Origin of the sequence: Pedobacter sp. SAFR-022 (assembly GCF_051965375.1) — a bacterium.
Taxonomy (GTDB): Bacteria; Bacteroidota; Bacteroidia; order Sphingobacteriales; family Sphingobacteriaceae; genus Pedobacter.
On sequence record NZ_JBQCME010000007.1, the window covers coordinates 94,830 to 176,152 of the forward strand.

Sequence of the window (81,323 nt, forward strand, 5' to 3'; positions counted from 1 at the left end):
AAAGGAAGCATAGCAGCAATGTTAGTCGCTTCATTTTGGCCCGCTCGTCTACCGGTTAGGACGCCAGATTTTCATTCTGGAAATAGGGGTTCGATTCCCCTGCGGGCTACAACAGATAAGAAGGCTGTAAACGAAAAGTTTGCAGCCTTTTTGTTTTTCCGTCCAATTGCTAAACGCATGGATTAGCCCTAAGCGTTGAGCATTCAGAAAATGAATAGAAATGTTAGCTTTACTACATGGAAAATGAAAAAAGTAAATCCCTATATGCATTTTAGGGAAGAGAATTTATTGGAATGGAGGGATAGTAGTGTGGCGTACATGATTTGTTTAGAAGAAGCACAGTATGGAAGCTTTAGGTAGACATAACTTCCGTTTCTATGAACTCGATATCTTACGTTTTTTGGCTGCCCTGGCAGTACTTCTTTATCACTACACCTTTGCCGGAACCAGGACGTATGGAACACCTGAGTTTAGCATGGACAAAGTACTACGGTATGGGTATTTGGGTGTAGATGCATTCTTCATGATTAGCGGCTATGTTGTACTGCTTTCTTCAATGCATAAATCGCCCAGGTACTTTCTAGTTTCCAGGATCGTGAGATTATACCCAGCTTTTTGGGTCTGCTGTTTACTCACCTTTTTTATTTTATATTTTGGAAAAATATCGCTGCCGGGTATTCCAGGTGTAAATTTCAAACTGCTCGCCTATAATTTGACGATGCTACAGGGTTTTTTTGGCAAACCTGACTTAAATGGAGTCTTTTGGACGCTGACCTATGAAATAGGATTTTATTTCATAATTCTTTTGATAGCTGCATTTAAGCTATGGAAAAACCTTTTGCTCATTATATTATTATGGCTTAGCTACACTTTTATTGCGGGTCCAAATACTGCAAACAATGCATTCTATTTTCTATTGATTCCTAAGTTTAGTTGTTCATTCATTGCTGGTATGCTGTTCTATTTACTACGAATCAAATATGCACCAGCATTGAAAATCTATCTCTTGCTTGTCTTTTGCTTTATTTTAAATATCAAGCACGATATGGTGTTTGTACAAAACATGAATGATTTTTATCATGATCCAACCGCTTACCGCAACGCCATCATGATTTTAATTGTCAGCGGATTTTACCTATTCTTCCTGCTATCGGCAAATGGAAAGCTTTCTTCCCCTAAACTTAAATTTACAGCACACCTGGGTGTACTCACTTATCCACTTTACTTATTACATGGATTTGGAGTGGGCGCTATGATGGTATGGGGTAATCGGCTGAACAAGTATGTGTTGTTAATCGGAATTTCAGCAATAATGATTTTTTTGTCTTATATGGTTTACAGGTATATAGAAAAAAAGTTTCAACCCGTACTCAAATCATTTTTGATTAAACTTATTGAGATGAACCATAAATCTGCAAACCCTGCTGTTGTTGCTGAAGTCATCAAAAGTTAGACATTCGACACGCTACGGAAGCCGCTTGCAACATAGTACGATTGGTGTGATAGATGAAGGCCTCCGCCTTTAACTCCCCTGAATGTATTACGGAATATCAGGTTCGTCTCACTTTGATACTGAATGCGGCTTGCGGATTTGCCTGAAACAGCAGGTCAAGTTCTTGGGGCGTAAAGCCATTTTCCTTTAGCAAAGGTATAAAGTCGTTTAGAATGCAAGTATATGGGTTGAAGTTACCGCCTCCAGGTTCACCTACGTTATACCAGCCAGAATCCTGGGATACCAATACCCGCTGAAGCAAACCCTGTGCTTTCATCGTTTTTAAATATCCTAAATTATCTGAGAGTGTTTGCGGATTTACACCATCAAAAGATACCCAACAGCCGAGTTTTGCAGCTTTGATATGGAAAGCCTGGTCTGGCTCTGATTGCGCGTGAAACCAAATCCTTGCCGCTGGCGAAACACCCTGTTTTTTCAGAATATCCAGTTGTTCAAATGCAGCAGCTCCGTCTCCGGTATGAATTCCAATTATCAGTCCTGTCTCCAGGTGGGTAATCGCCGCGGCCTCGATCAATTTCCTTTGTACAGGCGTCAACGGCCCCTTATCAGTACTTGTTTTAATAAGTCCGGGCCGAATGTTTGTCCCCTCAATACCGTTTTTCCACTCGTTTACCCATCTGTTCGCCAACTGTTGGGCGGATTCGGTAAAGGCGTGCATAGGCACAAGTTTTTCCTTTACGGCGCCATAATATCCTGTTGTCGTTATCAAATTCATACCTATAGAATCCGCCAGTCGCTTCAAGACGGTAACGTCTCGACCGACATATGCAGGCGTACAATCAACGAAGGTTTGAACACCCTGTTCCTTTATCTCTTTTAGAAATGGAGATGCTACTTTAATTACGTCGTCAACATTGTATCGGCTTTTGCTAGCGTCTGATGCGCCGATAAAGTCTACCATCACGTGCTCGTGTGCTAGTGTAAAACCCATCTTTTCGGAGGGTATCAGGCCATTGACGGTCATGATCTTACCGCTAGCTTTTAATGACAAAAAGCCCGGAAGTAATATTGTTCCGGCACTTATTAGAACCCCACTAAATATGAATTTTCTTCTTGATGTTTTCATGTGCTTTTATTTAGTTGCTGGTAAAATTAGCTGAGGCTTCGATCTCTTTTTACAAGCGTATGCGATAATTTTTGTTTATTGCTACTTTCCGAAAAGCAGATAGGTGATCACTGACATAACCGTTAGAAATATCCCGATTGCAGTTTCATAAGGAATCAGTTTTAGTCTGTTGTTTATGGCCACATTCGTTACGCCACCTGTGGCATGGAAAAAAGAGCCATGTGGTAAATGATCCAGTACAGTGGCTCCTGCATTAATCATCGCGGCTCCCCAAATGCCGTTTATTCCTGCGTTTATGATGATGTCTGCGAAAGAAGAGGAGGCAATTGTGGCACCTGCTGTTGTGGAAGCCGTAGCTGCACCCATCAGAATGCCCGAAAGCGGTGCAATGCTCAGTGCTCCAAAATTAGAACTCGTCAAGGCGTCTAAGAACACATCTTTTAAGGAGGAAGCTTTTATGATCCCTGCAATGGTACCCGTTCCGATGAGCAGTATGGCTATGCCCGACATGCGCTCCAATCCGTAACGCATCCCTTCGTTCAGCACATCCAATCTTCTTACAGCAAAGACACCTGCAATTCCACCGAGCGGTAAAGCAATCAGTGGGTCGATCGCAAAGCCAAAAACCGGACGCATTGCAAGCAATAGAATGGTGACTGCAGGAGCCGTAATGCTTGCGATAAAGGATGGGAGCTGATCTTGTTCTTTGTCTAAATCTGCTTCCTGTACAAGCGCGCCTGTGCGGGGCATTAACCTCGCGATGACATAAATCGTAAATAGGAGGCCGGCAACTGCCGGCAGGATGTTGACGTACATCACGGAAATCAATTCCGCTTTAAAGTTTTCAGCAGCGATAATGGTGTTGGGATTTGGAGAAATAATGTTCCCACATTTACCGCCGCCAATCATCACCAGCAGCAATATTGCTTTGGGGATGGATAGCTTTTTTCCAATGTTTAAAGCGATAGGTGCAACGGTAATTACGGCTACATCGATAAATACGCCGATGGCGGTGAGCAGGAAAGTTGCCAAAGCAATGGCTAAGTAGACATGTTTATGACCTAAATTCTGGATGATGGCATTTGAGATCGAGGTGGCCGCACCGGTTTTGATTAATACCCCAGAGAGCACTCCAGCCGTTAGAATCCGCAGGATGGCGGGCGATACGTCTCTAACCCCATCGATCATTTGGCCTACGGTTTCCGGCAGGCTAAATCCACCCATTAATCCACCTACAACTGCCCCCAGGATTAAGCTGTAAGCGGGTGAGACTTTTCGGATGATTAAAACAATGGATAATATCAATCCAAGCAAAGCGCCTATTGCAGTCATGCCCCGGTTGTTTTGAAGTTTTTAAGTAGTCGGAATAGTTGATCGAGTGTCCGCGTGATGTTCGCAATGGTGAATTCTTTTTCCATTGCCCGCTGCATGGAAACCGGATAGGGTGTGATCGGGAGTACAGCAAGAAATCCCAGATCGTTTAGCAGCTGGACGTCCTCCGTACATCCACCAATGGCAATTACCGGAATGTTTCGTTGTTGGGCGGCTTTCAATATCGTAACCGGTGCTTTTCCCATACTGGTTTGTTGGTCCAGTTTACCTTCTCCAGTGATCACCAGATCGGCATCTTCGATGGTGTTTTGAAAGTTAAGGGCATCCAGGATCATCTGCGCACCGGGTTTTAACTCTGCATTTGCGAAAGCCAGGAATCCACCTCCAAGGCCGCCAGCAGCACCCGAACCTGCAATCTGGTTTACATCTATGCCTTTGGTCAGTTTAACGACTTCCACAAAGTTCTTCATTCCTTCTTCAAGCGTGTGAATGGCCTGGTCATCTGCGCCTTTCTGGCGGGCGTAAACATGCGCAGCACCCCTGGGACCAGTACAAGGGTTGTCCACATCGCAGGCTATGGTAAAAGTTGCAGCCAAAAACTCCGGGATTGCTTTGGAGTGGTCAATGGCCTGAATAGCTCCTAAGATCTGTCCACCAAGTGGCAGCGCCTGCCCTTCCTTGTCCAGGAACTTAAAACCTAATGCCTGCAGCATTCCGGTCCCACCGTCATTTGTGGCGCTTCCTCCAATGCCAATTAGAAAGTTCTGGCAGCCACGGGCAAGTGCATCTTTTATGAGTTCTCCCAATCCATAGGTAGAGCTGCGTAGGGGATTTCGATCGCTTTGCGGAACCAAGGTCAGTCCACAGGCACTTGCCATTTCGATTACTGCGGTCTTTTCATCAGCAAGCAGACCGTATACAGCATTCACCGGTTCCCCCAAGGGACCTTTAACCATGCAGCTGATTTTTGTTCCAGCCAATGCGGTAATGAGAGCATCAACTGTACCTTCACCACCATCGGCCATTGGTATTTTCAGGATCCTGCAGTCCGGAAAGTTTTTCAGAATAGCGAGTTCAGCAGCGCCGGCTACTTCCAGGGAACTTACAGAACCTTTAAAGGAATCTGCGGCAACTACAATTTTCTTCATGGGTCACCGGATAAGTTAAATTTTCAAAGCCGCACGGAATCCCCGGGCAGCATAGTAAGACTCCGCACCATTATGGTAAATAAAGACTGTGTCATACCGGTAGTCCCCAAATAGGGCGCCACCCAGTGCTCTGATCTTATCCGGGGTTTGGATCCAGCTGGAGGTCTTCGTATCGACCTTTTCCAAGGATTGAAGGAATCGATATTGATCCTCATTTAACATCGCAACTCCAAGTTCCGCCCCCATGCCGAGAGCGCTATTTTTGGGCTTATTTTCTTTCCTCGACGCCAATGCCGCTTCATCATAACATATACTTCTGCGAAGTTTTGGACTTTCCGCCGAGCAGTCGAAGAAAATGTACTCGCCTGTTTTTTCATCATAAGCAACGACGTCTGGTTCCCCGCCGGTTAGTTCCATCTGCTCTAGCGACCAGAGTTTTTCCGGATTGTTCTCTAATCTGGCTTGTACATGATCCCAAGTCAAGTTAGGGTGACGATGCATGTTGCTGGTAAATCGCTTTTCCAGAATGTGAAATAAAGCGTCAATTTGATCTGATGATAGTTGTTTAGTATGGTTGTTAGTCATAGGTGAATAAAGGTTTAAAGCTTTTTTGGATAGTTTTTAGTAAAACGGATGGTTTTATTCCTAAAAATAGCTAAAACATTGATACGCAATGAAACAAGTTGTTCTGATGTTCCAAAACCACCTTAGACAAAACAAATTGTTCCTGGGCAGGATTAATGATAACATCATAACCCTATAATTAGATGGAACACAACATTAAAGAAGAGACCCTCACATTGACTGTTATTGGTTCAGGCGATGCTTTTGGGAGTGGTGGTAGATTAAACACCTGTTTTCATGTTCAAACTTCAGGTACTCAACTGTTGATTGACTGTGGTGCGACCACTTTAAGTGGTTTAAAGCAACGAGGGATTCGAGTTGAAGACATTGAGGTCATTGCAATCACGCACTTCCATGGTGATCATTATGGTGGATTACCATTTTTCCTTTTGGATTACGCAAGGCAGAACCCTGCAAATCCACTTACCATCATTAGTCCACCAGGTTGTAAAGAACGAGTACAAAGTCTTTTGGATTTATTGTACCCAGGCAGTCTTCAGCTAGACAACCTTGCCGTTGACTTCATAGAATATCAACCCAATGAAGTGGTTAAGACCAACAACCTGGTTGTGCAAACCTTTCCTGTAGTTCATGTTGCAGCTGCGATACCTAATGCGCTTAGGATAAAAATTGGAAACAAGATCATCAGTTATTCAGGAGATACGGAATGGACGCCAGATCTGGTAGAACTTGCCAGATCGGCTGACTTGTTTATCTGCCAGTGCAACTTTTATAAGAAAATGTCTAAAGGGCATTTAGACTATCAAACACTTCTACAACACTTGCCAACGCTTTCCTGCAAACGGATTTGGCTTACACATTTTGATGCGGAAATGTTGGATAACCTGGATAAAATTGATCTGGAATATGCGGAAGATGGAAAGCAAATATTGATTTAAAAAAGCATGGTCTGCGCACTATTCATGGGCTTTCCCTGAAAAATGAGTTCGGCGATCCTGTCGAACTTGCCATACATAAATCCTGGTGTTCTTCGCAGCAGCAGCATACGGTCTGCCTTGAAAGATGCTTGATAGTTCTTGTTCTTCCATGCTGGCCACACCTTCTCGAAATCATACCTTGAGATGCTTTTCGCTATGGTAAGATGTGCTTTCGTAGAAGGACTATAGGTTGGATTTTTTCCGCTCCTTAGCCAATTGCTTAATACATTTTTAAGGTTGCGGAGTAACCTGGAGAGATCTGGATCTTCTTCAACCCTAGCATATATGGTATAATTTTGCCCTGCAAAGAAATTGAAGTTAGATAGTCTGATGTTGATGCTTGGTGTTTGGGTAGTGATCTGCTCAAAGTTCTTAATAAGAATTCTTTCACTTTCTGCATTGCCACGGTAGGAGAATAGAGTTAGATGAGGTTTGGTGCCTGCTTCTAGTTTCCAGCCATAATCTCTCTTACAACTTTGTTTCATTTCCTGGATGTCTGCACGAACTTTTTCTTCCGGGCTGATGATTGCAAGATATTCGTAAATTGTACCGTCCAACATCTGATAGGATTTGCTGTTTACTACTTAGATATGAGTAATTTAGCAAATTTGTAGCGTAAGTTATGCTGCCGCCGTTTATACAATATCTAAGCCCAACTGTATGATAAAATACATTTACTTGCTGATAGCCGTGACCTTGCTTTCGGCCTGTTCAAAAGAAGAACTGATTGGTCCTTCAAAACTTAAAAACGGAGAAGAAGTAGAAATATTGGTCAGCGACCGCTATGGGACAACTGATGATCCAGTCCGGTTACTTTCTTCTAATCAACCAGCAGAAATGTCGCTATTGGGCTTTATGGAGCGTGAACCAGGGTACAGTTACCGGGTAAAAGCGAGGGTCGTTAAGCCAGCTGAGCCTCCTCAGGATGGTTCTGCTTATTGGCTGGAGTTTATCAATGTCTTGGAAAAGGAAAAGAGCAACAGCAATGCGCCGTTTACACTTGCAATGATTCAATCTTTTGTGCCTGGCGGGCCGATCATCCGGCTTAGAAAAGAAACTGATAAGTACTATTTCGATGATAAGTTGATGCTAACCTTTGCGAACGAGGAGGTGAGGCAGCAGCTGGAGGAAGTCTGGACCTTCAACAAATCTATATATGAAAGCTGGCAGGAGACTAAGACGGTACCGCCGATGAAATGGAAAGCGATAAATGCGACGGTAACTCATGATCCACAGCTTTTTGGGAAAGCCTATCTGATTTCAAGAATCGAGTTTACAGAATAGAATGTTATGAGAAAAGTCATATTGGGACTAGCCATTTCCCTGGACGGTTACATAGAAGGGTTGAATGGCGAATTTGATTGGTGTTTTACCGATCAGGAATATGGACTGGCGGATTTTTATAACCGCATTGATGCATTGTTTATCGGACGTAAGAGTTACGAAATCAAACAACAATTTGAAGAGGGTAGCGGAGAAAGCACTCCTGGGATGCCTGCAATGACGGAATATGTATTTTCGAGAACGCTGAGCGCCGTTAAGACGGGTGCAGTTTTAATCAACGATGATGGTATTGCTAAAGCAAGGGAGATCAAGGCGAAACCAGGAAAAGATATATGGCTATATGGGGGAGCTGTGCTCACGGAGCAAATGCTGGAGGCAGGACTTATTGATGAGTTATGGTTATCCGTTCATCCGATACTCCTGGGCAGTGGGAAACAGTTGTTTAAAAAACAGGAACAGCGGGTTAATTTGAAGCTTTTAGAGTCTAAAATTTACGATACGGGACTGGTTTCACTACGATACCGTATTTTAAACTGAGAATTTCTGTTATAAGGAAGCGGCCAGTAAAGAAAAGCTTACTGGCCGCTGGTATAAACATTGAATAGTTGCAAAGCGCTTACAATCCGCTATCATCAAGTGCAAAGGTGTTTTTTCTTTCCTTCCATTTACCTTTTGTAAAATCAGGGAATTCCTGTGGGGCGTTACCTTCTTTCAACGACTTCTCTGATAGTGGTGTAATTACACTCATTGTTAAGGAGTCATAAATATCAATAGGGGTTTGCTTACCTTGTTTAACTGCCTGTATAAAGGCGTTCAATACATACCAGTCCATACCACCGTGACCAGCACCTTCCGCCTGCGCCGCATATTTCTTCCATAGCGGGTGATCATATTTTTCAAACCAGGTTTGGGCTTTGTCCCACTGATCATGTTTCGCAGATTTACCTTCAATATAAATGGAATTATTTACATCCATCCAGATCCCCTCTGTACCCTGAACCCGGAAACCTAAGGAATAGGGTCTAGGCAAGTGGGTATCATGCGTTAAGGTAACCGTTTCCCCATTTGCGCAGTTCAGCATGGTTTTGGTCACATCCCCATTTTTAAACTTGATTTTCGCGTTTTTATGTCCTGGAGAAACTTTCTCAATGTAAGAGTTTAAGCCTCTGGATTTTGAAGAAAAGGAAACCAGGTTGGTGAACCGGTTGCCCCGGTTAATGTCGATGTAGTTCATTACCGGACCGGCACCATGGGTAGGGTAGATGTCGCCATCGCGGTCGATGTTCCATTGCGTGCGCCATTGCGCTTCACCAACGGTGTTGGGACCGAACTCCGCGCCTTTACCGCTAAAATTCTTGCCATCATTGAACAATACCCCTCTAAGATCATGCTCATAGCCGCCTTCCAGATGGATCAACTCACCGAAAATGTTCTGACGCACCATGTTCAACACAGCCATTACATCTCTGCGGTAACACACATTTTCAAGCGTCATGTACGGAATTTTGGTTTCTTCATAAACCTTCAGGATATCCCAGTGATCCTGTTCTGTGATGCCCGCAATGACTTCACAGCCCACATATTTCCCAGCACGCATGGTATCAATGGCCTGATCTTTATGGAATTCCCAAGGTGTAGAAATGATCACCGCATCGATATCCTTGCGGGCAATAAGCTTTTTGTAGGCATCCAGTCCGCCGGTGTATTCTACCGGGAGCTTTTTCTTGGCTTTCACGAATTGCTCACGACAGTATTTCAGGGAGCTTTCCTGTATGTCGCAAATGGCAACAATTTCCACGTCATTACGCAGAAGACCTTCAGCGATGTGGTTACGTCCGCGCAAGCCAACGCCGATATATCCAAGTCTTACTTTATCAGTATCTTTTGCGAATAACATGCCCGAGGGCAGGATAGTAAAGCCAGTTACGCCAAGGGCAGTGTTTTTAACGAATTCTCTGCGATCCATAATTATGTTCTTATTTGTTCTTTATTTGGTTTGTTTAGCCGCTCGAATTGATTCGGCATTTGTCGTTTATTGCTTTATTAAGTGGTTGCTTCGCTCTTAAAGATAGCGTCTTTAAAAAAAGCTGGTAAATGAAACTCAGGTTTGTCAGCTATAATGTTACTCCAGCATAGAAAGTGTGGCGCTGGGAGTGCATCGCCGCATTTGTAAAAGTTAAGCCGTACTGGTGTTTGCTCAAGCTGGAGACCAGGATGGAACTTGAAAAGCTCTTTCGGGAGATATAAGGTCAATTCCCAACTTAGCCCGGCTGATGAGTCATTTTTAATGCTCAGCAGATAGCGTATTGCCTCGAGGCGTTTGGCGCAAATGAAGGTCCTTTCGTTTTTGCCGGGGCCAAATTGCACTCTTGCCGTTCCTGCACAGTTGAATTCCAGGTTATAGTATTCCGCTTCGTTATTGAAAGAAATGAAAAACTCCACACAGCTATCTTCATATACCGGATCATTGAACTCCTGGTAGGTGGCTCTAATCTGCTGTTCGGTAACATAGTACTTCAGCAGAATGGCTTCCGCATTATGTGCGATGCTAAAAGCTGCCGCTGGAAGTAAGGTGCCGTCTTCCCATGGGGCATAGCTGATACGGTTGGAACTTAGCGAATCCAGCCTTTTCGATAAGATTTCTATTGTGGTATGGGCATCCACCTGGGGCAGAAATGGTATAAGAAATGGGTTAGCCATGCTCTTGGGAGGTCTTTAAGTTGCCTATTTCCTTCTGTATGATCTGCTGAATCTCTGCTGCTTTTTCATGGAGATTCCTGAACAACTGGAACTGTGCACGTGTACGTTGGAGGTTATGGTTCGGGAACTTAATTTTATAATACGTGTCGCCGTTCAGGTGATCAGTTAGAAATCTAACACCTTGCATATAGGGGAACAACAAGACGCCTTTTACCAACGACTCGATTTCCTTGTCCGTAAGAAAGTTTGCTGCATGCTCCAGATAGCCGCGGGTATATGCCCGAAATAAAGGGATGTTCAGTTGAATCTTTCCGAGATCCGCTTCATCTTCCGCCGCTGTGTTGATGATCGTTCTGATGGCATCACCAAAATCATAGGCCACATAACCCTGCATTACCGTTTCCAGGTCAATGACACATTGTGCCTCATCATTTTGATCCAGCAGCACATTGTTAAACTTGGTGTCATTATGCGTAACCCGCTTTGGCAGTGTAGCAAGCGTTTCCGGTTGTTGAAAGTACAGCATGGCGTTTGCATGTGCTTCAACCAGTTCTAATTCTTCAGAAATGGTTTCCAGGCGACCTGCCAGATTGCTGGCTATGGCTTCTTTAAGTTGCGCCAATCGAAACTCAATATTGTGAAAGTTGGGGAGTACCTCAAACAGTTCGTTCGAAGGAAAGTCTGCGAGCATGGATTGGAACCTGCCGAAAGCTTTTCCTCCTTCATAGGCCTGCTTTTCTGTCGATACCATGTCGTACGACCGCGTATCTTTTAAAAAGTAAAACATACGCCAATAGTTGCCACCGCTGTCGAGATAATAGTGCTGATTGTTGCGGGTCGGAATTAAGGTCATTACCGCTTTCAAGGGATCACCATTTTCGCTGGAAACCTTATTTTTTAAGTGTTCCGTAACGCGCAGCATGTTTCCGGTAAGTGCTTCCACATTCGTGAATATGGAATTGTTAATGCGTTGTAACAGGTAATCTGGCCCACCAGCTGTTTTATTTTTTACCAGAAAGGAGTCGTTGATATGACCCGATCCGTAAGGTTGGACATTGCCAGCCTCGGCGGAACATTGAAAATTGCTAATAACTTCTGGGATGTAGTTGGATATTTGCACTATAATAAAATTAAGATTAGGAATGTGAGTTAAAGCTTAAAGAATATGCTACGTTTATAGAGCCAGTAACATAGGCCCCATTCTAAGAGTAGCGTTAGCAGTGCCGATACGACTGCAGCGGTCACTTCCGGAACCCCGAAGAGAAGTTGCAGCATCTGGCCGCTAAAAATGTCTACGGCGCCATTTACCCACTGCATACCTACAGTCTCAAAAAAGAGATAGATAAAAATAGCATTCATCCCCATGACGGTTGCGATCCAGGCGTAACGATTATTTTTTTTAATGTCCACAATCCAGTAAACGGCGGTCAGCAAGAGTAATACCCATCCTCCGGAGGCCAGTGCAAAGGAACCCGTACTGATGCGCTTAATGATGGGCGTGATGTTCAGCAGATCCAGACCATGGCCCAGGATCAAAGCGAGGATACCAGCGACTACCAGGGCTTTCAGCTTATAGGCGCTACTGCGATCAGAGATTAGCAGCCTACCGGCAAGCACACCCCAAATGGTATGTGCAGCTGTAGGGATGATGTTTATGGCAACCCAACCATCGCTGTTGATCTTACCCATGAGTATGGTATCCATGTAGGACCCGAAGTTCTGGCCTTCAACAAAAGGTTGCGAAAAGCCTGGCATCAAGACCGTGCGGTATAAAAATTCCGTGAGCAGGAGCAGTCCGATGGAAAATCCGATCTGGAAGGTATAGGAGCGGTTGATGATCAGATAGGCGATGAGCGTGGTAAAGGCCAGCTGCGTAAGTACGTTCCAGAGTTCCCAAACAGGCTTACCTGCGTATATGCAATGGAGACCAACGCCGCAGATAAACAGTCTCAGGCAACGTACAAGAATATGCTTGAAGTTTGCAGACCAGCTGCTACCTTTCGCAAGCTTGCGGCTGTAGGAGATGTACATCGCCGAACCTGCCATAAACATAAATGCGGGTTGCACCAGGTCCCAAAAATGCAGGCCATGCCATGGATGATGAAAAAACTGGTTTACCAACCCTCCGGCTACTCCGGAGGGACCGAGATGTTTGATCGACTCGTAAACCCTGCAACTTTCAGCGCAAAGCAGGATCATGATGATGCCTCGTAGCACATCAAGTGAAATCAGCCGGTAATTACGGTGTGGATCAGCGGTAATGGAATTTGTCATAGAAGGTCTTGCGTAAAATGCGTTATTCACTCATGTCCAGAAAGAAACTCGGCGCACCTTCATCCGGTGCATTACCCAATACCACAGACCAGTCATTCTTAATTGCCTGGACACCGATTCGCATACCTTCGCCGGTAAGCCCTTTCAACTTGCCTCTGGCAATGCGCATTTCAAACTTCACCATACCGCCTTCTTCTTTCACGGTGCCTACGTTGAAAGCTTCGGCAATAGATTGTTGGTCAAATGCAAAAGCATTCTGGTTGGTGCCGGCATGATAGAAGATATCCAGCCCTGCGGTTAGCAGTTGTCCTTCAAGCAGTATATCATACGCGCCTCCAGGGAATGTTCCGGTCAGCAAACCTGTACCAGCATTATTGTCTGAATCGATATAGAAATCGAAGATGTTTGCGTCCGCTCTACTGCCGGTCATCTCTGCGTACATATAGATGTAGTTACCGTCATAATCAAATTTGACGGCGTTGAATATTCCCTTGGAGCTGCCCAGGGTGACCACGTCTTTCGTTACGGTTGCCCAGTCATCCAGGCTGTTGTCATTGATCTTCACCGGTGAAGACTTGGCAATACGGATCACGGTAGAGGATTCTGCAGCTTGTCCGTTTACCATGGCAGTTAATGTAGGGACATATTTGCCTTTGCCAGGATAAGTGTGGCTGGGGTTGGCATCCGTGGAGGATTGTCCGTCCCCAAAGTCCCAGCTGTAACCCGTAACGCCTTCGGTGATCACTTTGAAAGTTGCGGTGCTACCTTCGATAAGCACTTCATAAGCCAGGTCAGTTTGTGGCTGGTAGTCATCTTCTTTACAGCTGTTTAGTAATGTCCCCGCAAGTGTTACACAAAGCAGGCACAGGTATGATCTTAAATTCTTCATCTCAAATGATATGGATAAACCTCGTTAAACTATTGGTTTTGAATGGCCTTTGGATTACTTAGGATCTCGTCTACCGGCAGGTAATAGATAATCCTTGGATTGGTATAGGGAACACTCAGGTTCTGATAACCGGACGGTGTTTTCGAAAGATCAATATCAGTTTCTTTCAAACCCAGGATGTGGTAGCCCCAGTACGCTTTGTTCAGGCTTCGCTTGTTGCGGAACACATCGTAGGTGCGGTGACCTTCAAAAGCCATCTCAATACGTTTTTCTGCCAGTACCAGGTCTAAAGCATTGCTTCCTTGGGGTAAGGTCTTGTTGTACAGAAATGCTTCCAGTCCGCGGTTTTTGCGGATCATATCCAGGTCGTCCAAGGCGGCTGCAGTAGCACCAGTCTTTGCCTCAGCTTCTGCACGGATCAGGTACATCTCAGCGAGTCTGAACATGATCGGTGAGCTTAAGTTCGGTTGTCCGTTCTGGAAGGAGAACTTGGTGATGTAGTACATCTCAATGCCGTTTTTCTTTAACACGGCACCGGATCCATCCGTGGCAGGAACAATGTAGGACCATCTTACATCTTCAGGGCGTGAGGCCATTGCAGCGCGCAGGGAGGATGAAGCAAACTCTTCACCCCAGCCGGAGTTACCATCAGAGTAGATCATGGACGCAATAGAACCAAATTTGCCGTAGTCATCTGCTGCGGTGAAAGCAATGCAGAAAATGGTCTCCGGGCTGGTGGTGGCATTGGCAAAGAGTGATGGGTAGGTTGCTTTGGTCATCAGGCTATACTTCCCTGAATTGATCACCTTGTTTGCATATTCAATGGCCTTTGCGTTGTCTTCTTTGTAAAGGTTTACGCGTGCAAGTAAGCTCCAGGCGGCTTCAGCCGATGCATATTGAACGCCTCTTGGTTGTGTCATCAGGCCTGCCGCTTGTTCAGCATCTGCGAGTACCGAGGCGTAAACTTCGGCCACCGTGGAACGTGCTTTCTGACCTTCATCGGTCAGGTTGGTACGTAAGATTATGCCTGGGGATTCCGGCGCCACACTGTAAGGCTGGCCAAATAATCTTACCAGATTGAAGTGGCAGAAGGCGCGCAAAAAGTAACACTCCCCCAGAAGCTGCTTAGTCCTTTCATCCGGGTCAGGTAATTTCTCTATTGCGTCGATTACGGTATTCACGCCGGTAATGATCTTGTAAGATACATACCAGAAATACCTGGTGTTGGCTTGGGAAGGGGAGTGCCCGAGGGTGAAGCTGTTGAACAAAGGGTCTTCTGTGATTTGTCCGCAGGTGATGTCGTCACTCGCAAAGTCAGACAAGTGATAGAACTGACGGAGGTACATGTTGTTATTGTCAACCGACCCGTTAAACTCGATATGGTCTTTGAACAATGCATATGCACCATTTAGTGCGTTTGTTAATCCGTCATTAGTGGTTACCAATGTTCCGGTGCTGATCGCGTCGCTTGGATTAACCTCTAGTTTTTTACAACTGCTCGTTGCGGCCATAAAAAGCATAAACAGGGCGAATAATTTCTTTTTCATCTCTTGAAGTTTTAAATACCTGTTTGGTTAAAAGTTGAAGTTGATATTGAATAAATATTGTCTGTTGTTCGGGTACTTGAAGTCGGATACCCCTGGTGTACCAAAGCTACCTGCCTGTATGGTGGTTTGGGGATCCTGACCCAGAAAGTTTGAAAAGGTTGCCACGTTATCTGCACTGAACCCAACGGTAATGCCTTCCATATTGATACGGCTGGACCATGCTTTTGGTAACCTGTACGAAAGTGCGATGTTCCGGATGCTGAAATAACTACCGTTCTTCAGGTACCGGGTGGAGGTTTCCGTGGAGTTTGCAGAGTTCTGTGGACTAGGCTCTGTTGCTTGGGTATCACCAGGGCCGGTCCAGATCTTCGAATCGTCGGGCATCTGGATCTGGTTGTAATATGGCTCATGACCATCATTCATCATAAAACGCAGGTTATTGCTGAACACCTTGTTGCCGTAGTTGAAATAGGTGCTTACACGCAGGTTGAAGTTCTTGTAGCGGAAGTTGTTGTTGAAACCACCCTGAAACTTCGGCAATGCGGAACCACTTTCCTGGATCGTTGCCTGTGCATAGTCAGAGGTGCTTTCACGTCCCGTTTCATTGCCATCTGCATCGTAGTTCACCTTTTCCCAAAGTGGGCCGCCGGTCTGTGGGTCAACACCAAGCCACTTGGGCATGTAAAACTCATATAGGTTTCCGCCATTGCGGTAGATCTGCGAGATGCTCCAGGAGCCGGTTTTAATGATGTTTGCAGGTAAGCCTTCCAGTTTGTTGCTGTTGAAGTTGATACTGAAATCCGTGTTCCACTCAAAGTTCTTGTTCTGAATATTGGCGGAGTTGATACCAAGCTCTATACCTTTGTTGACCACGTTGCCTGCATTTTCCCATTTGGTTTCAAAGCCGACAGAAAGGGGTTGGGATACCTGCAATAACAGATCCTTGGTGTCATTGCGGTATACATCCAGGGTCAGGTTCACGCGTTTAAACAAGCCGATGTCTAGACCAGCGTTGATCTGGTGTTTGCTTTCCCAGGTAAGATTAGGGCTGGCTAATTGGTAAGGCACGGCACCCACGATTGAATTGTACTGTGTGGTTAAGGAGTAGAGACCCAGGTACCTGGAAGCGCCGATGTCCTGTGTTCCGGTGATACCATAACTCGCTCTTAATTTCAGGTAGTTCAGAATGTTGCTACCAGCAAGGAAATCTTCATTGCTGATTAACCATGCTCCGGAGATTGCCGGGAAGCTGCCATATTGTTTGGTTGGTGCGAAGGCTGAAGAGCCGTCATAGCGGAATGATGCGGTAAGGAAGTACTTTTCTTTATAGTTATAGTCAACCTGTGACAGCAGGGATTGCAGATAACCCTGATTATTATAGCCATTCACCAGCTGATTGTTCGAAACCACGTTCAATACTCTTAGTCCTTCAGGAAGGCCTCTGCCGGAAGCACCGGAATATTCTGTCTGACTACCTTCGAAAGCACCACCGGCAAATCCGTTTAAGCTATGGTCCCCCATTTTGAAGGCGAAGCGGAACAGCTGGTTAGATACGATGCCATAGTTCAGCGTGTTCAGCTCATCTAAATAGCCAGAACCGCGGTAGGTGCCCGCGGCAAGCGGCGAGACAAAGTTGGTGCCTTTGTTGAAAGCTGCTGCAACCCGGTTGCTACTGGAAAATGTTAACCAGTCGGTAATACGGTAGTTTACACCCAGATCATAGTTTACATCGAAGCCTTTATAAGCATGATCGGAGTTTTCAATAGTGTGTAGTGGGTTTACTTTATCCCTTGACCACCATTTGAAGGTAGAGTTCCCATCTACGTAGACCGGGTTTCCAGCTTCATCGTAGGGGTTATCCCAAGGCATGTTCAGGAAAGAATAGTAGACATCCATGTAGTCGTAGCTCTTACCCATGTTTGCACTCAGGTTGATGTTGTTCGTGACATCCAGCTTTTTCGAGAAGTGATACGTAGAGTTGCCACGTAAGTTGATACGTTGATATTTGGTGTTTAAGAAGGTACCCTTTTCATTGTAATACGATGCACCAACATAGTAATCGTTCTTTTCTGTTCTGCCACTGGCGGAAAGGTAGAAGTTATATATCGGGGCGGATGTAAAGGACTCATCCGGCCAGTTATAATCCTGGTCGCGCAGTGTTATTGGCCGCTCGGCGTAGAATTTACCGAGATCTATCTTGTAAGAGTTGTCAGGCGCACCAAGGATATAGTCCCTGTAAAACTCCTTTTGATGATCATAAAGTTCATTGCTGCCCATTACCTGGAGCTTTCCGAAATCTGCGGTACGGAATCCGGTAGAAACCTTGGCTTCAAACCTGGTTTCACCCTGCTTCGCGCTTTTGGTAGTTACGACGATGACACCGGCATTTGCCTGTGATCCATAAAGCGCAGTAGATGCAGCGTCTTTAAGTACGGTAATGCTTTCCACATCGTTGGGATCGTAGTTACCCCCGATGATACCGTCGACAACGAAGAGCGGGCTCTGGTTCGCATTTACGGAGGATACCCCGCGTAAGCGGATATCAGGTGCTGCACCCGGTGCACCGGAGCTGTTCACCACCTGCAAACCGGCAACTTTACCCTGTAACATCGAACCTACGTTGTTGGTGGTGACGTCCTTCAACTGTTCCGAGGAAACTACTGAAACCGCACTGGTAAGTGCACTCTGCTTTTTACTGCTATAACCCACAACCACGACATCGCTGAGCTGCTGAACATCTTCATCCAGCCTGATTTCTATGCTGCGCTGTCCGGCGCTTACTTCAACTTCTTTCCTCAGAAATCCGACGAAAGTTAAGATCAGTGTAGATGGTCCGGCAGGGGCTGCAATGCTGAACTCACCGGCACCATTGGTGCTGACCGTGTTCGTGCCACCTTTCAGCGACACGCTAACGCCAGGGAGCGGCTGTCCGTCCCTTGCAGCGAGCACTCGGCCGGTAAGGCGTTGCTCCTGTGAAAAGCTGGCAAAATGCATTGTCAGTAAGCAACAACAAAGGAGTAAAATTTTCTTAATCATGGTGCGTAATTTAATTGGTGGTTTGGAAATGAGGTGCTATTGTAAATATGAAGTAAAAAAATTGTTAAGGAAAGTTCATCGATTTTAAGCATGACTAAAATCATTGCACGCAAACGGTTGCGTAGCTTACGCAAACGATTGTGCAATTTCAACGCAAACGGTTGCGCTAAATCAGGATTCGTCAATGCTTTTCGGTTTATTGACCTGCAGTACGGGTGTATTCGATCATCTCTGAATCGATAATGTGCTGCAACAGTGGGGCTTCAGTACCTGCAGGATTTCCGGCATGTTTAATCAGCTGGAAAAGAAAGTCTGTGGCCATGGACGACTGCTGATAGGCGAACTGCTCAATGGAAGCCAAAGGCACGCTGTCCATATACTCCCAGATTGGAAGGTTTGCAAAGCTGATAAAACTCATGTCTTTGTTAATGACCAGGCCGCGGGATTTCACGGTAGCAATACAATCCAGCAGTACATAGTCATTGAAAACAATTACTGCAGTAGGTGGCTCAGCAATGTCCAGCAGCTGGCTCATCGCCCTGCAATTGTCGGCTTTGGATAGGCTGGTAGAAACGATGATTTCATGATCCAGCTGCAGGTCATGGGCTTTGAGGCACTTGTAATAGATCTCAAGCCGCTGTAAGGTGGCCGCGAGTTTTGCCGGGCCATTGATCAGCCCGATGCGGGTATGCCCTAGGCTCACCAGCTTTGTAATGGCTTGCAGCATTCCGGAAACGAGATTGCAGGCGACATAATTGATGTCCTTTTTACTTGGAATGCGGTCGAAGAAGACCACAGGAATGTTGTACTTTTTGAGGCTCTCGAAGTGCTCATAGGAAGAAGTTTCCTTAGTAAGCGACACCAGAATGCCATCTACCCGGTGATCCTTCATGTTTTCTACAATCCTTTTCTCCCGTTCAAAGCTCTCCAGCGACTGGCCGATGATCACGTTATAATTATTAGCTTCTACAGCATCTTCAATTCCGGTTAGGGCAGAGGAGAAGAAGGGCTCAGAAAGGTTGGGGATGATAACGCCTATAGAATAGGTTTTTCGTTCTTTGAAGTGAATTGCGGAGCGGTTTACTTCATAACCCAGCTCTTTGGCCACATTTTGCACGCGCATCGTCGTCACCAGTCCAATACTTGGATGATCACGGAGTGCGCGGGACACCGTTGATACAGAAACATTAAGTCGTTTGGCAATTTCCTTAATGGTGGGTAATCTATATTCAGACATTGTGGTTTTTACTGCATTTCCTCCCTAAATGTATGATTTTTATCCATTATGTGTTAATTTACTTGCCTAAAGATCATCGCAGAAGATCGCTGATTTGATCCGGAATCTAAGTATAAGTTCTAATTGCATATGTCCATGAAAGAAAATAGCCGGCGAATGTTCCTGAAAACCTCATCCCTTAGTCTTGGTGTCTTAAGCACCTGCAGTTTTAGCGCCTTAGCTGTTCCAGCTGCCGAAGATGAACCGAACTTGCAGCTGGAAGAAATAACGATCAACTTGTGGGCTGAGGGCTCTAAAAACAACGGAACCGATCCAGGCAAACGTCCCAATCTAGTGATCTACAAGCCTAAAGGAAGTGCCGCAGGTAAGCGGGCCGCAATGGTCGTTTGTCCTGGTGGCGGCTATGGCATGCTGGCATCAGATCATGAGGGTATCCAGTTTGCCAGGCTATTTGCTTCCAAAGGGATGGTCGCTGCGGTGCTGACCTACCGGGTTGCACCCAATAAGTTCCCGGCGCCTTATGCAGACGCGGTGCGTGCCATGCGCATTGTTCGATCCAGAGCGGCTGAGTTCGGTATTGATCCTTCACGCATCGGCCTGATGGGTTTCAGCGCCGGCGGGCACCTGGCCTCAACCGTGGCAACCCAACCTGAGCTATACAAGGACCCCGAAGATGATCTTGCTGCAACAGTATCTGCCCGGCCGGATCGCGTGGTACTGGGCTATCCGGTAATTACCTTTGGCGAGTTCACGCATGCAGGTTCCGTAAAGAACCTGCTAGGAGACCATCCTACACAGGAACAAAGGCAACAGTTTTCGGGGGAGCTACATGTTGGTCCACAAACTCCGCCTGCCTTCATCTTCCATACCGCCGATGATGGCGCCGTGCCGGTGCAGAATGCCTTTCTTTTTGCAGAGGCCTGCGTAAAGCACAAAGTTCCGGTCGCTTTACATGTATATCCACGGGGTAAACACGGCGTAGGTGCCGCGCTGGATAACCCTGAGCTGAGTGGCTGGACCGAGGTGCTGCTGCGCTGGTTGGCCGACTGGCAGCGTGTTTAGGTTTACAAATAAATTGTTTTACTTTGCTGAATGCTATCCAAAAAAACGCAATATGCCATTAAAGCGCTCGTGATCCTGGGTAAAAACTATGGAAAAGAGCCCATGCAAATATTACGTATCGCTCAGGAAGATAAAATTCCGAAGAAGTTTCTCGAGCAGATCCTGCTCGAACTGCGAAATGCCGGACTGCTGGTAAGTAAGAAAGGTGCTGGGGGTGGTTATAGCTTGAATAAAGATCCGAACGAGATTTTCCTAACCCAGATACTGCGGATTACTGGTGGCCCAATCGCCCTGCTGCCTTGCGTAAGCTTGAACTTTTATCAGCGTTGCGAGGAATGTATCGACGAGAAAACCTGCGGCATCCGAGACGTCTTCACCGACGTTCGAAATGCTTCATTGAAGATCTTATCCGAGACCAGCATTGCTGATGTCATTGCCCGCGAAAACAACCTGCTTAAAGGGCTGTTATAAACGTAATATCATTTTTAAACATTATTTCCAAAGAAGATCCCGGTGACATTTCACCGGGATTTTTGTTGCTATCAACTGGTATTCAGTCAGCTGTGTTGATTTAAATAGCGTGTTTTTTCATTTATTTAAAGAAAGACTACTAAATCTATATGCATTATATTATATTTGAAATAACCAACGCTATTTTATCAATCAACCAACCATTACTAAATACCAATGCAGAGTTTCAGAACCGAATTGGAAAATCCAATTGTAGAGCAGGATATCATTGACCTGGAGCTAAAGATCCGGGCATTTCGGGAAGGGAAGATCCATGACGAAAAATTCAGGAGTTTACGGCTTGCGCGCGGCGTTTACGGCCAGCGACAGCCGGGTGTGCAAATGGTGCGCATAAAGCTTCCTTTTGGGAAGGTCAGCTTCAGGCAGTTATTAAAGATTGCGGATATTTCCGATAAGTACGCCAGCAGTAATTTGCACCTGACCACTCGTCAGGATATACAGATACACTATGTGAGCCTGGACAGAACGCCTGAACTCTGGGCGGAGTTGGAGCAGGATGATATTACGTTGAGGGAAGCCTGCGGAAATACCGTTCGGAATGTTACCGCCTCACCGACGGCCGGCATTGATCCCAATGAGCCATTCGATGTTTCGCCATACGCCCATGCCACTTTCGCGTATTTTCTTCGTAACCCGATTTGCCAGGATATGGGTAGGAAGTTTAAGATTGCTTTCTCTGCAACGGACGATGATACCGCATTTACCTATATCCATGACCTTGGATTTATTCCCAAGCTTAAAGGCGAGGAAAGAGGATTTAAAGTCATGCTTGGTGGCGGCCTTGGAGCCATTCCATCCATAGCACATCCCGTAAACGAGTTTTTACCTGAAGACCAGCTGATACCTTTCATTGAATCTACCTTAAGGGTATTTGATCGCCATGGTGAACGTAACAACCGGAACAAGGCACGGATGAAGTTCCTGGTACAGAAGATCGGCCTGGAGGAGCTGCTCCGCCTAATCGCTGAAGAGCGTACGGCGAATAAAGTGAAAAGCCTGGAGGTTAACCGGCATGCACTGCGCCAGCCGCTGCTTCCTGAAGAGGTAAGCTTCCCGGAAGTAGAGATCATCAATAAACACCATTACGATACCTGGTTGCAGACAAACGTTTTTCCGCAAAAGCAAGAAGGCTTTTTTGGCGTGTACATCAAGGTATTGACCGGCGATATCCCTACCGTAAAAGCAAGACAACTGGTCGAGGCCATTCGCCCGTATGTAGCGGATGAAATCAAAATCACCATCAACCAGGGCCTGCTTTTACAATATGTACGGGAAGCGGCACTACCGGCTTTGTTTGTAGCACTGGATCAGCTTGGCTATGCCATTCCAGGCTTCAACAGTGTCGCCGATGTAACCACCTGCCCTGGAACAGATACCTGCAACCTTGGTATCTCCAACAGTACGGAGATGGCAAGGGAACTGGAAAACCTGATCTATGACGAGTATGAAGATCTGATCCTCAATCAGGATATCAAGATCAAGATCAGTGGCTGTATGAACAGCTGCGGACAACATGGGCTGGCACATATTGGCTTCCATGGCAGCTCCCTGAAAGCCGGTGCAAAGGTTATCCCAGCAGCACAGGTGCTCGTGGGTGGTGGAACTTTCGGAGATGGCGCAGGTCGTGCAGCGGACAAGGTTATCAAGGTGCCCTCCAAGCGCGTGAAGGATGTGCTAAGAAGGATACTAAACGACTACAGCTTAAATCAGCTGCCAGGAGAAACCTTTAATGCTTACTACGATCGCTTCGGCAAAGATCATTACTATCAGCTGTTGAAGCCGCTGGCAGATTTAACCAATCTGACCGATGATGAATTTGTAGACTGGGGCCATCAGGAGACTTTCCAAACGGCCATCGGGGTAGGAGAATGTGCCGGAGTGGTGATCGACTTAGTAGCAACCTTACTTTATGAAGCTGATGAAAAGCATGGTTGGGCTAAACGGGCATTCGAAGGGAAAGCCTATGCTGATGCCATCTATCATGCTTACAGCGTGTTTATCAGCGGTGCCAAAGCGCTGCTGCTTGACAAAGGGGTGAAAAGCAGTACACAAACCGGCATCATCAAAGAATTCGACATCCACTACGTAACTGAACATGAAATTGAGCTGGACGGCGCATTCAATGATATCGTCCTTCAAATAAATAAAAATGAACCATCTGCGGAATTTGCTGAAGCCTATCTGAATCAGGCAACGGCATTCCTGGAAAAAGTTAAAGTTAAAAGAGAGGCATTGGTAAAACTATGATACAGACCAAAACACAAACAACCGTAAAAGAGCCCAAAATAACCCTTGTTGGTGCTGGTCCCGGCGATCCGGATTTGATCACCCTTAAAGCCATCAAAGCCTTAAAATCGGCCGATGTGGTGCTTTATGATGCCTTGGTAAATCAGGCGCTCTTAGATCATGCACCAGAACATGCCACAAAGGTGTACGTAGGAAAACGCTCCGGAGATCATTCTTACTCCCAGGGCGCTGTAAACAAACTTATGGTGGATTATGCATTGAACTATGGCCACGTGGTGCGCCTGAAAGGTGGTGATTCCTTCGTGTTTGGAAGAGGTTACGAAGAGGTCGAATTCGCGGATTCGTACAGCATCAAAGCAGAAGTTATTCCTGGAATTTCCAGTTCCATCTCCGTACCTGCGCTGCAGGGCATCCCGGTTACCCACCGCGGCCTAAGTGAAAGCTTCTGGGTAGTCACCGGTACAACAGCTGATGGCAGTATCTCTAAGGATCTCTACGATGCGGCAAAAAGTAAAGCAACGGTTGTCGTATTGATGGGCATCAAGAGGCTTGCAGAAATCGCCGCTGTTTTTGCGGACGAGGGTAAACACCGACTTCCGGTTGCGGTGATCCAGAATGGCTCCATGGAAAACGAAAAAATGGTTGTCGGCACAGTTTCCACCATCGTGGAGGCTGCAGCTGATAAGAAGATAGACTCACCGGCACTAATCGTGTTCGGAGATGTAGTAGGCCTGCATGCTGACTTCCAACCGATAAGAGCTTTCTATGAACTTGCTGAACGAGAATAAACCAGAGGTACTAACAACGGCCGGTGATAATCAGCTTTTTCCGGTTTTTCTCAAGCTGAACACGCTTCGGGTACTGCTTGTTGGTGCAGGTAATGTTGGCCTGGAGAAGCTTTCTTCATTGATCAGCAACAGCCCGGCATGCAAGATCAGCATTGTAGCAGAGGAGGTGTCGGCAGGGGTAAGGGCAGTTGCATTGGATTACGATAATATCGGTATTCAGGAGCGACCTTTTTCGGTCTCCGACCTGGACGATGCAGACCTGGTTATCGTAGCCACCAACAATCATCCTTTGAACGAGATCATCCGTCAGGAAGCGAGGACACGAAAACTGCTCGTGAACTTCGCAGATAAACCTGCCTTATGCGACTTCTACCTTGGTTCCATCGTAAAAAAGGGTGATCTGAAGGTCGCCATTTCAACCAATGGGAAGTCGCCTACCATGGCAAAACGCATCAAAGAAGACCTGGAGAAAGCCTTGCCAGATAATGTGGATACTGCCATACAACAGCTGCATCAGGTACGGAACAAGCTGAACGGTACTTTCGCGGAGAAGGTAAGAAAGCTGAATGAGATCACAGAGGTGATGATTACGGGCAACCAACCGGCCAAGCGATTTAATACCAATTACAAGCTGCTGGCCTGGTGTACCATTTTCATCAGTGCAACCATCATAGGGGTGCTGCTCTGGCACTATGAGCCGGGCTTTCAGCAAACGGTACAAGGCATACATCCATATTTCTATTATTTCCTTGTTGCTGGATTTATCTTTTCGATGATCGATGGTGCGATCGGGATGTCGTATGGCGTTACTTCAACCACCTTTTCGCTGTCCATGGGTATACCACCAGCCTCGGCCAGTACGGCTGTGCACCTCTCGGAGATCATGAGTAATGCCATTGCTGGATGGATGCATTTCAAACTCGGTAACGTAAATAAAAAGCTTTTCAAGCTGTTGGTGATCTCCGGTAGTATAGGTGCGGTGACAGGCGCCTATCTTTTGAGCAGTTTTGAACATTACAATATGTATATCAAGCCGGTTGTGTCTACCTATACCCTGGTGCTCGGGCTGGTGATCCTGTCCAAAGCCTTCCAAGTGAAAAGACGTAAGCTGGGCGACAAGATCAAGAAAATCATCCCCCTGGGTTTGGGTGGCGGATTTATGGATGCTGTAGGTGGCGGCGGCTGGGGCTCCATCGTGCTGTCTTCACTGATCGCTGGCGGTCGAAACTCCAGAACCTCCCTGGGAACGGTAAAACTTTCCAGGTTTTTCATTGCCTTTCTGAGTTCGATCACTTTCATCACCATGGTAAATGGCTTGCACTGGGAGGCGATCGGAGGGTTAATCATTGGTAGTGCCATTGCATCACCGATTGCTGTCCGCGTGTCCAATAAGATTTCTGCCAAAACGATCATGGTTTGTGTGGGCATTATCGTCACGCTGGTAAGCCTGAGAAGCCTTTACGTTTTCCTGGACAAGCTGACGTAAAGCAATTTTAAAGCATTTTAAAATGGATTTTTCAACAAGACTAAAAGACAAAATACTAAACGCAACGCCTGTAGAGACCTTGCAGGCTATTGCTGCGGCCTACCCTGGTAAGGTCGTGTTTTCAACCAGCTTTGGCTGGGAAGATCAGGTGATCACCGATATGATCTTCCGGAATAACATTCCAATAGAGGTTTTTACGCTGGAGACGGGCCGGCTGTTTACAGAAACCTACTATGTGTGGAACCGTACCCTGGAGATGTATCAAAAGCCTATTCTGGCCTACTATCCTAATCAGGAACTGCTGGAGGATATGGTGAGCAAAAAAGGGCCAAACAGCTTTTATGAATCTGTAGAGAACCGTAAGCAATGCTGCGGCATTCGTAAACTGGAGCCATTAAAACGCGCTTTGTCGGGGAATGAGGTTTGGATCACAGGCATCCGGGCAGAACAGTCACTAAACCGGCATGACATGAGCGCCATAGAATGGGATGAGCAGAACCAGCTCATCAAATATCACCCCATCTTCAGCTGGTCGCTGGAGGAGGTAAAAACTTATATCAAAGAAAATAACATTCCGTATAACCCTTTGCACGACCGCGGCTTTCCCAGTATTGGTTGTGCACCATGCACGCGTGCGGTACAGCCCGGCGAAGATTTCCGCGCCGGAAGGTGGTGGTGGGAGGATTCCTCCAAAAGAGAATGCGGATTACATACGCACAATGAAGTCGTAGAGAAATAGAGAATAACAATGGATTACTTAGATCATTTAGAAGCTGAAGCGATATACATCTTACGCGAAGTGGCGGGGCAGTTTGAGAAACCTGCCTTACTGTTTTCTGGCGGAAAGGATTCAATTACACTGGTACACCTGGCCCAAAAGGCTTTCAGACCGGGCAAATTCCCCTTTCCACTGGTACATATTGATACCGGACATAATTTTCCTGAAACCATCAGCTACCGTGATGAGATGGTTGAACGGATTAATGAAAAGCTGATCGTTGGCTATGTTCAGGACTCCATCAACCAAGGTAAGGTCGTAGAGCAACGAGGTAAAAATGCCAGCCGCAATGCCTTGCAAACCGTAACGCTGTTGGATGTGATTGAGAAATATCAGTTTGATGCCTGCATCGGCGGCGCGCGGCGCGATGAGGAGAAAGCACGTGCTAAAGAGCGCATCTTTTCCGTGCGTGATGAATTTGGGCAGTGGGATCCGAAGTTACAGCGCCCTGAGTTGTGGAGCTTGTATAACGGCAAGATCCATAAGGGGGAAAACGTACGTGTGTTCCCAATCAGCAACTGGACGGAGCTCGACGTCTGGAATTATATCAAACGTGAGCAAATACCGCTACCAAGCATTTACTTCTCGCATAAGCGGCAGGTGATCACCCGTAACGGTCAGCTGATGGCTGCTGCAGAATACTTGAATATGGACGAAGAGGATATTATTACTACCAGATCAGTGCGTTTCCGTACGGTTGGGGATATGACCTGCACGGCTGCGGTAGAATCAGAAGCTTACCTGATCGATGATATCATTGAAGAGATCAGCAGCTCGAAAATTAGTGAAAGAGGAGCCCGGATGGACGATAAAGTGTCTGAGGCAGCCATGGAAGACAGAAAAAAAGGAGGATACTTTTAATGGATATTTTAAGATTTATTACTGCAGGAAGTGTAGATGACGGTAAAAGCACCTTAATCGGTCGTTTGTTGTACGACAGTGGCTCCATTCTAGCCGATCAGCTGGAAGCACTTCATTCCTCCAACAGGAAAAATGATGATGGCACCATTGACCTTGCCATCCTTACCGATGGACTGAAAGCGGAGCGCGAACAAGGTATCACGATCGATGTTGCTTACAAGTATTTTCAAACAGATAAAAGGAAGTTCATCATTGCCGATGCACCCGGACATATTCAGTACACCCGGAACATGGTTACCGGAGCATCTAACTCGGAATTGGCAATCATCCTGATCGATGCACGGAACGGGGTTTCAGAGCAGACCATTCGCCACTCTTTCCTGGTTTCACTGCTTGCGCTACCCCATGTGGTGGTCTGCATCAACAAGATGGATATGGTTGATTATAGTGAGGCAGTGTTCAATGACATCAAAAAAGCATATCTGGAGATCGCTGGGAAGCTGAATCTGGAAGAAGTCACCTTTATTCCGGTGAGTGCTTTGAAAGGCGATAACATCGTCAATGAATCGAACGCAATGTCCTGGTACCAGGGTAAAAGTTTGCTGCACCATCTGGAAACGGTTCCGGTTACTGCAAAAGCACCGTTTGAATATGGACGTATGCCCGTGCAGTGGGTCATCCGGCCACAAACGGAAGCGTTGCACGACTACAGAGGATATGCTGGCAGGCTGGTAAGTGGCACTTTCAGAGTCAATGATCAGGTTGTGGTTCAGCCATCCGGTTTTAGTACCAGCATCAGCCGCATTGAGTTTGCAGAACAGCAGTTGGATTCCGCAGAAAAAGGAATGTCGGTGACGTTGCATCTAAAAGATAACATCGATGTAAGCAGGGGCGATATGCTCGTAGCGGCAGGCCGGGAACCTGTAGTCTCCAAGAAGATTGAAGCAGATTTTTGTTGGATGGATTCACGCCCGCTGGATACTTCAGTGATATACCTCGTGCAGCATCATAGTAAGCATACCAAGTGTAAGGTTCAGGAAATCCGTTACAAAGTCAACATCAGCAATCTGGAGAAATATCCTGCAGAAGATTTTAAGCTGAATGATATTGGAAGAGTGGTCATTAAAACCGCGGATCCAATCGCATTTGGCCGTTACGAGGAGAGTCCTTCCAACGGCGGTGCGATTTTGATTGATCCACGGACAAATTTGACGGTAGGCGCTTTGCTATTCCGGCAAGCGGTAGATTAAACATGCTTTGTCACAACATTTCTATAGCTTTCCTGTGAGAAATGCAGCCGATAAAATTATTTTTACGGCATCACAATCAATGTAGAAGACAAAGCATGAAAAAACTATTCGTTGCACTGGCAGTAATCCTGAGTTCAACCGCTGTCCAGGCACAAAAACAACCGTACCAATATGTTAAGCCAATTATTGGTACCGCAAAGATGGGGCACACTTATCCTGGAGCCACCGTCCCTTTTGGTGCTGTTCAGTTGAGTCCGGACACAGATACCTTGTCGTACGAAATGAACGGCAAGTATAATCCAGACATGTACCGCTACTGCGCAGGTTATCAGTATGCTGATAAAACCATTGTAGGCTTTTCTCATACGCATTTTAGCGGCACCGGTCATTCGGATCTGGGTGACTTCCTGATCATGCCGACCACTGGAAAACTACAGCTAAACCCAGGCACCGCCGATCATCCGGAGAATGGCTACCGCTCTGCTTTCTCGCATGATAATGAGGTCGCAGAAGCGAACTATTACAAGGTAAAGCTGGATGATCATAACATCGTAGCTGAAATGACCACCAGTCCGCGCGTTGGCTTTCACCAATATACCTTCCCCAAATCAGACCAGTCGCACATCATTCTCGATCTGATGGCCGGTATTTACAACTACGACGATAAGAATGTCTGGACCTACGTGCATGTGGTAAATGATACCCTTGTTACGGGATATCGCCAGACTTCAGGCTGGGCTAGAACCAGAACGGTTTACTTCGCCATGACCTTCTCCAAGCCATTTACGGAATATGGACAGAAGAATTATGACGACAAGCAGGTTTATAGAGGCTTCTGGGGCAAATGGAACCAGACCAAAAACTTCCCGGAAATGGCAGGAAAGCGTATGCGGACTTACTTTGACTTCAAAACCACAGAAGGTGAGCAGGTAAAGATCAAGTTCGCGATCTCTCCGGTAAGCCAGGAAAATGCCTTGCTGAATATGCAGACCGAAATTCCAGGTTGGGATTTCGAAAAGGTGAAGAAGGATGGGCAGCAGAGTTGGAATAAAGAGTTGAACAAAATTGCAGTAAACACCTTGAATGATGATGATAAGGTGAACTTCTATACCGCCATGTATCATACGTTCATCAATCCTACGGTGTACAACGATGTAAACAAAGATTATCGCGGATTAGATCAGAACAACCATAAAGCGGCTGATTTCGACAACTATACCACCTTCTCTTTATGGGACACCTTCAGGGCCTTACATCCATTCTTTAACATCGTACAGCAAAAGCGAAGCGCTGATATGGTGTCATCTATGATGGCCCATTATGATCAGAGCGCATGGAAAATGCTGCCGATCTGGTCGCATTATGCAAATGAGAACTGGTGTATGAGCGGCTACCACAGCGTTTCCGTAGTTGCAGATGCAATCGTGAAAGGCATATACAAAGGTGATCCAAATGCCGCTTTAGCTGCCTGTGTGGCGACTGCTAAAAAGCGCGATTATGAAGGCATAGGCGCATACATGGATCTTGGTTATGTTCCGGCAGATGTCAACGGAACCTCGGTTTCAAACACCCTGGAGTATGCTTACGACGATTGGTGCATTGCTCAGCTTGCAAAGAAATTAAACAACACCGAAGTCTACAACGAATTCATGAAGCGCGCTGAAAACTGGAGGAACGTTTATGATAAGCAGTCAGACTTCATGCGTCCGCGGTTGAAAGATGGTTCCTTCAAGAAAGAATTTGATGTGTTAAGCACCCATGGTCAGGGTTTTATTGAAGGCAACGCCTGGAACTACAGTCTTTATGTGCCACACAATCCGGAGGAGCTGATCAAGCTTCGTGGTGGAAAAGCACGTTTTTCTAAACACCTGGATTCATTGTTTACCATGCACCTGCCGGATGAATTTTTCGCGCATACAGAAGACATCACCAGAGAAGGGATTATTGGCAACTATGTACACGGCAACGAACCTGCACACCATGCAGCTTACCTATACAACTACACCTCAACCCCCTGGAAAACACAGGACCGGGTAAGAATGATCCTGAAGAAAATGTACGGACCAACTGCTGATGGTTTAGGTGGTAATGACGACTGCGGACAAATGAGTGCCTGGTTCATCTTCAGCTCACTTGGATTTTACCCAATGGCGCCTGGTTCAACAACTTATGAACTCGGTAGCCCGGCCGTGGTGAATGCAAGCATCAATCTGGAAAACGGAAAGACCTTCACGGTAAAAACCAGGAACCAAAGCAACAAGAATGTGTATGTTTCCAAAGTGCTCCTGAATGGCAAAGTGCTTGACCGCAGAACATTGAACCATGATGAGATCATGAATGGCGGACAGATTGAGTTCTTCATGTCTGCGAAGCCGACCACGAAATAGACCATTGTGATCAATTTAAAAAGGCACCTGAAAAAGTTTCTGCTTGCAATACCGCTGTGGTGTTGCGGGCAGACACTGCTTGCTCAGGATATAGAATATGCAAGATCGGTCGTGAAAACCCTGGCATCCCCAGCCTATAAAGGCCGGGGATACTTTGGAGATGGTGCAAGAAAAGCATCTGAATTCATTGCAGGGGAGTTTAAGAAAGCTGGGGTGATTCCTTTGAATCAAGGCTCCTATTTTCAGAACTTCAACCTCTCCGTAAACACCTTTCCAGGTAAGGTAGAGGTCTCGCTGGCCGGCAATAAACTGGTCACCGCAAAAGATTATTTAGTTGATGCAAGCAGTCCGGCCTGTTCAGGCAGTTTCCGCGTTTACCCAATACTTCGCGCGGACCTTGAAAATGCCTCCAGGCTCCTGGAAGTATTAAACGAAGTGGGAGATCAATTTCTGTTGGTGGATAACCGGAGCGTTTCAGAGGAAACTGCGGAACAAACATCCGCCATTTCGCAGCACCTGGAAGCGCTGAAGAGCGATCCTTCTTTGAAGTTAAAAGGTCTGATCATTTACAGCAGAAACAAACTCACCTGGACCACGCTTACCGAGCAAGGACCAAGGATGGTGCTGCAGGTAAATAAAGCTGATCTCAACCCGGCTAAATTAACGCGTATTGACATCGATGTGGAGGCCATGCTTATTCCGGAATACCAGACGCGCAACGTGGCAGGCATGATCAAGGGTAGTTCTGGATTAGACTCTACCGTTGTAATTACCGCACACTTCGACCATTTAGGCATGCTTGGAAAGGATGTTTATTTTCCTGGTGCAAACGACAATGCGAGCGGGGTATCCATGATGCTCAGCTTCGTTAAACAGTTTTCTAAAAAGCAGCCTAAGTACAATACGGTGTTTCTTGGTTTTTCTGGGGAAGAAATTGGTATTCTCGGGTCCAAAGCTTTTGTTGAAGATCCGCTAATTGATCTTAAGAAGATTAAATTTCTGGTAAACTTTGATCTTGCAGGCACCGGTGAGGAAGGAATTAAAGTGGTTAATGCAACTATTCACAAAGACAAGTTTCAGCAACTTGTGGCGCTAAATACAGCGAATAAGCTGTTGAAAAAAGTAGAACGGCGGGGCGAGGCATGTAATAGTGATCACTGCTGGTTTCACGAACAAGGCGTGCCTTCATTTTTCATCTATACGCAGGGTGGTATATCCGCCTACCACGATATCTATGATCGTGCCGAGACACTTCCACTAACTGCATTTGTGCCGTTCTTCAATCTAATGAATAGATTTTTTGAGCAGCTATAACGCCAAAACAGACTGCACAAAGCCAAGTAAAACAACTTCAGCAAAGTAGGGTTATTGGAATGATGAAGCATTTCAAGATCCTACTTTGTTCGTTTTTCACCCTTGCCAGCGTTGCCGGCTTTGCCCAACAAGTAAAAACAGGCAAGTACACTTTATTTAATCCGGTTCCCAAAGCGCAGATGCGGGAAATGGCAACGGACCGCCCAGGAATTGCGGAAACACCTAAAACCGTAGATGCGGGTCACGTACAGTATGAAACTGCTCTATTCAGTTATGGCATTGAACGTGCAGAAGGTGTAAAAACAAAAACATTTACCTTCAATGCGCTTGACTTTCATGTAGGTCTTACCAGTTCGACAGCACTGCAATTAATGCTAAATACTTATACGATTGAAAATGCGCAGGAGCAGCGTACAGCCAAAAAATCGAGAGATGCAGGGATTGGCGATCTAACATTCCGATTAAAACAGAACTTTCGCGGCAATGACGCTGAAAATTTCTCCATTGCCTTGTTGCCATACTTTACATTACCGACCGCAAAAAATGCCAATAACAACAAGGTAGAAGCAGGGATTCTGTTGCCTATGGAACTTAAGCTACCTGCAGATTGGACGCTCGGTTTACAGCTTGAAATCGATCGCCTGAAAGACAAAGACAAGAATGCCCTTCATACGGAGGTATTGCAGGCAATTAGTCTTAGTCACCCTGTAATTAAAGATCTTGATGGTATTGCTGAAACTTACCAGACCTATGAATTTAAGAAGCACCAGTGGACAAATTTCGTGAATGCAGCGTTGCAGTATGCGGTAAATTCAAACTGCAAGTTTGATGCAGGTTTAAGCTATGGTTTGCAACATGATGCACAACGATCCTTCTTTTTAGGGCTTGCTTATCGTCTATAATACTATATTGCTGCTATGAAGTACTGGGCTATTACTTTTTCGAAGCTACCTGCAGATGCGATGGCATTATATCCTTTCATGATCTTTAAAAAGCAGGTACTCCAAAGTAGTCAGGTGATTGTCAATCATGAAAAGGTGCATTTCAGACAGCAGCAGGAATTGCTGATCATCTTCTTTTATCCACTTTATTTCCTGCACTATCTGATCAATCTGGTTAAATATCGAAATCATTACAGCGCTTATCGTCAGATTTGTTTCGAGAAGGAAGCTTATTCCAATGAAGGTGACTTTGAATATTTGAAGCACAGAAAGCCCTATGCATGGTTGAAGTATTTGAGAGAATAAGCTACTTTCACAGGTCAGAAAAAATCATTTCCATAGCTATATAATTTCTCAACTTATCTCATTAATAATGCAATCTATTAATGAGATAAATTGAGCTGGCTGTACTTCAAGCCGGAGTACAACTACACCGCATCATATGTTATTTTCTTAGTTTTTGGATCTCTTGATTGCTTCCTCAGTAAGGGGGCTGAAGAAATTCACAAGGTTTCCATCCGGGTCACGAAACAACAGGGATTTATTTCCCCAAGGCATCAACGTCGGCTCTTGGATAAGGTAAGTTTTTAGAAAGTCACCGAGCCTTCTGTACACATCATCTACATCTTGCACCCTAAATTCTATGATTGCTGTTCGGTTTTGGGCCGCTTTTGCGACTTCCTCGGCTCCGAAAAACTGTAAGGTTTTAGTACTTCCGATTGCCAGAGTCACGGAGTTGGTTTGCAATTCGGCAAAATCATCCGTGTATTGCAAAGCGCTCATTGCAGTTACTTGCTCATAAAAATTTACCAGCCCTTTGACATCTTCTGTAATAATTCTAATCGAAACGAGATTCATAATCCTAATTTTTGTTTGTTAATATAATGACCATTGCGAGTACAAAGATTAGATTGGGTTATGACAACAGTATGTCAGGAGTACTGAACCTTTTTTCTTTCATCTGAATATTTTGGAAGGATCAGTTTGTATGGCTAAAACTTAAATTAGATGTCTTAACCATAACAGCCGATCGCGGCTTCGCATCCTACCTTGCTGATGGGAACACGCTTTTGAATGAGTGATGCATACAATTCGCTTGATATGAACCTGTTTTTCGTTCATATATGAACATCAGCACTGTTCAATTTCGAACAGCTGTATGAAGAAGTATCCCTCAAAGGTCATTCAACACCGCTATTTGCAATGGCACATGCTTTGGTCCCCCACAAGAAAGCCAATCGTCATGTTACAGCATCATTTTTTATTATTCTACAGGAACTTTAAAAAACATCGAAGCTCATTTTTCATCAACTTGATTGGACTATCTGCCGGACTGTCTTGTTCAATCCTGATTTACTTGTGGGTAGTTGATGAAACCCGCATGGATAGATTTCATGAAAAAGCTGCGCAGCTTTACCAGGTGATGGAAAACAGCGAGACTGCAGCTGCCATCAATACCACTGATGGAACATCAGCGCCACTGGCGGAAGCTCTGAAGAAAGAATTTCCTGAAGTAGAAGATGCTGTAATGGCGTCCCCAACCTACTGGCTCGGGGATTCAAAAATTTCCATCAAGGGCAACAATAACATCAAAGCCAGGGGCAAGTTTGCCGGGCCCGATTTCTTCAAAATATTTTCCTATCCTGTAGTCAGTGGTAATGTTAATCTTATGCTTACAGGATTAAACAAGATTGTCATTTCCGAAAGCCTGGCAATTAAACTTTTTAAATCCACCAATGTACTTGGCAAAGCGCTTACCTGGAGGAACGGAGATGTGGAAAAAGAAAACCATGCACTAATCTCTGGCGTATTCAAAGATACACCTTCAGCCTCTTCTGATCAGTTTGATTTTCTGGTAACACAAGAGCTCTTCTTGCAAACTGCTCCGAATTATCTTAAATGGGGCAATGTAGGACCCAATACCTTTATCGTCCTGAAAAAAGGAACCGATGTAAATGCATTCAACCATAAGATTAAAGATTTTATGCTAACAAAAGGACAACAGCATAGAACGTTATTCATCAGGCCCTTCGCCGACGGCTATCTATACAATAGTTATGAAAACGGCAAGTTAACCGGTGGAAGAATTGAGTACGTGAGGCTCTTCAGTCTGATTGCGGTCTTTATCCTGGTGATCGCCTGCATCAATTTCATGAACCTTTCCACTGCAAAAGCTTCCAGAAGGATGAAAGAAGTTGGTATCAAGAAAGTAATGGGGGCTCGTAGGGAATCATTAATGATGCAATTCATGGCTGAATCTATGATGCTCACGTTCTTGTCCTTATTTACTGCCCTAGTTGCGGTTGAAATGTTACTTCCCTGGTTCAACAACATCATTGATAAGGAGCTGGCTTTAACCACCAGCTGGACAATGATATGGTCTTTAGTTGGCATTACCATCTGTACAGGGTTAATCTCTGGTAGTTATCCTGCGATTTATCTTTCAAGCTTTAACCCAGCTGATGCTTTGAAGGGGAAATTGAGTCAGACAGCAGCAACACTTTTTACCCGGAAGGGATTGGTTGTTTTTCAATTCACGCTTTCTGTGGTCCTGATTGTCGCAGTCTTCGTAATTTATAAACAAATAGAATACGTCCAATCGAAAAACCTGGGCTTTAACAAAGAAAATGTCTTGTATTTTGAAGCCGATGGGCGGGTAAAGACAAGTGTGAACCAAACCTTATCCATGATCAAAAAAATTCCTGGGGTGGTTAATGCCTCTAGCATGGACAGAAATTTCCTTGGGGACCTAAGCTTCACCTTTGGTGACTTTTCCTGGGAAGGCAGGGATCCTGAAGAAGTGGTTAAATTTCAACGAGCACAGGTAAATGCAGACTTAATAGAAACGCTGGGCATTGAAATGGCGGAGGGGAGAAGTTTTTCCACAAAATTCGGTTCCGATACTTCTAAAATGATCATAAACGAAGCGGGCATCAGGGCTATGCGTTTAAGAAATCCAATAGGGAAGATCTTTACGTTGTGGGGGAAAGAATACCAGATCATTGGAGTTGTTAAAGACTTCCATTTTGAGTCACTTCATGTTGCTGTTCAGCCAATGTTCTTCAGGTTCAAACCGGAGCAGACCAATAGAATTATGGTAAAGATCAGAGCAGGTAAAGAACAATCTGCCATTTCCGCGCTTCAGCATTTTTACGAGCAATACAATCCAGGATATGCCTTGGACTACAAATTTTTAGATCAGGATTACCAGGCCCAGTATGTTTCAGAAAATAGGGTAGGCTTACTCTCCAGGTATTTTGCGGTGCTGGCGATTCTGATCTCTTGTTTAGGGCTATTTGGCCTTGCCGCATTTACTGCTGAGCGGAAACTCAAGGAAATCGGCATCAGGAAGGTCTTGGGGGCAAGTGAATTAAATATCATTTACACCCTGTCTAAAGATTTTACGATTCCCGTGGTGGTGGCGATTGTTATTGCGCTTCCGATCAGCTATGTGCTGACCACCTATTGGCTGAATTCTTTTGCCTATCGAATTGATCTGCAATTGTGGTATTTCGTTTCGGCAGGGGTCCTGGCATTAATCATCTCCTGGATCACGGTAAGCATGCAAGCCATAAAGGCGGCACATGTCGACCCCATAAAATGCTTAAAACAGGAATAACCTTAATGGTTTCCTCCACGATATTCTTCATCTGTCACTTTGTGCAGCCAGGTTACAATACCCTTTTCTGTTTTCGGAAGAATATACATTTGCATCATGCCCGAATCAAAACCTGCACCATGCCAGTGTTCTACATTGGGTGGACATTGCACGACATCACCTTTTTTAAGTGTTTGTTTAGGTTGTCCTTTAATCTGGTGGTAGCCGACCCCATCTGTAATGATCAGGATCTGTCCAGCAGGATGTCTATGCCAGTTACTTCTTGCGCCCGCTTCGAAATAAACATTTCCGATAACGGTGTTATAAACACTGTCATTAGCTACAATGCCGATGTTCCATGCCTTTCCCGTAAAGTTCTCAGCTGGTCCTAACTCACCTTTTGGAAATATGAAATTAAGCTCATTTTTGGGCTGTTTGCTGTTGGTCTGCCCTATACAACTAGTGCTAAACGCTGCCAACAGGGTGATGGTCGTTATTAGTAATGATTTCATCTGAGTTGGTTTAGCTGCTATATGGTTTTGATAATTCTTGCGGGTACTCCTGCCACAATGCTATTTGCGGGAACATCTTTGGATACTACAGCTCCTGCAGCTACCACGGCGTTTTCACCCACGGTTACCCCCGGCAATATTGTAGCTGCGGCCCCAATCCATGCATTTCGTTTAATTAAAATTGGCTTGGTAGTCAATGCACTTCTGTCGCTTGGATCTAAGGGATGATTTTCGGTGATGAGATTTACCTTAGGACCAATCAGAACATGATCCTCGATCGTAATGCCCCCCATATCAAGAAAAGAACACGCATGATTGATAAATACGTTTTTTCCTAAGGTGATGAATACCCCGAAGTTTGTATACAATGGACCAAAAATCGTAGTGCTTTCATCTATGTTTGAACCAATGATATCCGAAAGGATCTCCCGGACAGCATTGGCGTTCGTAGCTGTATTCATCAATTGTGAGAGCCGAATGGTTCTATTTACAATTTCATAAATTTTGGCATATTCTGGATCGTTCAGCCGGATAGGTTCACCTGACCTTAATCGATCTAGAATCCCTTTCTGATTTGATGTTGTGGACATAGGCTGTAATTTGCCACAATATAATATATTTAACAGGAAGACACTGCTGTAAGTGGCTTTAGCTTATACATGATTTTAGCATACCAGTTTGGTTTAGATTGGATTGGGAAATAACCCAATAGACCTACTACATCACATGATTTACATTTATTCTTGCAAAGCCTGATCTTTTTTGAATTGCTCGAAAGAACGTTTGATATAGGCCAGCAGATCGTAATCCGACCATGCAGCCAGTTGTTCCGCCTTCGGGCGGAAGACGACTTTAAACTGCTCAAGTTCGATATCGCTCATATCTGGTAAAACAGACTTGATAATGTTGTCATTAAACCTTCGCGAAACCTCCGTGTATTCAATCTCTCGTTTCGCAAATTTCTGAAGGCTTCTTGCTCTTTTAGCATCTTTGCTAAACAACTCGTAAAAAAAAGTTACCGGACTACCACCAAAGGGTGAAAGCAACTGTGTTTGTACCACTTTCAAATACTACCCCTCGTACGCTGTTCACATGTTGAGCCTGGCAATTATCGGCTGTTATTGGCTGAACCATCATGAAAACTATTAAAAAACTTGTCCACAGCTTCATACGACTATATGTTATGAAATATAAATGATCTTTATACGCCTATACATTCGAATCTACATTTCCCTTTTTACTGGGGAGAAAGTTTAACAATTTTTAACCCTGCAAATACACGGATAGGGCTTGATCGGATATCATGTACATTGTTGGTGCTCCACATGATGAAAACGGAAAATTTATCGAGATGAGTTCAACGCTCCCCAGATCAATTCGCTAGTGTTTCAGCTCTGGAACTAACAAAGTTTACATGCTTGCCTTTATTACTTTCATAAACAAAGTCCTTGAAGCTTTTGGAAGTAAATGCTGTAAATTCACCAATAATAAACAGCTGTACCCGGTAGTTTGAAAACTTTTGGAGGATCTCACCCGCCATGCCAGTTTTTAGATTAAAGAACTCAGGCACTAGATGTTCTTCATACAAGATTACCATGTCAAAGCCTTGATAATATAAATCGCCAAGCAGGTTTATTCCATCTTCAATGTTATTGATTATGGTGTCTTCTGAAATAACCTCTGCAATTTTGGAGTTGTTGATGATATGGCTTTCAACTTTCATAGTTCTCTCTTGAAAATAATTGATTCTTTTTGCGCCAATCGAGATAGCTCAACTCGAACTTGACTTCACCATTTGGATAACCTCCGACGGCAGTCCAGCCTTGAAGCTGGTAGAACTTCGACGCCCTGGTATTCGGAGCGGTGCCCAAAACCACGTTCCCTTTGGTCTTTGTGAAGTACCAGGTGATCATCAGTCTGTGCAACTCTTTGCCAATTCCCATCTCTGCAAATGCTGGATCTACAAACAAGGCCCATACGCTATTTACCTGTAGATCAATGATCGAAAACCCAACAACCTGGCCCTGCACTTCACAAAGCCAGCCTTTTCCCCTTTCGGAGATATAAAGCGCGACATCTTCGTCAGTGACTAATTCTGGTTTGCTAAGTCTATTCTCCTTAACCAAATTTCTTACAATTTGCATCTGCTTGATGTCGGACAGCGTTGCATATCTAAACTTTTTGACCATAACCTAAATATTAGAAAAATATGCGGATTAGCAGAATCTGGTGCCGGACTTTCTGCTTCAAAAAAGAGGCTTGTGGTCGTAGTATAAAAAAAGGGGCGAAACTGTTAGTTTTCGCCCCTTTTTTGTGCTTAGAAAGGTTATTCTCCCACTAATGGATTGGTGTTTCTCTCGTTAACTGGTATAGGGAATGTATAGCGAGGATCGGATACAGCAATAGTTTGTCCGGCAGCACCGATAGCTGGTAATGCTCTGTTCAACCTTGCGAGATCGTTATATCTATGGCCCTCGCCAAGTAGTTCAATTCTGCGTTCCTTTAAGATCGTCTCGGTCAATGCAGTGCCTGCAAGAGCTCCAAATTCGTAGGTAGCATCAGAACGTTTGCGAACAGCATCAAGGAGTGCTCTTGCACGAGCAGGATTACCGCCAGGTGCAGCTTCAGCTTCAGCAACATTAAGTAACACTTCAGCATACCTGATCATAGGCACGAAATCGGTCCAGGGTGAAGGCGTATTATACTTCTTCAGCACTGGTTGGGCAGTTAAACCAGAACCTGTAAATAACGCTGTGAATGCTACTTTACGAGCATCAGTCTCAGGCCAAAGCGGATCTGCATAAATTCCTGGAGTATTCTTATTCAATGGATAAATCAAGTTCGCACCTGAGAAGCTGTTGTAATAATAAGCCAATTGGTTTTGAGTTCCAGGAGCATTTGTTGCGGCCATTGGGAAGGAAAAGATTGATTCCGATACCGTGTACGGCGGTACATATAAGGAAGCAACATTAGTCGCTAAAGCATGGCCGGCACCAACGGTAGTTGAAAATGGTGCTGCCTGAGGAACAATTTTATTGCCTTCTTCTATCACTTTTGCATGGTTCGCCATTGCCAAATACACACGTGTTTTCAGCGCAATCGCAGTGTTTTTATGCGCTCTTGTTGTTTTCGCTAGGGCAGTAGTGTAGGTAGCAGGTAATTGGGCCTCCGCTTCGTCAAGATCTTTAAGGATCTGAGCATAGACTTCTGCCACTGTACTTGAAGCCAAAGCATTATTTGCAAGCGTGGTCTCGGGTATCAATCTAAGTGGAAGTCCCCTTGATGCTCCTCCGTCCAATACGTAAGGTTTAGCGAATATCTGAACAAGTTGGAAGTACACCAGGGCTCTGATAAATTTAGCTTCTCCTAGTGCAGGATCGATAACGGTGGGTGCTAATCCGGCAAGATTTACTGTTAAGCCATCAATCGCTAAGTTGGCACGGTTGATTGTAGAATATCCAACAGACCAAAAACTAGAGATGTAGGAGTTCGTAGCATCGTTAGTTGCCTGAAACACGTCGGCACCTGTTACATTGTTCGGATCTCTTAGTATGTACTCTTCTGCGCGAATGTCATTGTAAATCTGATAACGTCCACCGAAAAGTGATCCACTTTTTGCCGATGAATATAATCCAGTGATTACTTTATCAACACGCTGAGGCGTAGTATAAGCCTCTTCCTGTGGTAGCTCCAGCTCTGGCGCTTCAACCAGAAATTCTTTCTTACAAGAAGAAGCTAGTGCTGTAAGCATGATTGCAACGGCAGCAACTCTTACTGCCGGGAATCTATATTTTATTTTATGAAAAATTTTCATGTTGTATTTAAATTATAAGCTTAAACTAATTCCGAATGTGAATACCCTCCCTTGAGGAATACTATTTCTTTCAATTCCGCTCGCTAAATTCGAATTTCCATTAGAAGAAATCTCAGGGTCAACACCGGAATATCCTGTGATAACGAAGGCGTTGTTCACTTGACCGTACACTCTCAAGCCGGAGATACCTGATGTACCAAAAATCGTTTTGGGTAATCTATATCCTAAAGTAGCTGTTTGTAGTCTTAGGAAATCTCCTTTTTCAATATTCTCTGAAATCAGGAAGGCAGATCCATTGGAAACGTTGTCGGTGTATACTGGAAAAGGAAGCGTACCTGATGTATTTGTCGGTGACCATGCATTAGTTACAACCTCCTGGAGATTGTTCCAGAATCTTTGATCCAGGAGACCTGCACGAGATCCGTTGTAAATGTAATTACCACCAGAGAAAGTGAAGTTTAAGGAAAGATCAAAGTTTTTGTAAGACATGTTATTGTTAAATCCACCATACCAGGTCGGTAAGGTGTTACCTAAAATTTGTTGCTGACTTGCAGGCGATGGTGCTGGTGATCCATCGTTAACATACGTATAACCGTTTCCAGCACTTTGGTGTAGGTATTGAATTTCCCGGCCCTCTCTATCAACAAATATACGTTGACCATTAACTGGGTTTATTCCGTTTGTTTTCACACCATAAATCTGTGCTGCAGAGTAGCCTGGTTTGGTAATGCTGGTTTGCTCTAAACCTGAGGTGCTGGTTAAAATTTGCTCAACCTGAGGGTCTAATGCCGTAACCATGTTTTTGATTGAAGTGAAATTCAACGTAGCTGTCCATTTGAACTCCGTATCACGGAAGACACCTGCATTCAAAGCGAACTCAAAACCTCTGTTGTACATGCTACCAACGTTGGAACGGATAGTTCCACCAGGGATGCCTTTTGAAGGTGCTTGAGGAACGGCAAGAATCAGCCCGTCAATATTTTTATTGAAATAATCTACTTCCAGGGAGAACCGGTTTGCTAAGAAACCAATGTTGATCCCTACGTCTGTTTGCTTGCTGGTTTCCCATCCAAGATCTACGTTTCCAGCTCTGTTGAAAACAAAGCCTGTACCATTTTCACCGTATAACGTTGGATCATAGGTTGTAAAATAGTTATATGCGCCAACAGCAGCATTACCAACCACACCATAGCTACCTCTGATGCGCAAATTGCTGATTATGGAGCTTAGAGAGGAGTTCTCAAAAAAGCCTTCCTTGGTAACTTCCCATCCCAATGAACCGCCGCCAAAATTACCCCATCTTTTTGCCTCAGCAAAACCTGAGTTACCATCTCTTCTGAAGTTTCCGCTGATGAAGTATTTATTGTCGTAATTATAGTTAGCGATCGCCAAATAAGATGCTAGGGCAGTTGCGTCTATTCCGTTACCTGCGGCAGTATTGTTGATGAACTGACCTTGGAACTGTGTGTAAAAAGGATCAGATAAGGTTGTACGGTTTGCGCCCCAGTCATCCACTCTTGTACTTTGTGCTTCGTTACCCGCAATCAGGGATACGTTATGAACGCCACCAAAGACCTTATTGTAATTCAGGGTATTGATAAAGTTGCGGTTGTTTCTGCGGTTGTTATTGTTATAGGCACTTCCTGTAGTGCTGAATCCGTCACCCGACAGCGGATTCCAGAATCTGTAGTTCTCTGTGTTCCCGCGATCCCATGAAAACGAAGATTTTAAAAATAAACCTTCTGCTAGTTTTAGTTCTGCTCCTAAATTGGCTATCAATCTGGTTGTTTCTGAAGTGTTTCTATCTCTATCGATTAAGACCGCCGGATTGGACCAGGTAGAGGAAATCAGGTTTGATCCATTTCCAATCGTACCACCAGTTGGATTTAAGTTATAAGAACCATCATCATTAAGCGGTCTTAGGTTTGGTGATAAAGCGAATGCTAACCTGCCTAATCCTGAACTTGCAAATGCACCCCCATCAGTAGAACCACTGTTTGGGCTTTGATTAAAGGAGTTCGTATATGCCATGTTCATGGTTAGCTTTAAAAAACTAGTTGCCTGATGAGAAACATTGGCACGGCCAGTATACCTTTTGAAATTATTTCCTTTCAAAAATCCTTGCTGATCTGAAAGTCCTCCAGAAATAAAATAGGAAGTTTTGTCAGTTGCACTACTTAAACTTACATTGTGATTTTGGGTGAACGCCTGGCGATAAACCACATCGTTCCAGTCCGTATCTACAGCAGTACCATCAGCTCGAAAATCCTGAAAAAAACTATTCCCATCGGCATCGGTTGCCACTTGGGCGGTTGGATTAACCGACTTCAGATTTTTAATTGCTTGATTCTTGTAGGCAATGTATTCAGCTGCATTCATCACTTCGGGAAGCCTTACTGCATTGCTTACACCTGCCCAGCCATCATAATTAAGACGAGTTTCCCCTCTTTTGCCTTTTTTAGTGTTGATGATTAATACACCAGCTGCACCTCTGGAACCATAAATAGCAGTTGAGGCGGCATCTTTTAAGATGTCAATGCTCTCGATATCTTCTGGGTTGATGTCTCCAAGCGGGTTGTTAGCCGCTGAATTTTGGGAAGAATTCGATGTAGAAACCGGGATACCATCCACTACAACTAAAGGAAAGGAGGAAAGAGACAATGAACTTAATCCCCTGACACGAATTACCGGCGGGTTATTCAGCAATCCGTTCGGTTGAACAATACTTACACCGGTAGCCTGGCCAACTAAACCCTGTCCAAAACTTTGTACCGGTTTGTTAGCTATTTGCTCTGATGTAACGGTCGCTGAAGCGCCTGTAAAGCTTTTACGTTGAATGTTACCATAGCCGGTTACAACAACTTCAGTCAGGTCATTGGCATCCGAAACCAGTGCTACGTTCAAAGTGTTAGAACTTCCAACTGCTTTTGTTTGTAAAGCGTAGCCAATGTAAGAAAACTCTAATGTTGTGGTTGAGCTAGGGACAGAAATGGAATATTTACCGTCTGCTGATGTCAGGGTTCCAGTTTTCGACCCTCTGATTTTCACTGTTGCCCCAGGGAGCGGTGTACCGTCCGGGCTGGATGTAACTGTACCAGTGATTGTCCGGTTTTGCGCGACTGCCGTATGGGCAATACATAGCAAAATGAACAAGCTTTGTAGTAGTTTTTTCATAATTTAAGTTAAAGGTTAGTTAAAAGTTTTGTCATTTTAAATCAATATATAAACATTCAAGCGAAATACTTCTAAGAATTTATTTTTATTGATTATATGTTTGAAAAAAACTTAAAAACCATAGAATGAGCGCATATCACCTGAATTCAGGTATAACTTTCGACGCCTAAAATCAGACTTGAGTTTCGTCACAGATTAAGGCCGGTACTACACGGTCCCTTGGGTGAAAATTTAGTAATTCTTCATGATAGAAGCTATCTAATAACGAAAATACCCCTCATTATAGCCGGGTTGCTACATAGGAGGAAAATGGTGAATAAACTTAGCTTTTTTCCTTTGTGCAGGACTTAAAAGTTGTGGTAAAAACCAATGTTTAGAAATAGTTTATGCTTCAAGGTCGTAAACACTTCTTCCATTCGATAGTCTGCTCCAGTCTCAATTCTGTTATCCTCGCCGATGGTATAACCGACTACCGCTAGTCCACGGATCTCCATGTTTGTCTTTGACGACTGCAGAATACCAAAGTATTCATTGTTGAGCTTCAGGTAAAATTCGTTAGGATCTACCTGCAATCCGCTTAGTGGTTTTTCCCAGCTGGCCCGATAGCGCAGGCGAAATTGTACTGATTCGTCTTTTTCAAAAGTCTGGTCGGTTCTAAAGCGGTGACTCAGTCGTGAGCTGTAAAGTTTTTGGGTATAGGCATATTGTTGAATGAAACGGTGGATAAAATGCCCTCCTTCACGGCGGATCAGATAACCAAGTCCCAGGTCATTGGAAGAGTTGAGTGCTGTGTTCGCGACAACCTCCAGGTCCAGTCGCTCAAAAACCCGGTCGTTTTTACCATCGGGAAAAGGGTGTTGCTTCAAAAGCTGCCGACCCTCCAGCTTAGAATTAATTTTCCAGTCATTCGGCAGTTTGATGCTGGTGTTAATAACCGGTAGAATTCCAAATTGGTTCTGCGCGGAAGCCATTGAACTTAATAACGTTAATAGCGCAAGGATCAGGTAATATTTCATAGGAGCATCAGAAAAGTAAGTGCCGCGTATCTTTTTGAATGATCTTTGATGTGCTGATAAGCGTTCCTTCGTCATCAACGAGCACTTCGTAGTCAGAAGTGCTTCTATCTTTATTGCCCCTGATAACCAGTTCATACCTGGTCGTGTACTTTTCCACAGGTTTCTTTTTAGCAAGAAGTTGCTGCAGGGTTGCATCCGGCCCGGTCCACTGGCGTTGCATTTTGTAGATTTTAATACGGGAAAAATCTGCTTCAAGTGTATTCATGATGGCTTGCTGGAGCTTTTCGGGTAAGGATCTGAACTTGATTAGTGTTTCAATGTCCTGAAGGTTTCCCTGCTCATCAAATTCTATACTGTAAATGGTACCATCCTGTTTAACTTTCGCTTCAATACTTTTACCTTTTTGGCTTTCTTCGGCATACCATCTGATCCGCTGTCCTTCAAATGCTTGGTTAACAAATTTCAAGGCATCTTCAGCTACTTGTGCTGGTTTTATCGCGTATTCCCGCTCAATCTTCTGCTGCGCGAAGGCTGGTTGAGGCAGCACAAAAAGTATAAGCGCGATCAGTCCGAGGTTGAATTGTAGTTTATTCATATAATATACTCGCATGCTCATTCCAAAACTATTAAGTAACAAATCGTTGCGACCGGAGGTAAGCTTTACGGTAATCAATAGCGCCGGGCGCCCGCTTTCTTATTTCATCAACGTTGAAAGGTACCTAATGTTTTTGAATCTTGCTGCAAAAAGGGGTATTCAGCCTTGCAGTCGTACCTATAGAACGAAGGTTATTAACCTCATCTGAAACATTGCTTACTTCCAGGTTTTTCAAAATTACCGCTGCTAATTTTGCATTTATTACGCTAATGCCTAAATCTGCGTGATTAGTAACGTAATCAATAGCGCTACTCTGAACTTTTATAAAGAAGCGGGCATCAAGGCCATTGGAAGTCGTTTAAGGATGCTCACAGATAAGATCACGGATGATGCCGCTGCCATATACAAGCTTTATGAAGTTGACATGCAGCCAAAGTGGTTTCCAGTATTCTATGCCTTGTCGAAAAAGGCCAGGACATCATTGATAAAATCCAATACCAATACCATGATGTAGAGGAAGCAATTCAATCGATTTCGGCACAGGCCAGACACGATCTTTGGGCAGCAATAGAGGAGTGGGAGTATTTGTTGGACCAAAAATCTTTATTGCGCCGTGTAGGAGAGCAAAAGAAACAACGCGAAAGTGCCGGTGTAAAAATCGTAGACTATCAACCAGTTTACGCAGCTGCTTTTAAAGCACTGAATGCAAAATGGATATCGACTTACTTTAAAATGGAAGCGGTTGATTACAAATCTCTGGATGATCCGGAAGGCTATATACTCGATAAGGGTGGCTATATTCTTGTGGCTTTGCTTGACGATGAACCAGTGGGTGTTTGTGCGTTGATAAAGATGAACGACGGAGCACACGACTTCGAGCTGGCTAAAATTGCGGTTTCACCTGCGGCGCAAGGAAAGCGTATCGGCTGGTTGCTGGGCACTGCGGCTTTGGATAGAGCCGCTGAACTTGGCGCAAAGAAAGTTTATCTGGAAAGTAATACGATACTGAAGCCAGCCATCAACCTATATCACAAGCTCGGATTCGAGAAAATTGCAGGTAATCCAACGCCATACGAACGGTGCAACATTCAAATGGCCGTAGACATCACCAATCGCATTTTCCTGGGGCGCTAAGTACTCAACCGGCCTGTTTGATGCGATTGGAGAGTATGGCTGCAGAGTTTTCTATGTAGCGCTAGAAAACCCGGGCAAATAGATAGCAAACTGCTGCGGCTGCAACAAACAAGCCCAATGGTAACTTGGCCTATTGGAAAGTGTATCAGGTAAATGGAATATGAAATCACACAAGAAATTATCAAGAAGCTGGTTAATTTATTACCGAGATCATAGCAGCCTCGGTCCCAGTCACTAAACTTTGTATCATGTCAATTACACTTTTTAAGTTTCAGATTTTATTTGTAATATCGGTTACACACAAATAGAATCCGTATGAAAAAATTATTCCTGATCGGAATGACCTGCTGGGGTCTTTCCGCAAGCGCACAGCTGCGCCAAACCGGCGACTTCATTTATCTGAAATCTGATTCAATTGTCCATGCTGAATGGGTTCAGTTACGTCCCAGTTTTACCGGCGATTTACAGCTTAGGGCAGATTCCCGCCGGTTCCCCTTATCCCGGGTAAAATTCTTTAATAATGAGGACGGCTTTTTCGCTGTTATCCATGACGAATTTTTGACCCGCGAGCCTGATTTTGCTGAGCGAATCATTGAAGGCAAAATTAATGTATATGAGAAGGTATCCTACACACCTTATCATCCGGACTTTGGCTATCATCGGCGGTTTGGGAGAAGTCATGGGGTAGATGTAAGCAGATACTATAACAAAAGCTACCAGGATGTACAGCGCTTACGGTATGCTTCCCTATCAAAAGATCTCGCCGACAACCCGGAAAGCATGCAGTTTCTAACAATGTACAGAAAAAATGTAACTACCAGCAAGGTATTGTATGGTACGGCGGTGGCCTCACTGATTACAAGTTTGATACTTTTCGTAGCGGATCAAAAAAAGTTATATAATTCCTCCTCAAATCCCTGGAATTCAAATCTCAGACCTTCATCCAATGGTAACATAACGGGCGGTCTCGTGTTGATGGGCGCGGGAATAGGTTTAGCGGGCGCAGGTTATCTGGTCGGTCAGTCTGCCAACGGGCATTTGGAAAATGCTGTCGACGCCTATAACCGTTAATTGTACCCTAAATATAATGCCTATTATAGTGTGCGTAAGGTTGAAGGGCATCATCTTCTCTAATAGCTCTTAAGAAGGGTGCATATAGATCTGTAAAGTATTTGAAGTCATTCAGTAAAAAGCGTTTTCCTGGCCAGGATTATCTTTCAGCTTTAAAATAGCATCGATATCATCTTCAAACATTTCACGATGATAATTATTGTCAAACCACGTCCCTTCGGCTCTCGTGTAAATTCAATTAACCTGTTTTTCCCACAAGTCATTTAACTTGAACTTGTCCAGCTCAAGCTTGTCAATCTGTCCTAGTTTACCTCTTAATATTTCATATGGCTTAAGCTTAACACCTCGGTCATTAATAACCTCAAAAACCATAGGGGACGTCCGTTTGCCCAACATTAAGATTTATAAGTACGTGCTTTAAATTGAAATAAAATATAAATGTTTCAAACTTGTGCGCATTACTTAGTTCCCTATTCAGCCGAGTAGATATAATTTCATAATTCTTTACCATGTTATGAGATGTTATACCCGAAGATGTATCTATCTCCTTTAAGCTACTTCCATCATACAGCGCATTAAGTATTGATATACGATTTTCGTGATACATCCAAGATTCAGCCTCATAACCAGAGTGACCGACAATTTTATTGCAACTCAATCGTCCAACTCCAATCTCTATCACTTTCGCCTCCTTTTTTGAGACGATTGATTAGGTAGCTATGGCGATTGATATTCCGAATTCGTAAATTATGTACCTTAGCGAACTTAACAGGCTTACATAAATTGATTAGGAGTGACTAAAAAGATTTGCTTCAACTGCCAGAAATCATTCAGCATAACTGATAGACAATCAAATCATTTTGAGTTTAAATGTCCAAAGTGTCATGGGCAGGCATTCCTTTTTACTCATCGATTTAGACCACCGAAAGCAAGTGATGACAAGAAATGGCAGGTTGTCAAGTTTTTGTTTGAAAATGGATTTAGGTTTCAACATATTTCTAACTATGTGCCTGATCATCATGGAATACTCAGATTTTCAAACTTTGCTAGATATCCAGAAAATATGATTGATGCCCTTGAGTTTGTAGAAACTTACAAGGACCAGGCGCTGAAATAAAGACAGCTTTACTATTATGCTATTACAACTTCAAGCTCAGCGTATAATCACCTTTGAAATTTTACCTGGAGTAACTCCAAGCGCAAGGGGTAAAACTTCGTTTTGTGAGACATTTTTTCATTCTTGAAATGACGCACTTCGGTAGATCGTAAATATCACCTCTTGACTGAATCCTCCATTTAATTATCTTTGCGTCGCTTCTTTCGGGATACCTTCAAATAGACCCACACAGATCTAACCATATGAGAAAAATGCTATTGGTATTGGCGGCATTTGCCATACTAACCTCCTGCAAGAAAAATGATACTGACAATATTGAAGAACCACAGAAACTATCCCCAGACATTGAAGTATTAGTAAAGGGTGCGACACAGGAGACTCAACCTCTGTATGAACGTCCTCAAGACTATAATTTTTTAGGGTATGGATATGATGTTACAGATCAATACAACGATGAAGCCTCAGTTAGAAGAAGTGTAGTCGATGTTCCGGCGTATGCTGCGAGTGGTAACTATAGGGTAGTTACTCGTCGGGGCACGGAAGGTTCTTGGACTACTATTCAAGCGAAAGATGCGGTAGAATTATCTGAAAAACTTTCTAATTCCATTGAAACAACCAAAGGCCTTAAGCTTTTTGGAAACACGATTCAAGAGACGTTTCCTGGCACTGTTACTGCCGATAAGAAATATGTTTACGGGCATTACTCTAATTACATCGTATGGAAAAGATATGTGTTCGGTTATGACGAATTTATAAACGACTATCTTACAGTACGTTTTAAAAATGATGTTGCCACATTAAGCCCCCAAGATCTTGTTAATGAATACGGCACACACGTTTTGACCGGAATTGAAATGGGTTCAAGATTTAATGTTATTTATCAGGCAGAGGCACCTGCGGAAGATAGAGATAAAGTCGTTATGGAAGGTTTACGCTATGCGTTAAAGCGGACTTTTGGTTTATCAACCGGTTACTTAGATGAGGTAAATTTGAAAAACCTTAATGCGAATTCCTCCGCCCAAATTTACTACAGCTCAATCGGAGGTGATATCAACAAGTTGAAGACTGAAACTATTGCTAACAGGGTGATGTTAAATCTCACAGATTGGTGGTCAACTAATACAGAAAACAACGCAAAGTTTATAGGTATTTACGACGATCGTTTGATTTCAATTGATCGTTTCATTAATGATCCTATAAAGAAGGCCGCCGTAAAAGCTTATCTCGAACAACATTTTGCTGCTAAAGCTGTAAAATTGACTAATTAAAATTATCGCGTATTTTCAATGGTTGGTCAACTTACCCCCCTAAATGTCTCGTCTGCTATTCTCTTTTTCGTTTTTAACCATTGAAAGTTTCGCCCAACTTAAAGATTAGTTAGACCTTGCTCTCTTTTACAACTTTAACGTATCGGTAACAGATGGCGATGGGTATCTGTAGCCTTTTAGATATTTCCAAAATTGAATATTTGCCAGTATCATGAAGATCCAAGGCAGTCATTGCCAACTGAAGCTTTTCAGTGGATAAGCCTGAAGGACGGCCTCCCTTTTTACCTCTAGCCCTCGCTGCAACAAGGCCCGCTTTAGTACGTTCCCGGATAATTTCAAATTCTGCTAATGAAGCAAAAATATTGAATGTAAATCTACCTGTAGCCGTTGTAGTATCAATGTGATCATGTAGGCTGACGAAATTAACTGCTTTTTCATCGAACACAGCTACTAGATCTACCAGCTCACGAAGAGAACGTCCAAGACGATCCAATTTCCAAACGACTACCTGATCACCCTTACGAAGAGTCGCCAAAAGATTTTTTAAATCGGGTGTGTCTGTATTTTTGCCGGAAATCTTTTCCTGGTATATTATCGTGCACCCATAATCTGTCAGCGCATTGAATTGAAGATCCAAATTTTGGTCTGCAGTACTTACTCTTGCCTAGCCTATTTTCATGTTACTTTTATTATCAAAAACTCATTATCAAAAATATAAAAATCATTTTGATTGATGGAATGGGTTTATGAGAATCGGCAAAAAGAGAAAAGATATTTTAGGCTTAAATGAGATAGGTTTGATTTGTTTAAAGGCATCGGTTTATGCTCAAGATAAATTATCAAAAAACGAGGTCGTTTTTCTAGAATATTAGGCTAACGGCAAAATACCGTTGGATCGTTGCTTATCATCAAATTACGAAAACCTCTAAAACGATTGTGGTAAATTTCACATGCTCTTTTCAGCAGTATGACAGTTAATAACTGCTATACATACCGTTGGTAGCCAAACTTCCGAAGTGGATGGTGAATTTACCGGCAATGAAATATGTTATCCAGTTGGCTCGAAGATTCCGCTAAAAGGTGTAAAAATTAATAGGCCTTTCGCGACCAACAAGAATGATCTGGTACAAATTGAGGATGTGCTGACTAACGAAGCACTGAAAATTAAACAACGCTATGCTTACTAACTTGCTTGCCTTTATCAAAGCCAGTATTAGTCAACTAAGTCAGCCTTGCTGATCTCGTAAACAAAGTTCAGCTTTGGCAGCTCAGCAAAGTAGCTAACTTCCTGCTCAGCGATTTTAACCGCGCCTAACCTGCCAATCGATATTTGTGAGCGCAGGTTAGCCGCCCCTATATGGAAGTAAACTTTGGAGACATACTGAAATGCATACTTCAACATCAATTTTTTCACGGCATGGTTTATACCCTTGCCCCAGCATTTTACAGCATAGAAGGTATACCCGATAAAGATACTGCTGTCCTGTTCGTTGAATTCGTAAAACCTGGTGCTGCCCAAAATCTCTCCACTAACTTTGTCCAGGATTTTAAATGCACCTTTACTTTGCATTGCACCTTCGAAAAAGTTACTGAATACTTCTTTTTTCCAGCGGTCTTTATTAGGGTGCTGCTCCCAGATTTCCGGATCTGATGCAACAGCATACAAAGCTTCAAAGTCTGCACTTTCCAGTGGATACAGCGCAACTTGCCCGCTTTCGAGTATCGGTTGTATGTTCATATTTTCCACGCTTAGCTCCTGTAATATGCTAAATTGATTTTAAGCAAACATAATGTAGTTTTATCAAGTTTAGGCTGCATGCATAATATTCTCTTTTTTGGTGACAGTCTTACCGCGGGCTATGGGCTTGCTAATGTCTCCGTAGAATCACTGCCTGCGTTATTGCAGGAGAAGATCAATGCTGCGGGCTTGGAATATAAGGTGATCAATGCAGGTGTTAGCGGCGAAACTTCTGCAGGGGGACATTCTCGTATCGACCTGTTGCTTGACCGGCCAATTGATGTGTTTGTGCTGGAGCTTGGGGCAAACGACATTCTTCGGGGCATCTCCCCACAAAGTACCGCGGCCAACCTGCAGGGCATCGTAGATAAGGTTAAAAAGCGCTACCCGGAAGCAAGTATGCTGCTGCTCGGCATGGAGCTGCCTGCCTGGATTCCGGGTACGCTTGTGGCGGATTTCAGAAGGATCTTCCGCCAGGTGGCACACGACAATAACATGGCCCTTGTGCCTTTCATGCTGGACGGGGTAGCCGGCATCCGGCACCTGAACCTGCATGATGGCATTCATCCAACAGCTGCAGGCTATCGCATTATAGCAGATAAGATCTGGCCAGTGCTAAAGCGCCTCCTTAGTTGATCCTGCCCAGGTATAAACTGTTCGATACCCGGCTTCTGTCTTTGGAGATGAAAGCAATGAACACCTCCAGCCTTTCCAGTAAGTAGGAGGGTTGCATGGCTAGGAAATCTTCTGCCCGGCTTCGTTTCGCACCTGCGGTTTCAAAGATTGAGGTGTTCTGATCAGGCAGATAAGCCATCATCATCACCTGATCCTCTGCGGCTTCAAAATCACCCGCATTCCAGTTCCAGTTAAATCTCAGTCCATCCACTTCGGCAGATACCTGCGCTGCTTCCGGTGGGGCTGCATCTCCCACACTGAGCGACAAGGTGTCGTATCGCAACTGCTGCAAGCCACCGTCTAATCCGATTAGGTTTAGCCTGTTGATTGAGGTCGCCAGATTGTGATAGTTCAGGTCTGTGCCACGCGCAGCACTACTGAATCCCGCTTTTAGAAACGGCTTGATAGAACTGAATAAGGCCATAAGCGTTTTCATTCTTCCAGTGTTCTGTTTTTCTCCTGCGGTCGGTCCGGATTCCCGCTGGCCGATCAGCCGAACCACATTTTTGCTGCCAAGTTGATAAAATACGAAATGCTTTAACTTTCCTCTTGCAGCACCCAGTACTCCATTGTTTGTTGTTCCCATTCTTTTAAGTCTTTATTTGGTGAATTATAAATCTATAAGAAAGATTTGGAGAATAGGGTGGCAGGGTGGCAGCCACCCTGTGCCACCGCCCGGCTCATGCAAGGTGTTGACAAGGCCTTGACCAGACTATAGCCTTGTCAAGGCCTTGTCAACGCCCTGTCAACCCCTTGTTAAAGCCTCGTTAAGGCAATGCTGATCCACTGTTTTTTACCACATTACTTATAAGATTATCTTATTAATCTGTAACTAACCTGTTTCTTTATTTAAATAAATTCTAAATAAGGCTTGGAAATTGGAAAGACCTTTCTATTTTTGCCAAGCTTTAGAATTGATCTAAATAAAGAAATGAAGAAACTTTACACGTTATTACTTTTAAACTTCCTGTTTTTGAATACCCTGCTTGCACAAAACACTTCTGTAAAAGGAAAGGTGCAAAATGAAGCGGGCGTAGCTTTACAATCTGTAAACATCACTGTTGAAAAATCCAATGTAAGTAGCCGTACAGACGAATCCGGTAACTTCGAATTGCGGATTCCTGCTGGTAAATATACCTTCAAAGTAAAACTGATGGGTTACGAGACCCAGAGCACTAGCGTTGAAGTTCCTGCAGCTGGGACCCAGATCAACTTCACGTTGAAAGACGCAAAAAACGATCTGTCGGAGGTTGAAGTTTTCGGAACCAGCAACAAGCAGCAGGAAAAACTCGATGCCATCACCAGGTTGCCCTTAAAAGCTAGTGACCAGATTCAGAGTATATCGGTAATTTCAAACAAATTAATTGAACAACAAGGCGCATTAAGCGTAATCGAAGGGGTACGTAATGTACCAGGCGTATATACTTATGCAACATATGGTGGTGTTAGAGAAAGTATCTCCTCACGTGGTTTCCGAGGTATTCCAACCTTGAAAAATGGTGTTCGTGTAATGAGCGATTTCCGCGGTATGGGCTTCTCCTCTGATATGCAGGGGGTAGAAAGTATCCAGGTAATTAAGGGCGCTAGCTCGATCACCATGGGTGCTGCAACGGATCTTGGTGGCCCGGGTGGTATCGTGAACGTGGTAACAAAAACGCCTAAATTCGAAAACTCCGGAAATGTTTCCTTCCGTACCGGTAGTTGGGATCTTGTTCGTCCTACCTTCGACATCCAGCGTGTGGTAAATAAATCGAACACCCTTGCTGTACGCTTAAACGGTGCTTATGAGAATGGTGGTAAGTTCCGCGATCACATGGGCAACGAATCTTTCTACATCAATCCTTCATTGGAATGGCGTCCGGATGCAAAAACAAGTCTGACTTTGGAGATGGATTACTTCAACGAGAAGCAGGCTGTTGATGCGGGTACCGTGAACCTTTCTGTAGGTAATAAAACCAACCAGATCTATGACCTTCCTTCAAACCGCTTTTTAGGTTTCGAATCAGATAAAACTGACACCAAACACAGCACTTATACCGCGAGGTTGAAACGTGATCTATCAGATAAACTTTACCTGCGTGCAGCTTTGTTCTATTCAAACTATGATAGTGACGCCATTAAAACCGGACTTGCTGCTGCTAGAGGCAACGGCATCAACGTGGATCAGGTAAATATATATAACCGCTCTATCGCACACAACAATGCCAGAGAAGATAAAAACACCGTGTTGCAATTAGACTTAATCGGTCAGAAAGTGCAAACCGGTAAGATCTCTCATACTTTCCAGGTAGGCGGTGATTTCAGATACTTAGATTTATATCAACCTACTTATAACAGTATTGCCGTTGACCAGATCAATGTTCTTGATCCTTCAACCGTGACCAACGTACTTCCATCGGGTATCAACCCGGCCTTCCAGCTAACCACAGAAGTACAATCTTATGACTACCGTTTTGGTATCACTATTCAGGATGTGATTCAGGTTACAGATTGGGCCAGAGCTTATGGTGGTGTTCGTTACAGTACCAACAAAACCCGCGATAATGGTGCATCCAGTGCAACCTCAAGCTTCTGGAATCCTTTAGCAGGGGTGATGTTTACCCTTAAGCCAGGTTTCAATGTTTTCGGATCGTACACCAATAGTACCAATCCGAGATCTGCATCTGTAGTGGATATCAATGGTAACCCATTGGGTGCAGAGCGTATTGATCAGATGGAAGCTGGTATCAAATCGGAATGGTTTAATGACCGTCTTCGTTTCAACCTGACCTTCTACAAGATCAACAACAAAGACATGAACCTTGAGGCTTTCAATGTTGATGAAAATGGCGTTGTACAATCGGCTGGCTATTACGTTAAAGGTGGTAATGATGAACGTAAAGGTATTGAAGTGGAGTTAACCGGTAAGATCCTACCGAATTTGGAAGTGGTAACGGGTTACGCTTACATCAACGCGCAGTTCAAAGATCATACGACTTTTGTTCCCGGATCTGCACCGAACAATACGCCTAAACATACTTTCAACGCATATGCCAACTATACCTTCAGAAATAATGCTTTAAAAGGTCTGAACCTTGGTGCGGGCGTATATTACCTTGGTGAGCGTCCGTACAACGATTGGACTCAAGAAGGCGTGCAGTACCATGCCATTGATCCGAATACGGCACCATGGTTCAATAAAGCATATACTCTGGTAAACGTACAAGTAGGTTATCCAGTAACAAAAAACCTGAGTTTACGTGCTTTGATAAACAATATTTTTGATAACGTCGGTTATGATGCCTACCGTTCAAACTTTATAGACAGGATTGCGCCACGAAATATTTCAGGGGTGCTGAGTTATAAATTTTAAAGAATAGCCGTACATGATGGTAAAGGTATCCTCCACAAGGGGGATATCTTTTTGCATAAAATACAAATCGCCAAACAGACATAAAAAAATAGCCAAATGAAAAAGAAGTACAGCTTTCGAAAGTTTTCAAATGACATCCATTTATGGTTAGGAATTGCCAGCGGCCTGGTGCTGTTCGTGGTCTGCCTGACAGGCACCATTCTGACCTTTGAAAAAGAGATCGTAGAGTGGGCAGACTCAGAACGTTACCATGTTGAAGCAGCTGCTGGGGCAACAGTTATCCCGATTGACGAGTTGGTTGCCAAAACGGAAGCTGGCTTAAAGGGTAAGGTTACTGGAATCGAAATACCGGCTAATCCAAATGCAGTTTACCGTTTCACCGTTCAGGAAAAGGGTCCTAAGGGCGGCAAACCGGAAGAAGGAAAAGGTGATCGCATGAAGAATGCAGAAGGTGGAGGTATGAAGAAAGCTGAAGCTGGGCCGGGTGCAAAGGCTGAGGGTCCCAAAGGCGGCAAAGGTGGTGGCGGAAAAACCTATTTGGTGAATCCTTATAACGGCGACATTACCGGTACAACCAAAAGCGCAACTGCGGAATTCTTTTCGACCATGATGGGTTTGCACCGCTGGTTATTATTACAGGATAGTGGTGGTAAGATCATTGTGGGTGCTGCAACGATCATTTTCGTGTTTCTGGTACTTTCTGGCTTGGTACTGTGGTGGCCGATTAAGCTTCGTAACTGGAAGCAGGGCTTTCAGATCAAGTTCTCTGGAAACTGGAAACGGATTAACCATGACCTGCACAATACGCTTGGGTTTTACTCTTTTATCGTGCTGTTGATCATGGCGCTGACAGGACTTTGCTGGTCATTTGAATGGTATAAGACTGGTGTTAGCGATGTGCTCGGCGACGAAGTATTCAAACAGCGTAGAGAGAAGCCGATGCCATCTGATCCGATGAATGCTGGCAATGCTGCAAAACCAATGCTTGCTTCACTGATCTCAAGCGCAGATCAAAGCTTCCCTTATGAAGGTAATTACAGGTTGCGTTTTCCTGCAGATTCAGCAGGTTCATACGTGATCAACAAAAGTCGCTCAGGCTTCTTCGTGCTGACTGCAGCAGACAAGATCCAGTTCGAGCAATATACCGGAGCAGTACTAAAGACTGAGAAATTCAGCGATAAACCTTTCAACGAGCAGGTGGCAAGCTCTGTACGTTCCTTACACCTGGGTGATATTTATGGTACTTTCTCTAAGATCATTTACTTTTTAGCCTGTCTGTTTGCAACCAGCTTACCGGTTACCGGTACAATTATCTGGATCAACAAGCTTAGGAAGAAAAACAAAAAACAGGCTGCTGGTAAACGCCGTGTTCAAAGGTTGCAACAGCACCAAGCGACTACAGTGGTCGTCTAATTCTTGCCATAAGACAAGTTTTAGACTCGTATTTATCACCATTTTTATGAAGTTATATAAGTTCAACTGATGGTAACAACTTAGCGCATGGAAAACTTTACGACTAAACTTATACTGAAGGCTAAAGCGCAGGATGTATATGAGGGTTTAACCCTTTTAATTTCGAAATGGTGGTCGGAGATGTTTGAGGGCTCTGCCGAGGAGCAGGGTAACGTATTTACGATTCGTTTTGGATCTCAGGTCTATAAAACCATGGAAGTCGAACAGCTGGTCGGGAATGAAAAAGTGAGCTGGCGGGTGGTAGATGCGTTGATTGATTTGCCTGAGCTTTCTAATAACACCGAGTGGGTTGATACCAGAATTATTTGGGACATATCAATTACATCGGAAGGCACCGCCTTAGCGCTAACACACGTTGGTCTTACTCCGGAAATACAATGTTATGATTTATGTAAAAACGGTTGGCAAAGCTTTCTATATAGCTTCAATAAATTTTTAACGACCGGGAAAGGCGTACCTTTCAGCCTTACGGAAAGCAACTAATGTTTCGCTAAATGGTTGCAGTAAACCTCCACCACCTACAATTGCATCGATGAATCCCGCGCAGAAGGATACCAGACAAAGCAGCAGTATATCGTGTAACATTTGCGCACAAAGGTGCGAAAAAAAAAATCCGGCTTCTGGGGCATTCTTGAAGCCGGATTAAGGTAACCTTAAAAAAAGATTTTATTCCTTCACCTTAGTAAAGGGTTCTTTGGTCCATGCACCTGCACGTTCAGGGCAGTCATCCGAAAGGGGTGTTAATAGCAATTGTTCTCCTTGTATGGCGTACTTCAGGGTAAAGGTTGAGCCCTCAGGGCAGACACTGCTTCCCGAGGTTTTCTTCAGTATGATCGTATCGCCACTGATCTTGTAAGTCATGGTTTCCACCAGTTCATTGCTTTCTGCTAAACTGACTTCAAATACGTCTGTTTTAAAATTTAAGTACATCGGCGTAGCTTCTGGAACAGTCAAATTACCGGTCCATCTGGTATTGGCCAGCTGTGCATGTGCTAATACGCCAACGAACATGAACAGCATGAGTGTTACTAGACGTTTCATAACTTACTGGTTTGTAGCTCAATTTAATGAATTTGTATTGCACAAAAAACAACATAATTGTGCCATTTGTGAGAAAGGTCAAGGACCATTAAACGGTTCTGAAAGAAATTTTTTAAATTGAACTCGCTCAGCACGCTGGGTATAAACAACCGATATAAACCTTTTATGAGAATAATTAAAATGTTCATGTTCATCCAGCTGGCTATTGTAGGGCCGCTGGGTTTTGCGAATGCACAATCAGGCAAGACAGTACAAACCAAAGTTGCTAACGGCCTGCTGGAAGGTACAACGGAAGCCTCGGGTGTAAAGAGCTTTAAAGGTGTTCCTTTTGCAAAACCACCCGTCGGAGAATTACGTTGGAAAGCGCCGCAACCTGCCGAAAACTGGTCGGGTGTTAAAAAGGCGGACCAATTTTCAAAGAGTCCAATGCAAGCCAGGGTATTCGGCGATATGATGTTCCGCTCACCTGGCACCGGTGAAGACTGCCTCTACCTGAACGTCTGGACACCAGCAAAAACCATGAAGGAGAAACTACCGGTACTGGTATATTTTTATGGCGGCGGCTATGTGGCAGGTGATGGCTCTGAAGGGCGGTATGATGGCGAAGCTATGGCCAAAACGGGTATCGTAAGTTTAACAATTAACTATCGATTGGGTGTTTTCGGGTTTATGGCCCATCCTGAACTTTCCAGGGAAACGTCCTACAAAGGATCTGGAAACTATGGTTTACTAGATCAATATGCAGCATTGAAGTGGGTACGCGAAAATATCGCCGCTTTTGGTGGCGACCCGAACCGGGTAACGATTGCAGGTGAATCTGCAGGATCCATCTCCGTTTCGGCACAGATGGCTTCTCCGCTGTCAAAAGGTTTGATCGCAGGTGCTATCGGCGAAAGTGGAGCGATGATTAAACCGACACTTGCGCCATTGACATTGGAAGAAGCCGAAAAGAACGGACTTGCATTTGCGGAAAAAGTTAAAGCAGGTTCATTGGCCGAACTACGGGCGCTTTCTGCGGAAGAACTGTTGAAGGTCGCTTCTGGTCCAAATGGATTCCGTACTGCAGCAACCATTGACGGGTATTTTCTGCCGAAAACCTTGAACGAAATATTTGAAGCTGGCGAACAGGCCAAAGTGCCACTGCTTGCAGGCTGGAATTCTGCTGAAATGCCTTATCAGGCCTTTATGCGCGCGGAGAAGCCTACTCCGGAGGCTTATGCGAAAAGAGTAAAAGAAGACTTCCCGGAGCAGGCGGAGCAGGTACTTAAACTATATCCGGGGAGCAACGAAGCGGAGGTGATTAAGTCTGCCACTGCTTTGGCCAGTGACCGGTTTATTGCATACAGCACCTGGAAATGGCTGGACCTGCATGCGAAAACCGCTGCTAAGCCAACTTATCGCTATCTCTTCTCGAAATCCAAGCCACCAATGACTAAAGATTTCGCCAATGCCACAACAGGGCTGGCAGGCGGCGTAACCAAAGCGGATGATCAGAAAGCGCCTGCCCCGGCCGCACCGATATCGCAGGGTGCACCCCATGCTTTTGAAATTGAATATGCTATGGGTAACCTGGACAAAAATCCGGTTTATGCCTGGACACAGGAAGATCATCAGATCTCTAAGACCATGCTGACTTATTTTTCGAACTTCATCAAAACTGGTGATCCGAATGGTTCCGGACTTCCGAAATGGGCGCCGATCAGCAAGCCGGAATCCGCTACCTTCATGAATATCGGTCCGAAAACTCAATCTGAAAAGGCAACTGATCTGGAGCGCTACCGCTTTATGGATCAGCTATATTCGAAATAGGCAGGATAATAACGTTTCGGGTGTTATCTTTGCAAAAAACTTAGAATGCTCGAAATTATCTATCAGGATGAACACCTGATTGCCATAAATAAACCGCACGGACTGCTGGTTCACCGGTCATTCATCGCAAATGATGCAAAGGAATTTGCATTGCAGATGTTGCGTGACCAGGTGAACCGTCGCGTAAGTCCGGTGCACCGCCTGGATAGAAAGACCTCCGGGCTGCTCCTATTCGCATTTGATAAAGAGGTGGAAGTTGCCCTGCACAAGCAGTTTCAGGAAGGCGCCATCCGGAAAAAGTATATGGCCATATTGCGTGGTTACGCGCCCGATAGTATGGACATTGACTACCCGCTGGTGAAGGAAAATGGCGCCATTCAGGATGCTTTCACCTCTTTTGTAACGGTGAAGCGTGCTGAACTTGATGTTCCGCTGGGTAAACACCCCACCTCAAGATATTCCTTGGTTGAGGCCACACCAACCACCGGCAGAATGCATCAGCTGCGTAAACACTTTGCGCATATCTGTTACCCGATCATTGGTGACCGTAAGCATGGCTGCAACAAACAAAACCGTTTCTTTAAAACGCAGTGGGACATGACCACCATGTTGCTGCATGCTTCGGAGCTGGACCTGATACATCCTGTTACTGGCGAACAGTTGATCCTAAAAGCGGGCTTTCATCCTGAATTCAGTAGGATGATGACGCTTATGGGCTGGAATGAACACGAATGATCCATATAAATATGATTTCTAATTTAGTTAAACGTATGCTGTTCATCGCAGTGATGGCAGCACCTTTAATGGTACAGGCACAAGGGGATTTTCCTCAGCGCATTGTTGCAGATCGGCAGAACTCGGCGGCGCAACAGCAAAAACCTTATGTGATCCTGATCTCTGCGGATGGTTTTCGCCATGATTATGCGAAGAAATACCAGCCGGAACATTTGCTAAAGCTAAGTGCTGCGGGCGTACAGGCGGAAAGTATGATCCCGAGTTATCCAACGCTTACCTTTCCCAACCATTATACCCTGGTGACGGGACTTTACCCTGCACATCATGGATTGGTTAACAACACTTTTTACGACCAAGCCCGAAATGATCGATATAGTATGTCTGCAAAGGCTAAGGTGCAGGATGGCAGCTGGTATGGGGGCACACCGCTCTGGGTACTTGCGGAACAGCAGCAAATGGTGTCTGCAAGTTTTTTCTGGGTTGGTTCGGAAGCGGATGTAAAAGGGGTACGTCCGACCTATAGCTACGATTTTACGGAGAAATTCCCAATGAAGGAACGTATACAGGTGGTTAAAGACTGGTTGAACCTTCCCGAAGAGAAAAGGCCACACCTGATAACCTTCTACATCTCCGAACCTGATCACTCCGGGCATGACCATGGGCCGGAATCTCCAGAAGCGGCTGAAGCGGTGAAAATGGTTGATCAAGCCATATTTGAGTTGACAGAGGTCGTAAAAACAACCGGACTGCCTGTAAACTTTATTTTCCTTTCAGATCACGGTATGACCGCTGTAGATCGGGAACACCCGCTCAGGCTGCCAAAAAGTATAGACCCGGAGAAATTCGTGGTGCCTACGTCAGGTACCACGGTGAGTATCCATGCTAAAAACAGTGCCGACATCAAACCACTGTACAAGCAGCTAAAGAAAGAGGCTGTGGACTATGAAGTGTATCTGAAAAGCAAGATGCCGAAGAAGTTCCACTATGGTGCCAAGGACGACCGGTTTGATCGTATTGGCGACATCGTGCTGATCCCAACATGGCCACGGGTATTCTCCAGCAGAACACCAAGCCCCGGGCAACATGGATTTGACCCTGCAAAAGTTAAAGATATGCATGCAACCTTCTTCGCATGGGGCCCGGCTTTTAAGTCTGGTTTAAAGATCCCATCTTTTGAAAATATAAACGTGTACCCATTGATCACAGAAATACTTGGCTTGGAATACACCGAGAAGATTGATGGTAAGAAAAAGGTGCTTGAAGACATTCTGAAGTAGCGCATGAGCAGGTAACAAGCATTTAACATTTTTTAACATCTACAACATTAGACCTTTTAAGAAAGCTATAGTCCTATAGACAACACACCGCAAGAATCCTGGGTATTCTCAGATCTCGCTGGGTTGATGGAGCATACCGTTTGACATTGGTAGGTGGATAGGTTAGGTTAGGTGAGGCCGGAGCAGGAATGTTCCGGCCTTTTTCTGAAAGGTGTTTGTCTTTTGACCAATTTAATGTTTAAGTCGGCTATATTTGAAATCCTGATGTTGCGTTAGTAGGAGCATGTTATGCTTCTCTGCTTTGGAAACAATCCATGTAGGTAACTGAGCAGCATCGAATAAGAACAATTTAAGTAAAACTATGATTAACAGATTTTTTACCGGAAGAATGCGGCTGATTGTTGCCCTGTCGTTTTTCCCATTTTTTACATTTGCACAGAAGTCAAACTGGCAAAACCTGGATCTTAAAACAGATTCTGTATTCGGTATCAGTACAGAGCGTGCTTACAAAGAACTGCTAAAAGGCAAGAAAGCTACACCTGTTATTGTCGGCGTGTTGGACGGGGGTGTGGACATTACCCATGAGGACCTGAAAAGCGTCTTGTGGGTAAACAAAAAAGAGAAGCCAGACAATGGCATTGACGATGACAAGAACGGTTATAAGGATGATGTAAACGGATGGAACTTCCTGGGTTCTGAAAAAGGCTCCATTGAATTTGAAACCCTTGAACTTACCCGTTTGCTTCGCCGGGACATGAAGAAATTCGAGAACGTATCTGAAGTTGCTAAAGAAGATGAAGCCGCCTACGCCCAGTATAAAGCGATGAAGGCTGATTTTGACAAGCAGGTTGCTGAAGCAAAAGAAAGTCTTGCCGGTATCGAGGGTTTCAAATTCGTATTGAACAGCGTTGTTAAGAAGATTGGAAAAGCGGAGCCTACTGCTGCAGACTTTGAGCAGTACAAGGCAGAAAATGAGATGGAAACCCGCTTGAAATCCGTTATGGTGAATGCTTTAAAAGAGGATAGCTACAAGGATTTCTATAAAAATCAGATCCAGAAAGGTGTTGACCACTATGACGAAATGTTGAAGTATAACCTGAACCTGGAATATGATCCAAGAGCAGAACTTGTGGGTGATGATTATGCCAACGGCCGCGAAAGATCATACGGTAACAACGACGTCAAAGGTCCTGATGCAAGTCATGGTACCCACGTTGCTGGTATTGTTGCCGCTGATAGGACCAATAACATCGGTATCAAAGGTGTAGCGGATAAGGTGTTGATCATGGGTGTGCGTGCAGTACCAGGTGGCGATGAGCGTGATAAGGACGTAGCCAACTCGATCCGCTATGCGGTTGACAATGGCGCCAAAGTCATCAACATGAGCTTTGGTAAAGCCTATTCATGGGACAAGGAATTGGTTGATGAAGCAGTGAAATACGCGATGTCTAAGGATGTGCTGCTTGTTCACGCTGCCGGAAATGATAACAAGAATACCGATGTGGAGGTAAACTATCCAAATCGCAACTACCTTTCAGGTGGTGTTGCAGGTGCTTACCTTTCTGTAGGTGCTTCAACTCCAACAAATGATGAATCCTTAAAGGCTGATTTCTCGAACTATGGAAAAACATCAGTAGACGTTTTTGCACCAGGTTATCAGATCAATTCGACCATCCCGGATGGAAATGCTTATGCGAAGTTTAATGGAACCAGTATGGCTGCACCGGTTGTAGCAGGGTTAGCCGCAACCATCCGTTCGTACTATCCGAAATTAACAGCTTTACAGGTAAAAGAGATCATTATGAAATCTGTTGAGAAAGTTAATCACCCGGTAACGGTAATGGTTGATGAAGCGCCGGTATCTATGCCTTTCTCTGATCTTTGTGTAACGGGAGGTATTGTAAATGCTTACAATGCACTGAAACTCGCAGCAACCTATAAATAAGTACTGTATTTAGGATCAGGAAGCTGATCCTTTCAATCCCCTGTGTCAGATCGTTATTGATGATGCAGGGGATTATTTTTTGTCCTCCTCAAACTTGATAAACTCCCAGACCGCTTTTTTTCGCTTATACCAAACCTTGTAGCTCTGGCTAGGCGGTATGGTGAAATGGAAGGTCAGTTCTGTCTCATTAGAGTCCTTCGGGAGGAAGCTGGATAACAGCGCATCTGCTATGTTCTTGATTTGTTCTTCGGTGTGCATATGAAAAGTAAATGTACAGGCTGATGTTGTGAAATTACTAATAATTATTTCCAAATTATAGGGCTGGTAATCTGATATTTCAATTCTGCAACCTTTCTGAGTGCTTCCTGCGCTGGAATAAGTACCATTGAAATATCAAATGGCTAAGATCTGTAAATTGTTTCTGCTTCTTGTCTTTACCGGTTTTCAGGTAAGTGCCCAGGCTTGGTTGCCGGGCTATAATTATCGTAAGAAGATTACGATCCATAAAGAATTTGTGGCGGGTGCGGTGAACCTGGAGAACTTTCCACTGCTGGTTGCATTGGAGGATCCTGACCTCCGGTATGTAGCAGGAGACTGTTCCGGGAATAAGATCTCCGGCAGCAAGGGCCGTGATTTTGCCTTTACGCTGGTAACTGCGGCAGCGACACCTTTGAGCTATCAGCTGGATCACTATGAGGCGGCGAGCGGTAAGCTGTTGAGCTGGGTACGACTGCCATCACTTGCGGCGGCGGGAACTGCTACCGCAGCTACTGAAATCTATCTTTATTACGGGTCCAATAACATTCACTTTCCCAATGCTGCAGCAGCACAGTTCACCTGGAACAATGATCAGGATCGGATATGGCACATGAATGCAGCGCCTTCTGGCATTCCCATTGAAAATGCTGCCCGCAGTGTAGCAGCGGAAGCTTTGCGACCAAGCAGCAATATGACTGCCTCCAACTATGTATCCGGAAAGATAGGCAGTGCCATACAGTTGAATGGCAGCAACCATCAGCTGAGCGCCGGGAAGATTAACAGCACCAATTTCTTTATGTCCTGCTGGATCAAATTTACCGCAGTCAACCGCGAGCAGGTGATTCTCAGCACAGACAGCGCTGCTTTTGGGGGTTATGTCTTGAAGCTGGAAGCATCAGGGCGCCTGTCGCAGGAAACACGGACGAATTCATCAACTTCAGTTAAACTGTCAACGCTGATCATGGTGCCGGATCGCTGGTACCATTTAACGAGCCAGTCTTATCAGGGGCGAAGGGACATTTACATAGATGGGGTAAACTATGCGGTCGGTTTAGGTAGTTTTGCCTCGAAGCTGGGCGGCAGCCTGGTGGTAGGCTCCAGTAAGATTCAAGACAAGTATTTCGGCGGCATCATAGACGAATTGAGGATACAGACCTTCAATGCAAGCCCCGAATGGATCATGAGCAATTATATCAACCAGCGTGATCCCGCGGCCTTTTATGCGGTTTCTGCAGAAGAGTCAAATGTAGAACTGCTGCGTACGGGCATGGTATTCAGTAATGTGCTGAATCAATCATGGGCCGAACCATCAAACTGGAGCAGCAAGGAAGTGCCGGAAAACTATGAGCAAGTGATTATTGGTCCGGGTGCAAAGCTAAGGGATGGAATACCTGAGGGATTAAGCTTGAATAGATTAACCCTGGAACGAGATGCGATAATGCTGCTGGGGCAGCCCATGGAAGTGCTTTGTGACTCCAGGCTGGATTCGGGGGCGAGGCTTAGCATAAATGAGGGCGCCTACCTGCAGCTCGATGCCAGTCTGATTAATCATGGCCTGTTGGAAAGCGATGCGGAGGTACAATCCGGTGGACTACGGTTTGCTGGTGCTGCTCCACAGCTCGTTTCTGGTTCGGGGCATATCGGTGTACAGGAGCTCTTGCTGGATAAGGCAAGTACTTCCGCGGTGCTAAAGTTGGAACAGGCAGTTGACGTGTTCGGCTATGTGCAGACGAAAATGGGCGTACTGAATTCCAATGGTCATTTAACCCTGAAGCATACCGGTACCGAGAAGCAAGGTTTTTTATGGCCGATCTCGACGCCGCCTGAAGCGGCGGTTATCGGAGAGGTCAATGTGGAGCAACACGTGTCAGGTGCTTTTCCTGCGCCTGCGACCGCCCGGGGTTGGCGCCTGTGGAGCTCGCCGGTTTATCATGGATCGGGTGCTGGCTTGTCCTACTATCATTTGTTTGATCTCAAAGCTGCCTTGTTTGTAACTGGTCCGGGTGGAATGCGGAATGACTTTGATGATTCTCCGCAGAACGGACATACAATTTATACCCACAATCAGGCGCTGACCGGCACACTCTCGCAGAAGTATAGCGGGATCCCGGAGATGAACACTACCGTTGATGTGGGTAGAGGCATCTATGTGTTTTCGCGTGGTGACCGCCTGGTGCCTGATGCTTATGCCAGGCAAGTCCAGACCGCCCCGTTTGAAAGCCCCGGATCTTACACCATCAAGCATAAAGGGCTCCTGTTTCAAGAAAGTTTGCATCTGGAGCTCCAGAACCGCAACATGGGGGAACCGGATGATGGCTTCCATCTGCTGGGGAATCCATATGCAGCAGTGCTTAGCTGGTCGGATTTGCAGCGAGAGAATCTGAGCCCATACGTCTGGAAATTCAATCCTTTGAATAATGCATACGATGTAACGGATGATCCAAATACCAGGATTAAGGCTGCTGAAGGATTCTTTGTAAAAGTACTGAACGGACAGGGCAGGGGCAGCATTGACTTTAGCCCCGGGCATTCAGCTGAAACGATCTCTGCGAAATCAAATAGACGTTTGGCTACAGTGGAACATCATGCTACGCAGCATGCAGCTGATGGTAAGATCCGTGTCGTGCTGGCAAGAGAGGCTTTTGAGCAGCAATATACCCTGGTGTTGTCGACCCTGGGCAACAATGATGTCGATGACCGTGATGCAACTGCGCTGGGCGTCGGTTATGTAAGTATCGCCGGACTTGCCGGTGCTGAAACAAAACTTTCGGTAGATACGCGTGCAAAACCCGAAAGGCGACTGCTGGAGGTGCCATTGTACGTGAAAGGGTATGTAACAGGTAAATACCGATTGCACATATCGGGCATTGGAACACTGGAGGCCGGCACGACGTTGATCCTGGCAGACCGCTATCTGCGTACCCAGAAGGTGCTGTCCGAAGATCAGGTGTATGAGTTTGACTTGAATACGGCAGTAGCGGAAAGTTTCGGTGAACATCGTTTCGTATTACTGCTCAAACCTTCGAAGCTTGAACTGCAGCCGGAAACCGATACAGCTGGCGAGGAGCTTGAGGTGCTGATTTACCCAAATCCTTTCTACAGTAGTTTCGAACTGAAGCTTCCCGGTATGGTGCGTTTCAGGATGGAACTGCGTCTACGGGATCTGATGGGACGGCTGCTCCTGCGACGCAACTTCGGCTGGCTGGATGGTGCGGAAGTGCTGCAGGTAGATACGCCCGGTATTGGATCCGGACTCTACCTGGTGGAATTGATCAATCTGGATACGAATCGACCGGTGAAAACCTTGAGGATCATTAAACGCTGAAACCACATAAATTAGATATTATGGTAATTATTCCACTGCTCCCCGTCAACCTACAGATTTGGACACTGATTTTACTGCAAGCAGCAGGGATGGACGATCCAGGCATGCCTGGGGGAGACCCTGATCTGCCGGAAACACCGCTGGATGCTGGTGTTTACATCCTGATCATTATCACGCTGCTTTATGGTGTATGGAAGATCCGCAGGTCGAAGCGTCCAACAATTTAACTGTCCTTGGTTAGTCTGCCGCCAGCTGAATACCTTCCTTGTGCAGGATGTAGTTGAAAATGCCATGGATTGGTTTCTGATAGATGTTGCCAATTTTTACTTCATTCTCCTGGCAAACTGCTCTTAGTACGTCCTGATAAAAATAAGCGATGGATCCAATAAAATGGCAGTTCAGATTTTTGTAGTCTGCGTAATCCTTGATGTTTGTGTCTACAAATTCCTGGAAGCCCGCACGCAGAACCTCCACAATAAATGGATGACTCAGGTTGCTGGCCATAAATCTGCTAAGCGAAGCCAGGTAGATGTTTGGAAATGGCCGTTGATATACATTGGTGATTACGCTCTCTTTATTGATGTCGTAGGTTTCTGCGAATGCTTTACCAAGTTTCTCCGGCATGGAGCCATACAGGTAAGAGGTCACGAGTTTACGGCCAAAGTAAGTTCCGGAGCCCTCATCACCAAGCACGTAACCGAGACCATGCCTGCTGTCGTGTACATGTTTTCCATCGAAATAAGAAATGTTTGAACCCGTACCAAGAATGCAGGACAACCCTTTCTCATCACCACATGTTGCATAAGCGGAGCCTACAAGGTCATTGTCTACACTGATGAAAGCTTTCTTAAAGAATAGTGACAAGCCATTGGATACCACCTCATGTTTGTCCGGCGAGGAACTTCCAGCACCGAAAAAGTAGATCTCCTGTACTTTGGAAGCATAAGGTGCAAATTCTTCTTTTTTTGCAAGTACCTTATAGATCTCCTGTTCATTCAGGAAGTAGGGATTTATGCCTTTGGTGTTGAAAGTGATAATTTCTCCATTATCATAACCCATCCAGTCTGTTTTCGAGGAACCGCTGTCAGCTACTAATATCATGCGTTAAAAATAATAATCTTATTGAACATTTAGGGTTCCGCTGATTTCTTTCAGGCTGATCTCGGTGATCTTTGCCTGGTACTCAGCATCTAATAGTCGGGTAATGGCATTGATGGAGTTTCGCTGAGCCTCACGCAGTTCTAGTGGAGATATGCTACCCAGGCGATATTTCTCTAAGGTGATTTCCAGGTTCTGATCTGCAACCTGCACGTTGCCAGACTCGACTTTAAGCAGGTCGAGATTGGTCATATAATTCTGGTAAGTAGAAATCAACTGTGCATTGATGGTCTGTCTGGTTCGTTCCAGGTCGAGCACCGAAGAGCTGATGGAAACCTTCGCATTGCGTTCATTTTGTCTTTGGAGAAAGCCGTTGAAGATGTTTACACTGGCAGAAAGTCCGTAGGTGAGTCCATTAGACTGGATTTTCTGGTTAAATCCGGTAGGGCTGGTACTTCGGGACACCTGGTAGCCACTATTTACGGCAATGACCGGATACCGCTGGCCTTTGATCTGCTTGAGGTTGAGCTCGGCGATCTTCTTGTTGATAAATGCGTTCTGCAGACTTGGGTTGAGCTGCTGTGTCTTTTCTGCAAGATCCTGCAAGACCAGGTTGTTCTGGATATTCATGTCTTCATCTACCTTAAATTCGATGTTAAGGTCCCGGGCCATGATCTGGTTCAGGGTAACCATGGATGTTTTCAACAGGTTTTTTTCCTGTAAATAAGATGAAGTATCGGTATTAAAATCTACGATGGCTGTTAGCACGTCCAGCTTGGAGCCACGGCCGATCTGCAGCTTGTTTTCCGCTATGCGACGTCTTAATCTGGAGATCTCCATGGCACTGTCTTTGGCTACAACAAGCTGCTGCTGGCGTACCATGGCGTAATAGGCATTAACGACATCAGCGATAGTCGTCAGGATCACAGCTTTTGTGTTTACTTCGCCTTGTTTCTGGAGTTCCTTCAAACGATCATAATTGGCGAACATCTGAAAGCCGTCAAAAACCGTCCAGTCGAGCGCCACCCCATAATTGAGGTTGGTGTTTTTTACGCCTGAAAGTTCTTGCTCAGGCCCTGAAGCGGGGGTACGGATGGTGTGCTGGTTACTCCCGTTGTTAGCTACACTTCCAACCAATGCAGGCAAAAAGCCTGCATTACCGACATTTGCATTGTTTTTCGCAATGAGCAGATCATTGTTGACCAATTTGATGTCGTAGTTGTTCTTTAATGCGGTATCTATAGCCTCCCTTAGCGTAAAACGCGGCAAGGAGTCGGTATTCTTATGGAGAATATTCTGTCCGTAGGTATATTGGCTTAGGCCTAAAAAGATCAGGCCCAGGATAAACATATTTATGCTGATTTTCATGCAGGATTAAACATTAACGGTTTCTAATTTCTCGCTTTCGATAGCTGCTTCCAGTGAACGGGTAAGTTCCTTGTTTTCCTTATGCTCTTTAGACCAGTAGGAATAAATCGCAGGGATAACAAACAGTGTAAGCACCAGAGAGAAGGTGGTACCACCTACGATCACGATACCCATACCCATACGGCTTTTTGCTGCCGCACCAAGTGCCATGGCAATAGGTAAGGCGCCAATGGCGATGGCCAGACTGGTCATCAGGATCGGTCTTAACCTGGATACGGAAGCTTCCCGGATAGCCTCCTGAACGCTTTTACCCTGTTCTTTAAGTTGGTTCGCAAACTCGACGATCAGGATACCATTTTTGGTTACCAGACCGATAAGCATGATTGTGCCGATCTGGCTGAAGATGTTCCAGCTCTGACCAAAAAGCCACAACGACAGAAATGCGCCAGCAACGGCCATTGGCACCGTTAAGATAATGATGACCGGGTCTTTAAAGCTTTCAAATTGGGCGGAAAGGATCAGGTAAACCAGCAGCAAGGCAAGTCCGAATGCAAATAGGGTGTTCGAAGAACTCTCCCGGTAATCCCTTGACTCGCCACCAAGATCGGTTGAGAAGGTATCGTCGAGCACTTTTGCGGCAATTCTATCCATGGCGTCCAGGCCTTCACCAATACTCACGCCTGGGGCAAGTCCTGCAGACACGGTTGCTGCAGTGAACCTGTTGTTACGGTACAACTGCGGTGGACTGCTTTCTTCTCGCTGATCAACCACGTTGTCGAGCTGAATAAGTTGCCCTTTATTGTTTCTGACGTAAACGGAACTCAGGTCCAGAGGATCTTTTCGGTCTGCAACTTCAAATTGGCCAATAACCTGGTATTGTTTCCCGTTCATGAAGAAGTACGAGAAACGCTGCCCGCTTAAACCAAGCTGCAATGCCATTCCGATGTCTTGTGCAGAAACTCCAAGGTTCTTGGCTTTGTCGCGGTTTATGGTCAGGTTGATTTCCGGCTTATTGAACTTCAGATTCACATCTGAGGTGGTGAAGCTTGGATCATTTGCGACTTCTTCCATAAACAAAGGCACTTTCTCCCGTAGCTTTTCAAAGTTCTGCGCCTGGATAATGTAGTTTATCGGTAAGCCACCCCGCCGTCCTACGGAAATTGTGGGTTGTTGCGTAACCACAACCTTTCCTTCAGAATACTTACGGGTGATGCTGGTGAGCTTGTTGGCAATCTCCGCCTGCGAGCGCTCCCTTTCTGAAGGTTTTACCAGGCCCATTCTGAAGAATCCACCATTGGTGGATCCGCCACCAAAGCCTGGTGAAGTGATGCTGATGTTTACGTTTGTTTCAGGAACGGAGTCTGCGATCATGGTGCCGATCTTGTTCATGAAGTTGTCTGTATAGGTGAAGGAAGCACCTTCAGGTGTACTTACGTTCATGTTGATGGCGCTGCGATCGTCATATGGTGCCGTTTCCTTTGGAATGATGTTCCAGAAAAGAGCGATCATTGCCACACAGACTACGATGATTGGAATTGCTAACCAGCGACGACTAAGGAACTTGTTTAAATTCTCTTCATAACTATCATTCAGTTTCTGGAAGTAGGGCTCGGTCATGAGGTAAAACTTCGATTTGGTATGACCGGTACTCTTCATCAGGTAAGCGTTCAGCATCGGTGTCAGGGTTAGCGACACAAATGCGGAGATGAGCACTGCGGCGCCAATTACGATACCGAACTCCCGGAAGAGCCTGCCGACGAATCCTTCCAGGAAGATCACAGGCAGGAATACTGCTGCCAGCGTAATCGAGATGGAGATCACGGCAAAGAAGATCTCATTGGAACCCTTGATTGCCGCTTCAAAGGGCGAATAGCCTTCTTCGATCTTCTTAAAGATGTTTTCGGTAACTACGATACCATCATCTACCACTAGTCCGGTAGCGAGTACAATCGCCAGCAGGGATAGTACATTGATGGAAAATCCAAAAATGTACATGATGAAAAACGTAAAGATCAAGGATACGGGAATATCGATCAATGGCCGGAAGGCAATTGCCCAATCCCGGAAGAAAAGGTAGATGATCAGAATTACAAGGATCAACGAAAGGATGATCGTCTCTGTAACTTCGGTAATCGACATCTTGATGAATTCGGTCGTATCCAATGAAACTTCCAGTTTGATGTCTTCTGGAACATCTTTTTTCAGCTGTTCGAAGCGTTTGTAGAATTCCTCGGAGATGGCCAGGTAGTTGGCACCTGGTTGGGGAACAAGCCCCACGGCCACCATCGGTTTGCCCGATTCGCGTAATACGGTTTCCTCGTTTTCTGATCCGAGCATGGCATAACCGACGTCCTGCAGCCTGACCACGTTATTGGAGTCACTGGTAAGAATCAGGTTGTTAAATTCCTGTTCGTTGGTAAGTTTTCCTAAGGTTTTAACGATAAGCTCCGTGTTGGCACCGGTGATTTTTCCAGAGGGCAGTTCTACGTTTTCGCGGTTCAGCGCATCAACCAGATCAGAGGAGGTTAATCCGTATGCTGCAAGTTTAGCCGGGTCAATGCGAATACGCATGGCATATTTTCGCTGCCCCTGGATTTGAACGCTACTTACACCAGAAATGGTTTGCAGACGTTCTGAAATGACGTTTTCCGCATAATCGCTTAATTCCATCACATTACGTTTATCGCTCTGGATGGTCATGGTGATCACGGCCTGTGAGTTAGCATCCGCCTTGCTCACTGTGGGATTGCCGTCAATATCCTTTGGCAAGCTTCTAGCTGCCTGTGACACCTTATCACGGACATCATTTGCTGCATCATCGATATTCTTGTCGAGGTTAAACTCTATCGTAATGTTACTGCTACCCTGGTTACTTGAAGATGAAATGTTGCGAATACCATCGATACCATTAATGGATTTCTCGAGCGGCTCGGTAATCTGCGATTCAATGATATCGGCGTTGGCACCCGGATAAGAGGTTCGCACGGATACAACGGTAGGGTCGATGTCGGGGAATTCCCTTACGCCCAGGAACGAGTAGCCAATGATTCCGAAAAGCAGGATCATGAGGTTCATTACAATGGCAAGAACCGGCCTTTTTATACTGGTGGTTGAAATACTCATGTTCTTTGAATTAGTTGTTTACCACAGTCACCTTTACAGGAGCATCTTCCTTTAAAGCCATGGCACCGGTGGTAAGTACCGTGTCGCCCGCCTTCAGGCCAGATGTAATTACAATTCGTTCTGCTGTTCTGGTCCCGGATTCTACCGGCACCTGTTTTGCTTTACCGCCTTTGGAGATGAAAACGGTTTTACCTTTTAATACTGGAATAATAGCTTCATTCGGAACCATCAATGCATTCTCCACTGTACTTAGCGTAAGTCTGATCTTTGCAAATGAGCCTGGTAATAATTCATTTTTAGGATTCTGTGCAAGAGCTTTGATTGATAAGGTACGTGTTTGCGCGTTGATTGCAGGCTCAATAGCATAGACTTTGCCTTTATAGGTCTGGTTTATTCCGTCTGTGTTAAAATCGACCTCTGAATTCAGTTTAATCTGGCCTGAATATTTCTCCGGGACAGAGAAGCTGATTTTAACGGGGTTGATGGCCGATAAGTTGGCGATCACCTTATTTGGGGTTAGATATTCACCAATAGAGATGTTTCGTAAGCCGATCTTACCATCAAATGGTGCGCGAATGCTTGCTTTCGCAAGTTGTGCCCGCACCAATTGCGCCTGAGCATTTAAGGATTGTAGTTCTGCCAATGCGGTATCGTATTCTTCCTGGCTTATGGCACCTTTCGCCAATAGCTGCTTTGCACGATTTTCGTTGGATTGTGATAGTTTTTGACCTGTAAGTACCTGTTGCAGCTGTGCTTGGATATCCCGGTCATTGATCTTAACCAGCAAAGTGCCTTTTTTAACATTGCTGCCTTCGGTAAAATATATCCCCGTTACCAATCCAGCGATCTCACTCTGAAGGGTTACAGATTCGTTTGCTTCGACTGAGCCGGTGACTTCCAATTCATTTTCAAATGCATCTGGCGTTACCACAATGCCGTTTACAACCATGCCGGAGCCAGAGCCGCCGCGGCCGCCCTTACCGGATTCGGAGATGGCTTTGTTTGCTGTAATTCGGTAATAGACAAAGTAGGCAAGTGCCACTGTAAGAAGGGCATAAACGATGTATCTGATTTTCATTTTTGAGATTGTAAATGGGATTAACAAACAAAAATATCTAAATAAGTTAGCAGGTTCATGTTGTATTAAGTATGTTACACCTCTAAATTCAATTTATTAAGGTTAAAGTAGGAGAAGTCCTATTTTTGTCGAAAAGCTGTTAAAGTATGTTTAAAAAAAAATCACTATTAGGGGTGGTCATTTTACTATCCTTAGGCCTTACAGCGAAATCGCAGGTTAAGATCGGTTTCGAAGTAAGTTTTACAGAGCCACAAGCACATTATGCTGATGTGGAGATGAATATCTCGGGCATCAACAAGGACTACGTTGATGTTAAAATGCCGGTTTGGGCACCAGGATCTTACCTGGTAAGGGAATTTTCCAAAAATGTAGAAGGTTTTAAAGCAAGTGCTGCAGGTAAACCGGTAAAATTTGAAAAAGTTAGAAAGAACATCTGGCGGATCTATGGTGCTAAAGCGAATCAGCTTAAGATCAATTATCGCGTATATGCTTTTGAGGTTTCCGTACGTACCTCGTTCATTGATGCTTCACATGCTTTCTTGTCTTCCACAGGTATATTTATGTATCCTGAGGGGCACCTGAAATCGCCAAGTACCGTTAAGGTCATCCCTTTCGAAGGCTGGTCTAAAGTATCTACCGGACTTGAACCCGTTGCCGGACAACAATTCACTTATACGGCGAAGGATTTTGACATCCTTTATGATAGCCCCCTGGAAGTAGGTAATCAGGATATATTTGAATTTACGGCTTCTGGTGTAAAACATGAAGTTGCGATGTATGGCAGCGGTAACTACGATAAAGAACGCCTGAAAGTAGATATGGCCAAAATTGTGGAACAAGGCACGGCCATTTACGGCGAGAATCCGAATAAACACTACACTTTCATTGTCCATAACTTTGAGCGTGGCGGCGGTGGTCTGGAGCACTTAAACTCTACGGTGCTTGGTGCATCCCGTAATCAATATAATAATGAAAGAGGCTACAATGGCTTTTTAGATCTTGTTGCGCACGAATATTACCATTTATGGAATGTTAAACGCCTTAGGCCGGTGGCTTTAGGTCCGTTCGACTACGACAATGAAGTTTATACCACCAATCTATGGATTGCGGAAGGCTTCACGGCTTATTACGAGAATAAACTAACACACCGCGCAGGGTTTAATGATCAGTTAACCTTTGTCAACAAACTTGCCGGCGCAGTAGCTGCGGTAGAAAATACACCAGGCGCAAGGGTACAGTCGGCAGCGATGGCCAGCTACGATGCCTGGATCAAACAATACCGTCCGGATGAGAACTCCAGCAACAGCTCGATTTCCTACTATAGCAAAGGTGAAGTCATTGGTTTAATGATGGACCTTGCGATCGCTCATGCCACTAAAGGCGAGAAGAGTCTTGATGATGTTATGAAAGCGATGTACCTGCAGTGCAAAGCACAAGGTAAAGGTTATACAGATGCCGAGTTCAAAGCTATGGTTGAAAAGATCAGCGGCACTAGCTTCACTGCTTTCTGGGACAAATATGTTACCGGTACAGCGCCGGCGGATTATGCCACCTACTTTGGTTATGCTGGAGTTACGGTGAAGAACGAAAATGAAGGCAAGCAAGTACCTTATCTTGGTGTAGCTTCGCGTAAAATAGAAGGACGTATGTTCATCTCGGCAGTTTCCAGGAACTCCGCTGCATGGACAGCAGGATTAAATGTAAACGATGAGCTGATCAGCATCAATGGTGTGCCTGTAGAGGCTGCGGTGGAGCGTATGCCGGAGCTGACCAGTAAAAAGGTTGGAGACGTTGTTGCGATCAAGGTTGCCAGGGATGGAAAACTGCTGGACTTTAATGTAACGCTAAAAGCAAATCCAAACATCAAGCTGGTAGCCCAAATTGATGAAAATGCAACGCCTGCACAAAAGACGGTGCTTAAAAGATGGGCCGGGGTGTAAACGGCTCCATCGGACATAAAAAAAGCGGCTGGTCATTTTTCGATGACCAGCCGCTTTTTTTATGTTTAAGGTTTACTTAGAATGTAAATCGTACCGACAGACCTAAACCTGAAGAATCGAATTCTGTAGAGGGTGCTAGTTCAATTGCTGGTTTCCAATCTAAAGACAAGTTGATCGGCGCGTCAGCGAATTTGTAATCTAAACCAACTACACCGTCAAGAGAGATATAGGCTTTGTTGGTGTCGTCAAACTTCCATTTTCTCGAACCTACGGATCCACCGATACCATAGTACCAGTTCAATCCTGGAGCACCTTGAAGCGGATTGTAGATCTCATATAGACCCGTTACTCGGAAATAAGAATAGCCGTCGTTTGATCTGAAATTTGCAATCAGGTCCAACATCTTGTTGTCGCCAAGGGTGGTTTTAAAAGTCACACCATTTGCGGTTCCAAAACGTCCACCTATGGCATTCCTGTAGCTTTGGGCATTAGAAGTACTGTAAAGGCCGATAGTGGCAATCACAGTTAAACACATCATCGTAAAAAGTTTTTTCATAATTTTTTTTAATTAAACAATCAAATTGGACGATTCAACTCTTGTGCCAGTAAATTCCGGCAGCTGCAAATGTACAATCGCCGGGGCATAAGGCCTAATATAAAGGGGGGCGATTTAAGATTCTGAAGGGGGTAGACAGCGTTAATGCCGGCATTCCCGAGATTTTAATACATTGAATATTTTGTTAGATTTGAGATACACCAAATATTTAAGCAAACTTTATGGGAACAACAGTCACACGGGTATTTGATATTCTAAAGTATAACATCGAGAATTTCCCTAAAGATGATTTCGTCAGCGGAAAGGTTAATGCAGTATGGAAATCTTATAGTACTCAAGCCTTTTGCGAAACGGTCGACCGGCTAAGCAGAGGCTTAGTTAAACTTGGCATGGGAAAAGGTTCCAGAATTGCAGTGATGTCACCGAACAGGCCTGAATGGAACATTGCTGATTTCGCTATTATGCAACTTGGTGCTTACCAGATTCCATTGTATCCGACCCTTGCTGCTCAGGATATTAGCTTTATAATTAAGGATGCTGAGGTTGACTTGATCTTCGTTGCGGATGAAGCTTTGTATTTGAAGGTTAAAGCTGTTATTGATGCTTTAGATATTCCAATTGAGGTCTATAGTTTTGATCAGGTTTCTGGTGTGCCGCATTGGTCGGCCTTGGAGCAGGCTGGTATGGCTGCCGCAGAAATTGATCTGGAGCCCTACCGGCAAGCAGTTACGCCGGAAGATATTTTAACGCTGATCTACACTTCGGGAACGACGGGTACACCCAAAGGCGTGATGCTAACCCACAATAATCTGGTACAGAACTTTAAAAACTGCGCCAAGATCTTTCCTTCAGGGGTACGCCGCGTGTTGAGTTTCCTGCCTTTGTCGCACATTTTTGAACGGATGATTGTTTACGTATACTTTTATACCGATGCCGCTGTGTATTATGCGGAGAGTATGGACACCATTGTAGCAGATATTCAACATGTGAAGCCACACGGCTTTTCTACCGTACCTCGCCTGTTGGAGAAAGTGTACGATAAGATTATGGAGAAAGGGAAGGAGCTTGCCGGCCTAAAACGGAAGATCTTCGATTGGTCGGTCTCAGAGGCGGAGAAATTCGAATTCTCCAATGGCTGGTTCTATAAGATGAAACTGAACATCGCCAGGAAACTTGTGTTTAAAAAATGGCAGGCGGCGCTTGGCGGTAAGATTATTGTCATTGTTTCTGGTGGTGCAGCCTTAAACCCGAGGCTAGCCAGGATCTTCTGGGCTGCAGGTATGCCGGTTTTCGAAGGGTACGGGCTGACGGAAACTTCACCAGTAATTACGGTAAACCATTTCGATCATACCATGTTTGGTAGTGTAGGTCCGGTAATTGATGGGGTAGAGGTGAAAATTGCGGAAGATGGCGAGGTGCTCACACGTGGGCACAATGTGATGAAAGGCTATTACAATCGTCCTGACCAGACTGCAGAAACGATTGATGCCTCGGGTTGGTTTCATACAGGCGATATCGGTGAGCTGGTTGATGGGAAGTTCCTGAAGATCACGGACCGGAAAAAGGAGATCTTTAAAACTGCCGGTGGCAAGTACGTTGCACCGCAGATTTTGGAGAATAAATTTAAAGAAGCACTGCTGGTGGAGCAGGTGATGGTATTGGGTGAGAACAGGAAATTTCCTGCTGCGCTAATTGTTCCTAACTTTGCGGCACTCAAAAACTGGGCTGCTGAAAAGGGGATCTCTTATGAAAGCAATCAGCAGCTGATCGAAGCACCGCGGGTGCTCGAGAAGTATCAGCAGATTGTACAGGAAACCTGCAAAGATTTTGGTAAGTGGGAACAAGTGAAGCGTTTTCATTTACTCGAAAAAGAATGGACCATTGAAGGTGCTGAGCTTACACCTAAACTAAGCTTGAAGCGGAAAGTCATCCTGGAGAAAAACAAGGATGCCATAGAGGAAATTTATAGAAATGCAGAAAGTTACAAGATTTAGGGCAGTTGTATGGGTGGTTACCGCCATGCTTCTTCCCGCAGTAGTACAAACCGGTTGTTCAAGCCGTAAATCGGGACTAAGCACTGGCTCGGAAATACATAAAAGTGTTGAAGCCCCCCGGGGCATGGTTGTTACAGCAAGTGAATATGCTTCGCAAGTGGGCCTTGATGTACTTAAAAGTGGCGGTAACGCCGTAGATGCAACGGTGGCGGTGCAGTTTGCATTAGCAGTGGTTTATCCGAATGCCGGAAATATCGGTGGCGGTGGATTTATGGTTTATCGTAGTGCAACGGGCGAAACCAGTACGCTGGACTACCGGGAAAAGGCGGCTTCGCAGGCTAGCCGCGACATGTACCTGGACAATGCAGGTAATGCAATCGTTGAAAAAAGCCTTTATGGCAGTCTTGCTGCAGGTGTGCCCGGCTCCGTTGCCGGTATGGTTGAAGCCCATAAAAAATACGGTAAGATGAAGTGGTCTGCGCTTGTGGAGCCCGCGGTTCAGCTTGCCAGAAAAGGATTCAGGATCTCTGCCAGGCAAGCCCGGGAATTGAATGGCCTTCAGGAACGGCTGAAGCAGCTCAATCCGATGGGTACAGCGCTGATCAAAGATAACTGGACCGAGGGAGATTTGCTGATGCAGCCTGAGCTCGCATTTACCATGGAGCAAATCCGGGATAAAGGTCGCGCAGGGTTCTATGAAGGTCCGGTTGCTGACGCTATTGTTGCGCAGATGAAGCAGGATGGGGGCATTATCTCTAAAGAAGATCTTAAGAATTACCATGCCGTTTGGCGTGATGCCATCACCGGAAGTTATAAAGATTTCAAGGTTATCACCATGCCGCCGCCCTCTAGCGGTGGAATTGCCTTAATTCAGCTGTTGAAGTCTGTGGAGGCATTTCCCTTAAAACGTTGGGGATTCAATCGAGATTCAACGATTCAAGTTATGGTAGAAGCAGAACGTAGGGTTTATGCCGACCGTGCCGCTCACCTGGGTGACCCCGATTTTTATAAGGTTCCTTCAAAGACGTTAATGTCTGATGCCTATATTAAACAGCGTATGGCAGACTTCAGCTGGGCGCGTGCAACACCAAGTAGCGCTATAGCTGCAGGAGAAATTGCTCCGGCGGAACATGAAGAGACAACACACTTCTCTATTGTTGATGCTGAAGGTAACGCGGTGTCGAGTACCACAACGTTGAATGGTTCCTATGGCGCTGTTGTGGTTGTTAAAGGAGCTGGATTTTTGCTGAACAACGAGATGGACGACTTTTCGGTGAAACCGGGATCACCGAATATGTACGGCTTAGTAGGTGGTGAAGCAAATTCCATTGCGCCGAATAAACGAATGCTGAGTTCTATGACCCCAACCATTCTGGAGAAAGACGGCAAGCTGTACATGGTGGTTGGCACACCTGGCGGTTCTACAATCATTACTTCGGTATTCCAGACGATCCTGAATGTTGTGGAGTTTGATCAGGATATGCAGACTGCCGTAGATGCTAAAAAGTTTCATCACCAGTGGTTGCCTGACGAGGTGGCTTATGAGGCTGAGGCAATTGATAGTCTTACTTTAGATAAGCTCAAAGAAAAGGGGTACAAAATGGTACCACGTGGCCCTATTGGTCGTGTTGATGCGATACTCAAGATTAAATCCGGTTATCAGGGCGGTGCAGATCCGCGTGGTGATGATAAGGCACTGGGATTTTAATCTTCTTACCATTCCATTAGCCTTGCTGATCAAGGCTTACAAAGCTCCTCCCTACGAGGAGCTTTTTTTTATTTTGCATTGTGCGAAAAATCCCCTTACCGGAGCAGTATTTTCCCAACTTTCCTCGTTTTACGCGTTTTTCACGCAGAATCTACTTTTGGGCAGCGCTAAAATAGGGTTGAAATTCCTCGTTTTTGGCTGTTTTTAGCTCGTTTTCTTGTGCTAGTAAAAATATTTTTAAATTTTTTCCGCTGGATGATAGTGTAGTCCTGCGTTAAACCACATGCGAGTTGGTTGT

The 81,323-nt window shown here is 44.9% G+C and carries 67 protein-coding genes, 1 tRNA gene and 1 pseudogene; 36 read left to right on the forward strand and 33 right to left on the reverse strand.

Going from position 1 to position 81,323, the window contains the following annotated elements; translation table 11 throughout:
* Positions 1-37 precede the first annotated feature (37 nt).
* Positions 38-109: transfer RNA gene (locus ACTHQF_RS15415), tRNA-Glu, on the forward strand.
* A 234-nt stretch (positions 110-343) separates the two neighbouring features.
* Positions 344-1,453 (forward strand): acyltransferase family protein, encoded by a 1,110-nt coding sequence (locus ACTHQF_RS15420; RefSeq protein ID WP_440431532.1) that lies wholly within the window; start codon positions 344-346, stop codon positions 1,451-1,453.
* A gap of 97 nt (positions 1,454-1,550) precedes the next feature.
* Here the strand turns inward: ACTHQF_RS15420 and ACTHQF_RS15425 are convergent, their stop codons facing one another.
* The 4 genes from ACTHQF_RS15425 to ACTHQF_RS15440 all read right to left on the reverse strand — a co-directional run bounded on the left by ACTHQF_RS15425 (position 1,551) and on the right by ACTHQF_RS15440 (position 5,644).
* Positions 1,551-2,579, reverse strand: a complete 1,029-nt coding sequence (locus tag ACTHQF_RS15425) for a phosphotriesterase family protein (RefSeq protein WP_440431534.1) — start codon at positions 2,577-2,579, stop codon at positions 1,551-1,553.
* An 81-nt stretch (positions 2,580-2,660) separates the two neighbouring features.
* Positions 2,661-3,911 (reverse strand): GntP family permease, encoded by a 1,251-nt coding sequence (locus tag ACTHQF_RS15430; protein ID WP_440431536.1) that lies wholly within the window; start codon positions 3,909-3,911, stop codon positions 2,661-2,663.
* Positions 3,908-5,059 carry a glycerate kinase family protein gene (locus ACTHQF_RS15435; RefSeq protein WP_440431538.1) on the reverse strand — a complete coding sequence of 384 codons (1,152 nt, stop codon included), beginning with the start codon at positions 5,057-5,059 and terminating at the stop codon, positions 3,908-3,910. Before ACTHQF_RS15435 ends, ACTHQF_RS15430 begins: the two co-directional genes overlap by 4 nt.
* Before the next feature lie 15 nt (positions 5,060-5,074).
* Complete coding sequence (locus ACTHQF_RS15440; RefSeq protein WP_440431540.1) at positions 5,075-5,644, reverse strand: DUF4256 domain-containing protein; 570 nt, start codon at positions 5,642-5,644, stop codon at positions 5,075-5,077.
* 182 nt (positions 5,645-5,826) lie between these two features.
* Here ACTHQF_RS15440 and ACTHQF_RS15445 point away from each other — a divergent pair, with 182 nt between their 5' ends.
* Positions 5,827-6,582 (forward strand): MBL fold metallo-hydrolase, encoded by a 756-nt coding sequence (locus tag ACTHQF_RS15445; RefSeq protein ID WP_440431542.1) that lies wholly within the window; start codon positions 5,827-5,829, stop codon positions 6,580-6,582.
* Here ACTHQF_RS15445 and ACTHQF_RS15450 read toward each other — a convergent pair.
* Entirely contained in the window at positions 6,579-7,181 is a 603-nt protein-coding gene (locus ACTHQF_RS15450) for a 2'-5' RNA ligase family protein (RefSeq protein ID WP_440431544.1), read from the reverse strand. The two genes, ACTHQF_RS15445 and ACTHQF_RS15450, sit on opposite strands and share 4 nt — an antisense overlap.
* 100 nt (positions 7,182-7,281) lie before the next feature.
* On the opposite strand from ACTHQF_RS15450, the gene ACTHQF_RS15455 reads away from it, so the two are divergent.
* Entirely contained in the window at positions 7,282-7,905 is a 624-nt protein-coding gene (locus tag ACTHQF_RS15455; protein ID WP_440431546.1) for a hypothetical protein, read from the forward strand.
* A 6-nt stretch (positions 7,906-7,911) separates the two neighbouring features.
* Positions 7,912-8,442 carry a dihydrofolate reductase family protein gene (locus ACTHQF_RS15460; protein ID WP_440431547.1) on the forward strand — a complete coding sequence of 177 codons (531 nt, stop codon included), beginning with the start codon at positions 7,912-7,914 and terminating at the stop codon, positions 8,440-8,442.
* A 79-nt stretch (positions 8,443-8,521) separates the two neighbouring features.
* On the opposite strand, the gene ACTHQF_RS15465 is transcribed toward ACTHQF_RS15460, so the two are convergent.
* The 8 genes from ACTHQF_RS15465 to ACTHQF_RS15500 form a co-directional block, all read right to left on the reverse strand.
* A complete protein-coding gene (locus ACTHQF_RS15465; RefSeq protein ID WP_440431549.1) occupies positions 8,522-9,871 on the reverse strand; it encodes a Gfo/Idh/MocA family protein in 1,350 nt (449 codons plus the stop codon).
* Positions 9,872-9,948: 77 nt separating this feature from the next.
* Positions 9,949-10,605 carry a carbohydrate-binding family 9-like protein gene (locus tag ACTHQF_RS15470; RefSeq protein ID WP_440431551.1) on the reverse strand — a complete coding sequence of 219 codons (657 nt, stop codon included), beginning with the start codon at positions 10,603-10,605 and terminating at the stop codon, positions 9,949-9,951.
* On the reverse strand, positions 10,598-11,725 hold the full coding sequence (locus ACTHQF_RS15475; protein WP_440431553.1) for a phosphotransferase enzyme family protein: 1,128 nt from the start codon (positions 11,723-11,725) through the stop codon (positions 10,598-10,600). Before ACTHQF_RS15475 ends, ACTHQF_RS15470 begins: the two co-directional genes overlap by 8 nt.
* Positions 11,726-11,754: 29 nt before the next feature.
* Positions 11,755-12,879: an acyltransferase family protein gene (locus ACTHQF_RS15480; protein WP_440431555.1), complete on the reverse strand. Its 1,125-nt coding sequence runs from the start codon at positions 12,877-12,879 to the stop codon at positions 11,755-11,757.
* 22 nt (positions 12,880-12,901) lie between these two features.
* Complete coding sequence (locus ACTHQF_RS15485) at positions 12,902-13,768, reverse strand: PKD domain-containing protein (RefSeq protein WP_440431557.1); 867 nt, start codon at positions 13,766-13,768, stop codon at positions 12,902-12,904.
* Between the two features lie 29 nt (positions 13,769-13,797).
* Complete coding sequence (locus tag ACTHQF_RS15490; RefSeq protein ID WP_440431559.1) at positions 13,798-15,315, reverse strand: RagB/SusD family nutrient uptake outer membrane protein; 1,518 nt, start codon at positions 15,313-15,315, stop codon at positions 13,798-13,800.
* A gap of 27 nt (positions 15,316-15,342) precedes the next feature.
* Entirely contained in the window at positions 15,343-18,351 is a 3,009-nt protein-coding gene (locus tag ACTHQF_RS15495; RefSeq protein WP_440431561.1) for a SusC/RagA family TonB-linked outer membrane protein, read from the reverse strand.
* A 196-nt stretch (positions 18,352-18,547) separates the two neighbouring features.
* On the reverse strand, positions 18,548-19,588 hold the full coding sequence (locus ACTHQF_RS15500; protein ID WP_440431563.1) for a LacI family DNA-binding transcriptional regulator: 1,041 nt from the start codon (positions 19,586-19,588) through the stop codon (positions 18,548-18,550).
* A 135-nt stretch (positions 19,589-19,723) separates the two neighbouring features.
* On the opposite strand from ACTHQF_RS15500, the gene ACTHQF_RS15505 reads away from it, so the two are divergent.
* The 12 genes from ACTHQF_RS15505 to ACTHQF_RS15560 all read left to right on the forward strand — a co-directional run bounded on the left by ACTHQF_RS15505 (position 19,724) and on the right by ACTHQF_RS15560 (position 33,539).
* Positions 19,724-20,650 carry an alpha/beta hydrolase gene (locus ACTHQF_RS15505; protein WP_440431565.1) on the forward strand — a complete coding sequence of 309 codons (927 nt, stop codon included), beginning with the start codon at positions 19,724-19,726 and terminating at the stop codon, positions 20,648-20,650.
* Positions 20,651-20,680: 30 nt separating this feature from the next.
* A complete protein-coding gene (locus ACTHQF_RS15510) occupies positions 20,681-21,121 on the forward strand; it encodes an RrF2 family transcriptional regulator (protein ID WP_440431567.1) in 441 nt (146 codons plus the stop codon).
* Between the two features lie 216 nt (positions 21,122-21,337).
* Positions 21,338-23,428 (forward strand): nitrite reductase, encoded by a 2,091-nt coding sequence (locus tag ACTHQF_RS15515; protein ID WP_440431569.1) that lies wholly within the window; start codon positions 21,338-21,340, stop codon positions 23,426-23,428.
* Positions 23,425-24,216 (forward strand): uroporphyrinogen-III C-methyltransferase, encoded by a 792-nt coding sequence (gene cobA / locus ACTHQF_RS15520; protein WP_440431571.1) that lies wholly within the window; start codon positions 23,425-23,427, stop codon positions 24,214-24,216. The genes ACTHQF_RS15515 and cobA overlap by 4 nt, the downstream gene beginning before the upstream one ends.
* Complete coding sequence (locus ACTHQF_RS15525) at positions 24,194-25,702, forward strand: TSUP family transporter (protein WP_440431573.1); 1,509 nt, start codon at positions 24,194-24,196, stop codon at positions 25,700-25,702. The genes cobA and ACTHQF_RS15525 overlap by 23 nt, the downstream gene beginning before the upstream one ends.
* A gap of 22 nt (positions 25,703-25,724) precedes the next feature.
* Positions 25,725-26,441: a phosphoadenylyl-sulfate reductase gene (locus ACTHQF_RS15530; protein WP_440431574.1), complete on the forward strand. Its 717-nt coding sequence runs from the start codon at positions 25,725-25,727 to the stop codon at positions 26,439-26,441.
* 9 nt (positions 26,442-26,450) lie between these two features.
* Entirely contained in the window at positions 26,451-27,341 is an 891-nt protein-coding gene (cysD, locus tag ACTHQF_RS15535; protein WP_440431575.1) for a sulfate adenylyltransferase subunit CysD, read from the forward strand.
* The gene (locus ACTHQF_RS15540; RefSeq protein WP_440431577.1) at positions 27,341-28,591 is read left to right on the forward strand and encodes a sulfate adenylyltransferase subunit 1; all 1,251 of its coding nucleotides are present in this window, start codon (positions 27,341-27,343) and stop codon (positions 28,589-28,591) included. The genes cysD and ACTHQF_RS15540 overlap by 1 nt, the downstream gene beginning before the upstream one ends.
* 95 nt (positions 28,592-28,686) lie before the next feature.
* A complete protein-coding gene (locus ACTHQF_RS15545; protein WP_440431579.1) occupies positions 28,687-30,978 on the forward strand; it encodes a GH92 family glycosyl hydrolase in 2,292 nt (763 codons plus the stop codon).
* A gap of 6 nt (positions 30,979-30,984) precedes the next feature.
* Positions 30,985-32,292, forward strand: a complete 1,308-nt coding sequence (locus tag ACTHQF_RS15550) for a M28 family metallopeptidase (RefSeq protein ID WP_440431581.1) — start codon at positions 30,985-30,987, stop codon at positions 32,290-32,292.
* A gap of 59 nt (positions 32,293-32,351) precedes the next feature.
* Entirely contained in the window at positions 32,352-33,194 is an 843-nt protein-coding gene (locus ACTHQF_RS15555; protein ID WP_440431584.1) for a transporter, read from the forward strand.
* 15 nt (positions 33,195-33,209) lie between these two features.
* Entirely contained in the window at positions 33,210-33,539 is a 330-nt protein-coding gene (locus ACTHQF_RS15560; protein WP_440431586.1) for a hypothetical protein, read from the forward strand.
* Between the two features lie 147 nt (positions 33,540-33,686).
* Here ACTHQF_RS15560 and ACTHQF_RS15565 read toward each other — a convergent pair whose 3' ends face one another.
* Positions 33,687-34,091 carry a VOC family protein gene (locus ACTHQF_RS15565; protein ID WP_440431588.1) on the reverse strand — a complete coding sequence of 135 codons (405 nt, stop codon included), beginning with the start codon at positions 34,089-34,091 and terminating at the stop codon, positions 33,687-33,689.
* Between the two features lie 385 nt (positions 34,092-34,476).
* On the opposite strand from ACTHQF_RS15565, the gene ACTHQF_RS15570 reads away from it, so the two are divergent.
* Positions 34,477-36,852 carry an ABC transporter permease gene (locus tag ACTHQF_RS15570; RefSeq protein ID WP_440431590.1) on the forward strand — a complete coding sequence of 792 codons (2,376 nt, stop codon included), beginning with the start codon at positions 34,477-34,479 and terminating at the stop codon, positions 36,850-36,852.
* A gap of 2 nt (positions 36,853-36,854) precedes the next feature.
* Here the strand turns inward: ACTHQF_RS15570 and ACTHQF_RS15575 are convergent, their stop codons facing one another.
* From ACTHQF_RS15575 to ACTHQF_RS15615, 9 genes are all read right to left on the reverse strand, one after another.
* Positions 36,855-37,343, reverse strand: coding sequence for a cupin domain-containing protein (locus ACTHQF_RS15575; RefSeq protein ID WP_440431591.1), 489 nt, complete (start codon positions 37,341-37,343; stop codon positions 36,855-36,857).
* A gap of 17 nt (positions 37,344-37,360) precedes the next feature.
* Positions 37,361-37,933, reverse strand: coding sequence for a DapH/DapD/GlmU-related protein (locus ACTHQF_RS15580; RefSeq protein ID WP_440431593.1), 573 nt, complete (start codon positions 37,931-37,933; stop codon positions 37,361-37,363).
* 147 nt (positions 37,934-38,080) lie between these two features.
* A complete protein-coding gene (locus ACTHQF_RS15585) occupies positions 38,081-38,404 on the reverse strand; it encodes a hypothetical protein (RefSeq protein WP_440431595.1) in 324 nt (107 codons plus the stop codon).
* Positions 38,405-38,715: 311 nt separating this feature from the next.
* Positions 38,716-39,066 carry a DUF4180 domain-containing protein gene (locus ACTHQF_RS15590; RefSeq protein WP_440431596.1) on the reverse strand — a complete coding sequence of 117 codons (351 nt, stop codon included), beginning with the start codon at positions 39,064-39,066 and terminating at the stop codon, positions 38,716-38,718.
* A complete protein-coding gene (locus tag ACTHQF_RS15595; RefSeq protein ID WP_440431598.1) occupies positions 39,056-39,532 on the reverse strand; it encodes an N-acetyltransferase family protein in 477 nt (158 codons plus the stop codon). Before ACTHQF_RS15595 ends, ACTHQF_RS15590 begins: the two co-directional genes overlap by 11 nt.
* A 137-nt stretch (positions 39,533-39,669) precedes the next feature.
* Positions 39,670-41,157, reverse strand: a complete 1,488-nt coding sequence (locus tag ACTHQF_RS15600) for a RagB/SusD family nutrient uptake outer membrane protein (RefSeq protein WP_440431600.1) — start codon at positions 41,155-41,157, stop codon at positions 39,670-39,672.
* Between the two features lie 12 nt (positions 41,158-41,169).
* Complete coding sequence (locus tag ACTHQF_RS15605; protein ID WP_440431602.1) at positions 41,170-44,331, reverse strand: SusC/RagA family TonB-linked outer membrane protein; 3,162 nt, start codon at positions 44,329-44,331, stop codon at positions 41,170-41,172.
* A gap of 347 nt (positions 44,332-44,678) precedes the next feature.
* On the reverse strand, positions 44,679-45,347 hold the full coding sequence (locus tag ACTHQF_RS15610) for a DUF2490 domain-containing protein (RefSeq protein ID WP_440431604.1): 669 nt from the start codon (positions 45,345-45,347) through the stop codon (positions 44,679-44,681).
* 7 nt (positions 45,348-45,354) lie between these two features.
* Positions 45,355-45,942, reverse strand: a complete 588-nt coding sequence (locus ACTHQF_RS15615; RefSeq protein WP_440431606.1) for a hypothetical protein — start codon at positions 45,940-45,942, stop codon at positions 45,355-45,357.
* A 283-nt stretch (positions 45,943-46,225) separates the two neighbouring features.
* Here ACTHQF_RS15615 and ACTHQF_RS15620 point away from each other — a divergent pair, with 283 nt between their 5' ends.
* The 4 genes from ACTHQF_RS15620 to ACTHQF_RS15635 all read left to right on the forward strand — a co-directional run bounded on the left by ACTHQF_RS15620 (position 46,226) and on the right by ACTHQF_RS15635 (position 50,532).
* The gene (locus tag ACTHQF_RS15620) at positions 46,226-46,456 is read left to right on the forward strand and encodes a hypothetical protein (protein WP_440431608.1); all 231 of its coding nucleotides are present in this window, start codon (positions 46,226-46,228) and stop codon (positions 46,454-46,456) included.
* Complete coding sequence (locus ACTHQF_RS15625; protein WP_440431610.1) at positions 46,378-47,076, forward strand: GNAT family N-acetyltransferase; 699 nt, start codon at positions 46,378-46,380, stop codon at positions 47,074-47,076. The genes ACTHQF_RS15620 and ACTHQF_RS15625 overlap by 79 nt, the downstream gene beginning before the upstream one ends.
* Positions 47,077-47,391: 315 nt before the next feature.
* Positions 47,392-48,147, forward strand: coding sequence for a hypothetical protein (locus ACTHQF_RS15630; protein WP_440431612.1), 756 nt, complete (start codon positions 47,392-47,394; stop codon positions 48,145-48,147).
* Positions 48,148-49,506: 1,359 nt separating this feature from the next.
* Positions 49,507-50,532, forward strand: coding sequence for an MAC/perforin domain-containing protein (locus tag ACTHQF_RS15635; protein ID WP_440431614.1), 1,026 nt, complete (start codon positions 49,507-49,509; stop codon positions 50,530-50,532).
* A gap of 109 nt (positions 50,533-50,641) precedes the next feature.
* Here ACTHQF_RS15635 and ACTHQF_RS15640 read toward each other — a convergent pair.
* Positions 50,642-51,184, reverse strand: a pseudogene (locus tag ACTHQF_RS15640) (recombinase family protein); the annotation flags it as partial.
* Between the two features lie 364 nt (positions 51,185-51,548).
* On the opposite strand from ACTHQF_RS15640, the gene ACTHQF_RS15645 reads away from it, so the two are divergent.
* The gene (locus tag ACTHQF_RS15645) at positions 51,549-51,719 is read left to right on the forward strand and encodes a hypothetical protein (RefSeq protein ID WP_440431616.1); all 171 of its coding nucleotides are present in this window, start codon (positions 51,549-51,551) and stop codon (positions 51,717-51,719) included.
* 26 nt (positions 51,720-51,745) lie between these two features.
* Here the strand turns inward: ACTHQF_RS15645 and ACTHQF_RS15650 are convergent, their stop codons facing one another.
* Complete coding sequence (locus ACTHQF_RS15650; RefSeq protein WP_440431618.1) at positions 51,746-52,270, reverse strand: GNAT family N-acetyltransferase; 525 nt, start codon at positions 52,268-52,270, stop codon at positions 51,746-51,748.
* Between the two features lie 78 nt (positions 52,271-52,348).
* Between ACTHQF_RS15650 and ACTHQF_RS15655 the strand changes: the two genes are divergently transcribed.
* Positions 52,349-52,906: an arylesterase gene (locus ACTHQF_RS15655; protein ID WP_440431620.1), complete on the forward strand. Its 558-nt coding sequence runs from the start codon at positions 52,349-52,351 to the stop codon at positions 52,904-52,906.
* Here the strand turns inward: ACTHQF_RS15655 and ACTHQF_RS15660 are convergent.
* A complete protein-coding gene (locus ACTHQF_RS15660) occupies positions 52,899-53,531 on the reverse strand; it encodes a DUF6266 family protein (RefSeq protein WP_440431622.1) in 633 nt (210 codons plus the stop codon). The genes ACTHQF_RS15655 and ACTHQF_RS15660 overlap by 8 nt on opposite strands.
* Positions 53,532-53,876: 345 nt before the next feature.
* Here ACTHQF_RS15660 and ACTHQF_RS15665 point away from each other — a divergent pair, with 345 nt between their 5' ends.
* The 3 genes from ACTHQF_RS15665 (at position 53,877) to ACTHQF_RS15675 (ending at position 58,253) form a co-directional block, all read left to right on the forward strand.
* Positions 53,877-56,297: a TonB-dependent siderophore receptor gene (locus ACTHQF_RS15665; protein ID WP_440431624.1), complete on the forward strand. Its 2,421-nt coding sequence runs from the start codon at positions 53,877-53,879 to the stop codon at positions 56,295-56,297.
* A 96-nt stretch (positions 56,298-56,393) separates the two neighbouring features.
* Positions 56,394-57,710 carry a PepSY-associated TM helix domain-containing protein gene (locus tag ACTHQF_RS15670; RefSeq protein ID WP_440431625.1) on the forward strand — a complete coding sequence of 439 codons (1,317 nt, stop codon included), beginning with the start codon at positions 56,394-56,396 and terminating at the stop codon, positions 57,708-57,710.
* A gap of 87 nt (positions 57,711-57,797) precedes the next feature.
* Positions 57,798-58,253, forward strand: a complete 456-nt coding sequence (locus ACTHQF_RS15675; RefSeq protein WP_440431627.1) for an SRPBCC family protein — start codon at positions 57,798-57,800, stop codon at positions 58,251-58,253.
* Between the two features lie 183 nt (positions 58,254-58,436).
* Here ACTHQF_RS15675 and ACTHQF_RS15680 read toward each other — a convergent pair whose 3' ends face one another.
* Positions 58,437-58,811 (reverse strand): hypothetical protein, encoded by a 375-nt coding sequence (locus tag ACTHQF_RS15680; protein ID WP_440431629.1) that lies wholly within the window; start codon positions 58,809-58,811, stop codon positions 58,437-58,439.
* Between the two features lie 165 nt (positions 58,812-58,976).
* Here ACTHQF_RS15680 and ACTHQF_RS15685 point away from each other — a divergent pair, with 165 nt between their 5' ends.
* The 4 genes from ACTHQF_RS15685 (at position 58,977) to ACTHQF_RS15700 (ending at position 64,577) form a co-directional block, all read left to right on the forward strand.
* The gene (locus tag ACTHQF_RS15685) at positions 58,977-60,620 is read left to right on the forward strand and encodes a carboxylesterase/lipase family protein (RefSeq protein ID WP_440431630.1); all 1,644 of its coding nucleotides are present in this window, start codon (positions 58,977-58,979) and stop codon (positions 60,618-60,620) included.
* Between the two features lie 45 nt (positions 60,621-60,665).
* Positions 60,666-61,355, forward strand: a complete 690-nt coding sequence (locus tag ACTHQF_RS15690) for a pseudouridine synthase (RefSeq protein ID WP_440431632.1) — start codon at positions 60,666-60,668, stop codon at positions 61,353-61,355.
* 11 nt (positions 61,356-61,366) lie between these two features.
* A complete protein-coding gene (locus ACTHQF_RS15695) occupies positions 61,367-62,632 on the forward strand; it encodes an alkaline phosphatase family protein (protein ID WP_440431634.1) in 1,266 nt (421 codons plus the stop codon).
* A 361-nt stretch (positions 62,633-62,993) separates the two neighbouring features.
* Entirely contained in the window at positions 62,994-64,577 is a 1,584-nt protein-coding gene (locus ACTHQF_RS15700; RefSeq protein WP_440431636.1) for a S8 family peptidase, read from the forward strand.
* Between the two features lie 72 nt (positions 64,578-64,649).
* Here the strand turns inward: ACTHQF_RS15700 and ACTHQF_RS15705 are convergent, their stop codons facing one another.
* Positions 64,650-64,835 carry a hypothetical protein gene (locus ACTHQF_RS15705; RefSeq protein ID WP_440431638.1) on the reverse strand — a complete coding sequence of 62 codons (186 nt, stop codon included), beginning with the start codon at positions 64,833-64,835 and terminating at the stop codon, positions 64,650-64,652.
* 139 nt (positions 64,836-64,974) lie between these two features.
* On the opposite strand from ACTHQF_RS15705, the gene ACTHQF_RS15710 reads away from it, so the two are divergent.
* Complete coding sequence (locus ACTHQF_RS15710; protein ID WP_440431640.1) at positions 64,975-68,160, forward strand: LamG-like jellyroll fold domain-containing protein; 3,186 nt, start codon at positions 64,975-64,977, stop codon at positions 68,158-68,160.
* Positions 68,161-68,180: 20 nt separating this feature from the next.
* Complete coding sequence (locus tag ACTHQF_RS15715) at positions 68,181-68,387, forward strand: hypothetical protein (RefSeq protein WP_440431642.1); 207 nt, start codon at positions 68,181-68,183, stop codon at positions 68,385-68,387.
* 10 nt (positions 68,388-68,397) lie between these two features.
* Here ACTHQF_RS15715 and ACTHQF_RS15720 read toward each other — a convergent pair whose 3' ends face one another.
* Genes ACTHQF_RS15720 through ACTHQF_RS15735 form a run of 4 tightly spaced genes read right to left on the reverse strand, consistent with a single transcriptional unit; the run spans position 68,398 to position 74,827 of the window.
* Positions 68,398-69,261 (reverse strand): N-acetylglucosamine kinase, encoded by an 864-nt coding sequence (locus tag ACTHQF_RS15720; RefSeq protein WP_440431644.1) that lies wholly within the window; start codon positions 69,259-69,261, stop codon positions 68,398-68,400.
* A gap of 18 nt (positions 69,262-69,279) precedes the next feature.
* Entirely contained in the window at positions 69,280-70,626 is a 1,347-nt protein-coding gene (locus ACTHQF_RS15725) for a TolC family protein (protein WP_440431646.1), read from the reverse strand.
* Between the two features lie 6 nt (positions 70,627-70,632).
* The gene (locus ACTHQF_RS15730) at positions 70,633-73,749 is read right to left on the reverse strand and encodes an efflux RND transporter permease subunit (RefSeq protein ID WP_440431648.1); all 3,117 of its coding nucleotides are present in this window, start codon (positions 73,747-73,749) and stop codon (positions 70,633-70,635) included.
* A gap of 10 nt (positions 73,750-73,759) precedes the next feature.
* Complete coding sequence (locus ACTHQF_RS15735) at positions 73,760-74,827, reverse strand: efflux RND transporter periplasmic adaptor subunit (RefSeq protein WP_440431650.1); 1,068 nt, start codon at positions 74,825-74,827, stop codon at positions 73,760-73,762.
* A 146-nt stretch (positions 74,828-74,973) separates the two neighbouring features.
* Between ACTHQF_RS15735 and ACTHQF_RS15740 the strand changes: the two genes are divergently transcribed.
* Positions 74,974-76,767 carry a M61 family metallopeptidase gene (locus ACTHQF_RS15740; RefSeq protein WP_440431652.1) on the forward strand — a complete coding sequence of 598 codons (1,794 nt, stop codon included), beginning with the start codon at positions 74,974-74,976 and terminating at the stop codon, positions 76,765-76,767.
* A 76-nt stretch (positions 76,768-76,843) separates the two neighbouring features.
* On the opposite strand, the gene ACTHQF_RS15745 is transcribed toward ACTHQF_RS15740, so the two are convergent.
* Positions 76,844-77,323, reverse strand: coding sequence for a hypothetical protein (locus ACTHQF_RS15745; protein WP_440431654.1), 480 nt, complete (start codon positions 77,321-77,323; stop codon positions 76,844-76,846).
* A 221-nt stretch (positions 77,324-77,544) separates the two neighbouring features.
* On the opposite strand from ACTHQF_RS15745, the gene ACTHQF_RS15750 reads away from it, so the two are divergent.
* Positions 77,545-79,317, forward strand: a complete 1,773-nt coding sequence (locus tag ACTHQF_RS15750; RefSeq protein ID WP_440431656.1) for an AMP-dependent synthetase/ligase — start codon at positions 77,545-77,547, stop codon at positions 79,315-79,317.
* Complete coding sequence (gene ggt / locus ACTHQF_RS15755) at positions 79,295-81,025, forward strand: gamma-glutamyltransferase (protein WP_440431658.1); 1,731 nt, start codon at positions 79,295-79,297, stop codon at positions 81,023-81,025. The genes ACTHQF_RS15750 and ggt overlap by 23 nt, the downstream gene beginning before the upstream one ends.
* Positions 81,026-81,323 lie beyond the last annotated feature (298 nt).

Bases quoted from the DNA above. Each gene is read 5' to 3' on its own strand.
- ACTHQF_RS15670 (WP_440431625.1), top strand. From the start codon at position 56,394: ATGAAAAAGAAGTACAGCTTTCGAAAGTTTTCAAATGACATCCATTTA.
- ACTHQF_RS15720 (WP_440431644.1), bottom strand. From the start codon at position 69,261: ATGATATTAGTAGCTGACAGCGGTTCCTCGAAAACAGACTGGATGGGT.
- ACTHQF_RS15705 (WP_440431638.1), bottom strand. From the start codon at position 64,835: ATGCACACCGAAGAACAAATCAAGAACATAGCAGATGCGCTGTTATCC.
- ACTHQF_RS15440 (WP_440431540.1), bottom strand. From the start codon at position 5,644: ATGACTAACAACCATACTAAACAACTATCATCAGATCAAATTGACGCT.
- ACTHQF_RS15515 (WP_440431569.1), top strand. From the start codon at position 21,338: ATGCAGAGTTTCAGAACCGAATTGGAAAATCCAATTGTAGAGCAGGAT.
- ACTHQF_RS15630 (WP_440431612.1), top strand. From the start codon at position 47,392: ATGAAAAAATTATTCCTGATCGGAATGACCTGCTGGGGTCTTTCCGCA.
- ACTHQF_RS15635 (WP_440431614.1), top strand. From the start codon at position 49,507: ATGAGAAAAATGCTATTGGTATTGGCGGCATTTGCCATACTAACCTCC.
- ACTHQF_RS15565 (WP_440431588.1), bottom strand. From the start codon at position 34,091: ATGAATCTCGTTTCGATTAGAATTATTACAGAAGATGTCAAAGGGCTG.
- ACTHQF_RS15745 (WP_440431654.1), bottom strand. From the start codon at position 77,323: ATGAAAAAACTTTTTACGATGATGTGTTTAACTGTGATTGCCACTATC.
- ACTHQF_RS15505 (WP_440431565.1), top strand. From the start codon at position 19,724: ATGAAAGAAAATAGCCGGCGAATGTTCCTGAAAACCTCATCCCTTAGT.
- ACTHQF_RS15580 (WP_440431593.1), bottom strand. From the start codon at position 37,933: ATGTCCACAACATCAAATCAGAAAGGGATTCTAGATCGATTAAGGTCA.
- ACTHQF_RS15510 (WP_440431567.1), top strand. From the start codon at position 20,681: ATGCTATCCAAAAAAACGCAATATGCCATTAAAGCGCTCGTGATCCTG.
- ACTHQF_RS15725 (WP_440431646.1), bottom strand. From the start codon at position 70,626: ATGAAAATCAGCATAAATATGTTTATCCTGGGCCTGATCTTTTTAGGC.
- ACTHQF_RS15690 (WP_440431632.1), top strand. From the start codon at position 60,666: ATGCTCGAAATTATCTATCAGGATGAACACCTGATTGCCATAAATAAA.
- ACTHQF_RS15700 (WP_440431636.1), top strand. From the start codon at position 62,994: ATGATTAACAGATTTTTTACCGGAAGAATGCGGCTGATTGTTGCCCTG.
- ACTHQF_RS15425 (WP_440431534.1), bottom strand. From the start codon at position 2,579: ATGAAAACATCAAGAAGAAAATTCATATTTAGTGGGGTTCTAATAAGT.
- ACTHQF_RS15525 (WP_440431573.1), top strand. From the start codon at position 24,194: ATGAACTTGCTGAACGAGAATAAACCAGAGGTACTAACAACGGCCGGT.
- ACTHQF_RS15470 (WP_440431551.1), bottom strand. From the start codon at position 10,605: ATGGCTAACCCATTTCTTATACCATTTCTGCCCCAGGTGGATGCCCAT.
- ACTHQF_RS15500 (WP_440431563.1), bottom strand. From the start codon at position 19,588: ATGTCTGAATATAGATTACCCACCATTAAGGAAATTGCCAAACGACTT.
- ACTHQF_RS15570 (WP_440431590.1), top strand. From the start codon at position 34,477: ATGTTACAGCATCATTTTTTATTATTCTACAGGAACTTTAAAAAACAT.
- ACTHQF_RS15490 (WP_440431559.1), bottom strand. From the start codon at position 15,315: ATGAAAAAGAAATTATTCGCCCTGTTTATGCTTTTTATGGCCGCAACG.
- ACTHQF_RS15545 (WP_440431579.1), top strand. From the start codon at position 28,687: ATGAAAAAACTATTCGTTGCACTGGCAGTAATCCTGAGTTCAACCGCT.
- ACTHQF_RS15540 (WP_440431577.1), top strand. From the start codon at position 27,341: ATGGATATTTTAAGATTTATTACTGCAGGAAGTGTAGATGACGGTAAA.
- cobA (WP_440431571.1), top strand. From the start codon at position 23,425: ATGATACAGACCAAAACACAAACAACCGTAAAAGAGCCCAAAATAACC.
- ACTHQF_RS15605 (WP_440431602.1), bottom strand. From the start codon at position 44,331: ATGAAAAAACTACTACAAAGCTTGTTCATTTTGCTATGTATTGCCCAT.
- ACTHQF_RS15665 (WP_440431624.1), top strand. From the start codon at position 53,877: ATGAAGAAACTTTACACGTTATTACTTTTAAACTTCCTGTTTTTGAAT.
- ACTHQF_RS15430 (WP_440431536.1), bottom strand. From the start codon at position 3,911: ATGACTGCAATAGGCGCTTTGCTTGGATTGATATTATCCATTGTTTTA.
- ACTHQF_RS15590 (WP_440431596.1), bottom strand. From the start codon at position 39,066: ATGAAAGTTGAAAGCCATATCATCAACAACTCCAAAATTGCAGAGGTT.
- ACTHQF_RS15695 (WP_440431634.1), top strand. From the start codon at position 61,367: ATGATTTCTAATTTAGTTAAACGTATGCTGTTCATCGCAGTGATGGCA.
- ACTHQF_RS15715 (WP_440431642.1), top strand. From the start codon at position 68,181: ATGGTAATTATTCCACTGCTCCCCGTCAACCTACAGATTTGGACACTG.
- ACTHQF_RS15730 (WP_440431648.1), bottom strand. From the start codon at position 73,749: ATGAGTATTTCAACCACCAGTATAAAAAGGCCGGTTCTTGCCATTGTA.
- ACTHQF_RS15465 (WP_440431549.1), bottom strand. From the start codon at position 9,871: ATGGATCGCAGAGAATTCGTTAAAAACACTGCCCTTGGCGTAACTGGC.
- ACTHQF_RS15575 (WP_440431591.1), bottom strand. From the start codon at position 37,343: ATGAAATCATTACTAATAACGACCATCACCCTGTTGGCAGCGTTTAGC.
- cysD (WP_440431575.1), top strand. From the start codon at position 26,451: ATGGATTACTTAGATCATTTAGAAGCTGAAGCGATATACATCTTACGC.
- ACTHQF_RS15595 (WP_440431598.1), bottom strand. From the start codon at position 39,532: ATGGTCAAAAAGTTTAGATATGCAACGCTGTCCGACATCAAGCAGATG.
- ACTHQF_RS15750 (WP_440431656.1), top strand. From the start codon at position 77,545: ATGGGAACAACAGTCACACGGGTATTTGATATTCTAAAGTATAACATC.
- ACTHQF_RS15710 (WP_440431640.1), top strand. From the start codon at position 64,975: ATGGCTAAGATCTGTAAATTGTTTCTGCTTCTTGTCTTTACCGGTTTT.
- ACTHQF_RS15530 (WP_440431574.1), top strand. From the start codon at position 25,725: ATGGATTTTTCAACAAGACTAAAAGACAAAATACTAAACGCAACGCCT.
- ACTHQF_RS15420 (WP_440431532.1), top strand. From the start codon at position 344: ATGGAAGCTTTAGGTAGACATAACTTCCGTTTCTATGAACTCGATATC.
- ACTHQF_RS15615 (WP_440431606.1), bottom strand. From the start codon at position 45,942: ATGAATAAACTACAATTCAACCTCGGACTGATCGCGCTTATACTTTTT.
- ACTHQF_RS15435 (WP_440431538.1), bottom strand. From the start codon at position 5,059: ATGAAGAAAATTGTAGTTGCCGCAGATTCCTTTAAAGGTTCTGTAAGT.
- ACTHQF_RS15460 (WP_440431547.1), top strand. From the start codon at position 7,912: ATGAGAAAAGTCATATTGGGACTAGCCATTTCCCTGGACGGTTACATA.
- ACTHQF_RS15560 (WP_440431586.1), top strand. From the start codon at position 33,210: ATGAAGTACTGGGCTATTACTTTTTCGAAGCTACCTGCAGATGCGATG.
- ACTHQF_RS15485 (WP_440431557.1), bottom strand. From the start codon at position 13,768: ATGAAGAATTTAAGATCATACCTGTGCCTGCTTTGTGTAACACTTGCG.
- ACTHQF_RS15480 (WP_440431555.1), bottom strand. From the start codon at position 12,879: ATGACAAATTCCATTACCGCTGATCCACACCGTAATTACCGGCTGATT.
- ACTHQF_RS15445 (WP_440431542.1), top strand. From the start codon at position 5,827: ATGGAACACAACATTAAAGAAGAGACCCTCACATTGACTGTTATTGGT.
- ACTHQF_RS15650 (WP_440431618.1), bottom strand. From the start codon at position 52,270: ATGAACATACAACCGATACTCGAAAGCGGGCAAGTTGCGCTGTATCCA.
- ACTHQF_RS15685 (WP_440431630.1), top strand. From the start codon at position 58,977: ATGAGAATAATTAAAATGTTCATGTTCATCCAGCTGGCTATTGTAGGG.
- ACTHQF_RS15740 (WP_440431652.1), top strand. From the start codon at position 74,974: ATGTTTAAAAAAAAATCACTATTAGGGGTGGTCATTTTACTATCCTTA.
- ACTHQF_RS15675 (WP_440431627.1), top strand. From the start codon at position 57,798: ATGGAAAACTTTACGACTAAACTTATACTGAAGGCTAAAGCGCAGGAT.
- ACTHQF_RS15610 (WP_440431604.1), bottom strand. From the start codon at position 45,347: ATGAAATATTACCTGATCCTTGCGCTATTAACGTTATTAAGTTCAATG.
- ACTHQF_RS15455 (WP_440431546.1), top strand. From the start codon at position 7,282: ATGATAAAATACATTTACTTGCTGATAGCCGTGACCTTGCTTTCGGCC.
- ACTHQF_RS15660 (WP_440431622.1), bottom strand. From the start codon at position 53,531: ATGGGAACAACAAACAATGGAGTACTGGGTGCTGCAAGAGGAAAGTTA.
- ACTHQF_RS15655 (WP_440431620.1), top strand. From the start codon at position 52,349: ATGCATAATATTCTCTTTTTTGGTGACAGTCTTACCGCGGGCTATGGG.
- ACTHQF_RS15555 (WP_440431584.1), top strand. From the start codon at position 32,352: ATGATGAAGCATTTCAAGATCCTACTTTGTTCGTTTTTCACCCTTGCC.
- ACTHQF_RS15680 (WP_440431629.1), bottom strand. From the start codon at position 58,811: ATGAAACGTCTAGTAACACTCATGCTGTTCATGTTCGTTGGCGTATTA.
- ggt (WP_440431658.1), top strand. From the start codon at position 79,295: ATGCAGAAAGTTACAAGATTTAGGGCAGTTGTATGGGTGGTTACCGCC.
- ACTHQF_RS15450 (WP_440431544.1), bottom strand. From the start codon at position 7,181: ATGTTGGACGGTACAATTTACGAATATCTTGCAATCATCAGCCCGGAA.
- ACTHQF_RS15600 (WP_440431600.1), bottom strand. From the start codon at position 41,157: ATGAAAATTTTTCATAAAATAAAATATAGATTCCCGGCAGTAAGAGTT.
- ACTHQF_RS15495 (WP_440431561.1), bottom strand. From the start codon at position 18,351: ATGATTAAGAAAATTTTACTCCTTTGTTGTTGCTTACTGACAATGCAT.
- ACTHQF_RS15735 (WP_440431650.1), bottom strand. From the start codon at position 74,827: ATGAAAATCAGATACATCGTTTATGCCCTTCTTACAGTGGCACTTGCC.